Origin of the sequence: Pseudomonas japonica (genome assembly GCF_013522925.1) — a bacterium.
Lineage (GTDB): Bacteria > Pseudomonadota > Gammaproteobacteria > Pseudomonadales > Pseudomonadaceae > Aquipseudomonas > Aquipseudomonas japonica_A.
On record NZ_JAAMQU010000001.1, the window covers coordinates 57,110 to 172,452 of the forward strand.

General features: G+C 62.2%; 102 protein-coding genes, 2 tRNA genes and 1 pseudogene (2 of these 105 running past the window's edge). 42 read left to right on the forward strand and 63 right to left on the reverse strand.

Features of this window, described 5'->3' with window-relative positions:
• A protein-coding gene (gene rnr / locus G7016_RS00265; RefSeq protein ID WP_181110835.1) for a ribonuclease R crosses the window boundary here: on the reverse strand, window positions 1-683 show its 5' portion. The gene continues 1,936 nt to the left of window position 1, outside the view; the window shows 683 of its 2,619 coding nt (coding positions 1-683); its start codon is at window positions 681-683; its stop codon lies off the left edge, out of view.
• 209 nt (window positions 684-892) lie between these two features.
• Between rnr and G7016_RS00270 the strand changes: the two genes are divergently transcribed.
• The 4 genes from G7016_RS00270 (at window position 893) to G7016_RS00285 (ending at window position 3,979) form a co-directional block, all read left to right on the forward strand.
• Window positions 893-979 (forward strand) — tRNA-Leu (locus tag G7016_RS00270).
• Window positions 980-1,161: 182 nt separating this feature from the next.
• Window positions 1,162-1,248, forward strand: a tRNA-Leu gene (locus G7016_RS00275).
• 146 nt (window positions 1,249-1,394) lie between these two features.
• A complete protein-coding gene (locus G7016_RS00280; protein ID WP_181110836.1) occupies window positions 1,395-2,405 on the forward strand; it encodes an iron ABC transporter substrate-binding protein in 1,011 nt (336 codons plus the stop codon).
• The gene (locus G7016_RS00285) at window positions 2,405-3,979 is read left to right on the forward strand and encodes an ABC transporter permease (protein WP_181110837.1); all 1,575 of its coding nucleotides are present in this window, start codon (window positions 2,405-2,407) and stop codon (window positions 3,977-3,979) included. Before G7016_RS00280 ends, G7016_RS00285 begins: the two co-directional genes overlap by 1 nt.
• A gap of 9 nt (window positions 3,980-3,988) precedes the next feature.
• On the opposite strand, the gene G7016_RS25760 is transcribed toward G7016_RS00285, so the two are convergent.
• From G7016_RS25760 to G7016_RS00345, 13 genes and pseudogenes are all read right to left on the reverse strand, one after another.
• A complete protein-coding gene (locus G7016_RS25760) occupies window positions 3,989-4,873 on the reverse strand; it encodes a methyl-accepting chemotaxis protein (RefSeq protein ID WP_445674560.1) in 885 nt (294 codons plus the stop codon).
• Window positions 4,874-4,894: 21 nt separating this feature from the next.
• A pseudogene (locus G7016_RS25765) lies at window positions 4,895-5,587 on the reverse strand (methyl-accepting chemotaxis protein); the annotation flags it as partial.
• A 473-nt stretch (window positions 5,588-6,060) separates the two neighbouring features.
• Entirely contained in the window at window positions 6,061-7,353 is a 1,293-nt protein-coding gene (locus G7016_RS00295) for an adenylosuccinate synthase (protein ID WP_181110839.1), read from the reverse strand.
• Between the two features lie 52 nt (window positions 7,354-7,405).
• The gene (locus G7016_RS00300; RefSeq protein ID WP_181110840.1) at window positions 7,406-8,593 is read right to left on the reverse strand and encodes an ATP phosphoribosyltransferase regulatory subunit; all 1,188 of its coding nucleotides are present in this window, start codon (window positions 8,591-8,593) and stop codon (window positions 7,406-7,408) included.
• A 261-nt stretch (window positions 8,594-8,854) separates the two neighbouring features.
• Complete coding sequence (hflC, locus tag G7016_RS00305; RefSeq protein WP_181110841.1) at window positions 8,855-9,724, reverse strand: protease modulator HflC; 870 nt, start codon at window positions 9,722-9,724, stop codon at window positions 8,855-8,857.
• Complete coding sequence (gene hflK / locus G7016_RS00310; RefSeq protein ID WP_181110842.1) at window positions 9,724-10,884, reverse strand: FtsH protease activity modulator HflK; 1,161 nt, start codon at window positions 10,882-10,884, stop codon at window positions 9,724-9,726. Before hflK ends, hflC begins: the two co-directional genes overlap by 1 nt.
• A 96-nt stretch (window positions 10,885-10,980) precedes the next feature.
• Complete coding sequence (hflX, locus tag G7016_RS00315; protein ID WP_181110843.1) at window positions 10,981-12,282, reverse strand: ribosome rescue GTPase HflX; 1,302 nt, start codon at window positions 12,280-12,282, stop codon at window positions 10,981-10,983.
• A 14-nt stretch (window positions 12,283-12,296) separates the two neighbouring features.
• A complete protein-coding gene (gene hfq / locus G7016_RS00320; RefSeq protein WP_181110844.1) occupies window positions 12,297-12,557 on the reverse strand; it encodes an RNA chaperone Hfq in 261 nt (86 codons plus the stop codon).
• Window positions 12,558-12,644: 87 nt separating this feature from the next.
• The gene (gene miaA / locus G7016_RS00325) at window positions 12,645-13,616 is read right to left on the reverse strand and encodes a tRNA (adenosine(37)-N6)-dimethylallyltransferase MiaA (RefSeq protein WP_181111276.1); all 972 of its coding nucleotides are present in this window, start codon (window positions 13,614-13,616) and stop codon (window positions 12,645-12,647) included.
• Between the two features lies 1 nt (window position 13,617).
• Window positions 13,618-15,540, reverse strand: coding sequence for a DNA mismatch repair endonuclease MutL (mutL, locus tag G7016_RS00330; protein ID WP_181110845.1), 1,923 nt, complete (start codon window positions 15,538-15,540; stop codon window positions 13,618-13,620).
• Window positions 15,537-16,949: an N-acetylmuramoyl-L-alanine amidase gene (locus tag G7016_RS00335; protein ID WP_181110846.1), complete on the reverse strand. Its 1,413-nt coding sequence runs from the start codon at window positions 16,947-16,949 to the stop codon at window positions 15,537-15,539. The genes mutL and G7016_RS00335 overlap by 4 nt, the downstream gene beginning before the upstream one ends.
• Window positions 16,950-16,971: 22 nt before the next feature.
• A complete protein-coding gene (tsaE, locus tag G7016_RS00340) occupies window positions 16,972-17,436 on the reverse strand; it encodes a tRNA (adenosine(37)-N6)-threonylcarbamoyltransferase complex ATPase subunit type 1 TsaE (RefSeq protein WP_181110847.1) in 465 nt (154 codons plus the stop codon).
• Window positions 17,424-18,923 (reverse strand): NAD(P)H-hydrate dehydratase, encoded by a 1,500-nt coding sequence (locus tag G7016_RS00345; protein ID WP_181110848.1) that lies wholly within the window; start codon window positions 18,921-18,923, stop codon window positions 17,424-17,426. The genes tsaE and G7016_RS00345 overlap by 13 nt, the downstream gene beginning before the upstream one ends.
• Window positions 18,924-18,988: 65 nt before the next feature.
• On the opposite strand from G7016_RS00345, the gene queG reads away from it, so the two are divergent.
• On the forward strand, window positions 18,989-20,068 hold the full coding sequence (gene queG / locus G7016_RS00350; protein ID WP_181110849.1) for a tRNA epoxyqueuosine(34) reductase QueG: 1,080 nt from the start codon (window positions 18,989-18,991) through the stop codon (window positions 20,066-20,068).
• On the opposite strand, the gene orn is transcribed toward queG, so the two are convergent.
• Entirely contained in the window at window positions 20,058-20,600 is a 543-nt protein-coding gene (orn, locus tag G7016_RS00355; protein WP_181110850.1) for an oligoribonuclease, read from the reverse strand. The genes queG and orn overlap by 11 nt on opposite strands.
• A 115-nt stretch (window positions 20,601-20,715) precedes the next feature.
• Here orn and rsgA point away from each other — a divergent pair, with 115 nt between their 5' ends.
• Entirely contained in the window at window positions 20,716-21,747 is a 1,032-nt protein-coding gene (gene rsgA, locus G7016_RS00360; RefSeq protein ID WP_181110851.1) for a small ribosomal subunit biogenesis GTPase RsgA, read from the forward strand.
• Between the two features lie 56 nt (window positions 21,748-21,803).
• On the opposite strand, the gene motB is transcribed toward rsgA, so the two are convergent.
• Both motB and motA read right to left on the reverse strand, forming a co-directional pair.
• Window positions 21,804-22,868 (reverse strand): flagellar motor protein MotB, encoded by a 1,065-nt coding sequence (gene motB / locus G7016_RS00365; protein WP_181110852.1) that lies wholly within the window; start codon window positions 22,866-22,868, stop codon window positions 21,804-21,806.
• A 3-nt stretch (window positions 22,869-22,871) separates the two neighbouring features.
• Window positions 22,872-23,723, reverse strand: a complete 852-nt coding sequence (motA, locus tag G7016_RS00370) for a flagellar motor stator protein MotA (protein WP_181110853.1) — start codon at window positions 23,721-23,723, stop codon at window positions 22,872-22,874.
• Between the two features lie 275 nt (window positions 23,724-23,998).
• Between motA and G7016_RS00375 the strand changes: the two genes are divergently transcribed.
• The 14 genes from G7016_RS00375 (at window position 23,999) to G7016_RS00440 (ending at window position 43,124) form a co-directional block, all read left to right on the forward strand.
• A complete protein-coding gene (locus G7016_RS00375) occupies window positions 23,999-25,516 on the forward strand; it encodes an HDOD domain-containing protein (RefSeq protein ID WP_181110854.1) in 1,518 nt (505 codons plus the stop codon).
• Window positions 25,517-25,564: 48 nt separating this feature from the next.
• Window positions 25,565-26,380 carry a rhodanese-like domain-containing protein gene (locus G7016_RS00380; protein WP_181110855.1) on the forward strand — a complete coding sequence of 272 codons (816 nt, stop codon included), beginning with the start codon at window positions 25,565-25,567 and terminating at the stop codon, window positions 26,378-26,380.
• Between the two features lie 9 nt (window positions 26,381-26,389).
• Window positions 26,390-27,256 carry an archaetidylserine decarboxylase gene (gene asd, locus G7016_RS00385; protein ID WP_181110856.1) on the forward strand — a complete coding sequence of 289 codons (867 nt, stop codon included), beginning with the start codon at window positions 26,390-26,392 and terminating at the stop codon, window positions 27,254-27,256.
• Window positions 27,257-27,382: 126 nt separating this feature from the next.
• Entirely contained in the window at window positions 27,383-29,134 is a 1,752-nt protein-coding gene (locus tag G7016_RS00390) for a molecular chaperone (protein ID WP_181110857.1), read from the forward strand.
• A gap of 445 nt (window positions 29,135-29,579) precedes the next feature.
• A complete protein-coding gene (locus G7016_RS00395) occupies window positions 29,580-30,599 on the forward strand; it encodes a hypothetical protein (protein ID WP_181110858.1) in 1,020 nt (339 codons plus the stop codon).
• Between the two features lie 7 nt (window positions 30,600-30,606).
• Window positions 30,607-31,329, forward strand: coding sequence for a hypothetical protein (locus G7016_RS00400; RefSeq protein ID WP_181110859.1), 723 nt, complete (start codon window positions 30,607-30,609; stop codon window positions 31,327-31,329).
• 351 nt (window positions 31,330-31,680) lie between these two features.
• Complete coding sequence (locus G7016_RS00405) at window positions 31,681-32,697, forward strand: hypothetical protein (protein ID WP_181110860.1); 1,017 nt, start codon at window positions 31,681-31,683, stop codon at window positions 32,695-32,697.
• 798 nt (window positions 32,698-33,495) lie between these two features.
• A complete protein-coding gene (locus G7016_RS00410) occupies window positions 33,496-35,331 on the forward strand; it encodes a type VI secretion system Vgr family protein (protein WP_181110861.1) in 1,836 nt (611 codons plus the stop codon).
• 249 nt (window positions 35,332-35,580) lie between these two features.
• Window positions 35,581-36,276, forward strand: a complete 696-nt coding sequence (locus tag G7016_RS00415; RefSeq protein WP_181110862.1) for an RraA family protein — start codon at window positions 35,581-35,583, stop codon at window positions 36,274-36,276.
• Complete coding sequence (locus G7016_RS00420) at window positions 36,273-37,727, forward strand: TldD/PmbA family protein (protein WP_181111277.1); 1,455 nt, start codon at window positions 36,273-36,275, stop codon at window positions 37,725-37,727. The genes G7016_RS00415 and G7016_RS00420 overlap by 4 nt, the downstream gene beginning before the upstream one ends.
• On the forward strand, window positions 37,724-39,049 hold the full coding sequence (locus G7016_RS00425) for a TldD/PmbA family protein (RefSeq protein ID WP_181110863.1): 1,326 nt from the start codon (window positions 37,724-37,726) through the stop codon (window positions 39,047-39,049). The genes G7016_RS00420 and G7016_RS00425 overlap by 4 nt, the downstream gene beginning before the upstream one ends.
• 39 nt (window positions 39,050-39,088) lie before the next feature.
• Window positions 39,089-40,516, forward strand: a complete 1,428-nt coding sequence (mdtD, locus tag G7016_RS00430) for a multidrug transporter subunit MdtD (RefSeq protein ID WP_181110864.1) — start codon at window positions 39,089-39,091, stop codon at window positions 40,514-40,516.
• A 56-nt stretch (window positions 40,517-40,572) separates the two neighbouring features.
• Window positions 40,573-41,952, forward strand: a complete 1,380-nt coding sequence (gene dbpA / locus G7016_RS00435) for an ATP-dependent RNA helicase DbpA (RefSeq protein ID WP_181110865.1) — start codon at window positions 40,573-40,575, stop codon at window positions 41,950-41,952.
• Window positions 41,949-43,124, forward strand: coding sequence for a BaiN/RdsA family NAD(P)/FAD-dependent oxidoreductase (locus tag G7016_RS00440; RefSeq protein ID WP_308812118.1), 1,176 nt, complete (start codon window positions 41,949-41,951; stop codon window positions 43,122-43,124). The genes dbpA and G7016_RS00440 overlap by 4 nt, the downstream gene beginning before the upstream one ends.
• A gap of 58 nt (window positions 43,125-43,182) precedes the next feature.
• On the opposite strand, the gene G7016_RS00445 is transcribed toward G7016_RS00440, so the two are convergent.
• From G7016_RS00445 to G7016_RS00455, 3 genes are all read right to left on the reverse strand, one after another.
• On the reverse strand, window positions 43,183-43,887 hold the full coding sequence (locus tag G7016_RS00445) for an aspartate/glutamate racemase family protein (RefSeq protein WP_181110866.1): 705 nt from the start codon (window positions 43,885-43,887) through the stop codon (window positions 43,183-43,185).
• Between the two features lie 17 nt (window positions 43,888-43,904).
• Window positions 43,905-44,675: a ParA family protein gene (locus tag G7016_RS00450; protein WP_181110867.1), complete on the reverse strand. Its 771-nt coding sequence runs from the start codon at window positions 44,673-44,675 to the stop codon at window positions 43,905-43,907.
• Window positions 44,676-44,762: 87 nt separating this feature from the next.
• Window positions 44,763-45,650, reverse strand: a complete 888-nt coding sequence (locus G7016_RS00455; RefSeq protein WP_181110868.1) for a LysR family transcriptional regulator — start codon at window positions 45,648-45,650, stop codon at window positions 44,763-44,765.
• Between the two features lie 103 nt (window positions 45,651-45,753).
• Between G7016_RS00455 and G7016_RS00460 the strand changes: the two genes are divergently transcribed.
• Window positions 45,754-47,019, forward strand: coding sequence for an MFS transporter (locus G7016_RS00460; protein WP_375139668.1), 1,266 nt, complete (start codon window positions 45,754-45,756; stop codon window positions 47,017-47,019).
• Between the two features lie 26 nt (window positions 47,020-47,045).
• Here G7016_RS00460 and G7016_RS00465 read toward each other — a convergent pair whose 3' ends face one another.
• The 25 genes from G7016_RS00465 to G7016_RS00585 all read right to left on the reverse strand — a co-directional run bounded on the left by G7016_RS00465 (window position 47,046) and on the right by G7016_RS00585 (window position 74,408).
• Window positions 47,046-47,417, reverse strand: a complete 372-nt coding sequence (locus G7016_RS00465; RefSeq protein ID WP_181110870.1) for a NirD/YgiW/YdeI family stress tolerance protein — start codon at window positions 47,415-47,417, stop codon at window positions 47,046-47,048.
• Window positions 47,418-47,477: 60 nt separating this feature from the next.
• Entirely contained in the window at window positions 47,478-47,924 is a 447-nt protein-coding gene (gene gspM, locus G7016_RS00470; protein ID WP_181110871.1) for a type II secretion system protein GspM, read from the reverse strand.
• On the reverse strand, window positions 47,921-48,970 hold the full coding sequence (locus G7016_RS00475) for a hypothetical protein (RefSeq protein ID WP_181110872.1): 1,050 nt from the start codon (window positions 48,968-48,970) through the stop codon (window positions 47,921-47,923). The genes gspM and G7016_RS00475 overlap by 4 nt, the downstream gene beginning before the upstream one ends.
• Window positions 48,967-49,803 (reverse strand): type II secretion system minor pseudopilin, encoded by an 837-nt coding sequence (locus G7016_RS00480; RefSeq protein ID WP_181110873.1) that lies wholly within the window; start codon window positions 49,801-49,803, stop codon window positions 48,967-48,969. The genes G7016_RS00475 and G7016_RS00480 overlap by 4 nt, the downstream gene beginning before the upstream one ends.
• Complete coding sequence (locus G7016_RS00485) at window positions 49,800-50,339, reverse strand: type II secretion system protein GspJ (RefSeq protein ID WP_181110874.1); 540 nt, start codon at window positions 50,337-50,339, stop codon at window positions 49,800-49,802. Before G7016_RS00485 ends, G7016_RS00480 begins: the two co-directional genes overlap by 4 nt.
• Entirely contained in the window at window positions 50,336-50,671 is a 336-nt protein-coding gene (gene gspI / locus G7016_RS00490; RefSeq protein WP_181110875.1) for a type II secretion system minor pseudopilin GspI, read from the reverse strand. The genes G7016_RS00485 and gspI overlap by 4 nt, the downstream gene beginning before the upstream one ends.
• Entirely contained in the window at window positions 50,668-51,141 is a 474-nt protein-coding gene (locus G7016_RS00495; protein WP_181110876.1) for a prepilin-type N-terminal cleavage/methylation domain-containing protein, read from the reverse strand. Before G7016_RS00495 ends, gspI begins: the two co-directional genes overlap by 4 nt.
• Window positions 51,138-51,575: a type II secretion system major pseudopilin GspG gene (gspG, locus tag G7016_RS00500; protein WP_181110877.1), complete on the reverse strand. Its 438-nt coding sequence runs from the start codon at window positions 51,573-51,575 to the stop codon at window positions 51,138-51,140. Before gspG ends, G7016_RS00495 begins: the two co-directional genes overlap by 4 nt.
• Window positions 51,576-52,772, reverse strand: coding sequence for a type II secretion system F family protein (locus G7016_RS00505; RefSeq protein ID WP_181110878.1), 1,197 nt, complete (start codon window positions 52,770-52,772; stop codon window positions 51,576-51,578).
• Entirely contained in the window at window positions 52,769-54,199 is a 1,431-nt protein-coding gene (locus G7016_RS00510; RefSeq protein WP_181110879.1) for a GspE/PulE family protein, read from the reverse strand. Before G7016_RS00510 ends, G7016_RS00505 begins: the two co-directional genes overlap by 4 nt.
• Complete coding sequence (gspD, locus tag G7016_RS00515) at window positions 54,192-56,036, reverse strand: type II secretion system secretin GspD (RefSeq protein WP_181110880.1); 1,845 nt, start codon at window positions 56,034-56,036, stop codon at window positions 54,192-54,194. The genes G7016_RS00510 and gspD overlap by 8 nt, the downstream gene beginning before the upstream one ends.
• Window positions 56,033-56,530 carry a hypothetical protein gene (locus tag G7016_RS00520; protein ID WP_181110881.1) on the reverse strand — a complete coding sequence of 166 codons (498 nt, stop codon included), beginning with the start codon at window positions 56,528-56,530 and terminating at the stop codon, window positions 56,033-56,035. The genes gspD and G7016_RS00520 overlap by 4 nt, the downstream gene beginning before the upstream one ends.
• A gap of 8 nt (window positions 56,531-56,538) precedes the next feature.
• The gene (locus G7016_RS00525) at window positions 56,539-57,048 is read right to left on the reverse strand and encodes a cytochrome b (protein WP_181110882.1); all 510 of its coding nucleotides are present in this window, start codon (window positions 57,046-57,048) and stop codon (window positions 56,539-56,541) included.
• A 57-nt stretch (window positions 57,049-57,105) separates the two neighbouring features.
• Window positions 57,106-58,560: an N-acetylglucosamine-binding protein GbpA gene (gene gbpA / locus G7016_RS00530; RefSeq protein ID WP_258195022.1), complete on the reverse strand. Its 1,455-nt coding sequence runs from the start codon at window positions 58,558-58,560 to the stop codon at window positions 57,106-57,108.
• Window positions 58,561-58,695: 135 nt separating this feature from the next.
• Window positions 58,696-59,760: a uroporphyrinogen decarboxylase gene (gene hemE / locus G7016_RS00535; protein ID WP_181110883.1), complete on the reverse strand. Its 1,065-nt coding sequence runs from the start codon at window positions 59,758-59,760 to the stop codon at window positions 58,696-58,698.
• Between the two features lie 96 nt (window positions 59,761-59,856).
• Complete coding sequence (locus tag G7016_RS00540) at window positions 59,857-61,278, reverse strand: FAD-dependent oxidoreductase (protein ID WP_181110884.1); 1,422 nt, start codon at window positions 61,276-61,278, stop codon at window positions 59,857-59,859.
• 113 nt (window positions 61,279-61,391) lie between these two features.
• Window positions 61,392-65,840, reverse strand: coding sequence for a glutamate synthase large subunit (gene gltB / locus G7016_RS00545; protein WP_181110885.1), 4,449 nt, complete (start codon window positions 65,838-65,840; stop codon window positions 61,392-61,394).
• 361 nt (window positions 65,841-66,201) lie between these two features.
• Complete coding sequence (locus G7016_RS00550; protein WP_181110886.1) at window positions 66,202-67,803, reverse strand: AAA family ATPase; 1,602 nt, start codon at window positions 67,801-67,803, stop codon at window positions 66,202-66,204.
• A gap of 10 nt (window positions 67,804-67,813) precedes the next feature.
• Window positions 67,814-68,917, reverse strand: a complete 1,104-nt coding sequence (gene aroB, locus G7016_RS00555) for a 3-dehydroquinate synthase (RefSeq protein ID WP_181110887.1) — start codon at window positions 68,915-68,917, stop codon at window positions 67,814-67,816.
• A 50-nt stretch (window positions 68,918-68,967) separates the two neighbouring features.
• Window positions 68,968-69,486, reverse strand: a complete 519-nt coding sequence (gene aroK / locus G7016_RS00560) for a shikimate kinase AroK (protein WP_181110888.1) — start codon at window positions 69,484-69,486, stop codon at window positions 68,968-68,970.
• A 4-nt stretch (window positions 69,487-69,490) separates the two neighbouring features.
• Entirely contained in the window at window positions 69,491-71,608 is a 2,118-nt protein-coding gene (locus G7016_RS00565; protein ID WP_181110889.1) for a type IV pilus secretin PilQ, read from the reverse strand.
• A gap of 34 nt (window positions 71,609-71,642) precedes the next feature.
• The gene (locus tag G7016_RS00570; protein ID WP_181110890.1) at window positions 71,643-72,170 is read right to left on the reverse strand and encodes a pilus assembly protein PilP; all 528 of its coding nucleotides are present in this window, start codon (window positions 72,168-72,170) and stop codon (window positions 71,643-71,645) included.
• Window positions 72,167-72,790 carry a type 4a pilus biogenesis protein PilO gene (gene pilO / locus G7016_RS00575; RefSeq protein WP_181110891.1) on the reverse strand — a complete coding sequence of 208 codons (624 nt, stop codon included), beginning with the start codon at window positions 72,788-72,790 and terminating at the stop codon, window positions 72,167-72,169. Before pilO ends, G7016_RS00570 begins: the two co-directional genes overlap by 4 nt.
• Window positions 72,787-73,344, reverse strand: coding sequence for a PilN domain-containing protein (locus G7016_RS00580; RefSeq protein WP_181110892.1), 558 nt, complete (start codon window positions 73,342-73,344; stop codon window positions 72,787-72,789). Before G7016_RS00580 ends, pilO begins: the two co-directional genes overlap by 4 nt.
• Complete coding sequence (locus G7016_RS00585; protein ID WP_181110893.1) at window positions 73,344-74,408, reverse strand: pilus assembly protein PilM; 1,065 nt, start codon at window positions 74,406-74,408, stop codon at window positions 73,344-73,346. The genes G7016_RS00580 and G7016_RS00585 overlap by 1 nt, the downstream gene beginning before the upstream one ends.
• A 182-nt stretch (window positions 74,409-74,590) precedes the next feature.
• On the opposite strand from G7016_RS00585, the gene G7016_RS00590 reads away from it, so the two are divergent.
• Entirely contained in the window at window positions 74,591-77,026 is a 2,436-nt protein-coding gene (locus G7016_RS00590; protein ID WP_375139670.1) for a penicillin-binding protein 1A, read from the forward strand.
• A gap of 131 nt (window positions 77,027-77,157) precedes the next feature.
• Here the strand turns inward: G7016_RS00590 and G7016_RS00595 are convergent, their stop codons facing one another.
• From G7016_RS00595 to rpmE, 3 genes are all read right to left on the reverse strand, one after another.
• Window positions 77,158-78,426: a malic enzyme-like NAD(P)-binding protein gene (locus G7016_RS00595; RefSeq protein ID WP_181110895.1), complete on the reverse strand. Its 1,269-nt coding sequence runs from the start codon at window positions 78,424-78,426 to the stop codon at window positions 77,158-77,160.
• Window positions 78,427-78,514: 88 nt separating this feature from the next.
• Complete coding sequence (locus tag G7016_RS00600) at window positions 78,515-79,309, reverse strand: thermonuclease family protein (RefSeq protein ID WP_308812119.1); 795 nt, start codon at window positions 79,307-79,309, stop codon at window positions 78,515-78,517.
• A gap of 59 nt (window positions 79,310-79,368) precedes the next feature.
• Window positions 79,369-79,590, reverse strand: a complete 222-nt coding sequence (gene rpmE, locus G7016_RS00605; protein ID WP_181110897.1) for a 50S ribosomal protein L31 — start codon at window positions 79,588-79,590, stop codon at window positions 79,369-79,371.
• Window positions 79,591-79,761: 171 nt separating this feature from the next.
• On the opposite strand from rpmE, the gene G7016_RS00610 reads away from it, so the two are divergent.
• From G7016_RS00610 to G7016_RS00655, 10 genes are all read left to right on the forward strand, one after another.
• On the forward strand, window positions 79,762-81,981 hold the full coding sequence (locus tag G7016_RS00610; protein WP_181110898.1) for a primosomal protein N': 2,220 nt from the start codon (window positions 79,762-79,764) through the stop codon (window positions 81,979-81,981).
• A gap of 99 nt (window positions 81,982-82,080) precedes the next feature.
• The gene (gene argS, locus G7016_RS00615; RefSeq protein WP_181110899.1) at window positions 82,081-83,817 is read left to right on the forward strand and encodes an arginine--tRNA ligase; all 1,737 of its coding nucleotides are present in this window, start codon (window positions 82,081-82,083) and stop codon (window positions 83,815-83,817) included.
• 1 nt (window position 83,818) lies between these two features.
• Entirely contained in the window at window positions 83,819-84,496 is a 678-nt protein-coding gene (locus G7016_RS00620; protein WP_181110900.1) for an SPOR domain-containing protein, read from the forward strand.
• A 184-nt stretch (window positions 84,497-84,680) separates the two neighbouring features.
• Entirely contained in the window at window positions 84,681-85,211 is a 531-nt protein-coding gene (gene hslV, locus G7016_RS00625; RefSeq protein WP_181110901.1) for an ATP-dependent protease subunit HslV, read from the forward strand.
• 22 nt (window positions 85,212-85,233) lie between these two features.
• Window positions 85,234-86,571, forward strand: a complete 1,338-nt coding sequence (gene hslU, locus G7016_RS00630) for an ATP-dependent protease ATPase subunit HslU (RefSeq protein ID WP_181111280.1) — start codon at window positions 85,234-85,236, stop codon at window positions 86,569-86,571.
• Between the two features lie 69 nt (window positions 86,572-86,640).
• Window positions 86,641-87,018 carry a gamma-butyrobetaine hydroxylase-like domain-containing protein gene (locus G7016_RS00635; protein WP_181110902.1) on the forward strand — a complete coding sequence of 126 codons (378 nt, stop codon included), beginning with the start codon at window positions 86,641-86,643 and terminating at the stop codon, window positions 87,016-87,018.
• A gap of 200 nt (window positions 87,019-87,218) precedes the next feature.
• Entirely contained in the window at window positions 87,219-88,898 is a 1,680-nt protein-coding gene (gene phaC / locus G7016_RS00640; protein WP_181110903.1) for a class II poly(R)-hydroxyalkanoic acid synthase, read from the forward strand.
• 33 nt (window positions 88,899-88,931) lie between these two features.
• Window positions 88,932-89,795, forward strand: a complete 864-nt coding sequence (gene phaZ, locus G7016_RS00645) for a poly(3-hydroxyalkanoate) depolymerase (RefSeq protein WP_181110904.1) — start codon at window positions 88,932-88,934, stop codon at window positions 89,793-89,795.
• A 12-nt stretch (window positions 89,796-89,807) separates the two neighbouring features.
• Window positions 89,808-91,493 carry a class II poly(R)-hydroxyalkanoic acid synthase gene (gene phaC, locus G7016_RS00650; RefSeq protein ID WP_181110905.1) on the forward strand — a complete coding sequence of 562 codons (1,686 nt, stop codon included), beginning with the start codon at window positions 89,808-89,810 and terminating at the stop codon, window positions 91,491-91,493.
• A 3-nt stretch (window positions 91,494-91,496) separates the two neighbouring features.
• Entirely contained in the window at window positions 91,497-92,126 is a 630-nt protein-coding gene (locus G7016_RS00655) for a TetR/AcrR family transcriptional regulator (protein ID WP_181110906.1), read from the forward strand.
• Between the two features lie 9 nt (window positions 92,127-92,135).
• On the opposite strand, the gene G7016_RS00660 is transcribed toward G7016_RS00655, so the two are convergent.
• From G7016_RS00660 to G7016_RS00670, 3 genes are all read right to left on the reverse strand, one after another.
• Window positions 92,136-92,897, reverse strand: coding sequence for a phasin family protein (locus tag G7016_RS00660; RefSeq protein WP_181110907.1), 762 nt, complete (start codon window positions 92,895-92,897; stop codon window positions 92,136-92,138).
• Between the two features lie 10 nt (window positions 92,898-92,907).
• Complete coding sequence (locus G7016_RS00665) at window positions 92,908-93,342, reverse strand: phasin family protein (RefSeq protein ID WP_181110908.1); 435 nt, start codon at window positions 93,340-93,342, stop codon at window positions 92,908-92,910.
• Window positions 93,343-93,482: 140 nt separating this feature from the next.
• Complete coding sequence (locus G7016_RS00670) at window positions 93,483-93,758, reverse strand: polyhydroxyalkanoic acid system family protein (protein ID WP_181110909.1); 276 nt, start codon at window positions 93,756-93,758, stop codon at window positions 93,483-93,485.
• A gap of 123 nt (window positions 93,759-93,881) precedes the next feature.
• Here G7016_RS00670 and ubiE point away from each other — a divergent pair, with 123 nt between their 5' ends.
• Genes ubiE through G7016_RS00715 form a run of 9 tightly spaced genes read left to right on the forward strand, consistent with a single transcriptional unit; the run spans window position 93,882 to window position 99,894 of the window.
• The gene (ubiE, locus tag G7016_RS00675) at window positions 93,882-94,652 is read left to right on the forward strand and encodes a bifunctional demethylmenaquinone methyltransferase/2-methoxy-6-polyprenyl-1,4-benzoquinol methylase UbiE (protein WP_181110910.1); all 771 of its coding nucleotides are present in this window, start codon (window positions 93,882-93,884) and stop codon (window positions 94,650-94,652) included.
• Window positions 94,652-95,275, forward strand: coding sequence for a ubiquinone biosynthesis accessory factor UbiJ (locus G7016_RS00680; protein WP_181110911.1), 624 nt, complete (start codon window positions 94,652-94,654; stop codon window positions 95,273-95,275). The genes ubiE and G7016_RS00680 overlap by 1 nt, the downstream gene beginning before the upstream one ends.
• Window positions 95,272-96,882: a ubiquinone biosynthesis regulatory protein kinase UbiB gene (ubiB, locus tag G7016_RS00685; RefSeq protein ID WP_181110912.1), complete on the forward strand. Its 1,611-nt coding sequence runs from the start codon at window positions 95,272-95,274 to the stop codon at window positions 96,880-96,882. The genes G7016_RS00680 and ubiB overlap by 4 nt, the downstream gene beginning before the upstream one ends.
• A 51-nt stretch (window positions 96,883-96,933) precedes the next feature.
• A complete protein-coding gene (hisI, locus tag G7016_RS00690) occupies window positions 96,934-97,332 on the forward strand; it encodes a phosphoribosyl-AMP cyclohydrolase (protein WP_181110913.1) in 399 nt (132 codons plus the stop codon).
• Window positions 97,325-97,660, forward strand: a complete 336-nt coding sequence (locus G7016_RS00695; protein ID WP_121782595.1) for a phosphoribosyl-ATP diphosphatase — start codon at window positions 97,325-97,327, stop codon at window positions 97,658-97,660. Before hisI ends, G7016_RS00695 begins: the two co-directional genes overlap by 8 nt.
• 25 nt (window positions 97,661-97,685) lie before the next feature.
• Entirely contained in the window at window positions 97,686-97,955 is a 270-nt protein-coding gene (locus tag G7016_RS00700; protein WP_181110914.1) for a twin-arginine translocase TatA/TatE family subunit, read from the forward strand.
• A gap of 3 nt (window positions 97,956-97,958) precedes the next feature.
• The gene (gene tatB / locus G7016_RS00705) at window positions 97,959-98,405 is read left to right on the forward strand and encodes a Sec-independent protein translocase protein TatB (RefSeq protein WP_181110915.1); all 447 of its coding nucleotides are present in this window, start codon (window positions 97,959-97,961) and stop codon (window positions 98,403-98,405) included.
• Window positions 98,402-99,190 carry a twin-arginine translocase subunit TatC gene (tatC, locus tag G7016_RS00710; protein WP_181110916.1) on the forward strand — a complete coding sequence of 263 codons (789 nt, stop codon included), beginning with the start codon at window positions 98,402-98,404 and terminating at the stop codon, window positions 99,188-99,190. The genes tatB and tatC overlap by 4 nt, the downstream gene beginning before the upstream one ends.
• Window positions 99,187-99,894 carry a 16S rRNA (uracil(1498)-N(3))-methyltransferase gene (locus tag G7016_RS00715; RefSeq protein ID WP_181110917.1) on the forward strand — a complete coding sequence of 236 codons (708 nt, stop codon included), beginning with the start codon at window positions 99,187-99,189 and terminating at the stop codon, window positions 99,892-99,894. The genes tatC and G7016_RS00715 overlap by 4 nt, the downstream gene beginning before the upstream one ends.
• A gap of 166 nt (window positions 99,895-100,060) precedes the next feature.
• Here G7016_RS00715 and mdoH read toward each other — a convergent pair whose 3' ends face one another.
• The 12 genes from mdoH to hutC form a co-directional block, all read right to left on the reverse strand.
• Window positions 100,061-102,628, reverse strand: coding sequence for a glucans biosynthesis glucosyltransferase MdoH (gene mdoH, locus G7016_RS00720; protein ID WP_181110918.1), 2,568 nt, complete (start codon window positions 102,626-102,628; stop codon window positions 100,061-100,063).
• A complete protein-coding gene (locus G7016_RS00725; protein WP_308812121.1) occupies window positions 102,621-104,360 on the reverse strand; it encodes a glucan biosynthesis protein G in 1,740 nt (579 codons plus the stop codon). Before G7016_RS00725 ends, mdoH begins: the two co-directional genes overlap by 8 nt.
• Window positions 104,361-104,635: 275 nt before the next feature.
• Window positions 104,636-105,073, reverse strand: coding sequence for a D-aminoacyl-tRNA deacylase (gene dtd / locus G7016_RS00730; protein WP_181110919.1), 438 nt, complete (start codon window positions 105,071-105,073; stop codon window positions 104,636-104,638).
• On the reverse strand, window positions 105,070-106,041 hold the full coding sequence (gene pip / locus G7016_RS00735; protein ID WP_181110920.1) for a prolyl aminopeptidase: 972 nt from the start codon (window positions 106,039-106,041) through the stop codon (window positions 105,070-105,072). The genes dtd and pip overlap by 4 nt, the downstream gene beginning before the upstream one ends.
• A 119-nt stretch (window positions 106,042-106,160) precedes the next feature.
• Window positions 106,161-106,967: an N-formylglutamate deformylase gene (gene hutG, locus G7016_RS00740; RefSeq protein WP_181110921.1), complete on the reverse strand. Its 807-nt coding sequence runs from the start codon at window positions 106,965-106,967 to the stop codon at window positions 106,161-106,163.
• Window positions 106,964-108,184 carry an imidazolonepropionase gene (gene hutI / locus G7016_RS00745; protein ID WP_181110922.1) on the reverse strand — a complete coding sequence of 407 codons (1,221 nt, stop codon included), beginning with the start codon at window positions 108,182-108,184 and terminating at the stop codon, window positions 106,964-106,966. Before hutI ends, hutG begins: the two co-directional genes overlap by 4 nt.
• Before the next feature lies 1 nt (window position 108,185).
• Entirely contained in the window at window positions 108,186-109,007 is an 822-nt protein-coding gene (locus G7016_RS00750; RefSeq protein ID WP_181110923.1) for a quaternary amine ABC transporter ATP-binding protein, read from the reverse strand.
• Window positions 109,004-109,855 (reverse strand): ABC transporter permease, encoded by an 852-nt coding sequence (locus G7016_RS00755; protein WP_181110924.1) that lies wholly within the window; start codon window positions 109,853-109,855, stop codon window positions 109,004-109,006. The genes G7016_RS00750 and G7016_RS00755 overlap by 4 nt, the downstream gene beginning before the upstream one ends.
• Before the next feature lie 58 nt (window positions 109,856-109,913).
• Window positions 109,914-111,374: a purine-cytosine permease family protein gene (locus G7016_RS00760; RefSeq protein WP_181110925.1), complete on the reverse strand. Its 1,461-nt coding sequence runs from the start codon at window positions 111,372-111,374 to the stop codon at window positions 109,914-109,916.
• A 39-nt stretch (window positions 111,375-111,413) separates the two neighbouring features.
• Window positions 111,414-113,081 (reverse strand): urocanate hydratase, encoded by a 1,668-nt coding sequence (gene hutU / locus G7016_RS00765; RefSeq protein ID WP_181110926.1) that lies wholly within the window; start codon window positions 113,079-113,081, stop codon window positions 111,414-111,416.
• Window positions 113,082-113,281: 200 nt separating this feature from the next.
• Window positions 113,282-113,839, reverse strand: coding sequence for a HutD/Ves family protein (locus G7016_RS00770; protein WP_181110927.1), 558 nt, complete (start codon window positions 113,837-113,839; stop codon window positions 113,282-113,284).
• A complete protein-coding gene (gene hutC, locus G7016_RS00775) occupies window positions 113,836-114,579 on the reverse strand; it encodes a histidine utilization repressor (protein WP_181111282.1) in 744 nt (247 codons plus the stop codon). Before hutC ends, G7016_RS00770 begins: the two co-directional genes overlap by 4 nt.
• 108 nt (window positions 114,580-114,687) lie before the next feature.
• Here hutC and G7016_RS00780 point away from each other — a divergent pair, with 108 nt between their 5' ends.
• Window positions 114,688-115,343: the 5' portion of a formimidoylglutamate deiminase gene (locus tag G7016_RS00780; RefSeq protein ID WP_181110928.1), read on the forward strand. The gene runs 709 nt beyond the window's last position; only the first 656 of its 1,365 coding nucleotides appear in the window; the start codon lies at window positions 114,688-114,690; its stop codon lies beyond the right edge, outside the window.

The following is a 115,343-nucleotide window of genomic DNA, read 5'->3' on the forward strand; positions in this document are numbered from 1 at the left end:
ATTTCCATCCCGGGGGCCATATAGTTGCCCAGTACTTCAACCACGTCGCCCTGCGGCTGGAAGCGAGCCGTTGGCCAGTGGGTGATCTTGATCTCGACGAACTGGCCCACGCGCGCGCCGCCATTGCGGCCGGGGGTTACCAGCACTTCCTGCTGTACCTTGGGGTTATCCGCCTGGACGAAGCCAATGCCACCTTCTTCGAAGTACCGCCCCACGATGGTTTCATGAGCACGGCTCACCACTTCTACCAGCGCGCCTTCACGGCGGCCGCGACGGTCGAGCCCGGAAACCCGCGCCAGGGCTCGGTCGCCATCGAACACAAGGCGCATCTGAGCCGGGCTGAGGAAGAGGTCGTCGCTGCCATCGTCGGGGATCAGGAAGCCGAAACCATCACGGTGGCCACTGACGCGCCCGGCAATCAGGTCGAGTTTGTCGACCGGCGCGTAGGTGCCGCGCCGGGTATAAATAAGCTGAGCATCGCGCTCCATCGCTCGCAGGCGGCGACGCAGGGCTTCGATCTGGTCTTCGGTCCCCAGGCCGAACTCCTCGACCAGCTGCTCGCGGCTCGCTGGAGAACCACGCTCGGCGAGGTGGTGCAGGATCAATTCACGGCTGGGGATAGGATTATCGTATTTTTCCGCTTCACGAGCGGCCTCGGGATCGAGGGACTGCCAATCGGCCATTAGAGAGTGTTCACCTTGTGTGATATGCAAGTTAGTTTGGCATACCCCTGTGGAAACGGGAAATTCCAGCACTTTATAGCGCGCCACAGCCTTTGCGGCGCCCCTTTGAGGCCTCACCGCTTGGGCCCGAATATTTTTGCAGCCAGGGGTTTACACTGCAATACAGCGACCGTATAGTGCGCGCCATCGACGACGCAAGTGGTCGATTTGCCCAGATGGTGAAATTGGTAGACACGCCAGCTTCAGGTGTTGGTGGCCTTACGGCCGTGGAAGTTCGAGTCTTCTTCTGGGCACCATCTTCAAACGCGAGACTACCTCAGTCCATCGCGTTCCAAAAGCCCGCGAAAGCGGGCTTTTGCATTTCAGCTCCCCGCTACGCCCAACCTGATTCCGCAGCCTCATTTTTTTCAAAAAGGGGTTTACAGCCTCAATCGGCAGCCGTATAGTGCGCGCCATCGACGACGCCAGTCTTCGATATGCCCAGGTGGTGAAATTGGTAGACACGCCAGCTTCAGGTGTTGGTGGCTTTACGGCCGTGGAAGTTCGAGTCTTCTCCTGGGCACCAAATTCAAGCGTCAGCGCTTCAAAAAACCCGCTCACAAGCGGGTTTTTTTGTGCCCATCGGAAATGTTTGCCAATCAAATACGCCCGCATTCGAGAAGCGATCTCCTTTATACTTGCGCCCTTTTGTACCCATGGAGATACGCTCGGATGTCAATGCGAATTGCCCTCCTGCGCCTGTGCGCCGTGCCAGCCCTGGCACTGGCCCTGGTCACTGGTGCTGCCCAGGCCGCCGACGCCCCCGCCCTTACGCTTTACAACGGCCAGCACAAGGAATTGGGCGAGGCGATTGCCAAGGCGTTCGAAGCCAGTACCGGCATTCATGTAAACGTGCGAAAGGGCAGCAGCAATCAGCTGGCAAGCCAGATCATGGAAGAAGGCGCCCGCTCCCCCGCCGACGTTATCTACAGCGAGGAATCTCCCCCGCTCAATGCCCTGGGCGAAAAAGGCTTCCTGGCGGTTACCGATAAAGGCACGCTGGACGCATTGCCGCCCGACTATGTCGCGAAGGACGGCACCTGGATCGGTATCACGGCCCGTGTTCGTGTCGTGGCATACAACCCGAGCCTGGTCGCTGAAAAAGACATGCCCGCCTCGGTGATGGATTTTGCCCGCCCGGAGTGGAACGGCAAGATCGGCTTCGTTCCCACCAGCGGAGCGTTCCAGGAGCAGGCCGTGGCTGTGCTTCGGCTCAAGGGTGAAGAGGCTGCCGAAGAATGGCTTACAGGCCTCAAGGCCTACGGCAAGACCTACGCCAACAATATGGTGGCGATCAAGGCAGTCGAGAACGGCGAAATTGCGGCAGTATTGGTGAACAACTACTACTGGTACGCACTCAAGCGCGAAAAGGGCGAGCTCAAGTCGCAGCTGTACTATTTCAAGAACAAGGACCCGGGCGCCCTGGTAAGCATATCCAGCGCGGCCGTGGTGAAGGCCAGCAAGCACCCGAAGGAAGCCCAGCAACTACTGGCATGGATGACCAGCGAGGAAGGCCAGCGGGTCATCACCCGTGCGCAGGCCGAATACCCGCTGCGCAAGGGCATGGTGTCCGATCAAGGGCTCAAGCCTTTCGAGGAACTTGAAGCGCCGGACATCACCCCCGCTGACATCGGCAATGCCGAAGAAGCGCTGGACCTCCAACGTGACGTCGGCTTGAACTGATGACAGCGCAGGCTCAGCTTCCGCCGGCCGCTACGCTGCCCCGGGGGATCAAGGGAAAGCGACCGTCCGCCTGGCTGGTCGCGCCTGTATTGCTGCTCGTTGGGCTGAGCCTCCTGCCGCTGGCCTATGTCACCATACGTACCGCCGAAGCCGGCTGGCACGACATTGCCCGCCTGCTGCTCCGGCCTTATGTCTATAGCCTGCTGGTCAATACCCTTACGTTACTTGCCGGCGTTACCGTGGCGTGCGCGATTGCCGGCACCCTGCTCGCATGGCTGCTGGAACGCACCAACCTGTGGGGGCGGCGTGCGTGGGGCGTGATCCTGTGCCTGCCGTTCGCGGTGCCTTCGTTCGTGTCGAGCTTTACCTGGGTGTCCCTCAGCTCCGGCTTCGAAGGCCTGGGCGGTGCCATCCTCATCATGAGCCTGTCCAAATACCCTCTGGTATTTCTGCCCGTTGCAGCCACGTTGCGCAATCTGGACCATTCGCTGGAAGAGTCCGCCCGGCTGCTGGGGGCGAACCGGAGCAGGCTGTTCTTCAGCATCACCCTGCCGCTGCTCTGGCCTTCCATCCTTGCCGGTAGCCTTCTGATCGCGCTGCACATGCTGGTCGAGTTCGGTGCCCTGTCGATTCTGAACGTTCGCACCTTTACCACCGCGATCTACCAGCAGTTCGAGCTGGAATTCAGCAACGCCAACGCCGCCATGCTTTCCGCCGTACTGCTGGTGCTGTGCCTGGGCTTCCTGTGGCTGGAGTTGAAGGCGCGTGGGCGAGCACGCCATGTACGCACGGGCCAAGGCGTGGCTCGTCACGCGGCACCGGTGCGGCTGCCGGTGTGGGCCGGGCTTTGCGGCCAAGGCTTCTGCGCCGCGCTCGCCATCCTGGGCAGTGGAGTGCCGCTGGTGATGCTGGGCTACTGGCTGGCCCAGGGAAGCTCGGCGGCCTTCCCGGTTGTTGCCATTGGCCAGGCACTATTGTCGTCGCTCGGCCTGTCGCTCGCGGGCGCGGCGGTATCCCTGTTACTGGCGCTGCCGGTGGGCCTGCTGGTGGTGCGGTACCGCGGCAGCCTGGCCATCTGGGCGGAAAGGCTTCCGTACCTGCTGCATGCCTTGCCCGGGCTGGTGATCGCGCTAACGCTGGTGTATTTCTCTCTCCACTATATACCAGCGCTGTACCAGACCACGGCGTTGCTAGTGATTGCCTACGCCCTGCTGTTCCTGCCCTTGGCGCAAGGGCCAGTGCGTACCGCCCTGACGAAGGCCGCTCCGCAGCTTGAAGAGGCGGCGCGTACCTTGGGTGCAGGGGCGTTCAAGGCGTTTTGCAAGGTTACCCTGCCTATCATCTTCCCGGCGCTGGCGGCTGCCTTCGCGCTGGTGTTCCTCGACGCAATGAAAGAGCTCACCGCAACGCTGTTGCTCAGCCCCACGGGCACCACCACCTTGGCTACCGAGGTGTGGGCGCACACGTCGAACATGGAGTTCGCCGCCGCCGCGCCCTTCGCCGCCTTGCTGATTCTCGTGTCCGGGCTACCGGTGTACCTTCTCACCACCCGCATGTACCTTAGCCGCCGCTAGCGGCGTGGATCACGCGCGGAACTGACCAAGGCTTGCCCGCAGCTGGTGGGCAAGGCGGTCGAGCACCTTACTGCTGGCAGTCGTCTGCAACACAACCTGCGCCGATTGTTCGGCCTGGGCGTGAATCACTTCTACCCGGCCCTTTACGGCCTGCGCCCCCTGCGCCTGATGTTGCGCGGCGCGGGTAGCCAGGTCGATGACGGCATGCACTTGCTCCACCGATGCCTGGACGGTTTGCTGCAGCCTCGACGCATCCCGCAGTACGCGCAACCCTTCGCTGGCCTGGCGGCCCGCCTGGCCAATGGCGGTGACCGCTTCGCGCGCACCGGCTTGAAGCGCGCCAATATGCGCCTGGATATCGCCCGTGGAGCTCTGGGTTTTACTCGCCAGCGCCCGAACCTCATCAGCGACCACGGCAAAGCCTCGCCCAGTCTCTCCTGCCCTCGCCGCTTCGATCGCGGCATTGAGTGCAAGCAGGTTGGTCTGCTCGGCAATACCATGGATCACGGTCAGCACCACCTCGATCTGCTGGCTTTGCGTAGCCAGCCGCTCGATCACTTGCGAGCCAGTTTCCACCTGCCCCGCCAGGGCCTCTATCAAGCTTCCGACTTGCGTAGACGCCTTGGTATTGGCATCCGTGGCCTGGCGGATCTCAGCCACCTGTTTCAATGCGGCCTGCATCGCAATACTTTCCGCCTGAGCCTCATCTGCCATCTGAGCCAACGCCTGCAAGCTGGCAGCCACTTCGTCGCGCTGACGTTCGGCGGCGGCATCGGCACCGGCATTGCGTTGCGTCATGGCACCGATTTCCTGGCCAGTGCGTTGCGCCACATCGCCGGCCTCGCGCACGATGGGTTGCAACTTGGCCACGAAACGGTTCACCGCGCCGGCCATGTCTCCTATTTCGTCGTTGCTGTTCAGCGCTACCCGCTTGGTCAGGTCGCCTTCACCGGCAGCCAGGTCATCCAGTGCACTGATCAGCAGGCGCAATTTGTTCACTACTCTGTGCCCAAGCACCACAGCCAGTGCCAGCAACACACCCAGCGCAACCACGGCCAGGCCTGCGCCGATTCTCCAACGGAGCACTTCAGCGGCCTCACTCACAGCGTGATGAGTATTGGCCTGCATTTCCTTGGCGGCGCCTTGGGCGCTTTCAAGACGGTCACGCAACACCCGCGAGCTCTCGGCGGCTGCGCCGGAAACACTATCGGCGACCAGTTGATCACCACTGGCTATAAGATCGTTGAAGCGCTTGTCCAGGGCTGCCAGCTCGGCATCCACCCCAGCCGTGGACACACCCATACGCACCTTGCCGATTTCCGCACCGTTCGGGCTGATGGGTGCCTCAACGTAATAAACCGAAGGGTCGTTACGAGCAGCATCGAGTACCTTTTCCAGCGGCCGCTCACCTTGCCCCTTTTCAATCAGAGCCTGGTTGATGGGGTTGTCCCGGTTCAGGTAACGGGTCAGGTGTTGCCCGGTCGCGTCGTCGTAGATGACGAATAACACGTTGGGATTACGCTGCGCTCGGCGGGCAAATTCTGACAAGGTAGGAATGTCGTTATCCCACATGGCTCGGGGAGCGACAGAGGCAAGCAGCTCGGCCATATCATTGGCCGACTCCTTGATGCTGTGTTCGAGGGTAGCGCGAACCTGCTTCTGCTCATCGGTGAGCCGGCTGGATAGCCCCGCCGCCAAGCGCTGCCGAGTGCTGGCAGAGAGTTTGTCCAGGCTGCTGGTCAGGTCCTGCCCTGCCTGGTTGAGCTCATTCCCAAGCCGCTGGCTATCTGCCCCCAGCCGAACGCCCAGGTCGGTCTCCAGCGCGGCGACTGTGCTCCGAGTAAGTGCTACCGCCACCAGAACCTGCACCAAAAGAGCAATTCCCAGGGCAAGGAACACGGGGCGCAGCAAGCGGCTGCGAAAGAGCGAAAGAATGGCCGACACGGGTAAGTCCTCTGATCCAGTGCCATTAAAACAATGGCGCACACGCTGATGGATCTTCCCAGCAATCCCCGTGCCGAGCAGGCGGCAAAAACGACAAAGGGCCCCATGTGGGACCCTTTGTCTTAAACACCAATGGCTTACGCGAACGGGTGGCGCAGCACGATGGTTTCGTTGCGGTCCGGGCCCGTCGAAATAATGTCGATCGGCGCACCTACCAGCTCTTCCACACGCTTGATGTAAGCACGGGCATTGGCCGGCAATTCTTCCAGGCTTTTCGCGCCCAGCGTGGACTCGCTCCACCCCGGTACGTCTTCGTACACTGGCTGCAGGCCAATGTAGCTGTCTGCATCGGTTGGCGCATCGATGACGGCACCGGCTTCGTTCTTGTAGCCAACGCAGATGCGGATGGTTTCAAGGCCGTCGAGCACGTCCAGCTTGGTCAGGCACAGGCCCGAGATGCTGTTGATTTCGATAGCGCGGCGCAGAATGACAGCGTCGAACCAGCCGCAGCGACGGGCGCGGCCAGTGGTTGCGCCGAATTCGTGCCCACGCTTGGCGAGGAAGGCGCCAACGTCGTCGAACAGTTCAGTGGGGAACGGACCCGAGCCTACACGGGTGGTGTAGGCCTTGGTGATGCCCAGGATGTAATCCAGGTACATCGGGCCGAAGCCGGAACCGGTAGCGATGCCGCCCGCAGTGGTGTTGGAGCTGGTGACGAAGGGGTAGGTGCCGTGGTCGATGTCCAGCAGCGAGCCTTGAGCGCCTTCGAACATGATGTCCTTGTCGGCCTTGCGCAGCGCGTGCAGTTCGGCAGTGACATCCTGCATCATCGGTTGCAGCAGCTCGGCGTAGCCCATGCATTCATCCAGCGTTTGCTGGAAGTCGATTGCAGGCTCTTTGTAGTAATTCACCAGTACGAAGTTGTGGTAGTCCAGCAACTCGCCCAGCTTGGCGGCAAAACGCTCGCGGTGGAACAGGTCGCCCACGCGCAGGCCGCGACGCGCAACCTTGTCTTCGTAAGCAGGGCCGATACCACGGCCAGTGGTACCGATCTTGTGCTCGCCGCGTGCTTTTTCGCGCGCCTGGTCCAGAGCTACGTGGTACGACAGGATCAACGGGCAGGCCGGGCTGATGCGCAGACGCTCACGCACGGGCACGCCCTTCTCTTCCAGCTTGATGATCTCGCGCATCAGCGCATCGGGAGCAACGACCACGCCGTTGCCGATCAGGCACTGCACGCCGTCACGCAGGATGCCGGACGGGATCAGGTGCAGCACGGTCTTCTCACCGTCGATTACCAGCGTATGGCCGGCATTGTGGCCACCCTGGTAACGCACGACCGCGGCAGCATGTTCGGTGAGCAGATCGACGATCTTGCCTTTGCCCTCATCACCCCATTGGGTGCCCAGGACGACGACATTCTTACCCATAACACTTGTCCTCATTGGCGCAAACTTGGTGCCGACCGCGGCCGGCGTGAACTCAGGAAACCAGCGGTGCCACTTCCCAGCAACCGCCCTGCAGAATGAGCTGGCGGTCACAGCCCGCCTCGCGGGCGGCCGCCGTGGCCTGCCCGGGTAATGCCTGTACAACGCGCTCGCCACGCGAGCGCAGGCCACATACGGTTTGCCACAGCGCGGTATCCGGGCTGTCGGGCATCCAGATGCCGCCCTCGGGCAATTCGACCTCTGCGCGCCCCAGCGTAACCAAGGTTTTCAGGTCGGTGGAAAAACCCGTCGCCGGCCGGGCACGGCCGAAGTCGGCTCCGAAGTCGTCATAGCGGCCGCCTTGGGCGATGGACTGGCCTACACCCGGCACGAACGCGGCGAACACAACCCCGGTGTGATAGTGATAGCCGCGCAACTCGCCAAGGTCGAAGTACAGTGGAAGGCCCGGGAAGCGGGCGGCCAGCCGTTCAGCCAACTCCAGCAATTCATCCAGTGCCGCCAGCACCGGCGCCGGAGCGCCGCCGAGAATCTCCCGCGCCTGGCCCAGTACCGAGCGGTCCCCAGAGAGATTGACCAGCGCCCGCAGCATCCGTGCGGGGCCTGCGGCCACACCTTCGGTAAGTTCGAACACTTCATCCGTGGCCTTGCGTTGCAGCGCGTCGAACAGGCGCTGTTCGGTCTCGCCCGAGAGGCCAGCGGCGCGGGCCAGCCCGCGGTAGATACCTACGTGGCCCAGGTCCATGTGCACATCCGGCACCTGCCACAGTTCCAGCATCGCCAGCATCAGGCTGATCACTTCCAGGTCGCTGCCGATACTGGCGTCGCCGTACAGTTCCGCACCGAGCTGGATCGGGCTGCGCGAATTGGAAAGTGCGCGAGGGTTGGCGTGCAGCACGCTACCGGCATAACACAGCCGGCTCGGCCCTTCGCGGCGCAGGGAGTGTGCGTCGATGCGCGCTACCTGAGGGGTGATGTCCGCGCGAAAGCCCATCTGGCGGCCCGACAACGGGTCGACCACCTTGAAGGTGCGCAGGTCCAGGTCCTGGGAAGCGCCAACCAGCAGCGACTCCAGGTATTCGATGTGCGGCGTTACGACGAATTCGTAGCCCCAGCTCTGGAACAGATCCAGTACCTGGCGCCGCGCGACTTCGATACGTGCGGCCTCCGGTGGCAGTACTTCCTCGATACCATCCGGCAAGAGCCAGCGGTCTACCGTTGCCATTACCCCATCCCCTTTGTTCCGGGCGGTGGGCTCATGCTGGCCCACCCTTGAGTGAAGCAGATACTGCCGCGCAGGCGCGAAAACCATAGCGCTTGCCGCGCCACGGGGCAGTGTCCTCGAAAAACCTTGGGGCCCGCACGGCCATCGGACCTTGCAGACGCAAAAAAGCCGGGAATTTCCCGGCTGCCGCATGATACACAGGTTTGGCCGGCGGATCACCCCGCCAGGCAGTCACCTGCCCAGCGGGAACCTGTAAGGCACTTACGGCTTGGCCCGTTCCATGTAGCGGAAAAAATCGCTGCTGGGGTCGAGCACCAGCACATCGCCCTTGGTGGAGAAGCCTTGCCGGTAGGCCTGCAGGCTACGATAGAACCCGTAGAATTCCGGGTCCTGGTTGTACGCCTTGGCATAGATGGAAGCAGCCTGCGCATCGCCGTCACCGCGTACCTCTTCAGACTCACGGTATGCCTCGGCCAGCAGCACGCGCCGCTGACGATCGGCGTCCGCGCGGATACCTTCGGCCAACTCGTTACCCTTGGCGCGGTGCTCCCGGGCTTCGCGCTCGCGCTCGGTGCTCATGCGCTCGAATACGCTGCGGTTCACTTCCTTGGGCAGGTCGATGGACTTGACCCGAACATCGACCACTTCAATACCCAGCTCCTGATCCGCCATGCGGTTCAGCGAAGCGGTGATGTCCGCCATCAGGGCATCGCGCTCACCCGAAACCACTTCATGCAGGGTGCGTTTACCGAACTGGTCACGCAGGCCCGACTCCAGCCGGCGCGCCAGGCGCTCGTCCGCAGTGGCCTTCATACCCGCTGTCGCGGTGTAGAAGCGATCGGCGTCCTTCACCCGCCATTTGGCGTAGGCATCGACCATCACCGCTTTTTTCTCGAGCGTGAGGAAACGCTGGGTAGGTGCATCCAGGGTCATCAGGCGCGCGTCGAAACGGCGCACCTGGTTCATGTAGGGCACCTTCATGTGCAAGCCAGGTTGCACGTCGGCCTCTACCACTCGACCGAAGCGCAGCAGAACTGCCCGCTCGGTTTGCGAAACGATATAGAAGCTGTTCCATAGCACCACCACGGCGACTACACCGACGATAAGCGCGATTACGGATCTATTGCCCATCAGCGGCTCTCCCTGGTACGCAACTCTCGCTGCTGCTGTTGCAGGTCGCCAGCGCTACGCCCCGCGGAATCCGAGGGAGGGTTGACCGCCGGCTGTGCCGGGGCCGGGCTGCGGCCTTTTTCCATCAGTTTGTCCAGCGGCAGGTAGAGCATGTTGTTCTGGCCCTTGCTGGAAACCAGCACCTTGCTGGTATTGCTGTACACATCCTGCATGGTTTCGAGGTACAGGCGCTCGCGGGTTACATCCGGCGCCTTGCGGTACTCGGCCAGCAATTTGCTGAAGCGGTCGGCCTCACCTTTGGCGCGGGAAACCACTTCGTCCCGGTAACCATTGGCATCCTCGATGATGCGCTGCGCCTGGCCGCGTGCCTCGGGCACCACGCCATTGGCATAGGTTTCGGCCTGGTTGCGGGCGCGCTGTTCGTCTTCACGGGCCCGGATCACGTCGTCGAACGCTTCCTGAACTTCCCGCGGTGCGGCAGCGCTCTGTACGTTCACCTGGGTCACGCTGATACCGGTGCGATAGGTATCGAGGAACCGCTGAAGGCGCTCCTTGATTTCGCCGGCCATTTGAACGCGGCCTTCGGTAAGTACCTGGTCCATCGCAGTGGAACCGACTACATGGCGCAATGCACTGTCGGTGGCATGCTGGAGGCTGACTTCCGGCTGGTCCACGTTGAGTACGAAATCGCGCAGGTTCACGATCTTGTACTGAACGGTCAGCGGAACCTCGACGATGTTCTCGTCTTCGGTCAGCATCTGGCCCTGCTTGCTGTAGGCGCGCTCACGCGTGACGTTCTCGAGGAACTTGCGATCGATCGGCGGGAAATAGATGTTCAGGCCTGGCCCTACGGTTTCGTAGTACTTGCCAAACCGGAGAATGACCGCCTGCTCCTGCTCGTCCACCACATAGACGGCACTGTACAGCCAGATGGCTGCCAGAACGGCCAGGCCAATGCCCAGCAGGCCTAACCCGCCCCCCTTCGACCCCGTCGGCTCGCCGCCGCGGCGCTTGCCGCCCCCGAACAGGCCGTTCAGGCTTTCCTGCAGCTTGCGAAAGGCTTCGTCCAGGTCCGGTGGCCCCTTGCGATCACCGCCCTTGCGGCCACCCCATGGGTCCTGGTTATTCGAATTGCCACCACCCGGCTCATTCCAAGCCATAGCGCTCTCCATCAGATAAAGCTAAGACGCACCCGCGGCGCGTCGGCCAATGCTACAGAATGCGAGCCCTCCCGACCAAACCAACGCGGAGAGCTTTTATTGCAAAGTGTGTTCCTGGATGAATTCCAGAGGTTTCAAGCCCTCCCGGCTAACCAGCCGGTTCAACTCTACCCGGGGTAAACGCACATCGAGCAAACTGGCGCCACTCTCGTCATGGGCTTCGCTCTGCACCGCGCCGGACGAGAAGAATTGCGCCCTGAGGCGCCCCAGCTGCTGAGGCAACCGCAGGGTTGCCACGAAAAGGTCCTCACCGAGCAGTTCGGCAATCGCCTTGCCAACGAGCTCCAGGCCCCGGCCATCCCGCGCCGACACCCATACCCGTTGCGGCTTGCCGTCTTCGCCACGCTGGATGTGCGGCTCTACCGCCTCCAGGAGGTCGAGCTTGTTATACACCTCGAGAATCGGCAGCCCTTGCGCGCCGATCTCGGTGAGCACAGCCATTACTTGCTCAACCTGCGCCATTCGCTCGGGTTCATGAGCGTCGATCACATGCAACAGCAGGTCGGAGCTGGCGGATTCTTCGAGCGTGGCCCGGAATGCCTCGACCAGCTTGTGCGGCAGGTGGCGAATGAAGCCTACGGTGTCGGCCAACACGATCGGGCCGATGTCCGCCAACTCCAGCCGCCGCAGCGTAGGGTCAAGCGTTGCGAACAGTTGATCCGCCGCGTAAACGTCGGACTGGGTAATGGCATTGAACAGGGTCGACTTGCCGGCGTTGGTATAGCCCACCAGGGACACTGACGGAATATCCGCGCGCTTGCGGCCTCGGCGGGCCTGTTCGCGCTGGCTGCGGACCTTTTCCAGCCGCGCCTTGATCTGCCGCAGGCGAACCCGTAGCAGGCGACGGTCGGTTTCAAGCTGGGTTTCCCCCGGGCCACGTAGCCCGATCCCGCCTTTCTGCCGCTCAAGGTGCGTCCACCCGCGTACAAGGCGGGTGCTCATGTGCTCCAGCTGGGCCAGTTCGACCTGCAGCTTGCCTTCATGGGTACGGGCGCGCTGAGCGAAGATATCGAGGATAAGCCCGGTGCGGTCGAGTACGCGGCATTCGAAGGCGCGCTCGAGGTTACGCTCCTGGCTGGGCGTGAGGGTGTGATTGAAGATAACGAGATCGACTTCGCCGGCCTTTACCTGCTCGCGCAGCTCGTCGACCTTACCGGTACCGATCAGGTATTTGGCCGTCGGCTGATGACGCGAGACGCTCACGAAAGCGATTGTCTCGGCACCTGCCGAGGCTGCCAACTCCTGAAACTCCTGCGGGTCTTCGCGCGCCTCAGGGTCTTGTCCATCCAGATGAACGAGAATTGCCCGTTCACCACCACCGTGGCGCTCAAAGAACAAAGGAGGCTCCTATATCAGGCGTTTCCGGGTTCGGCGTCGGCTTGTTCGGCGTCACCAGCGCTTGGCAGGCGAATCGGGCGAACGGGAACGACGGTAGAGATTGCGTGCTTGTAGACCATCTGGCTGACAGTGTTCTTCAACAGGATCACGAACTGGTCAAACGATTCGATAGTACCCTGCAGCTTGATGCCGTTTACCAGATAAATCGACACCCCCACTTTTTCTTTACGCAATGTGTTCAAGTAAGGGTCTTGTAGCGAATGCCCTTTTGACATGTGCCGCACTCCTTTAAGGATCAATAAAAAGACTTCAAAAATAATAGCTGACCGGCTTTCCCCCAAGGATAGACGGCAACGCATGACTCAGCTCAATATGGAGATCGAACCAAGGTATTTCAAGGACTGCGTCAGATTGTCGCTAGCAAGGCTGTCGAGCCACTTCAGGTCATCCCAGCCGCGCAACCAGGTGAATTGCCGTTTGGCCAACTGGCGCGTTGCAATAATGCCCCGCTCTTTCATTTCATCGGCAGATAGCCTGCCGTCGAGATGATCCCACACCTGCCGATACCCGACCGCCCTGATGGAAGGCAAGCCTGCGTGCAGGTCTCCTCTGCTACGCAACTGTCTGACCTCACCGATGAAACCCTGTTCAAGCATTTGTTCGAACCGCTGGGCAATGCGCGCATGCAACACCGACCGCTCGGCCGGTGCGATGGCAAGGCTGGCGACAGTATAGGGTAATTGAAGCGTGGCCGACGCGCCTGGCGCGCCATTTTCAGCAATTTGCCGCAGGCGTAGGTCGGTCATGCTTATACCGCCGGCATGGAAGACTTCCAGCGCGCGGATGATCCGCTGCGGATCGTTGGGATGAATCCGGGCAGCCGAGACGGGGTCCACCTTGCTTAATTCGGCATGCAATGCCTGCAACCCTTCGGCCTCAGCCTGAGCCTCCAGCGCCTGGCGGATGGCGGGATCGGCGCTCGGCATGTCGGCGAGTCCGTCCAGCAAGGCCTTGAAATAGAGCATGGTGCCGCCCACCAGCAAGGGAATTCGCCCCCGCGCAGTGATCTCGGCCATGGCCTCCAGCGCATCGCGGCGAAAATCCGCTGCGGAGTAGGCCTGGGCAGGGTCAAGAATATCCACCAGACGGTGTGGGAATTCGGCCAGCTGTTGCTTCGAAGGTTTGGCCGTACCGATATCCATGCTCTTGTAGACGAGGGCCGAATCCACGCTGACCAGGTCGCAGGGCAGTATCCGCGCCAGCTCCATGGCAAGGTCGGTCTTACCGGAAGCCGTAGGCCCCATCAGGAAGATGGCGGGCGGCAATCTGGACATGTCAGCGGCCCCGCAGGAAGAGCTTGTCGAGTTCATCCAGCCCAAGCTGGGTCCAGGTGGGCCTGCCGTGATTGCACTGCCCGCTGCGCTCGGTGGTTTCCATGTCCCGCAGCAGCGCGTTCATTTCGGGAACAGCCAGGCGCCGATTGGCACGTACCGCCCCGTGACAGGCCATGGTGCCCAGCAGTTCGTTGAGGTGGGCCTGGATACGGTCACTGGTCCCGTATTCCATCAGGTCCGCCAGCACGTCGGCCACCAGCCGGTTCGCTTCCGCCTGCTTGAGCAGGGCCGGGATCTGCCGAATGGCGAGAGTTTCGGGGCCCAGGCGCTGCAATTCGAAGCCCAGGCGGGAGAACCAACCGGTGTGTTCTTCAGCGCAATCCGCCTCGCGCTGGCTCACCGCAAGGGACTCGGGCACGAGCAAGGGCTGGCCGCTCAGCCCTTCGCTGGCCATAGCCACCTTGAGCCGCTCGTACATGATGCGCTCGTGCGCGGCGTGCATGTCCACCAGCACCAGGCCGTGGGCGTTTTCCGCCAGGATGTAGATACCCTTGAGTTGCGCCAGCGCGAACCCCAATGGAGGCACTTCCCCGTGTTGCTCGGGCAGCCCAGGGCTGGATGGCTCGCCTTCGGCCAGGGGCGCGAAGAACGCCCGGTACACGCCACCGGCCTCGGCCAGGGGTACAGCGGGGCGCCGTTCCGCCCCTCCACTGTAGTTGGCGTAGCCACCACCGCTCCCCTGGCCATAAGCAATCTGAGGCTGGGACTGGAACTGTTGCTGCTGGGACTGCAAAGGCCGCGCGGCGAGCGCTATCTCCTCCTGGGGGCCGAATTCGCCGACACCCAGGCCTGTGGGCCGCGCCACACCCAGTGCCGCCGTTGGCGCGGGCGCTGCCGCCAGTTGATCCTCGGGGCGAACTTCAGCGAGGGCACGGTGCAAGGTGCCGTACAGGAAGTCGTGCACCATGCGCCCGTCACGGAAGCGCACTTCGTGCTTGGTGGGGTGGACATTCACATCGACCACGGCGGGGTCTACTTCCAGGAACAGCACAAAGGTCGGGTGGCGGCCGTTGAACAGCACGTCTCGGTAAGCCTGGCGTACAGCGTGGGCGACCAGTTTGTCCCGCACCGCGCGACCGTTGACGAAGAAATACTGCATGTCTGCCTGGCTGCGGGAGAACGTAGGCAAGCCTACCCAACCCCACAAACGCAAGCCGCTACGCTCTACCTCGATCGGCATGGCCTGCTCAAGGAAGCCTGGCCCGCAAATGGCACCTACGCGGCGCGCGCGCATTGCCTCGTCATGGGCCTCATGCAGGCTGAGCACGCTTTTGCCGTTGTGGCGCAGGTGGAAGGCAACGTCGAAACGCGCCAGGGCCAGGCGCCGGATCACTTCCTGCAAATGATCGAATTCGGTCTTCTCGCTTTTGAGAAACTTGCGCCGCGCCGGGGTATTGAAGAACAGGTCGCGCACTTCCACCGAGGTACCAACCGGGTGCGCCGCTGGCTGCACCCGCGGCGCCATGTCACGGCCTTCGGTTTCCACCTGCCAGGCCTGGTCGGCATCGACCGTGCGCGATGTGAGCACCAGCCGCGCTACCGAGCTGATGGACGCCAGGGCCTCGCCACGAAAGCCCAGGCTCATTACCCGCTCGAGGTCTTCAAGGTCGCGGATCTTGCTGGTGGCATGCCGGGCCAGCGCCAGCGGGAGGTCATCGCAAGCAATACCGGAGCCGTCGTCGCGAACCTTGAGCAGCTTCACGCCGCCCTGCTCCACTTCCACGTCGATGCGACGCGCACCGGAATCCAGGCTGTTTTCCAACAACTCCTTGATGACCGAAGCCGGCCGCTCGACAACCTCGCCCGCGGCGATCTGGTTCGCCAGCCGAGGGCTCAGCAATTCGATACGCGCAGCGCCATTCATGGTTGAGCCGCCACAGCGGTGGAAGGAATGGTCAACAACTGGCCGATTTTCAGCTCATCGCTTTTCAAGTCGTTGGCACTGCGCAGCGCACTGACCGACACCTGATAGCGGGTCGCGATCATGGGCAAGGTCTCGCCGCTGCGCACGGTGTGCTCGCTTTCGCTGCGAGCCAGCTTGCCGGAATCCCGCAGCCAGGCGATGTAGGTGCCAGGTGGCGGATTTTGCTCGAAGAACTGCTTCACCCCGGCACGGATAGAGCGTGCCAGCGCCTGCTGGTGAGCGGCGGACCGCAGCTTGCTGGATTCGCCGGAATTGGAAATGAAGCCCGTTTCTACCAGAATCGACGGGATGTCCGGGGATTTCAGCACCATGAACGCGGCCTGTTCTACCCGGCTCTTGTGCAAGGTCGTGACCCGGCCGATGTTGCTCAGAACCTTCTGCCCAACGTTCAGGCTGGAGCTGAGGGACGCCGTCATGGACAGGTCCAGCAGCACGCCAGCCAGCATGCGGTCCTTGTCGTCCAGGCTCACGTTGCCCGCCCCGCCGATCAAGTCGGAGCGGTTTTCGCTGTCAGCCAGCCAGCGGGCCGTTTCCGAAGTGGCCCCGCGCTCGGACAACGCGAACACCGAAGCCCCATAGGCCGCCGAAGACGGCGCGGCGTCGGCGTGAATCGAAACGAACAGGTCGGCGCCCTTCTTGCGGGCGATTTCGGTACGGCCGCGTAGCGGAATGAAGTAGTCGCCGGTACGGGTGAGTTCGGCCCGGAAGCCTTTCTCCTGGTTGATCTGCCGTTGCAGCTCTTTGGCGATCGCCAGCACCACGTCTTTCTCGTGCTCGCCGCGCGAACCGGAGGCGCCCGGGTCTTCGCCGCCGTGCCCGGCGTCGATGGCGATGATGATGTCACGCTTTCCGTTGGGCACAGGGGCCAGCTTTATTTCCGGCTTGGCCGGCGTCACCGGCACCGCTGGCGTGGTGGCGATGGTCGGCGGCGGCGCGGCAGGCTCGGCATCCGAAGGCTGGTCGTACAGGTCCACTACCAACCGATTGCCATACTGCTGGTTCGGCGCCAAGGTGAAGCTTTTGGGCGTGAGGGGCTTTTTGAGGTCTACCACCACGCGCAGGTCGGTCGGTGTGCGCTGAGCGGAGCGCACACTGCCAATAGGGGTGTTGGCCGTGGAGACGTTCAATGTCCCGGCCAGGGTCGCGCCATTGATGTCGATCACCAGGCGGTCCGGTGCCGTCAGGGTGAACACACTGTGTTCCACCGGGCCGGACAGATCGAACACCAGACGGGTGTTATCGGGAGCTCGCCACAACCGCATGCTCTTGACTTGCGTGACGGCCATAGCGTCGACCGCGAATGCCGTAAGCCAAAGTCCCACGACTGCGATCAGCGCGCGAATGCGCATATGTTCCCCACCCCTTCATTGATCAACCAGGCGCCAGCGCGCCCAACCACGTTTCACCGACCGAGCTCTCGGCGCGCAGTTCAAGACGGCGCCCGGGCTCATGGGCGCTTATGGTAATGGTCAGGTCGGGCTTTGGCAAAACGCCCTCACCTTTTGCCGGCCATTCAACCAGGCACAGTGCGTTGCCCTCGAAGTAGTCGCGAATCCCCATGAATTCAAGCTCTTCGGGATCTGCAAGGCGGTAGAGATCAAAGTGATAAAGCGCCACATCGCCCAGTTCGTAAGGCTCCACCAACGTGAAGGTTGGGCTTTTGACCGCGCCAGTGTGCCCGAAACCGCGGACGATGCCTCGCGACAGGGTTGTTTTGCCAGCCCCCAGGTCGCCCTCGAGGAACACGGTACCGCGCCCCTGTGTGACGTGAGCGAGGCGAGCGCCCAATGCGGTCATCGCGGCCTCATCAGGCACGAATAGTGTCAGGCTTTGCATGGCGCAACCTCTTCCAGTAACTGACGGATGGCGGGAATCAGATCGACGGCAGCCAGGCCTCGCCCCTTCGCGCCCTGCTGCTCGCCGGCGGTGGCATGCAACCACACGCCCAGGCACGCCGCATCGAAGGCAGACATATGCTGGGCCAGCAACGCGCCGATCACACCTGACAGCACATCGCCCAAACCGGCGGTGGCCATCCCAGGGTGCCCGCGATCACACAGGGCGAGCCGGCCATCGGGGGCGGCAATCAGGCTGCCGGCGCCCTTGAGCACGCAAACATTGCCGTATTTACGGGCCAACGCCAGCGCCGCCGAAGGGCGATCGGCTTGCACATCGGCCGTGCTCATTCCCAGCAGGCGTGCAGCCTCGCCAGGGTGCGGGGTGATCACCGAGCCCGAGGGCAGCGCCATCACGCCTTCACTGAGCAGGTTGAGCGCATCGGCATCCCATAGCTGCGCCGTTTGGCTGGAGGCTGCAACCGACAGCAGGCTTCGTCCCCAGGCACCTGTACCCATCCCCGGCCCGACCACCAGCACAGAGGCGGCCTTGATCAGGGCTGGCAACTGGTTGGCCGAATCGACCGCTGCGGTCATCACTTCAGGCAAGCGGGTCAATGCAGGCGCCAGGTGCACATCACGAGTGGCGAGCGAAACCATGCCAGCACCGGTGCGCAAGGCTGACTCGGCCGCCATGATCGCGGCGCCGCCCGTTCCTCGTTCGCCGCCTATTACCAGCACCCGGCCGAACTGCCCCTTATGCGCGGTTGCCACCCGCGGGGCCGGCAATGGCAGGCCTCCGGGCTTGAGCAACGTGGCCTGCGGCTTCACTTGGGCGAGTATCGAAGCATCGGCGTTCAGGTCATCGAATACCAACGAACCCACAAGCGTTGGCGCCTCGCCGGTAAATAGCCCGAGCTTGAGGGCAATGAAGGTCACCGTAAGGTCAGCGCGCACCGCAGTGCCCATTACATGGCCGGTATCGGCGTTCAGGCCGGACGGTATATCCACGGCCAGTACGCCCAGGCCGCTGGTATTGACCGCCTCGATGGCCTGGGCATACACGCCTTGCACTTCCCGGCCCAGCCCGGTGCCCAGCAGCGCATCGACCAGTACGCCTCTTAAAGCGGCGCCGGTGCTCCATGGCTGACATTGCACACCAGCAGCTTGAGCTTCGGCGAATGCCGCAGCGGCATCACCGGTGAGTTTGTCAGCGGGCGCCAGAGCAAGAACAGTGGCGTGCCAACCGGCTCGCCGGGCCAAGGCCGCTATCAGGTAGCCATCTGCCCCGTTGTTGCCCGCCCCCGCCAGCACGGTAACTTCCGCGGCGTGGGGCCAGCGCAGGCGTAGCGCGCGCCAGCAGGCGTTGGCGGCGCGCTGCATCAGCTCAAAGCCTAGGGTGCCGGCGGCGATAAGCCGTGCGTCGAGGTCTCGCACCTGGGCGCCGGTGTACAGTACGTCGGGTAAAGGGTTATCAGCCTGTGCCATCGTTCAACCATGAGCGTGGATGTCTGGCAGAATTATACCCACCCCAGCCCTGGTTTCCCCTTTTCATGTCCGCCGCCGTTCTCGACCTTACTGAACTTGCCTCGTCCATCAAGGACTGGGGCCGTGAGCTGGGCTTTCAGCAGGTGGGCATCAGCGGCCTTTCCCTGGGCGAACACGAGCAGCACCTGCAGCGCTGGCTGGACGCAGGGCACCACGGCGAAATGGACTATATGGCCGCCCACGGCAGCAAGCGCTGGCGGCCCGAGGAGTTGGTGCCTGGCACGCTGCGGGTTATTTCGGTGCGGATGGATTACCTGCCCGGCGACACCCGCATGGCCGAGCGCCTGGCACAGCCCGAGAAGGCTTACATTTCCCGCTACGCCCTTGGCCGCGATTACCACAAGGTTGTGCGCAAACGCCTGCAGCAACTGGCCGAACGTATCAGCGCGGTAATCGGGCCGTTCGGTTATCGGGCGTTCGTGGACAGCGCGCCAGTGCTAGAGAAAGCGATCGCCGAGCAAGCGGGCCTTGGCTGGATCGGCAAGAACACCCTTGTGCTGAACCGCAAGGCCGGCAGCTATTTCTTCTTAGGTGAGTTGTTTGTGGATTTGCCGCTGCCCACCGACCCACCTCAGGCCAGCGAGCATTGCGGCAAATGCCATGCATGCCTGGACATCTGCCCGACCAACGCTTTCATCGGCCCGTATCAGCTGGATGCGCGGCGGTGCATTTCCTATCTCACCATCGAGTACAAGGGGTCGATTCCAGAGGACTTGCGGCCGCTGATCGGGAACCGGGTATTCGGCTGCGACGATTGCCAATTGGTGTGCCCCTGGAACCGCTTCGCCCGCCCCACTACCGAGGGGGATTTCACTCCGCGCCACGGGCTGGATAACGCAGAGCTCGCGGCGCTGTTTCGTTGGGACGAGCAAACGTTTCTATCCCATACCGAAGGCTCGCCCCTGCGCCGCGCAGGCTACGAGCGCTGGCTGCGTAACCTGGCGGTAGGCCTGGGTAACGCTCCCACTACCATCGCGGTCGTCGAAGCGTTGCGCGCCCGGCTGGGCCACCCCTCGGCACTGGTGCGCGAGCATGTGGAATGGGCGCTCGGCCGCCACGGCGAGGCGGTTGCGGTTACGCCTTGATGAAGTGCTGGCGGTAGTGCTGCAGCTCGGCAATGGATTCGCGAATGTCGTCCAATGCCAGGTGGCTGCCGCCTTTCTTCAAGCTGCCGAGTACGTCAGGTGCCCAGAGCCCAGCCAGGATCTTGAGCGTGGACACGTCCAGGTTGCGGTAGTGGAAGTAACCCTCCAGCGCCGGCATGTGCCGGTAGAGGAAGCGTCGGTCCTGGCAGATGCTGTTGCCACAGATCGGGGATTTGCCCTTGGGCACCCATTGCTCAAGGAACGCGAGGGTCTGGGCCTCGGCTTCGGCCATCGATACCTTGCTGTCACGTACGCGCTGGGTCAGCCCCGAGCCGCCATGTTGCCGAGTGTTCCACTCGTCCATGCGCGCCAACACTTCATCGCTGTGGTGAATGGCGATCACGGGGCCTTCAGCCAAGGTGTTGAGCTGGCTGTCGGTCACAATGGTGGCCATTTCGATGATGACGTCGTTGTCCGGATCCAGCCCGGTCATTTCCAGATCGATCCAGATCAGGTTGGTGGGGTTAAGCATTGCAATCTCCTCGACAAGACTGCGAAGTGTAGCTTACCGGCGCATGCTAGACTCCTGCGCCTGACCTATCCCCCGCTGTTTCGCGCCTGCCTACGGCGCTTTTTTCAGGAATCCCATGGCCAAACGCCAACTGAACCGTCGCCAGGCCTGGCGCATCGATAAAATCCAGAACGAACGCGCCGACAGGGCTGCCAAGCGGGAATCGCAGGCGGCAGAAGTGCTTGAGGGTGGCGATCTGGGGCCCGAAGAAACCGGCCTGATCATTGCGCACTACGGCGTGCAGGTAGAAGTGGAAGCGCAACAGGGCGAGCACATCGGCGAAGTATTCCGCTGCCACCTGCGTGCCAACCTGCCAGCACTGGTGACCGGTGACCGCGTGGTGTGGCGCGCCGGCAATCAAGGGATCGGCGTGATCGTGGCGCAATTGCCGCGCAGCACCGAGCTATGCCGCCCCGACCACCGCGGTCAGCTCAAGCCCGTGGCCGCCAACGTCGACCTGATCGTGATCGTGTTCGCACCGGCGCCCGAACCTCAGGCAAACCTGATCGACCGTTATCTGGTAGCGGCCGAACACGCGGGCATTCATCCGTTGTTGCTGTTGAACAAGGCTGACCTGATCAACGCCGACAACGAAGGCAAGCTCAACGACCTGCTCGAGGCCTACCGGCAGCTGGGCTATCCGTTGCTGGAAGTGTCTGCCCATGAAGGCGATGGCATGCAGCAGCTCAAGGAGCGGCTCAAGGGGCACACCAGTGTGTTCGTGGGGCAATCCGGCGTGGGCAAGTCTTCGCTGGTGAACACGCTGCTGCCTGACGCTCAGGCACGGGTAGGTGCGCTGTCGGACTGGTCCGGGCAAGGCACCCACACCACCACCACGGCCAAACTGTTTCATTTCCCGTTGGGGGGCGACCTGATCGACTCGCCGGGCATCCGGGAGTTTGGCCTGGTGCATGTGAGCCGGGACGACGTGGAAGCGGGCTTTATCGAGTTCGCCGGCCTGCTCGGCCGCTGCCGCTTCCGCGACTGCAAGCACGACCGGGAGCCCGGCTGCGCCCTGTTGCTCGCGTTGGAAGATGGGCGCATCCACCCACAGCGGATGCACAGCTACCGGGCCATTATCGCCAGCTTGCCTGAAGAACGGTATTGAGCGACCCCCTCCCATCGTTGTGACGCTGTTTCGCGGGCTACGCTCGCGAAACAGACCTACAGTTGCTTGCCCGTCGGTGCTTCCATCTTCAGCGCGCCGCTGTCGAAGATGTTGAGCTTCTCTCGCAATTCGCGGGGCTGAACCGTAGGGTTCTGCCCAGCTACTGCGGCTGCCGCTGGCGGAGCGACGGGTGCCGCTGCCCCAGGTGTACCTGGTGCTGCTGCCGGCGCGCTCGGTGCGGCCGGCGGAGTCGCCTGGTCACCTTCTGGCTGTTCGCCTTCGATGTCCCGCTGTGCCTTTTTGTTAAGCACAATGATGTCGATACGACGGTTTACCGGGTTCAGTGGATCCTTGCGATCAAACAGCGCAGATGACCCATACCCCACCACCCGTGCAATCTGCGGCTCCGGGTAGCCACCGGTTACCAAGGCGCGGCGTGCGGCGTTGGCGCGGTTGGCCGACAGCTCCCAGTTGCCGAAGTCCGCGCTGGCCGCGTAGGGCTTGGCATCGGTATGGCCACTGATACTGACCTTGTTCGGCACTTCCTTGATGGTGTCTGCCATCGCCAGCAGGATATCTTCGAAGTAGGGCTTGAGCCGCGCACTGCCGAGGTCGAACATCGGTCGGTTGTCCGCGTCCATGATCTGGATGCGCAGGCCGTCCTGAGTGATCTCGAACAGGATCTGATCCTTGAATTTCTTCAGCTGCGGGTTTTCGTCCACCTTGTTCTGCAGCTCCTGCAACAGCAGCTCGAGGCGGTCTTTCTCGATCTTCTCGGCGATGTTCTCCGCCTGCTCCGGGTTCACGTCAGTCTGCGCCTCGGGCCGTGGCGGCGTGTCCTTGGTTTCCGGGTTGAGCGTGTGGTCCGGCGCCAGTTGTGGCGACCCGCCAAGGTCGATCACATAAGGCGAGCCGCTTTCGGTAAAGCCGATCGGGTCCTTGAAGTAACCAGCGATAGCGAGCTTCTGCTCGGGCGTGGCTTCGGACAACAGCCACAGCACCAGAAAGAAGGCCATCATCGCGGTTGCGAAGTCGGCGAAGGCAATTTTCCAGGCACCCCCGTGGTGCCCGCCGCCAAAGCGTTTTACCCGCTTGACGATGATCGGCTGATTATTTTCCATGGCTTAGCGACCGCGTACTGCTTGTTCCAGCTCTGCGAAGCTCGGACGATGTGCCGGGTAAAGCACTTTGCGCCCGAATTCCACCGCCAGGGTGGGCGGCATGCCGGAAGCCGAAGCCACCAGCGAAGCCTTGATGGCCTCGAACACGTTCATCTCTTCCTTGGCATCGTGAGCCAAGGTGGAGGACAACGGGCCGAAGAAGCCATACGCCGCGAGAATACCCAGGAAGGTACCGACCAGCGCCGCGCCCACGTGGCCACCGATGGCGGCCTTGTCACCGTCGCCGAGCGAGGCCATGGTCACCACGATCCCCAATACCGCTGCCACGATACCGAAGCCTGGCAAACCGTCGGCGATACCTTGCACCGCATGGGACGGATGCTCGAGCTCTTCTTTCATGCTCAGCAGTTCCATGTCGAACAAGCCTTCGAGCTCATGGGGAGCCATGTTGCCCGAGGACATGATGCGCAGGTAATCGCAGATGAACGCGGTCATGCGGGCATCGTTGAGTACCGCCGGGTACTTGGCGAAGATAGGGCTGGCCGCGGCATCTTCGATGTCGCTTTCAATCGCCATCATGCCTTCACGGCGGCTTTTGTTGAGGATCTCGTAGACCAGGCCCAGCACCTCAAGGTAGAAGGCGTGGGTGAACCGAGACTTGAACATCTTCAAGGATTTCTTGAGGACGTGCATGGTCATCGAGCCGGGGTTGGCCTGCAAGAAAGCGCCAAGGCAGGCACCGCCGATGATCATCACCTCGAAAGGCTGGATCAGGGCCGCGATTTGCCCGTGGGAAAGGACGTATCCGCCGAGTACGCTCGCGAACACGACGATCATGCCGATAATTTTAGCCATAGGTCAGGAACACTTCGAAACGTGGAAAACTTGGCGCGGGGCCGTCTCAATCTCTGCTTCTACCTATCGGCAGAACTGCGCCAGACTATAGTGACGATTCGTAAGGTTTGTACGAAAAGTCATCAAGCGAAGGGCAGGCGCGGAAAAAATGATGCGGCCCGCCCGGCTCGGGAATTGTGAATCATCGTTGTCGAGGCAGTATTGACGCAGCATGGCCGAATGCAGGCACTTTGCGTATAAATCTCAAAAACCAGATCGAGCGAGCAGTGCCTTCTATGTCAGCAGTCCGGCAGCAGAACATCGACGCATGGGTGAAATCGCTCGGCAACGTCCGCATTCCAGTACCCCGGGACAGCCACCAGCGGGTGTGTGCCGTGCTCGGCGATAGCCGCAGCTCGCTGCGCGATATTGCTGAATGCATGCAGAACAGCCCGGCGCTCGCCTTGAACGTGATCCGCGAGGCCAACCTGCAGGCCAGCGGCAGCCTGGTGGAGCCTGCGGAAAGCCTCGAAATCGCGCTTAACCGCCTCGGCCTTAAACGCACTGAAGAACTGCTCACTCGCGTGCCCGCGCTGGATCCCGCGGATATTCCATTGCCGCTTCGCCAGTTACAGCTGGTGAGCCAGCACGCCACCCAGCAAGCCAGCGGCTTCTTTGCCGCTCGGCTGGCCCGGCTGTGGCAGGAAATCCATTGGGGCAGCCTGCTGTTTCTTGCACCGCTGTGGCCCTTGGCAATGACCGAGCCAAAGCTGTTCGAAGAATGGGACCTGCGTGTGCTGCACAAAGGCGAAGATGCCGCCCGGGTAGAGCACGAGCTGTTCGGTGTGCGGGTGCTCGACCTGTGCAAGGCCCTTGCCGACTATTGGGGCCTGCCTGCCTGGGTACGCCAGGGTTATCGCACCCTTACCCAGGAACGCCGCTCATTGGCCAAGGCCATGCTGATCGCGCGCGAAGAGGACCCGCTGCGCCAGCAACATCAGCTGGACGCAAACCCCGAGTTGTACCGCTGGCTGAACCAACCTGCCAATACGGTGCTGCTGGCCAACGGCCTGGCCCTGGCGTGCGAACAGGGGTGGGGCACCCCGCATGTGGCGCGCTGGCAACAGCTGCTTGCGCTGTACACCCAGGCCCCGCTGGAGCAGACCCAACAGCAGTCCCATCTGCTCGCCGTACAAAGCGCCCGTACCCATGCAGCCGAGGGCGTGTGGCACCCTGCGGTCACCCTGGTATGGCCACCCGACGAACGCCGTGTGCACGCGGGCCTGCTGCCGGTCCCCGGCCCATCCCAGGAAGCGCTGGCACTCTGGCGGCAGCATTGCCAGACCCTGCTTGAGGAACCAAGCCCCTTCAACAACGCCATGCACCTGACCGGCGTTGCCATGCAGGCGCTGGAAGCCTGTGGCATGCGCCGTATTGCCCTGCTGATGGTGGACAAGGCACAAGCCAACCTGCGGGTTCATCAGGTGTTCGGCCTGCCCAAGGCGGCAGCCGACCTGAGCATGGTGCTTGCCCATGCGCCGCTGTTGCAGCGATTGGTGGAGCGGCCCGGGCAGCTACGCCTCACGCCCGAGAACAATGCCTCACTTTCCAGGCTCATCCCGGCCAGCCTGCGCGTGATGTTCCGTGGCGAGCACTTGCTGCTGCGTTCCATCAGCAGCCACGACCGCGTGCTGATGCTGGTGCTTGCCGACCAAGGCGGCTTGCCCATGGCCGACACCAGTGTGCAAGCCTTTACCAAGACGGCCCAATGCATCGAGCGGGCGCTGACCGTGTTCAGTAACCGCAGCCGCTGAGGGTTGCGCTACAATCGTGGCCTTCTGTCAATTCTTGGGGACGCTTGCATGGCTGACTTCTCTGGCCTGGGGCTGGTGATCGAACCCGCCGACCTGGCGTCGCGGCTGAATGTGCCCGGGCTGGTGGTGGTCGATCTCACCAGCGCCGAACGCTATGCGGCCGGGCATATTCCTGGTGCACGGTTCGTGGCACCGGCGCGCACTCAATTGGGCAAGCCGCCCGCACCGGGCCTGTTGCCCTCCCTCGACAGCCTCAACGCACTGTTCGCCGAGCTGGGCCACGGCCCCGACGTCACCTACGTGGTGTACGACGACGAAGGCGGTGGCTGGGCCGGCCGGTTCATCTGGCTGCTGGACGTGATCGGCCACAGCCGTTATCACTACCTCGATGGTGGCCTGCTCGCGTGGCAGGCCGAGGGCCGCGAGCTGAGCACCGACGTACCCTTGCCCGCCCAAGGGCAGGTCAGCCTTACCCTCGACGAGGGGCCGACCGCAACGCTCGACTACCTGCGCAGCCGCCTGGGCGCGGCGGATCTCGCCATCTGGGACGCCCGCGGGCCGTTGGAGTATTCAGGGCAGAAAGTGGTTGCCGCGCGCGGAGGGCACATCCCCGGCGCGGTAAACTTCGAGTGGACCGCCGGCATGGACGCAACACGCGCCTTGCGTATGCGTCAGGACCTTGCGCAGGTTCTTGAACGCCTCGGCATCACACCGGACAAGGAAATCATCACGCACTGCCAGACCCACCATCGGTCCGGCTTCACCTATCTGGCCGCCAAGGCACTCGGTTATCCCCGGGTGAAAGCCTATGCCGGTTCCTGGGGCGAATGGGGCAACCACCCCGACACCCCTGTAGACGTTTAAGGGTTATCCATGAAAGATCGGTTGTTCATCCTTTCCCAATACCTGCTGCCCCACCACCTGCTGTCCAGGTTGGCCGGCTGCGTGGCGGAATGCCGGGCGCGCTGGCTCAAGAACGCCTTCACCGGCTGGTTCGTCCGCCGCTTCAACGTGGACATGAGCGAAGCGCAGGTTGAAGACATTACCGCCTACGAGCACTTCAACGCCTTCTTCACCCGGGCCCTGAAGCCTGGCGCTCGCCCGCTGGACCCTACCCCCGGCGCCATCCTGTCCCCGGCCGACGGCGCCATCAGCCAGATGGGCCCCATCGAACATGGCCGGGTGTTCCAGGCCAAGGGGCACAGCTACAGCGTGCTCGAGCTGCTGGGCGGCGACCCCGCCCATGCGGCGCAATTCATGGGGGGCAGCTTCGCCACGGTCTACCTGTCGCCACGTGACTACCATCGGGTGCACATGCCCTTGGCCGGCACCCTGCGCGAAATGATCTACGTGCCGGGCCGGATCTTTTCGGTGAACCAGACCACCGCCGAAAACGTGCCCGAGCTGTTCGCCCGTAATGAACGCGTGGTGTGCCTGTTCGATACCGAGCGTGGGCCGATGGCGATGGTGCTGGTGGGCGCAATGATCGTGGCCTCCATCGAGACGGTGTGGGCAGGCCTGGTAACGCCGCCCAAGCGCGCACTCAAAAGCTGGCGTTACGACGAAGCGGCGCGTGGCCCCATTCATCTGGAAAAGGGTGAGGAAATGGGGCGCTTCAAGTTGGGTTCCACCGTGATCATGCTGTTCGGCCCGGATCAGGTCACCTGGGGCCACCACCTGGCAGCCGTGTCCCCTGTACGCATGGGCCAGGTATTGGGTATGCCGACAGTGGCCCAATGATGTATTTTGCGGCGGGTGTGACGTAATCAGGATGCTGTTAGAGTCCGATAAACGACGGCCTGCCAACGGCCATGCGTTCCCGAGCCGAAGCCGCACACGCTTCGCACGATGATCAGGAATCACTGGATGCTTCGCCCCAGCCCCCATCTTTCGCTACGCGCGCCTACGCCCTCGCAGAACACGTTGACGTTCTGCGAGGCGAACCCGCGCGACCTCAAGCGATGGATATCCGAGCTCCCCAAGGCGAACATCGGCGAAACGGCGCGGCTGCTGTACCAGGGCCTCGCCGAGCTCAACCAGCTGGTGACACCCAGCGAAAACCGTTTGCAGCTGCTGGAACTGCTGCGGCCCGAAGTGTATTACGTGTGCAAGCAGCTGGAGCGGCACTTCCTCAATCAGGCCATCGTGCTGGACGAGCGCGCCCGCAAGGTCGCGAACCTCTGCCAGGCACTGCAGAACCACCTCGCGGCCGGCTACAAGATCATTGTGGTACGCGTGGCCTCGGCCGGCCGTGAGCACTCTACGGCCCTGGCCATTTCCGTGCAGCGGGCGCTTCATTGCCTCTATGGCCCTCTGGTGCGTGCCGCGCTGCTGTATTGCCCGGTACCGGAGCGGCTTTGGCACGAGCTGCATCATCTCTACCTGGTAGCGTGCGAGCACAAGGTTCAGCACACATCGGTAGCCGACGGCCTGGCCCATAACGTCAAGGCGCTCACGCCGGAGCAAACCTACGTCGCCGCCCTGCTGCTGGGCAGCTCACGCTGCAATCAGATGCGCCAGACCGCAATCATGCGCCTGGCCGAGATGCTCGAGAGCTGGAGCCAGTACGCGCGGGTGCAGCCGGCCCTCGCTGCCAGCAGCCTGTTTGCCGTGGCACCCGCCACCGATGGCCCGCCACGCTACAAGGCACTGTTCGAAGAGGCGGAGTTGAGCCAGTTGCTCGGGCTCGATACCGCGCTGCTTGCTCATCACATCAAGGAATACCTGGCACTGCCGATCGAACAGCGCCCCCAGGCGCGCTTCGCGGTGCCACCCGGTTTCAGCACTGATGTGCTGCAACACGTGGCGGCTGCCTGGGGGAACGTGGCCGAGCGCACGTTCCAGCGTACGCCCGGAGACGGAAACCTTACGGTGTGCATCGGCATGAGCGCCATGCACTATTACCTGGGCGGCGAGCGAACGTTCGGCGAGCAGCTCGGGTTGCCCGGTAGCACCACCTCGGCGCAATTCAATGCCTTGGGGAAGCAAGGCGTGTGGGGCCCGGTAATGGAGGTTCCGGCGGTAGAGGAAATCGAATACGAACCCGAGCGCGTCGGGAATCAAGGGCTAGCGCCTGAATTTCCCACCTACAGTTTGCAGATCGTGAACCACAGCCCTGGTGGTTACTGCCTGGCGTGGCGCAAGGAAGTACCCTCCCAGCTGCAGGCAGGCGAATTGGTGGGCATCCAGGATGCGCCCGCGCAAGGCTGGAGCGTGGCCGTGGTGCGGTGGATTCGCCAGGTGCGCGACGGTGGTACACAAATGGGTATCGAGCTCATCGCCCCGCACGCCCAGCCCTGTGGCCTGCAACTGGTACGCGGCGACGACCCTCACAGTGAGTACTTGCGTGGCTTGGTACTGCCGGAGATCCGCGCCATCGACATACCCGCCACCCTGCTGGCGCCGCGCCTGCCCTTCCAGGAAGGCCACAAGATCGTGCTTAACACCAACGGCGACGAAAACCGCGCCAGCCTGCTCAAGCGGCTTGCAAGTACCGGCAGCTTCAACCAGTTCGAGTACCGCTTCGCCGAACAGGTAGCCCAGCCCGCGGCCCGCCCGGCCAGCCCGGATGGCGCAGGGCGCGATGATGAATTCGATTCGCTCTGGCGCGACCTGTAGCTCCGCTAATGCGTGGCTCAACACGTTATCGCTCCTCGCCCGGGAAAGTCGAAGAACTTGAACGGGCGGCAGGCTAAAAGTTTCCAGGCTTTTCCGAACGCCCCTATCGCAGTGCACAGCCTCACGGCCGAGCCTTAATTCGGCCCTACTAAAGTGTTTCTAACTTTTACGTTTAGCGTAGGCACACTCTCCGTACAACCAGTATTTTCGGCGCTCGCACCGGCATGCTGTAGGAAAGTGGGAAATATCAGTGAATGATTCTATATAACCTCGAACATTTCATTGGTTGACGTTGCCCGCTCGGCGCGTATCTTCTTGCGCACCTACCTCCGTGGCCCGCCAGTGTATGTGCCACTAAGGCACTTAATCAGTTGGCGCGAAGGCGTTGGTATCTTGAAAATATTCAGTTGCATTTTTACCAAGCGGAGAAGGAGCGGACTACAGAATGGATAACTATCCCCGTTGTACAGTCGCCAATCCCCGTGGCGGTCTCCGACAGCATGGAATGCTGGGTACGGGCGAACCCTTATGGCCGGCGAATATCGCTAACCGACTAATGGCGAACGCCCCCAATATGGGTGAGCTCTACGCAACCAGCGACTACAACGCAACCGTTTTCATTATTCATCAGCTGAAATCCGACGAGCCCATGTCAGCGAGGGAGGTGGAAGAATCAGTGAGCCTACTGCAACGGCTGCTCAGGCAGATGTCAGCCGCAGCCGATATAAACCTGGAGAAACTCCAACAGGTTCAGCAGATGGCCGAGGGCATTAAGGGAATTGGCCCACTTCTATTTTCACCAGCAAACATTGCAGGAACGGTAGTAAACCTCTCCAACATGTCGCTCGCTTTGGCACAAAACAAAAGCGTGTCCGATTTGCTTGACTTGCCGCCCGACCAGAAGGCTCGGCTCAAGAACTGGGTAGATATGCGAGGCAAGGCAGGCGCAAGGTCCGCAAAGAAGATCAGCAAGGGGAAGATAAAACTGGTGTGGCTACGAGGCGTACTGCATTTTCAAATCCCTGCAACGGCGGAATCGGTGTACTACACCCAACGACATCGAATGCCCGGTGTCGTCAACGTTCCGGTGTACGGAGCCAAGCGGGGCTTGAGCAGGAAGGCCTGGCTGGCTGCAGATGGAGCAAGAGGCCTCCTGAAGTATTCCTCGAGTGGCACCGCGGGGGTTGTGTTGGCAGTCGGGCCGCAGGCGTATCTGGATTATAGAAGCTCGGCAACACTGGATGAGTTTTATAGAAAGTCGGCTTACAGCCAACCTGCCAATATTGCTGCCGTAGCGGGAGGGATAGCGGCAGGCAAAATTATTATAAAATCGGCCAAAATTGTAAGGTTCGGACCCGCTTTTGTAATTCTGCTAGCTGTAGGCTGGGCAGTAAGCGTAGGTACGCTTTTCTTGGCAGGAGAATTGAAGCTAGATAAAAAACTTGGCGACTTACTGACGGAATAAACAGCTCATGCCAGACGTGCTTATCCCAGAAGAAATTCGCATAAAATCGTTTTTAAGCGCTCCACTGATATTACTGATAGCGCCGTGGGGAAATGCGTTATATTGGGGCTTATGGATCATTATTGCCGGATTTAACGCCGCTTGGATTCTAAACCTTATTTATCGAAACGAAAGCTATACCGCGTATATATCTACATTTTTAGGATATTTAGTATTAATTCCTACTCATCTATCTATAGCCATGTTTTATATCTGGCTCGATCAGGATCCATCGCTTCGCGCAAATACCAGCTACCTACTCATACTAGTACCACCCATTATCGTATTCGGGTTTATGGGATGGACGTTGACAAGACCCACAACCTCATCTCCATTTTACTGTAAAGATGGAAAAGCTCATATTTTCGATTACGCGGAGCCGCCAAGCACCAGGAACCAAATCCTTTCAGTTTTGGCTTTCATTGCAGGCGCAACGGTCATTGAGAATATCGGGGGCGCCACCGCCTGGCTATTAATGTCTGGGGTGATGTTGGCGTGTGCGCTTTACATTATTTACCAAGGCCGCCATTTCATCGCAGGCCTTCGCGACCTGATAAAAGAAGAACGAAGCGCCTCAATGCGATATACGTTCCTGCAAATAGAAGAAATACGGGAAGCACGAAGCCGCTGGTGGATAAGCCGGTTCGCTCGCTGGGTTAAAAATCTCTTCAGTTCACGACCATCACCTTGAATCGAGTGCTCGCTGCTCCAGTCACGAGCTTTCGCTTTTGGATACCACTCTACTAAAGTGTTTCGAACTTTTACCTTTAGCGTGGCGCACACTCTCCGCAAAAACCAGTATTTTCGGCGCTCGCACCGGCATGCTGTAGGAAAGTGAGAAATATCACTGAATGATTCTATATAACCTCGAACATTTCATTGGTTGACGTTGCCCGCTCGGCGCGTATCTTCTTGCGCACCTACCTGCGTGGCCCGCCAGTGTATGTGCCACTAAGGCACTTAATCAGTTGGCGCGAAGGCGTTGGTATCTTGAAAATATTCAGTTGCATTTTTACCAAGCGGAGAAGGAGCGGACTACAGAATGGATAACTATCCCCGTTGTACAGTCGCCAATCCCCGTGGCGGTCTCCGACAGCATGGAATGCTGGGTACGGGCGAACCCTTATGGCCGGCGAATATCGCTAACCGACTAATGGCGAACGCCCCCAATATGGGTGAGCTCTACGCAACCAGCGACTACAACGCAACCGTTTTCATTATTCATCAGCTGAAATCCGACGAGCCCATGTCAGCGAGGGAGGTGGAAGAATCAGTGAGCCTACTGCAACGGCTGCTCAGGCAGATGTCAGCCGCAGCCGATATAAACCTGGAGAAACTCCAACAGGTTCAGCAGATGGCCGAGGGCATTAAGGGAATTGGCCCACTTCTATTTTCACCAGCAAACATTGCAGGAACGGTAGTAAACCTCTCCAACATGTCGCTCGCTTTGGCACAAAACAAAAGCGTGTCCGATTTGCTTGACTTGCCGCCCGACCAGAAGGCTCGGCTCAAGAACTGGGTAGATATGCGAGGCAAGGCAGGCGCAAGGTCCGCAAAGAAGATCAGCAAGGGGAAGATAAAACTGGTGTGGCTACGAGGCGTACTGCATTTTCAAATCCCTGCAACGGCGGAATCGGTGTACTACACCCAACGACATCGAATGCCCGGTGTCGTCAACGTTCCGGTGTACGGAGCCAAGCGGGGCTTGAGCAGGAAGGCCTGGCTGGCTGCAGATGGAGCAAGAGGCCTCCTGAAGTATTCCCCGAGTGGCACCGCGGGGGTTGTGTTGGCAGTCGGGCCGCAGGCGTATCTGGATTATAGAAGCTCGGCAACACTCGATGAGTTCTATAGAAAATCGGCTTACAGCCAACCGGCCAATATTGCTGCCGTAGCCGCCAGCATAATTGTAGGCGGATGGGCCGCAACACTGGTAATCGGAACGGGACCAGTAGCACTTTTGATCGTAATTGGTGCAAGTTGGGCAGCAAGCTTAGGCTCACTCTACGGCATAGGGGAACTGGGGCTCGACAAGAAGCTTGGTGACTTACTGACGGATTAAGCCATGCCGAACCCATTTAGCTTAAAACAAACCTGCACCCGATCTTTTTTTGGCGCTCCAGTGCTCTTATTGATAGCCCCATGGGGAAATTTTTACTACTGGTGCTTATGGATTGTAATTTTCGCACTCAATTCCGCCTGGAACTTATTTCTTGCTTATCGAAACGAGAGCTATACAGCATACATACTCACAACTTTAGGCTATTTGATTTTCATCCCTACCCACCTATCTATGCTCATGCTCTATATCTGGCACAAGGAAAGCCCTGCCCCGCCCGAACACTATAAATATTTAATACTGTCGTCCCCATACATAATCTCTGCGGCCTTAGTAGCATGGTTTGCAATAAAACGCACAACCTCATCTCCATTTTACTGTAAAGATGGAAAAGCTCATATTTTCGATTACGCGGACCCGCCAAGCACCAGGAACCAAATCCTTTCAGTTTTGGCTTTCATTGCAGGCGCAACGGTCATTGAGAATATCGGGGGCGCCACCGCCTGGCTACTAATGTCTGGAGTCATGTTAGCGTGCGCGCTCTGCATTATTTACCAAGGCCGCCACTTCATCGCAGGCCTACGCGACTTGATAAAAGAAGAGCGAAGCGCCTCGATGCGATTTACGTTCTTTCAAATAGAAGAAATACGAGAAGCACGACGCCGCTGGTGGATAAGCCGGTTCGCTCGCTGGCTTGAAAACCTCCTCAAGTCTCGGCCATCGTCATAAATCAGTTAACCATTGGCCCAACCATCAGGCACTCCATTTCATAATCTGCCTTCAGAAAAACCAGGGGTATAAATGCCAAATTCTCTCCTACCACTCTTCACATCTCAAGAAAACAGGCTGCTCAAGCTAAAGACTGGGCTAAAGTTACACGCCGAGTTGATGATCGCCTCATTCAGCGGCGGAGAGGGGTTATCGGAAGACTTTGGGTTCAAGCTTGACTTGATATCTCCCAACCGAAACATAAAATTGAAGTCGGTACTGGGGCAATCCGTAACAGTTGAGATTGCGCTTAATCGAAACAGAACCCGGTATATAAACGGCATCATTACCGGCTTTGGCAAGCGCAGCACCGACGACAACACATGCCATTACACGGCACTAATGGGTTCCTGGCTAAGCCTGCTGGAGCAGCGCCATAACTCCCGCATCTTCCAGGACAAAACAGTCGTCGATGTTATCACCGAGATCTTCCAGGAATACCAAGGGCTGGCCAATTATAGATTCAGGATCACTGCCCCGCTTAAGCCGCGCAGCTATATCACTCAATACAGGGAAAGTGACTACCACTTCGTGTTACGCCTGCTTGAATCCGAGGGGCTCTTATTCTACTTCGAGCATGATCCCGATAGCCATACTTTGGTTATCCTGGACGACTCCAGCAGGCTTACAGCCTTGCCGGAACAGCCTGTAATTCCTTTTGACATGGACTCCAGAACTTCCCGGCTGGACTCCATCATCGAATGGAACGCTGCGCGCGCACTGCACTCAGGATCGATGACCACCCAGACGTTTGACTACCGGCAGCCGAGAAATCGCCTTCCTGTCTATATGAAAACGGTCACCGAGCAAGGCGAAGCGCCGACCTTTGAATTGTATGATTATATGGGCCATTACACTCATAAAGACTATAACGAGGGGGAAGCATTGGTCCGTAGAAGGATCGAATTGCTGGAGCTTGGCGGCAAAGCGTTCGAAGGAAAAGGCGACTGCCGCGCATTGCGACCCGGCTACACGTTCGAACTAAGCGGCCACTACGAGCACGACCAAGGTTCCCCGGAAGATCGCAATTTTTTGCCCATGAGCATCAAGCATACCGGAGTAAACAACTACCTCGACGAGGTAGAGGCGCAGTATTTCAACACGTTCGAATGCGTACGATCAAAAATACCTTTTCGTCCCGCGCTGAACACATTACGGCCGACAATCAACGGACCTCAGACGGCGATAATTGTCGGCCCTAAAGGCGAGGAGATCTATACCGATGAGCTCGGCAGGGTAAAGATCCAGTTCCACTGGGACAGATACGGCCGTAATGATGACATGAGCTCATGTTGGGTGCGTGTAGCTCAGCCAGCAGCCAGTGGCGGCTTTGGCCATATAAGTGTCCCCCGCGTAGGTGATGAAGTGGTGGTCGAGTTTCTGGATGGAGATCCGGATCGCCCGCTGATAACTGGTAGTTTGTACAACAGCGTGAATCTCCCACCTTGGCAGCTCCCTGCCAACAAGGCCAGGAGCGGGTTCATGACCCGATCGCTCAAGGGCAACGGTTCGAATGCCAGTTTTCTCAGTTTTGATGATCGTGATGGGGCTGAGCGAATCTGCCTTCATGCCGAGCGCGATCTGCTTACCGAAGTAGAGGCAGACGAGCATCATCGGGTCGCTGGGAACCGCCGTATCGAGGTGGACGGCAGTCATTCCGAGACGGTGAAACGGGATATCAGCGTTTCCGCGCACGAAGGGACGTATAGCGTAACGGCTGAGAACGGAGCGGTTACGATTTCAGCAGCTACATCCATTACTTTGGAGGTAGGCAGTAGCAGGCTCAGGATGCATGAGAACGGCATGATCGACCTCTCCGGCATCCTCGTTTACATAAACGGCTCCACTGCCGTGCATCTCAACAAATAAGCCGGCACCGGGCGCGTTACATCTCAAGAATCGCGGGGCGTGGGGATTATCGCCCCATTCGAAGGGCAGATAGGGGTTGACGCTCAGCCGCGCAATCAAACACCTAATCGATTCAGCCATCGTTAAGCCAGCATTCCCGCGCCGCTTGCGGTACAGCCAAGGCGGGGCCTAAGCTTGTTCACCCAAGAGAAGAGTTCCCCGTCACGCTGGCATCGGCCAGCGCCGTGGTTTCGCCGAGGTTTCATACCCATGTTTGATGTCGTATCTTCGAGCAAATGGCCAGCCGGCTACATGATCAACCCCAACGTCGAGCCCCTTGATCCCAAGTGGCTGACCGAATTCAGCAAGATCCCCGCTGCCGCCGTCAGTGACTGCCTTGGCCGTAACGTAGGGGGCCTGGGCCTCAAGGCGTTCCACGGCAACAAGCCCATGCTGGGCAGCGCGCTGACCGTGCGGGTACGCCCCGGCGATAACCTGATGATCCTCAAGGCCATGCAGATGGCCCGCCCCGGCGACGTACTGGTGATCGACGGCAGCGCCGACCTCACCCGCGCGGTATTCGGCGGCATCATGCGCGCCATGGCACTGAAAGCCGGCATCGCTGGTGTAGTCATCAACGGCGCACTGCGTGACGTGGATGAGTGGCAGACCGGCGAGCTGCCGGTGTATGCGATCGGTGCCGTGCACCGTGGCCCGAGCACAGACGGCGGCGGCGAAATCAACGTGCCGATTTCCTGCGCAGGCATGCTGGTAATGCCGGGCGACCTGATGATCGGTGACGGTGACGGCGTAGTAGCCGCGGCGCGCGCCGAGTTGCCCGAGCTGGTACAGCGCTGCAACGACTTGCTGGCCCGTGAGCGCGCCACCCTCGAAGGCATTGCCAACGGCACGCTCGATCCCAAGCGGTTCGATGCCATCCTGCGAGCCAAGGGTTGCCCCATCTGAGCGGCCCGGCCTTCGCCCTCACCGCAACGCTGCGCGAGCGCTTCAAGGCGCTGCGCACGTCGGCACAGGCGTATTCGTTGCGGCATGTGCGGCAGGCGGATCATTACCTTTGTGTGAGGCGCGGCGTGGCCGAGCCACCCCGGCTCACGCTCGATGAAGGCGCCATGCTGATCGCCCGCGTGGGTGGCAGCGAAGCCTATGCGGCCACCAGTGATCTCTCCCAAGCTGGCCTGCAGTCCGCGCTGGAGCGTGCCGAAGCCCTTGCCCGCCAGCTCGCGGGGCTGGGCCTCGTTGACCTGGCGCCGCTGAGTATGGCTGATGGCCAACACGATTACCTCGCGCCCGGTGTAGAGCGGCCATTTGCTTCCATCAAAGACTGCCTGGCGCTACTCCAGGCCGAGGCCAGTCAGGTGCCGAACGATCCCCGCTTCGCCAACTGGGAAACCAGCCTGGCTGTGAGCGAGGTCGAGCAGCTGTATTTCAACAGCGCCGGCGCCGAGCTGCGCCAGGCGTTTCGCTTTGTGTATCCGGGTGTGAGCGTTACGGCGGCAAACGAGCACGACAGCCAGACCCGTACCCTCGGCCGGGAGAACTTCGGCCAGCAAGGCGGGCTGGACGTACTGCAGCGCCTGGGCCTGGGCGGCAGTGCTGCCCGCGTGGCCGATGAAGCCCTCCAATTGCTGCTAGCGCCCAATACGCCTGAAGGGCCGCGCGACCTGCTGTTGATGCCGGACCAGATGGCACTTCAGATTCACGAATCGATCGGCCATCCATTGGAACTGGACCGCATTCTTGGCGATGAGCGTAACTATGCCGGCACCAGTTTCGTAAAGCAGGAAGACTTCGGCAGCCTGCGTTATGGCTCGCCCCTGCTCAACGTTACTTTCGATCCCGAGCGTCCCGAGCAATTGGCCAGCTACGCCTTCGACGATGACGGTACGCGCGCGTCCAAGGTGTGGCTGATCCGGGGCGGGATCCTGTTGCGCCCACTGGGCAGCCCACTGTCTTCAATACGCAGCGGCCTGGCCGGGCTGGCCAACAGCAGGGCTTCAAGCTGGAACCGCGCGCCGATCGACCGCATGGCCAACATCAATATCGAACCGGGCGAGCAATCGCTCGAGGCACTGATCGGTTCGGTCGAGCATGGCATTCTGATGCGCACCAACCGGTCGTGGTCCATCGATGACGCTCGCAACAAGTTTCAGTTTGGCTGCCAATGGGGCCAGCTGATCGAAAATGGACGTTTGGGCGCGGTAGTGAAAAACCCCAATTACCGCGGCATTTCGTCCAGTTTCTGGAGAAGCCTCAAAGGCGTGGGCGACCTGGGCACGCTGGAAGTGTTGGGCACACCCAACTGCGGCAAGGGCGAGCCTAATCAGGTAGTGCGCGTGGGCCATGCTTCGCCCGCTTGCCTGTTCTCCGATATCGACGTATTTGGTGGGCGGGAATGATTGCAGTCGAGCGTTTCGAGCAACTGGCACAGGCCGCTCTCGGCGGCCTGCGCGATGGCGAGAACCTCAGCCTTTCGCTGGAGGCGGAGGCTTCGCAATTCGTTCGCTTCAACCAGGCACGCGTTCGCCAGGCCGGGCAGGTACGGCAGGCCAGGCTCAACCTGGTACTGGACGACGGCACTCGCCAGGCGAGCGTTCAGCTGACATTGGCGGGCACCGCGCACGACACCGGCAACGTATTGGGCGCTATCGAACAGCTCCGTCAATTGCTGCCACTGTTGCCCGCCGATCCATGGCTGGCGCGCAACACAGCCGTATGGAAGGTGCGCAGGGTGCCTGAAAGCGCTGCCGAAGTGGATACCGCCCAGGTAGTCGAGCATATCTGCACCGAAGCCGCGGGCCTGGACCTGGTTGGCATTCTTGCCAGCGGCCCGATCTATCGAGGCTTTGCCAACAGTGCTGGTGCCTTTGGCTGGCACCAGGCCCACAACCTGCATGTGGACTGGAGCCTGTTCCACCGTAACGGCCAGGCAGTAAAGGCCGGCCTTGCCGCGCCGGGTTGGCACCCGGGCGCTTTCGATCAACAGTTGGCCATTGCACGCGAACAGCTGGGCTATCTGGGCTTGCCGCCAGTGAGCGTGAAGCCCGGCGACTATCGCGCGTATCTGGCGCCCGCCGCCCTGGATGAATTGCTCGGCATGCTGGCCTGGGGTGGCTTTTCCGCCCAGGCGCTGGAAAGCCAGGCCAGCCCGTTGCAAAAGCTGTACAGCGGCCAGGCTGCGCTGAGCGCTGCTATAAACCTGAACGAGCGGATAACCGGTTCGCTCAGCCCTGCGTTCAGCTCTGAAGGCCGCCCTCGGCATGACCTTTCGCTGATTACCAACGGTGTGGCGGGCGAGCGGCTTGTCAGCAGCCGCAGCGCCATCGAATACGGCATGCCGTGTAACGGCGCGGACCCAGGTGAAGGCCCGGTCGCCCTCGACCTCGCACCCGGTGAGTTGCCTTTGAACGAGGTGCCACAGGCATTGGACCGGGGGCTATACGTTAATAACTTGTGGTACCTGAATTACTCGGACATGCCCGCGGCGCGGCTTACCGGCCTTACCCGCTTTGCGACTTTCTGGGTCGAGAACGGTCAGATCGTAGGCCCCGTAGACACCATGCGCTTCGATGACAGCGTCTACGATCTTCTGGGCAGCCAGCTTCTGGCCCTTACCCGGGAGCGCGAGCTGATCGTTTCGACCAACACCTATGAACAACGCCACACCGCCTCGAGCCGCTTGCCCGGCGCACTGGTCAACCGGCTTCGGTTGACGCTCTGAAGGCCTGCGAGCGAGGCGGCCTGTTACTGAAGAGGTGATATGCCTACCCACGCCACGCTCGACCCCGCCACCGCCCGCTGGATCCCTTGGGTGGTGGCCATCGCCTTCTTCATGCAATCGCTCGACGGCACCATTCTCAACACCGCCCTCCCCGCCATGGCGCGCGACCTGGCTGAAGACCCGCTGCGCATGCAGTCGGTGGTCATCGCCTACATGCTTACAGTTGCGCTGCTGATACCCGCTTCGGGCTGGGTGGCTGACCGCTTCGGCATCAAGCGCGTGTTCATGAGCGCCATCGCCCTGTTCACCTTCGGTTCGCTGCTGTGCGCGGTGTCTGCCACGCTACCGATGCTCGTCGGCGCCCGTATCCTGCAAGGCCTGGGCGGTGCGCTGCTACTCCCGGTAGGCCGGCTGGTGGTACTGCGGGCCTATCCGCGCTCGGAGCTGGTGCGCATTCTGAGCTTCATCACCGTGCCCGGGCTGCTGGGCCCGCTGATCGGCCCCACCATGGGCGGCTGGATGGTGGAGTACCTCACCTGGCACTGGATCTTCCTCATCAACCTGCCTGTGGGCATTCTCGGCTGCGTTGCGGTACGGAAGTTGCTGCCAGAGCTTCCCGGCGGCGAGCGAACCCGGTTCGACGGGTTGGGCTTCGCGCTATTCGGCGCCGCCATGGTGCTGATCACCATTGCCATGGAGGGCCTGGGCGAACTCCACCTGCCCCACCTTCGCGTGGTGCTGCTGCTGTTCGCCGGCATGGCGTGCCTGGCCGCTTACTGGCTGCGCGCCGTTCACACCGAAGCGCCCTTGTTCGCCGCCAGCCTGTTCCGTACGCGCAGCTTCGCGGTGGGCATCCTGGGCAACCTCTTCGCGCGGCTGGGCTCCGGGGCGCTGCCGTTCCTGGTGCCGCTGCTGCTGCAAGTGGGCATGGGTTACTCACCCTCGCTGGCGGGCATGAGCATGATCCCCCTCGCAGCCGCCGCCATGGTGGCCAAGTCGCTGGCGCGGCCATTGATCGAGCGGTTTGGCTACCGCACGTTGCTCACCGCCAACACCGTTGCCCTCGGGATCTTGCTGGCAAGCCTTGGGCTGGTCACGGCCGATACGCCTTATCCCCTGTTGCTGGCGCTTCTGGGCGTACTGGGCGCGATCAACTCCATGCAGTTCACCGCCATGAACACGGTGACGCTCATCGACCTTGGCGATCAGGAAGCCAGCAGCGGCAACAGCCTGTTGTCGGTAGTGGCGCAGCTTTCCATGAGCCTTGGCGTGGCGTGTGCCGGCGCCCTGCTGGGCGGGTTCGAATCAGCGATCGGCAAGGACGGTGTAGAGGATGTGCTGAGTGCCTTCCATCTGACCTTCTTCACCATTGGCTTGATGGCGATGTTTGCGGCCACCATCTTCGTTCAGCTGTCACCAGAGGTCGGCCGCCGCGCTGTTCGTCCGCCGCCCGGCCCAGACGCATAGGGAGATCGGCCGCGGGCTGCTAAACTGCGCCACATTTTTTTTGCAGGACCGCTTCCGTGACCGCAACCGCCTTCGAAACCCTGCCGCTGTCGCCAGCGATGCTCGCCAACCTTGCATCGCTGGGCTACACGCAGATGACACCGATCCAGGCGCAAAGCCTGCCGGCCATCCTCGAGGGCGCCGACCTGATTGCCCAGGCCAGCACCGGCAGCGGCAAGACCGCGGCGTTCGGCATCGGCCTGCTCAACCCGATCAACCCTCGGTACTTCGGCTGCCAGGCGCTGGTGCTCTGCCCTACCCGGGAACTGGCCGATCAGGTGGCCAAGGAAATCCGTCGGCTGGCGCGCTCCGAAGACAACATCAAGGTGCTCACCCTGTGCGGCGGAGTGCCGTTCGGCCCGCAGGTAGGCTCGCTGGAACACGGCGCGCACATCATCGTCGGTACCCCCGGCCGCGTGCAGCAGCACCTGGACAAGGGCACCCTGGTGCTCAGCGGGCTGAACACCCTGGTGCTCGACGAAGCGGACCGCATGCTGGACATGGGCTTTGTGGACGCCATCGCCGCGATCATCGAGCAAACCCCGAGCCGCCGCCAGACGCTGCTGTTCTCGGCCACCTACCCCAAGGGCATCGAGGCGCTGGCCGCACGATTCATGCGCAACCCGCGCACGGTCAAGGTGGCGGCATTGCACGACGACCGCAAGATCGAACAACGCTTTTACGAAGTTGACGCCGAACAGCGCCTCAATGCCGTACTCAAGGTGCTGGGGCATTTCCGGCCGCAGTCCTGCGTGGCGTTCTGCTTCACCCGCCAGCAATGCCAGGAAGTGACCGACCTGTTGACCAGCAAGGGCATCAGCGCTAGCGCCTTGCACGGCGACATGGAGCAGCGCGATCGCGATCAGGTGCTGGCCTTGTTCGCCAACCGTTCCACTAGCGTGATGGTTGCCACTGACGTTGCCGCCCGCGGGATCGACATCGAGGGGCTGGACCTGGTGATCAACGTTGAGCTGGCACGGGACCCGGAAATTCACATCCACCGCATCGGCCGCACCGGGCGCGCCGGAGAGAGCGGTGTGGCGGTAAGCCTGGTTGCCCCGGCCGAAGCCCACCGCGCGCAAGCCATCGAAGCGTTGCAAAAGGCCCAGGTGAACTGGCGCCCATTGGAAGAACTGCAAAACCGCGGCGACGGCCCCCTGGTGCCGCCGATGGCAACCTTGTGCATCGCCGGTGGGCGCAAGGACAAGGTGCGCCCTGGCGATATCCTGGGCGCGCTCACGGGCGACGCGGGTATCCCCGGTACCCAGGTGGGCAAGATCGCCATCTTCGATTACCAGGCCTTCGTTGCCGTTGAGCGTGGGGTCGCCAAGCAGGCACTGGATCGCCTCAACAAAGGCAAGATCAAAGGCCGTTCGCTGCGGGTGCGCCTGTTGTGAAGTTGGATGTCGTCGTTATCGGGGCTGGCGCCGCCGGCCTGATGTGTGCCGCCACCGCCGCGGAACGCGGGCGCAAGGTGCTGGTAATCGACCATGCGAACAAGGCGGGCAAGAAGATTCTCATGTCTGGCGGTGGGCGCTGCAACTTCACCAACATGTACACGGAGCCTGCCAACTTCCTTTCGCAGAACCCGCACTTCTGCAAATCCGCACTGGCGCGGTATACCCAGTGGGACTTCATTGGCCTGGTGGCCGGCTACGGCGTGCCCTACCACGAAAAGAAACTCGGGCAGCTGTTCTGTGACAACAAGGCCAGCGACATCCTGAGCCTGTTGCTGGCTGAATGCGAACGTACCGGCGCCGAGGTTCGGCTCGATACCAGCGTGCAAGAGGTGGCGGCGGTCGAGGGCGGGTATCGCTTGCTGACCAGCGGCGGGCCGCTTACCTGCGCCTCCCTGGTGATTGCCACCGGTGGCCTGTCTATTCCCACCCTGGGTGCGACAGGCTTCGGCTACCAGCTGGCGCGCCAGTTCGGCCACCAGGTGTTGCCAACCCGCGCCGGGCTGGTGCCCTTCACCATTACCGACCAGCTCAAAGCCCTGTGCACCGAGCTGTCGGGCACATCGGTGGACTGCATCGCCAGCTGCAACGGCCAGAGCTTTCGGGAGAACCTGCTGTTCACGCACCGAGGCCTCAGTGGCCCGGCGATCCTGCAGGTGTCATCGTTCTGGGCCCCGGGTGATGTGGTGGCGATCAACCTGCTGCCAGATCACGACGCCGTGGCGTGGCTGGATTCGGCCCAGGCCGAGCGGCCGAATGCCGAGCTTCGCACCGTGCTTGGCGACCTGTTCACCCGCAAGATGGCCCAATTGCTGTGCGAGCAGTGGTTCGAATCCCGCCCGATGAAACAGTACACACCGGCGCAATTGCAAGTGATTGCCAGCCAGCTGGGCGATTGGCAACTGGTGCCGGCGGGTACCGAAGGCTACCGCACCGCCGAAGTCACCCTCGGCGGCGTGGACACCCGCGAAGTGTCCTCCAAAACCATGGAATCCCTGAAAAGCCCGGGGCTGTATTTCATTGGTGAAGTACTGGATGTGACCGGGCACCTCGGTGGGTTCAACTTCCAATGGGCCTGGGCGTCGGGGCATGCGGCTGGGGAAGTGTGCTAAGGCGCTGTGGAGATGGCCATTCGCGCGCTTCGCCGGGGGGCCGATGTAGGGGCCGGGGCTACCCGGCGAACCGGCCCACCATCCACTCCAACCCCATCCCCACGTGGGCCTCGGTGCTGTCTACCAATGTGAGCACCGTATCGTCCGGGCCGATCAGCAGGCCGATTTCGGTACATCCCAGTATTGCGGCCTGCGCTCCGATGGCTTCCAGGCGTTCAAGGCAGGCGAGGTAGAACGCTTTCGCCTCGGGTTTGATAGCCCCTACGCACAGCTCGCTGAAGATAACCCGGTCGATTTCTTCCATTTCGGCCTGTGTAGGCAACAGCACGTGTTGGCCGAAGCGTTCGTTCAAGCGATCGCGGTAGAAGGGTTCGCGCATGGTGAAGCGGGTGCCCAGCAAGGCCACCCTTTCAATGCCTTGGGCCTGTAATTGCTGGCCCACCGCGTCGCCGATGTGCAGCAGTGGAATGTCCACCGAAGCCTCGATTGCCCCGGCGACCTTGTGCATGGTGTTGGTGGCCAGCAACAACGCCGTTGCGCCTGCCCGCTCCAGCCCTTGTGCCGCACGCCCCAGCAGTGCCCCCGCAGCTTCCCATTCGCCGGCCTTTTGCATGGCCGCCACCTGAGCGAAATCCACAGAGTGCAACAGCAGAGGCGCCGAATGCAGGCCACCGAGCCGGTCGCGCACGCCTTCGTTGAGAAGCCGGTAGTAGGTAGCGGTGGATTCCCAGCTCATGCCGCCGATGACGCCAAGGGTTCTCATGCCGTGCTCCATTGGGTTCAGTGCTCTTCGAGTAGATCATGAAGATCTACGAACTGCCGGGTCAGTTTATGGCGAGGGTCGAAGTGGATCAGCGGCTTGTTCGCTTCATGCGACTCGCGCATCCGCACTGAGCTATTCAGGTATACAGGCAATACCGGCAACCCTTCGGCAACCAGGCCATCCAGCATCTTCTGCGGTAAGGCCGCTCGGGGCTGGAATTGGTTGACCACAATGCCCTCGATCACAAGGTCTTCGTTGTGCTCATCGCGCAACTCGCCGATTTCCTTTATCAGCCCATACAAGGCCTGGCGCGAGAAGCTGTCGCAATCGAAGGGGATCAGTACCCGGTCGGCGGCGATCATGGCCGACACCGCATAAAAATTCAGTGCGGGAGGCGTGTCTACGTAGATACGCTCGTAGTCCTCCTCGAGCGTGTCCAACAGCTTGCGCAGCTTGTTGATCTTGAATTTGGCTTCCAGCTTGGGCTGAAGGTCCGCCAGTTCCGCCGTGGCAGTGATGAGGTGAAGGTTGTCGAACGCCGTTTCGTACACGTCTACGGCGTTCTTCTTGCCGAATTGCCCAGAGGCCAAGGTATTGCGAAAGAACGCGGCAATGCCAGGGGGCACATCGTCACCGGCCAGGCCGGTAAGGTACTGCGTGGCGTTGGCCTGGGCGTCCAGGTCGATCAAGAGCGTCCGATAACCGGCGCTGGCGCTGACCGCCGCCAGGTTGCAGGCAATACTAGACTTGCCCACCCCGCCCTTTTGGTTGAACACCACACGTCGCATTGCATCCTCCTTTTTGCGTTCCAATCCGGTGCGACCGCTCGCACCCCACGATATGTACAGGGTCTGCGTGGCAAAGGCTACCTTGGCTCAATGATGGCCAAGCAACAAACGGGTAAACGCTTCGCCCATGGCAGATCCCGGCCCGGTGCGCCGCACCAGCCATACCGCCGACTCCGCAGCCGTATCGAGCAAGGGCCTGTACACCACACCATCGATACGTATGGAGCGGAACGAGGCCGGCAGGACCGACACGCCAAGGCCCGCCGACACCAGCCCGATGATGGTCATGGTTTCTGTAGCCTCCTGTGCGAAGTGGGGGCTGAACCCTGCGGCCTGGGCCAGGCTCAGCAGCTGAGCGTACAGGCCGCTACCGTAGCTGCGCGGGAAGAACACAAACGGCTGCTCGGCGAGCGCAGCCATGGGCAGCCCGTCTCCGGGCATTGTCGCCAAGGGATGGCTGGCGTTGACTACCGCTACCAGGGGTTCTCGGAACAGCTCAACGGCATGCAATGTGTCGGCAAGAGGTAGCGGCCGCATGATGCCCACTTCCACACGCTTCTCGAGCAAGGCATCGGCGACCTCCTGGCTGCTCATCTCGCGCAGGTGCAAGTGCACGGCGGGGAATGCCTGGCGGAACGCACGAATGGCCGCTGGAATACTGGAATTGAACGGCGCGGACGACGTAAAGCCGATCTTCAGTTCACCGAGTTCCCCTAACTGGGCCCGACGTGCCACATCCGCTGCCTTGTCGACCTGCGCCAGCACATGCCTGGCTTCTTCAAGAAACAAGCGCCCGGCTTCGCTCAAGGCTACCCGTCGGTTGGTGCGATCGAACAAGCGCGCGCCCAGCTCCTGTTCCAGTGCCTGGATCTGCTGGCTCAATGGCGGCTGGCTGATACCCAGCGCTTCGGCAGCACGCCCGAAGTGCAAACACTCTGCTACCGCAATGAAATAACGAAGGTGACGAAGCTCCATAACCATATCCAGAACATATCAAACAGGTCGAACAATATATTGGAAGTCATGTTCGCCCAGTTATATGCTTTTTTAATCCCGCACTGTCCTGATGAGGCCTCTCTTGAAAACCGCTGTGGCCGAACCAGTTCGCTCTGTTGCCGCTTCACCCGCCCCTGGCGCGGAACGCTGGATCGAAAAAGGCACGCCGCTATTCATGCGCACGGTGCTGGCGTTGTTTTGTGGCGGCTTCGCTACCTTTGTATTGCTGTATTGCGTGCAGCCGATGATGCCCCTGCTTTCCCATGAGTTCTCCATCAATGCCGCGCAGAGCAGCCTGGTGCTTTCCGTTTCCACGGCCATGCTCGCGGTCGGGTTGCTGATTACAGGGCCAATTTCGGACAGGATCGGCCGCAAGCCGGTGATGGTGACGGCCCTGTTCAGCGCGGCCCTGTGCACTATGGCCAGCGCGCTGATGCCGAGCTGGCCGGCAATTCTGCTGATGCGCGCGCTGCTGGGGCTTTCGCTCAGCGGTGTGGCCGCTGTGGCGATGACCTACCTGAGTGAGGAGATCCATCCAGAGCACATCGGCCTGGCGATGGGCTTGTACATCGGCGGCAACGCCATCGGCGGGATGTCGGGGCGGCTTATTCTGGGGGTATTGATCGACTACGTGAGCTGGCACACAGCAACCCTCGTGGTCGGTGGCCTGGCCTTCGCAGCTGCGGTGGTATTCGTGAAGGTGCTGCCGCCTTCGCGAAACTTCACCAGCCGCGCGCTCAACCCTCGTAGCCTCCTGGACGGTTTTGTCATTCATTTCCGTGACGCTGGCCTGCCGTGGCTGTTCCTCGAAGCCTTCCTGCTGATGGGGGGCTTTGTCACGTTGTTCAACTATATTGGGTACCGTTTGCTGGCCGACCCCTACGATCTCAGCCAGGCAGTGGTGGGGCTGCTTTCGATCGTGTATCTCGCGGGCATCTACAGCTCGGCGCAAACCGGCGCGCTGGCGGACAAGTTCGGGCGGCGCCAGGTGTTCTGGGTGGCCATCGCGGTGATGCTGTTCGGGCTGGTGCTTACCATGCTCCCGTCGCTGGCCGCGATCCTTCCCGGCATGCTGATATTCACCTTCGGCTTTTTCGGCGCGCATTCGGTGGCCAGCAGCTGGATCGGCCGCCGCGCCACCCATGCCAAGGGCCAGGCGTCTTCCCTTTACCTGTTCAGTTATTACCTGGGCTCGAGCCTGGCTGGCACCCTGGGGGGCGTGGCCTGGCATTACGGGGGCTGGAACGGGATTGGCACGTTCATTGGTGCCCTGCTGGTACTGGCACTGGCGGTAGCGGTGAAGCTGGCGCGCCTGCCAGTACTCCCGGGCAACAAAAAACCGGCCTAGGCCGGTTTTTTTGTCGAACGCCCCAGTTACTGGACGATTTCCACTCGGTGAACGTCGACCTCGCGGCCGTCGCTGTCCACATCGACTTCGCCGACGAGCCGTACCTTTTGCTTGTCATCGACCGATGCATTCGTGGGCCATTGATCGTCGTCGATCTCTACCTTGATGGTGCCGCTTGCATCGCGGAACTCGTAGTTGTCGCCCTTCAGGCGGTGCGTGATGGTGCCTTCGAGCACTACCCGGGCATCATCAGCGGCCTGGTTCGCCGCCTGCGCGGTATCGATCACGCCAGCGGCAGTACCTGTAGCGCCGCCATTAGGGCCGGTGTAGCCGCCAGCGTGGCTGAAGGCGCTAGCGGCCAACAAAGGCAGGCAGATCGAAAGATAACGCAGCTTCATGGTTGAACCCTCATCGCTGTATGGATGAACACAGCGTAGTGAACCCAGATGAAGCCAAGCTTAATCCGGCGGGGCCAGGCCAGAGACGGCCATGATCAGCCGTAGCCGGTCGCCTTCCCGGGCGAGCTTGATCGTGTCGAGCTTCAGGTCAGCGCTGTCGAGGCGCTGGAGCCACGGCCACAACGCAGCTGCGGCGCCTTCCAGGGAGAGTTGCGCGCGGCCCGTGGAAATATCAATGCGTTTCACGTCTAGCTGGGCCTCGATCAAGGATGCATGAAGCTGCTCCGGGGTGAACGCCTGCCTGGATGTTGATTGGGCCGGCGCGTTCGCCAACTGCCTGGCCAGTGCCACGTGCTCGGTTTGAGCCGCCCTGGCCGCTTCGCTGCGCCACTGCAATGGTAGCCACGCGAAGCGCCACAGCACCGTGGAGGTCAGCAAAGCGGCCGCAAGCAATAACGTCAGCCGCTCGCGCTTTGAAAGCCGCTGCCAGCGCATCCAGGCACTCATGTTCCGATCTCCTCCAGGCTACCGCGCCAGCGCCCTTCTTCGGCAGTCATCTTGAGCATTCGCCACTGCTTGCGGTCAAGGTGAATGTCCTCCAGCCGTTGCGCGCTCACACTCAGGCGCCAGCGCTTGTCGGCGCCCCGTTCGATCGTGAGCACCTGTACCCCTGGGGTTGCGTCCAGCTGCTGCAGCAACGCTACAAGCGCGGGTAGTGCGCCGCTACGTGCGTTCCCGCTGGCGCCAGAAAGCCGGGCCAGCAGCGCGGGCCCTGGCGGTTGACCCGGGTACAGCTGCGCCATGCGCTGTTCGTTACTGTGCGCCAAGGCCAGGTTGCCGGCGATCAACGTGGAACCCACTCGGTACTCGGCGGCGCATACCAGGCCAAACGCGCAGGCGGCTATTGCGAGGGTGGCCACCCATGGCCAATGTGCCCGCGTGTTTCGGCTTTCAAGGAGGTCCAGGCCCATGGAGCCCTGCAGTGCTGCCCAAAGGTTGTCGGGCGCTTCCAGCCGAGCGATGGGCTGATCGCTGTCACGTTCAAGAGCGCCCAGCCAGGCTTCGCTGGCCGCCAACCTGGGCAACCCCTTGCCGCCGACCAGCCAGCGCCCTGCGATCCACACAGCGCCAGGCTGAGACGCAGCGCAGCAGTCGGCATCAATGCACAAGCCGACCATTGTGGGGAGTGCTCTGCGTAAATAGTCCACCAGCGCGTGATGAGCTTGCCCGTCGGTTATCCACAGCTCATGACGGTTATCCGCATGCCGTTGACCACGCCAGGCGCACAGGCTCTCGGCGGGTTGGAGCAATTGCTCCTCGAGCTCGAACAGCATCGCCTCGGTGGTGGGTTTGCCGCGGTGCCGCCAAGGGGCACAAAGGTGCCAGCCAAACCGCTCCATCGGCAGCAAGACCTTCACCGGTTTGCCCTCAAGCATACGGGCGCAGTCACCCAGGGTGGTTTCAGTCACGCCCTGGGCGTGTTGCATCAGCCAACACGGCTGCGCATCAAGGGTCTCGGTGGCCTGGGGTAGTATGTACAGCCATGTTGTCATGGTGATGGCGCCTCTTCCTCAATTGCGCGTAGCCAACGGCGTAGCACCCGCGGGTGCCCGTCGGCAGCAGCCAGTTCCACATCGGCAAGCAAACGCAGGCGGCGTCGATCGGCCTGGGCTGCCAGCTCAAGGCGGAACCAGCGACTGCCGACAGCCAGATCACCGGCCTGCACGCTCAGGCCTTGCAAGGCAGGTTGGTTGCGCCAGGCCTGCACCGTCGAAAACCCCGCTGAAGGCCGCTCGCGTTCCAGGCGCCGCGCAACGTCCATCGGTATGCCCAGGCTAGCCAACACAGGCGCTTGCACGGTATTGACGTTGATCCGCGCAGCCTCGGGCATCCATGCGGCATAAGGCGCAAGCCGCGCCAGCCACGGACGGTCGACGCCAGTTAGCAGGCGCGCCTGGCTGAGCTCGCGCCATGCAGGCAGGGGCCCTTCAGGCCAGGAAACAGCCTTGAGCTCAAGCACCTGCAGCAGCCGCTTGAACTGCTCAAGCCCGCTTGGCCGCGCAAGCCATTGAAGGTTGAAGCGCCCCGCCAGGTCGGTTACCGCGCCCTGTAGATAGATGCCGTCCTTCAAGGTCCAGGCCTGCGGTTGGGCCCAAGGCTGGCCAACGTGCACGGGTTCAGGCCGCGAGCCTTCCCACCTTGGCAACTGGGCCAGCAGCCGCGCTTCCCCTTCGAGGAGCGCCTGGCGCAGGCGTATAGTCTCAAGCTGCATGGTTGTCGCGGCGACCATTACCCGTTGTTGCCGCACAACCCCTTCCACCAGCAGCAACGCCAATGTGAGCACCAACAACACGCTGAGCAGCGCCATACCCCGTTGCTGTCTCATCGGCCGCGCCCCGGCCAGCGAAGCAGGCGGGTAACGGTTCCGAACAACGGGTGTTCGATGGTCAAGCGTAACGCGGCAGGGCGACAGCGCACCTCGCAGCCATCCAGCCACAGATTGTCCTTGCCCAGCACCTGCCAACGGGCAGCCTTGATCCCACTCAGCAACCGCCGTTGCGTAACCGCGCCGTTATCGCCCCGTGCATGCCGCCAGAGTTCGCCGTCACTGAACTGATAGCTCACCTGCTGCAACTCGCTGCGCGGAAGATCCAATGGGTTGCGCCAGCCCGCGCTGCCGAAGGTCAGCTGGCGCCTGTCCAGGTACAGTGGGCGGTACCAGGTGACGGCGTGCAGCGCATCGTGGTCCAGGGCGGTAAACGTACGCTGCAGTTCACGCAGCGACTGACTGCGAGTGGTTAATCCCAGTTCCGCTCGCCATGCCAGGTCGAACAGCTTTGAACAGGCGATACCGAGCAAGGCGAACAATGCGAGGGCAATCAGCAGTTCCACCAGCGTAAAGCCGCCCTGGTTATTGCTCACGGATGCGACCCCGACCAGGTAGCCAAGGCTTCGCCACCTGGCGTTTCCTGCAGCACTATGGACAGGCCACTGGCGCCCTCGGGCCGTTGCTGCAACCACCACGTGTTCCCGGCAAACGTGAGCGCCAGGCCCTCGGTGCGGGACGATACCAGCCCCAGGGTCAAGGCCTGAAGGTGATTATCCAAGGCAATACTGGCGAACCAGCGCGCCTCCAGGCGTTGCTGATTCAGGGTGCTCCATTGCGCAGCGGACACCACCGCCGCCGCCAGGGTTGCAAATACCGCCAGGGCTACCAGCAGCTCCATCAGGGTAAAGCCCCGCTGCCGCTTCATGGTTGCAACTCCGGGTCACCGGCGCCATCGGTGCGCAGCACCCCGACGCTTTGCCCCTGCCACCGCAGGTGTAACTCAAAACTGCTCAGTTCATCGCTGGCCAGCGCGAGCAGCTGTGGCTTGGCAGGGCCGCTTGCAGGCAGCAGCACCGCCTGCCCCTCTACCGTGAGCTGCCAGGCCATACCCGTGCCCAACGTGCCAGTGGAAGGCAACGCCGTCCAGGCACCCTCGCGCAGCGCCATCGCTTGCCAGCCAGCCTCGTTCAAGGCAATGCCGTACTGGCGGTCCAGCAACACCGCCTGCTCGCGCAACGCACTCAGTTGTGCGCCCAATTCAGCCAGGGCCTGGCGGCCTTGGCGGTGAGGATCGGGGCCCATGGCAAGGCTTGCCGTGGCAAGCACCGCTCCGATCACCGCCATCACAATCAGCAGTTCAAGCAGCGTGAAGCCGCGTTGCGCCAACGGTTTCAAGGCGCCCAGGCCTCAAGGTCGGCAGCGCCTTCGGTGCCGCCGGGTTGCCTGTCCGCGCCGAGGGAGCTCAACTCGAACCCGGTGTCCGTCACGGCGTAGCGGTACTGGCTGCCCCATGGGTCTACCGGCAGCTGACGCAAATAGCCTCGCGGGCTCCAGTTCGGCGCAGGCGGGTCGCCTTGCGGGCGGGTGACCAGCGCCTCCAGCCCTTGTTCGGTACTGGGGTAGTGGCCGTTATCCAGGCGATACATTTCGATGGCGGTGGCAATGGCTTTCAGATCGCTGCGTGCGGCGGTGACCTTGGCCTGCTCGGGACGGTCCATGAATTGAGGCACGATCAGCGCGCCGAGCACGCCGATGATGACAACGACGATCATGATTTCAATGAGGGTAAAGCCACGCTGAGCCGCCCGCGGCAATTGCAATGTACGCATTCAGGTTACCAATTGGTTGAGGCTGAGGATGGGGAGCAACACGCCCATCACGATGAACATGACCACGAGCCCCATCCCGACCAGCATCAAAGGCTCGAACAGGCTAAGCATCATGGCAATACGGTTGGCGAGGAGTTTTTCCTGCTGGTCAGCGGCACGGTGCATCATCCCGGCCAGGTTGCCGGACTGCTCCCCACTGGCAATCAACTGCAGCATGAGCGGGCTGATGGTTTTTGTACCTGCCAGCGCCTGGGCGAGCGCACCGCCTTCAGCCACTCGATCCACTACACCCACGAGGCGATCTCGAAGCGCCAGGTTTCCCAATACTGCGTTGGCAATTCTCAGCGCTGGCAGCAAAGGCACGCCACTGCCCAACATGATTGCCAGGGTGCTGATATAGCGGGCGCTTTCAGCGTTCCCCAGGGTGGGGCCGAGTACCGGAACACGCAGGAACAGGCTGTCCAGCCGCCGCCGGGGAGCGGGCTTGCGCAGCAGTATCGGGCCCGCCGTTGCCAGCAGTGCCATGAACGCGGCGAGCCAAGGCCAGGCGATCCCGAGGAACCCCGTAAAGCCCATCAGCCACCGTGTGGGCCATGGCAATGCCTGGCCGCTCCCGGTAAACAGGGCGAGAATATCCGGCACCACGTAGCCCAGCAAAAACGCCACTATTACCGAGCTCACCAGCAGCAATAACGCGGGGTACACCAGGGCAGTGCGGATGCGCTGACGAGCGAGCTGCCGCGCTTCAAGGTGGTCTGCCAACTGCTCCAGCACTTGTCCCAAATGCCCCGATTGCTCACCGGCTTCCACGGTGGCGCGATACAGGTTGGAAAATACCCGGGGCTGGCTGGCCATGGCTGCGGCCAGGCTACGGCCTTCTACCACGCCGCCCAGCACCTCCTTCAATACCTTGGCCGTGGGGCTGTCGTGCATTTGGCGGGTCACGGCCTCAAGGGCGCTCGCCAACGGCACCGTAGCTTGCAGCAAGGTCGCGAGCTGGCGTGTGGCAAGGGCAAGCTCGGCGCTGCCTACCCGTACCTTTTGCACGTGTGGGCCGCCACGGGCCACGCTTATATGGCGCGGTACCCAGCCGCGTGATCGCAGCTGTTGCCGGAGCGCGGCAGAACTGGCAGCGCTTTCCAGCCCCCTATGAATACGGCCCTGTGCATCTTCGGCGCGGTAGCGGTAACGGTTCATGGCCCTATTTCCACCACGCGGCGCACCTCAGTCAGGCTGGTGAGCCCGTCGGCTACTGCCTGCAAGCCCGCTGCGGCAAGGCCTGGCGCCTGCTGTCGGGCCAGCGATTCGAGTTGTTGCTCACTCGCGCCATCATGAATGGCCAGCATGAGCGATGAATCCATTTCCACCAGCTCATGAAGGGCCATCCGCCCCCGATAACCATGGCGGCAGTGCTCGCAACCTACCGGCTCGAACCCACCGCTGGCGTGCGGCTGCTTGCAATGGACACACAACAGCCGCACCAGCCGCTGGGACTGCACCGCAGTGAGGCTGGAGGCCAGCAGATAGGCATCTACCCCCATATCGAGCAAGCGGGTTACCGCCCCTACGGCACTGTTGGTATGCAGGGTCGACAGCACAAGGTGGCCGGTAAGAGAAGCCTGAATGGCCACCTCGGCCGTTTCCCGATCCCGGATTTCGCCCACCATCACCACGTCCGGGTCTTGCCGCAGAATGGCCCGCAACCCGCGCGCGAAGGTCATGCCCGCCGCCGCATTCACGGGCGACTGGCCTATTCCAGGGAGGTGGTATTCCACCGGGTCTTCTACGGTGAGGATGTTGCGTGCCTGTTCCCGCAAACTGGCCAGGGCCGCATAAAGGCTGGTGGTTTTTCCTGAACCTGTGGGGCCGGTAACGAGGAAGATGCCATGAGGCCGCGCCAGCACCCCTCGCAGGCGTTCAAGCCCGGGCCCCGGAGGCATGATGTGTTCCAGGCTGACCGGCACGGCGTTCCTGTCGAGCAACCGCAACACCACCCGCTCGCCTTGCACGCACGGCAGCGTGGATAGGCGTATGTCGATATCGTGCCCGGCCAGGCGCAGCGCGATCCGGCCATCCTGGGGCACGCGCTTTTCAGCGATATCCAGCCCCGCCATCACCTTGAGCCGGGACACCAGCGAAGAGGAAGCTTCACGGCGCGCCCGCAACACTTCTCGAAGGTGCCCATCCACGCGCAGGCGCACCACCACTGCGTTTTCTTCGGTGTCCAGGTGAACATCCGAGGCACGTTCCCGTACCGCCTGCGCCAGCAGCGCGTTGATGAGGCGAATGACCGGCGCTTCGGCCTCATCCTCCAGCAGGTCCAGGTTATGCGGCAGCTCTACCGCCAACTGGTTGAGGTCCTGATCGTCATTCAGGCGCTCGGCAACATGCCGCGCGTCGTGTTCATCGCCCTGGTAATGGCGGGCCAGGCGCTGCGCGAACGCGGTGTCGTCAAGCAGTTGCAGACAAGGCTCGTGACCGAGCCAGCGGCGTACCTCGGCACATACTTCCCAACCGGGCTGGCCGCGGCACACCAACACAGGCGCGGCAGCGGTCCCTTCGAGCAGAACGCCAGCGCGCGAGGCGTAGCGGAACGGCATGGGCGGTAACGACGGTTCAGTCATGTGAACCCGGCGCCCCCTCGAACAAGCCCTGCGCTTCAGGGGGCACGCGCCGGCCACGAGGGTCGTCGATCACCTCGGTTTCGGTTTGCCTCGCCCTTTGCAGTTGCCGCTCGGCCAAGGCCGATTGCGCTACGGCCTCGCGCATCACCGTCGGGCGCAGGAACACCATCAGGTTGGTCTTCACCTGAGTATCACGCCGCCAAGTGAACAAACGGCCTACCCAAGGCAATCGCTTGAGCCCGGGCACGCCACTTTCGGTCTGGCGTACGCTGTCCTTGATCAAGCCACCCAATACGATGATCTGGCCATCCCGCGCCAGGATGGTGCTCTTTACACTGCGCTTGTTGGTGATCAGGTCCTTGACGGCGGGGTCTGTGGTGGGCGCGACCTCCGAGTTCTCTTGTTCGATCTCCAGCCGCATGGCATCGCCGTCGTTGATATGAGGGCGGATCTTGAGCTTGATGCCTACGTCCCGGCGCTCTACCGTGGTGAAGGGGTTGTCCGAGCCACTGTTGCCAGTGGTGTAACTGCCCGTGAGGAAGGGGACGTTCTGGCCCACCAGAATCTCCGCCTCCTGGTTATCCAGGGTCATCAGGCTAGGGGTGGACAGCAGGTTGCTGTTCACGTTGCTGGCCAACGCCGACACCAGCAACCGAAAACGATCGTTGCCTAGCCGCAGCAGGCCACCGTCAGGTAGATCCAGCTCTTCGGCAAGCGTACCGATCGGGCTGATCCCTGCCCCAGGGAAGCTGCTGGAGCCCCCAAGGTCACCGCCCTGCAGCCCCCATTGCACGCCTAGTGCCTGGCTGGTGTCGCCACTGATCTCGACGATAGCGGCCTCGATCATTACTTGCGCACGGGGCTGATCAAGTTGGCTGACCAGTGCCTGCATCGTCCGAATAGCCTTGGAAGGCCCTATCATCACCAAGGCGTTCTGGCTTTCGTCGGCCCGTACGGTCGCTGATTGGCCTGCGCCGGCGCGGTCCCGTGGCAAGCCCTCGAGCGGTTCCCCTGCCTGCTGGCTGAGCGGATCGAGTACTTCGGCCAGCTGTCGCGCGTCGCCATGCCGCAGGTGGATCACGGCCGCATTGCTGTCACTGCTTCGGGGAACGTCGAGGCTGAGGGCCAAGCCTTTGAGCCGCTCGCGTAACGCGGGCGGGCCCAGCAGCACCAGCGCGTGGCCAGCGGGATCGGCAATTATCCGGGGGGTTTCATCACCTTTGCGAGCGGTGGCTCGCTCCAGCAGCGTCGCGAGCTCACCGGCGTCCGCGTGCTTGAGCGGTAACACGTCATGCCCGGCCTGCTCACCGTTGTCCAATTCCTGAGCCAGGCGCGACAGGCGCCTGGCATTAGCCGCGGTATCGGTAATGACCAGCGCATTGGCCGAAGCCGACGGCCCCACGTAGCCGTGCGCAGAGGCCAGCGGTTTGAGCAACGCCGCCAGGTCGGCTGCTTGTGCGCTATGCAGGGCCAATACCTGCGTGACTACGCCCATGTCGGTGCGGCTGGCGGCACGCGCCTTCGCGTCGGCAGCCGGAACCACCAACAAACGGCCGTCTTCTTCCACGGCGGCCAGTCCCCGGCTTTCGAGCACGGTATAAAACAGCTCGCGCACCTGGTTGCGGTCCAGGGCCTGATCCGAATGCACCGTAAGGCGGGCCTTGGCCCTTGGGTCCACGATCGCGGTCAATCCCAGGATGTCGGCAACTTCGGTAGCTACATCCACGACGTCGGCGTCTTCCATGGACAGCATCCAGGTATCGGCCCGTAAGGGTGCGGCAGTGCATACCAACAACGTTGCGAGCGCGAGAGATAACAACTGTGGGGCATGTTTCATGAGTGTGGGCCTGCAGAGAGAGCGGAACGCAGGTAGCGCCTTGTGCCAGTGGCCGGTGGCCCATCAACCGCTTCGAAGGAAGGGCGGTTTGCAGTCGCCTGTCGTAAAGCCAGCACCACTTCCTCGCCACGCTGCCAGAGCACAGCATGGCCGGCGTTAACCCGGCGAACCTGGCTTCCATCCGGGAGCCTGTCGCCTATGCGGTACGCCTGCACCAGCCCGGCGTGCTCCACGAGGATTCGGGAATGCTCCCCTGCTACAACGCAAGCCTTGAGCTTGAGCGCCGTGCGTGCCTGTGCGAGCGGCGCACCTGAAGGCAGGCCAAACAGCCTCGCGATCACCTGAGGCGAGAGTGTCGCGGGCGCGGAAATGGGCTTGGCGGCCACCGAGGGTAACGGTGGGGTAGCCGGTAACGGCGCTTGCCAAACACGATAGACAAGCCAGCCCGCGCCCGCCGCCATCACCACCGGCAATGCCCACCACTTGTAGCGCATGACCGTGCTCACAGCATCCGGCCCAGTACTGACTTGCCTTTCACGGAATGTTTTACCACCGCCGCGATGTGCAGCCCCACCAAGGTCGCCAACACTGCGCAGCTCGCAATGTGGAGGATGTGGAAAAACCTGGTAAGTGCCGGATCCTTGATTGGCTGCGGCAAGATGAACCAGTCGAACACGACGATGGAGCGTTCCATCATGAGCACGCCGGTAAGCAGCACCACACTGATCGTCAAATAGAGAATTACATGCACCCAGCCCGCCAGACGTGTCATCAACGGCTTTGGCTGCACGCTTGGCGCAATGCGATGACGCCACGCCAGGACGCAGCGCCAGGCGAATACAGGGATAAGCAAGGTGGTCAGGGAGACGTTGATCCATCCGGCCAAGCCTTTCATTTCCGAGCTGACCGGAGCCAGCGCGACATAAAAACCGGTGAACAGTGCCCACAGAATCACTACGGCCGAAAGCCAATGCAGCAGCTTCTGCGAACGGGAATAGGTTTTGATCGTCACGGATGTGTCCTCGACCACCCCGGCAGCGCGCCGGGGTGGTATTGCCAGGGGTCGCTGTCAGCGAGCGATCCAGGCGTCTTCCCAATGGCTGCCGGTGCCCGGCTCATACTGGGTAGCGTTCGGGTTAAAGATGTTGCACCACCCTTCTGCAGGGAATGGCTTGCACTCGTACACGCGCTCGTCGCTGGGCTGAAGTACACGGGTACCGGCCTTGTAGGTGCCAAGCCCGCTCGGGAACACCTGGTCGTAATCCGCAGCACCGTCGCCGGTAAGCTCCACAGGCTCGCTCACTTGCAGGTTGGCGCGGCCATCTTCGGTGCTACCGATCACATTCAGGGTGTAAGCCCCTGGCATGCCACGCACATCCAGGCTGATCACACTGTCGCCGGGTTCAACCGCTTGGCGAATGGTGCCGGCTGCCTTGTGATTGGCGTCATACAGGCCGGCCTCGATGTTCAGGCGGCGGTTGGTGCTTACCGTAAGGCCCAACTCAGCCTGGCCTTTGACCAGCTCGTAGTTCGGCTGCAGGTTTTGCAACGAGAGCCGCGCTTCGGTATCTGGCTTGAGGTCGAATGCCATCTGGTAATTGGTTACGCCGGACTCTGCCTTGGCGTAGATGCTGTTGGCACCTCGAACGGGCTCGATGTCACCGTCACCATTGCGAGCGCCAGCGCGGATCAGCGCCTGGGTTGCATTGATTTTCGTGGCGAGGTCGAATGCCCAGTTGGCCGGCTGGCCCTGCTCGGCCGATTCGATGTCCAGCGTTACGCTGTGTTCAGCGCTTTCAGTGCCGCTGCGAAAAGCCCGAGCGGTAACCTTGTCGCCTGGCAACAGCACCTGGACGGCAGGAATGTTGGCAACGCCTTGCCAGCCGTCGACGGGGGCCGGTCCGGCTTCGGCGGTAATGTCCACATCGGCTACGTTATAGAACGAATTGTCGGTGTTACCGACGGTCCAGATCCCATAGATGACGTGGTAGCCGGAGCGGTCTGCAGGCAGAACGCAGGGGTGCTTCTTCAAAAGCGGGCCGCCGCTGCCAGCAGGGCCGTCGATAGGAACTTCGTTGCCTGTGTCAAAGCTGCAGAACGGTTCCGCATCGAGCGCTGCGCGAGTCAATGGCTCGTTCGGGTTCCAGCCTTGGCGGGTAATGTAGTACTCGAACTTTGTAGCCGGGTGTGCGGCCAGAAACTGCCAGTCAAATGTGATATCGCGCTTGGCAAGCTCGGTCTTGCTCCAACGGCCTGCGGATTGAACGTCCAGCGCGGCGCCCAGCGACTTGCCACCACTGGCAAGCTGGCCATCGGCAGGCCCGACGGCCGGGAAACCTTTGTCCGTTTCGCCGACACTCTGCGGTTCGTATCGGGCCGGCCCGCAGTCGGCGTTGATACCCTGCTGGCACAGCGCAGCGCGAGAGGGTGGATAAGACAAGTAGCCGTGCGCCATTGCTTGCCCAGCCACCAGGCCGGTACATACGGCCATGGCCAGGTGAGTAGGCCTGAAAAATCCTTTCATGGAAAAAGTCCTCGGAAGTCACGTTGCTCCAAGCGGACGGTTCCGCCAGAGGACGCGCAATCTAAGCCTTGGCGCGCCGGACTTCTCTAGGACTTTTTCTGAAATACAGGGCTTGCGGCCAAAACCGCCAGCCGCTTAGCCGTGATAGGCCGCCGACAGTTCGTGCACCGCTTCGATGAATGCACCGGCGTGGGCAGGATCGACTTCCGGGGTGATGCCATGCCCCAGGTTGAACACGTGCCCGCTGCCATGGCCATAGCTGGCCAGGATGCGCGCAACCTCTGCACGGATCGCCGCAGGCTTGGCGTAGAGCACGCTGGGGTCCATGTTCCCCTGAAGCGCTACCTTGTTGCCTACCCGCTGGCGGGCCTCGCCGATGTCGCACGTCCAGTCCAGCCCCAGCGCATCGGCGCCGGCGTCCGCAATGGATTCAAGCCACAGGCCACCGTTTTTGGTGAACAGGATGACCGGCACCTTGCGGCCCTCGTGTTCACGAATCAGCCCGCTGACGATCTGCTTCATGTAGGCCAGCGAGAAGGTCTGGTACGCCGCGGACGACAGGTTGCCGCCCCAGGTATCGAAGATTTGCACGGCCTGCGCGCCGGCGAGAATCTGGCCATTCAGGTAGGCGGTAACCGACTGCGCCAGCTTGCCCAGCAGGGCGTGCATGGCTTCTGGCTGGTCGTACAGCATGGCCTTGGTTTTACGGAAGTCCTTGGAAGAGCCGCCTTCGACCATGTAGGTCGCAAGGGTCCAGGGGCTTCCCGAGAAGCCAATGAGCGGCACCCGGCCGTTGAGTTCACGACGGATCGTGCTCACCGCGTCCATCACATAACCCAGGTCTTTTTGCGGATCGGGAATTGGCAGGGCTTCGATATCGGCGACCGTATCGATCACCTTGCGAAAACGCGGCCCTTCGCCCGTTTCGAAATACAGCCCCTGCCCCATGGCATCCGGAATGGTAAGGATGTCCGAGAACAGAATGGCCGCGTCCAGCGGGTAACGTTCCAGCGGCTGAAGGGTGACTTCGCAGGCGAACGCAGGGTTCATGCACAGGCTCATGAAGTCGCCGGCCTTGGCGCGGCTGGCACGGTATTCCGGCAGGTAGCGGCCAGCCTGGCGCATCATCCACACCGGGGTAACGTCTACCGGTTGCTTGAGCAGGGCGCGCAGGAATCGGTCGTTCTTCAAGGCAGTCATGAGGGCATCCGCAAAAAAAGTGCGGGCATTTTCTCAGACACCACGGCAAAAGGCACGGCGTTGCACCGTGCCTTTTATCAATCGCCTCGATAGCGCTTACAGCTGAAGGTAATCCATGATGCCTTCGGCGGCGGTGCGACCCTCGTAAATGGCGGTTACCACCAGGTCCGAGCCCCGCACCATGTCACCGCCAGCGAAGATCTTCGGGTTGCTGGTCTGGTGCCGGAACTGACCGCCGGTAGCTGGCGCGATGACCCGGCCCTGGCTGTCGAGCTGGATTTCGTGCTGGTCGAACCACGACGCAGGGCTGGGCCGGAACCCGAACGCGATCACCACGGCATCGGCCGGCAGTACTTCCTCGGAGCCTGGAATCGGCTCCGGGCTGCGCCGGCCACGTGCGTCAGGCTCACCCAGACGGGTTTCCACAACTTTCACGCCTTCAACCCGATCCTCACCCACAATAGCGATAGGCTGGCGGTTGTAGAGGAACTTCACACCCTCTTCCTTGGCGTTCTTCACTTCGCGGCGCGAGCCTGGCATGTTCGCTTCATCACGGCGATAAGCGCAGGTCACGGTCTTCGCGCCTTGGCGGATCGAGGTGCGGTTGCAGTCCATGGCGGTGTCGCCCCCGCCCAGTACCACTACCCGCTTGCCCTTCATGTCGATGAAGTCTTCCGGGGTTTTCTCGAAGCCCAGGTTGCGGTTCACGTTGGCGATCAGGAAGTCCAGCGCGTCGTGCACGCCGGGCAGGTCTTCACCAGGGAAGCCGCCCTTCATGTAGGTGTAGGTGCCCATGCCCATGAATACAGCATCGTACTCGGCGAGCAACTGCTCCATGGTGATGTCCTTGCCCACTTCCGTGTTCAGACGGAACTCGATCCCCATGCCGGTGAAAATTTCACGCCGATTGCTCAGCACGGTTTTTTCCAGCTTGAACTCAGGGATGCCGAAGGTCAGCAGGCCACCGATTTCAGGGTTGCGGTCAAACACCACCGGCGTTACGCCACCACGCACCAGCACGTCGGCACAGCCCAGCCCGGCAGGGCCGGCGCCGATGATGGCCACGCGCTTGCCGGTTGGCTTCACCTTGGACATATCCGGGCGCCAGCCCATGGCGAAGGCAGTGTCGGCGATGTACTTTTCTACCGAGCCGATGGTGACGGCGCCGAAGCCATCGTTCAGGGTGCAGGCACCTTCGCAAAGGCGATCCTGTGGGCACACACGTCCACACACTTCAGGCAGGGTGTTGGTTTGATGTGCCAGTTCGGCAGCGGCGAGGATATTTCCTTCCGACACCAGTTTCAGCCAGTTGGGAATGAAGTTGTGCACAGGGCACTTCCATTCACAGTACGGGTTGCCACACCCCAGGCAGCGGTGGGACTGCTCGCCAGCCTGCTGCGGCTTGAGGGGTTCGTAGATTTCCACGAATTCCTTCTTGCGCTGGCGCAACAGCACCTTTTTCGGGTCTTTGCGGCCGACATCGATGAACTGGAAGTCGTTACTCAAGCGTTCTGACATAAGCGCCTCTCGGCGCAGCTCTAAGCTATAAGCTCCAAGCTGCAAGCAAAATTCGGTGTTCCGCCTTGGCGCGCCCCAAGCTTGCGGCTTGATGCTTGGGGCTTGCCGCTGCGTTATTGGGGGTTGGCAATGGTGCTGGACAACAGCGACTTGAGGCTGGCGGCCTTGGGCTTGACCAGCCAGAAGCGGCGCAGGTAGTCGTCCAGGTTTTCCCAGAGGTTACGGCCCCATTCACTGTCGGTTTCAGCCACGTATTCGGCCAGCACCCCTTCCAGATGGCTGCGATAGGCTTCCATCGCTTCACCGCTGATGCGCTGGATTTCCACCAGTTCATGGTTCACCCGGTCGACGAAGGTGTTGTCCTGGTCGAGCACATAAGCGAAGCCACCGGTCATGCCGGAACCGAAGTTGTAGCCGGTTCGGCCCAGTACGCACACGAAACCACCGGTCATGTATTCGCAGCAATGGTCGCCGGTACCCTCCACCACCGTGTAGGCGCCGGAGTTACGAACTGCAAAACGCTCACCTGCGGTGCCGGTGGCAAACAGCTTGCCGCCAGTGGCGCCGTACAGGCAGGTATTGCCGATGATGGCGCTGTCCTGGGTTTTGAACGGGCTGCCTTTCGGCGGCACGATCACCAGCTTGCCGCCGGTCATGCCCTTGCCCACGTAGTCGTTGGCGTCGCCTTCGAGGTACATGTTCAGGCCACCAGCGTTCCATACACCGAAGCTTTGCCCCGCCGTGCCCTTGAAGCGGAAGGTCACCGGTGCGTCTGCCATGCCCTGGTTGCCATAACGCTTGGCGATCTCGCCAGAGACGCGGGCACCGATGGAGCGGTCGCAGTTGCACAGGTCCATGGCGTACTCGCCACCGGTACGGGCTTCGATCCCGGCCAGCGACAGCTCGACCATTTTCTCGGCAACCAGGCCCTTGTCGAACGGTGGGTTGCGCTCAGCCTCGCAGAACTGAGGTTTATCCGCGGGGATATGATCGCTGCCCAACAGCGGGGTGAGGTCCAGGTTCGCCTGTTTTGCGGTTTCACCCGTCAGCATTTCAAGCAGGTCGGTACGCCCGATCAGCTCACCCAGGCTGCGAACGCCCAGGCGGGCCAGCCACTCGCGGGTTTCTTCGGCCACGAAGGTGAAGAAGTTGATCACCATGTCCACGGTGCCGATGTAGTGGTCCTTGCGCAGCTTTTCGTTCTGCGTGGCTACACCGGTGGCGCAGTTGTTCAGGTGGCAGATGCGCAGATACTTGCAGCCCAGCGCGATCATCGGCGCGGTGCCGAAGCCGAAGCTCTCGGCGCCGAGAATGGCTGCCTTGATCACATCCAGGCCGGTTTTCAGCCCGCCGTCGGTCTGTACCCGTACCTTGCCGCGCAGGTCGTTCCCGCGCAGGGTCTGGTGGGTTTCCGCCAGGCCAAGCTCCCACGGGCTGCCCGCGTACTTGATGGAGGTGAGCGGCGATGCACCCGTGCCACCGTCGTAGCCGGAGATCGTGATCAGGTCCGCGTAGGCCTTGGCTACACCCGCGGCGATGGTGCCCACGCCCGCTTCCGATACCAGCTTGACCGACACCAGCGCGGCAGGGTTCACCTGCTTGAGGTCGAAGATGAGCTGCGACAGGTCTTCGATCGAATAAATGTCGTGGTGCGGCGGCGGCGAAATCAGGGTCACGCCAGGTACGGCATAGCGCAGCTTGGCGATCAGGCCGTTGACCTTGCCACCCGGCAACTGACCGCCCTCGCCTGGCTTGGCGCCTTGGGCAACCTTGATCTGCAGCACTTCGGCGTTTACCAGGTATTCCGGCGTAACACCGAAGCGGCCAGTGGCCACTTGCTTGATCTTGGAGCTGCGAACAGTCCCGTAGCGGGACGGGTCTTCGCCGCCTTCGCCAGAGTTGGAGCGGGCGCCCAGGCGGTTCATGGCCTCAGCCAGAGCTTCGTGGGCTTCCGGCGACAGCGCGCCGAGGGAAATGCCTGCCGAGTCGAACCGCTTGAGGATCGCTTCCAGCGGCTCGATGTCAGTCAGTGCCAAAGGCTGCTCGGCCTCGCGAACCTTGAGCAGGTCGCGCAGCATCGACACCGGGCGCTGGTCGACAAGCGCGGTGTATTCCTTGAATTTCGCGTAGTCGCCCTGTTGCACGGCAGCTTGCAGCGAGTTCACCACGTCCGGGTTGTAGGCGTGGTATTCACCGCCGTACACGAACTTCAACAGGCCACCTTGCTGGATTGGCTTGCGCGGGCTCCAGGCTTCGCCGGCCAGCGCTTTCTGCTCGGCTTCCAGGTCGCTGAAGCGCGCACCCTTGATGCGGCTGGCCACACCACGGAAGCACAGGCCGGTGACCTCATCGGCCAGGCCGATGGCTTCGAACAACTGCGCACCGCGGTAGGAAGCAATGGTGGAAATACCCATCTTGGACAGGATTTTCAGCAGGCCCTTGGTAATGCCTTTGCGGTAGTTCTTGAAGACTTCGTACAGGTCGCCCAGCACCTCACCGGTGCGGATCAGGTCGCCCAGCACTTCGTAGGCCAGGAACGGGTACACGGCGGAAGCGCCAAAGCCGATCAGCACGGCGAAGTGGTGCGGGTCACGCGCGGTAGCCGTTTCCACCAGGATGTTGCTGTCGCACCGCAGGCCCTTTTCGACCAGGCGGTGATGCACGGCGCCCACGGCCATTGCCGCATGAGCAGGCAGCTTGCCTTGGGCGATGGCGCGGTCGCTGAGCACGATCTGGGTTTTGCCCGCGCGTACGGCTTCCTCAGCCTGATCGGCGATGTTGCAGATTGCCGCTTCCAGGCCAAGGCTTTCGTCGTAGTTGAGGTCGATCAACTGGCGCCCGAAGCCATCTCGCTCCAGGTTCATCAGCGCGCGCCACTTGGCGGGCGAAATGACCGGCGAGCTCAGAATGACCCGCGAAGCATGCTCCGGGGACTCCTGGAAGATATTGCGCTCGGCACCGAGGCAGATTTCCAGCGACATCACGATCGCTTCACGCAATGGGTCGATCGGCGGGTTGGTGACCTGCGCGAACTGCTGGCGGAAGTAGTCGTAAGGCGTGCGCACACGCTGGGACAGCACCGCCATCGGGGTATCGTCGCCCATCGAACCTACGGCTTCGTAGCCTTGCTCACCCAGCGGGCGCAGCACCTGATCACGCTCTTCGAAGGTGACCTGGTACATCTTCATGTACTGCTTGAGGCGATCCGCGTCGTAGAAGTCCGAGCCATGGTCGTGGTCGTCCATCTTCGCCTGGATACGCAGCGCATGCCGGCGCAGCCACTGTTTATAAGGGTGGCGCGACTTGAGGCGGTCGTCGATGGCGTTGGTGTCCAGGATCTGGCCGGTCTCGGTGTCCACGGCGAAGATCTGGCCAGGGCCAACGCGGCCTTTGGCGATCACGTCCTCAGGCTTGTAGTTCCACACGCCGATCTCGGAAGCCAGCGTGATGTAGCCATTGCGCGTGGTCACCCAGCGCGCCGGGCGCAGGCCGTTACGGTCCAGCAGGCACACCGCGTGGCGACCTTCGGTCATCACCACGCCAGCCGGGCCGTCCCATGGCTCCATGTGCATGGAGTTGTATTCATAGAACGCCCGCAGGTCGGGGTCCATGGTTTCGACGTTCTGCCAGGCTGGCGGAATCAGCATCCGCACGCCACGGAACAGGTCGATGCCGCCGGTGACCATCAACTCAAGCATGTTGTCCATGCTGGAGGAGTCCGAACCAACGCGGTTTACCAGCGGGCCGAGCTCTTCGAGGTCAGGGATCAGTTCGTTGGCGAACTTGGTGCGCCGTGCGAGTGCCCAGTTGCGGTTACCAGTGATGGTATTGATTTCACCGTTATGGGCCAGGAACCGGAACGGCTGCGCCAGAGGCCATTTGGGCAAGGTGTTGGTGGAGAAGCGCTGGTGGAACACGCAGATTGCGGTTTGCAGGCGCTCATCGCTAAGGTCCGGGAAAAACGCCGCCAGGTCGGCGGGCATCATCAGGCCTTTATAAATGATGGTCTTCTGCGAAAAGCTGCAGATGTAGTGATCAGTGTCTTCAGCATTAGCGACGGACGAGCGGCGCCGGGCACTGAACAGCTTGATCGCGAACTCCTGATCGGTGAAGCCCTCACCGCCCACGAACACCTGTTCGATCTTGGGCAGGCGCTCCAGGGCAAGGCGCCCTAGTACGCTGGTATTGATGGGCACCTGACGCCAGCCGATCAGTTGCAGGCCAGCCGCGAGGATCTCGCGGTTCATGTTTTCACGCGCGGCTTCGGCACGGGCGTCGTCCTGGTTCAGGAAGACCATGCCCACTGCGTACTGGCGTGGCAATTCGGCGCCAAAATGCTCCTTGGCGATGGCTCGCAGGAACAGGTCTGGCTTCTGCATCAGCAGGCCGCAACCGTCACCCGTCTTGCCGTCGGCGTTGATACCGCCGCGGTGGGTCATGCAGGTCAAGGCCTCGATGGCCGTCTGCAACAGGTTGTGGCTAGGCTCGCCCGTCATATGGGCAATGAGGCCGAAGCCACAGTTGTCCTTGAATTCCTCGGGATGGTACAGACCTGTTTTCATAGACACTTTCTCACCAGGCTTGCCTCTCTTGGAAGCAAATGCTCTTTAATTCAACCACTTACCATCCACGCCGAACGAACGCCAGCTTTGCGGGGGCAAAAGGGCAGTCATTGTACACAGCAGGGCCGTGTGCCACAAATTTGATGTCGAACCAATGTATTTACATGTCGCAAAAGCGAACGAATTTGGCTGCCTTTATGATGTAGCGAGGCTGCCTGAGTCAATGAATTATTGGCGCGCGGTGGGGGCTTGTGGCCTGCGGGCACTTTGGGAGGGCACAAAAGCCCGCGGCGTGATACGCAGCGGGCTATGCGGTGACTCGGGGGACGTCAGGCGGTGGCGAGGATACGCCACCGGGCCATCAGTGGGCTGAGGCGAGCTCTTGTTGGACGCTTGCGACAGTTCTAGGCCATGGTTTACCAGCCTGGACCTTCGCTGGCAAGTTCTTGATGGCGGCAACCGCTGCGGCACGGTTTGCAAAGCTACCGTAAGTGACTACGTATAGAGGTTTGCCCTGCAGCGTTTTCTTGAAGTAGCGGTACTCGCCGCCCTGCTCGCGCACATAGGACTGCGCCGCGCTCTCCGAGCTGGTGCCGAAGATTTGCACCACATAGCTGCCCGGGGATTGAGCGGTATACCAGCTGGAGCCCGACGCCTTGGCGGTAGGTTTGTCCGCTGGTTTTTCAACGGGCTTGACCGGCGCGGGTTTGGCCATGGCCAATTGCTGCGCAGGCGCAGGCGCTGGCTTGGTCGCGGGGGCCGGCTTGCTGGTGGCGATCGGCTCAACCGGCTGCGGCGCCGGAGTGGAAGGCACCGGAACTGGCGTAGTCGCAGGGCCGGCCGGTACACCCACAGGTGGTGCGCTGGTGGTGACCATCGGCGGTTGGCTGCTTGCGCTACCGTCGACGGTAGGCGCGCCGTCGTCATCCTCGGCGCCCGCAGCGGAAGCCAGGGGTTCACGCATGACAGGCTGGCCGTTGAGGGGCAACGGCTTGGAATTACCGGCGAACTCGATGGCGGGATTACCGTCCTGGTTCGGTTGGGCGCCCCCAGGCTGCCCCTCGCCCAAGGGGAGTTGCGCTTGCTCGCCCGCCGGAGCTGGCGCCTTGTTGTGGCCCGACAGCAGGCCAGCGGCAGCGACAATGATCACTACCACGGCAGAGAGGGCCAACAGGTATTTCTTAGGCATTTTAAGTCCTATGGATGGTCGCTTACCCGCGGAGCGACTGGCGATCATTGCCTCGATCATCGAGTCCCGCGCAACCTGGTTGATAGGCCCAGGCCAGCCGCCGGATGACTCGTGGATGTCCGCGATCTGCTCGTTGCTGAACAATGCGATACCTTTGCCGGCGCCTTCCAGGCGCTGCGCCAGATATTCGCGTGTTTCTTCAAGTGTGTAGGGCTGCAGCTCGATGATGTGATAGCGCTCGGGCCCGCTTTCCTGTTGTTCCAGCAGCGATACCAGTGAAGGCTCACCGAAGAGGAACACATGCGGCCGCCCTTCGGGCACGCCGCCTGCCAGTTCCAGCAGGGCTTCGAGCCCCGATTCGTCAAGTTGTTCCGCATCGTCCACCAGCAGGTACACTTCCTGCCCGGTGAGCCCGAGCTGAACCACCCGGTGCAGAAGGGCATCGATACCAGCCTCGGCGCAGCCCACGCCTTGGGCAATCTGGCCCAGCACGCCGGCCGCATCGCCGGCGCCCCGTGCGGACACCACCACGCTTACCACCGATTGCTTGTTGGTGCTGGCTACCAGGGCCTGGCGCAGCAAGGTCTTGCCACTGCCATGGGGCCCCGTAACCACGAGCATCAATTGGCTGTAACGCGCAAGGTGATGCAGTTGGCCCAGTACCGGCTTGCGCTGGGCAGGGAAGAACTTGAATCCCGGCACCCGAGCAGCGAAGGGATCGTGTTCCAGTTGATAGTGGCCGAGGAAGGCCTCATCGGCATGCAAACTTGTCATCGAACTCTCGTTAACCTCGAAGCTGATCCACGATAGCGCGGTAATCCGCTGTCAGCGTGGCCTGTAGTATCTCGGGTGCGTAGTCGTCGGTAACCACCGCTTCGCCCAGCTGGCGCAATAGCACCAGGCGCATGCGACCATCGACCACTTTCTTGTCCACGGCCATGTGCCGAAGAAAATCGTCCGCGCTCATTTCGGCCGGCGGCACTACCGGTAACCCGGCACGAAGCAACAGACGGATACCGCGGTCACGCGCGGCCTGATCGATCCAGCCCAGGCGCATGGACATTTCCAGCGCCATGGCGGTACCTGCCGCCACCGCCTCGCCGTGCAGCCACACACCATACCCCATCTGGGTCTCGATGGCGTGGCCGAAGGTATGGCCCAGGTTCAACGTGGCGCGTACGCCGGCTTCTCGCTCATCCGCATTCACTACCAGCGCCTTGGCCGCGCAAGAGCGGCTGATCGCCTCTGTCAGCGCAACCTGATCGACCGCCACCAAGGCGCTCATGTGCTCCTCGAGCCAACTGAGGAACGGCTCATCGTGGATCAGCCCATACTTGATCACCTCCGCAAGCCCCGCGGAAAGCTCGCGAGCGGGCAGCGAGCGCAGGGTGGCGGTGTCGATCAGCACAGCCTTGGGCTGATAGAACGCCCCGATCATGTTCTTGCCCAGCGGGTGGTTGATCCCGGTCTTGCCACCCACGGAGGAATCGACCTGGGACAGCAGCGTGGTCGGCACCTGGATGAAGTCCACACCCCGCTGATAGCAGGCGGCGGCAAAGCCGGCCATGTCCCCTACCACGCCGCCGCCCAGGGCAATCACCGTGGTACGTCGATCATGGCGGCCCCCCAGCAGCGCATCGAAGATGGTCTGCAGGGTTTCCCAGTTTTTATAGGCTTCGCCATCCGGCAGCACCACCGGGAGCACGGAGCGCCCCTCCAGAGCCTTGCTCAGCTGCTCCAGGTACAGCGGCCCCACGGTTTCGTTGGTGACCACGGCTACCTGACGGCCTGCCAGGTACGGCTGCAACAGCTCGGGATTGCCAAGCAGGTTCTCACCGATGTGAATCGGGTAGGTACGTTCGGCCAATTCGACCTTGAGTGTGTGCATAGTCAAGCGGATCCGGGCCCCAAGGGCCGTTGGTCAGGTTTGCCGCCGCGTCACCGTGGAGCGAGGTGCCGCAGGCGTTCGAGGATATCGAGCACTACCATCCGTGGAGGGCGCTCATCCGTTTCCACAACCAGGTCGGCGATTTCCCGGTACAACGGATCGCGCAGCGCCAGCAGGGCGCGCAGGGTAGCCTCGGGGTTGGCGGTGCGTAGCAACGGCCGGTTGCGGTCCCGCGCGGTGCGCCCAACCTGCTGTTCCACCGACGCATGAAGATACACCACCCGGCCTCCGGCCCGCAGGATTTCGCGATTGGCATCGCGCATCACTGCACCGCCTCCGGTGGCCAGCACCACGCCGTCGTAGGCGCAAAGCTCGGCCAGCATGGCATGCTCGCGTTCACGAAAGCCCGCTTCGCCTTCCTGATCGAAGATCCAGGGAATGTTCGCGCCACAGCGTGTTTCGATTTCCTTGTCCGAATCCCGGAAGGGAAGACGCAACTCTTTGGCAAGCAAGCGGCCGATGGTGCTTTTGCCCGCGCCCATCGGCCCAACGAGTATCAGATTTCGCACAGAATCAATGACTCACAGCAATCGCCTGATTGTTCATGATACGGGGAGTCAGGAACACCAGCAGTTCGGATTTGGATTCCGAGACCACGTCCCGGCGGAATAGGCGCCCAACATACGGCACATCGCCGAGAAATGGCACCTTGTCCGTCGTTTTGGTCTGGTTGTTGGAGAACACACCACCGATAACAATGGTTTCCCCGTCATTGACCAGTACCTTGGCGTTCACCTCGTTCTTGTCGATCGGCGGCACCCCCAGTACCTCGTTGAGGTAGTCGGGGGCATCCTTGGTCACCTTCACTTCCATGATGATGCGGTTGTCTGGCGTGATCTGCGGCGTGACCTCGAGGGACAGCGATGCCTCCTTGAAGGATACCGTGGTGGCACCGCTGGAGCTGGATTCCTGATACGGAATCTCCTGGCCCTTGAGGATCTTGGCGGTTTCTTTATCGGACGTTACCACCTTGGGCTGGGAGACCACCTCGCCATTGCCTGTGCTTTCCATGGCGCTGAGTTCCAGGTCGATCAAGGTGTTATTGGTCACAAAGCCCAGGCCAATACCGGAGGTTGCATCGGCGACACCCATGTCCACGAAGGGTACGTTGGTGCCCACGTCACTGCCGGTATTGCCGGCTTCGTCGCCATTGTCGTCCAGGCCGTACACCGTCGTGTTGCCATGGCCCGTGGAGGTACCACCCCAGCGCACGCCCAGGGCCTTGTCGTAACCCACGTTGGCTTCAACGATACGCGCCTCGATCATCACCTGGCGCACCGGGATGTCCAGCTGGGCCACGATGCGCCGCAGCTCGTCCAGGCTGTCCTGGGTCTGATAGGCGATGATGCTGTTGGTGCGGTCATCCACGGTAATGGAGCCACGGGCATCGGCGTTATCTTTCGAGCCGGTAACGGACTGGAACAGCTTGGCGATGTCCGCGGCCTTGGCGTAGTTCACCTGGATCAGGTCGCGACGCAGTGGCGCCAGCTCCTGAAGCTGTTTCTGGGACTCGAGCTCTTGCCGTTCGCGCGCGGCGATCTCATCAGCAGGTGCCACGAGCAATACGTTGCCAACCTTGCGCTTGTCCAGGCCTTTGGTCTTGAGCACCAGATCCAGCGCCTGATCCCACGGTACATTCTGCAGGCGCAGGGTAATCCCACCCTGCACGGTGTCGCTGGCAACCAGGTTGAGGTTGGTGAAGTCGGCGATCAACTGCAGCACCGACCGTACATCGATGTCCTGGAAATTCAGCGACAGCTTCTCACCGGTGTACACGTTGCGGTCGGCGTTGCGGCGCTGCAGGTCTTCGTTGGTAAGCGGGCGCACGCTCAGGGTGAGCTTGTTCTCGGTCTGGTAGGCGGAGTAGTCGAAGGCGCCCGAGGGTTCGATGGTCACCGTGGCGTTGTCACCGGCAACGGTCGAGCTCACGAACTGCACCGGCGTGGCGAAGTCTTTCACATCCAGCCGCAAGCGCAGCGGATCGGGAAGCGCAGTTCTGGCGAAGCTGACGATGATCTGGCCGCCCTGCTCCTTTACGTCGGGGCTGATGGTCGGGTCGCTCAGGTCGATAACCACATTGCCTTCACCCAGCGGGCCCCGCTGGAAGTCCACGCTACGGATGGCCCTGCCCGCAGGGGCAGATACGGCCGGCCTGGGCGTGGCAACGGCCGGCGCGGCCCGATTGGCCGGAGCGGCGGGAGCCGAAGCCACGGCGCCTCCTGCGGCGGGCGCGGAAGACTGAACCGCATTGGCGCCCTGGCCGATCAGCACGAATACATTGTTGCCTTCTACCCGGGTGCTGTAGGGCACGAGGGTAGCGAGGTTGACGATCAGCCGCGTACGGTCCTTCGCCTCGATCAGGGCCAGGGTGCGCGCATTCCCCACACCCAGGTCACGGCTTCGCGTGGCGACGGCGGTAACCACCCCCGGGAAATCCAGTGCGATGCGGGCCGGATCTTCGGTTGTATAGCCGCGCGGCGCGGTAACCGGGCTGTCGAACGACAGCTTCAGTTCGATACGGTCGCCGGGCAACGCAGCCACGTCGAGGGTCTTGAGGGTGGCCGCCAGCAGGGCTGGTGACGCCAGCAACGCGACCAGCGCGACGCCAAGGGCGGAGAAAATCCTGTTCATTGTATGGTTCCACTGAGCATGCTTGACCAACCCGTCAGGACGGTTCCTTGAGCAGAATGGCGCGTGGCCGTTCGAGCCACCCGCCTTCGCCGTCCGGAACGAGTTCCACGACATCGACTTCTGTGTCGCTGATGGCAACGATCTTTCCGTCGTTCTCGCCAATGTAGTCGCCTACCTTCACCCGATGCACCCCGCCACCGCCTTTCATAAGGGCAAATTTCCCCGAGCCGTTGGCGAGGGTGCCGACCATTTCGAAGTCTTCGATATTGAAGCCTTCGAGGAACTGCTTAACCCGGTTCGGATCCGGGTGTATGTCTCGCGACCCTTTTTGCCGGTTCGCCTGCTCCACCCGAATGGGCGGCTGGAACGGGCTGCGCATGTCGGACGCCTGGTACGTGAACGCCTGATACGCCTGAAAACGGGGAATCGGTTCGATTGTTCCCTTGGGCTTTTCGTTGACCTCCTTGAGAAAGGCGTCGATATCGGAAAAATCGTCCGAACCGCCGCACCCGGAGAGCGCCAGTACTACAAAAAGCATCCCTGCATTGACCCACGCCCTCATTGCGTCAGCCCCTTGTCGTTATACCGGTAGGTCTTGGCGAGGATCTGCATCCGCAGCTGGGACGCGTTGTCTTCGCTGGCCGGCTTTACGTCGAAATCGTGCAGGGTAACGATCCGTGGCAGGCTGGCCACGCCGCTGACGAAAGTGGCAAGGTCATGGTAGTTGCCCGTCACGGTGATCTGGATAGGCAGCTCGATATAGAACTGCTGGGCCGTTTCAGGCAAGAGCTTGATTTCCTCGAACTCGAGCCCGGCACCCAAACCAGCGCGGGTTATGTCCTCAAGCAGGCCGGGCACTTCGGTATCACTGGGCAGCTGGCGGAGCATCGCGCCGAAGGAGGTTTCCATTTCCTTCATCTGGGCGGTGTAGGCTTCCAGGTTCGCCGCCTGGAAGGCCTTGGCCGTGTACTGATCCCTCAGGGCCTGTTCCTGCACCACCTGGGTGTCGAGGTCTGCTTCCAGGTCCTGGATATGAAAGTAATAGCCCAGCCCCAGCAAAAGCAGCCCGAGCAACACGGCGGCAATGCCTTTCACCGGCGCTGGCCACGAGCCAACGTTGTTGATATCGAGCTCGCTCAGCTCGACCTTGCGCAGGCTTTCAAGCCACCCTGCCATGTTCATTTGTCATCCTCCTCCACCGTAGGCGCGGTTTGCCGTACGGACAGCTGGAACAGGTTGGTCTCGGCATCGGTCTTGGCCTTTACTTCGGTCAAGGTGGGTGCTTCAAGCCAGGGCGAGGCGTCCAGGTTGCGCATCAGGTCCGATACCCGATTGTTGGATTCAGCCGCGCCAGCGATGTCGATCTGCTTGCCGGTCATCTTCACGTCAGAGAAATACACACCATCGGGAAGAGTACGTACCAGTTGATCGAAAATCCGCCCGATGATCGGTCGGTTGCCTTGCAGGTCCTGGATGATGCGCATCCGGGCAAGCAATTGCTTGCGCCGGGCTTTCAAGTCGCTGATGGCCTTGATCCGCTGGTCGAGATTGGCATTCTGGGTTTGCAGGTAAGTATTGCGGGCTGTCTGGCGCTCGATCTGGCCCTTGATGAACTGGTCTGCCAGAAAGATCACCCCACCGCAGAACACTACCACCGCCGCCAGCAGGATCAGGAAATGCTTCTTGCGCTCCTCGCGCTGCTGGTCGCGCCAGGGCAACAGGTTGATGCGTGCCATCAGTCGAAGCTCCTGAGCGCCAGCCCGCAAGCGATCATCAGCGCGGGGGCATCGCTGGCCAGCGCGCCGGCATTCACCTTGCTGTTGAGCGCCATGTCTGCGAAGGGGTTGGCGACCAGCGTAGGCGTGCCGATCCGTTGCTGGATCAGTTGATCCAGGCCTGCCAGGGAGGCCGTGCCGCCGGCAAGCACGATATAGTCAACCTGATTGAACTGCCCCGCTGCAAAAAAGAACTGTAACGAGCGCGATACCTGCTGAACCACCGCCTCGCGAAACGGCTGCAGCACTTCGGCGACGTAGTCGTCCGGCAAGCCGCCCTGCTTCTTGGCAAGGCCCGCTTCCTCGACGCTCAACCCGTAACGACGCTGAATTTCCTCGGTGAGCTGGCGGCCACCGAACAACTGCTCACGGGTGTAGATGATCCGCCCATTGTGGATAACGCTCAGGGTGGTCATGGTAGCGCCTACGTCCACCACCGCCACGGTTAATGGCTGGTCGCCATTGCGCAGCTGCGGGGCCAGCAGCCCGAACGCGCGCTCCAGGGCATAGGCTTCGACGTCCACCACACGGGCATTCAGGCCTGCCACCGCAAGCGCGGCCTCACGTACCTCGACGTTTTCCTTGCGGCACGCGGCGAGGAGCACTTCTACGCGCTCGGGGTTGCGCGCCGAGGGGCCCTGCACTTCGAAGTCGATAGCGACTTCTTCCAGCGGATAAGGGATGTATTGGTCGGCTTCGAGCTTGAGCTGGTTTTCCATCTCGTCGTCGGTCATACCCGCGTCCATCTCGATGGACTTGGTGATGACCGCGGAACCGGAAACGGCCAGGGCGACGCCACGGGTAGCGGTACGCGCCTTGGTCACCACGCGAAGCAAAGCGTTGCCGACGCCTTCGAGCTCGGCGATGTTCTTCTCGACCACGGCGTTGGCAGGCAATGGCTCGACAGCATACGACTCTACCTTGAAGCGGTCGCCGACGCGGCTAAGCTCCAGCAGCTTGACCGAGGTAGAGCTGATGTCGATCCCCAGAAGCGAGTTCGCTTTCTTGCTGAAGAGTCCTAGCACTACTGATTCCCTAGCACTATCCGAGACTTACGGACCGTTTATGGTAAACGGCATTTAATAGCAGTCTTGACAGAAGCGCAAATGACGCTCCACAACAAAATGCTTATAATGCCGAGCGCTTTTTCTGCCTTGGCCCGCCCTACGGCCAAGCCCTTATTCTTACTGGAAATCCGAAAGCCTTGATCCGCCTGCTCAAGTTTTTCTGCTGGTCCATCCTCGCTGTGGTCTGCGGGCTTCTGCTCGGGCTGAGCGGCGCCTACCTGTATCTTAGCCCCGGCCTGCCCTCTGTGGAGGCTCTCAAAAGCGTTCAGTTGCAAATTCCCTTACGGGTATACAGCAGCGACGGCAAATTGATAGCAGAATTCGGCGAAATGCGCCGCTCGCCGATCCGGTTTTCTGACATCCCGCCTCACTTCATCCAGGCGCTGCTTTCGGCCGAAGATGACAACTTCGAGAACCACTATGGGGTAGACCCTTCCAGCCTGGTGCGCGCCGCCAGCCAGCTGCTACGTAGCGGGCACATCCAGACCGGCGGCAGTACGATCACCATGCAGGTGGCCAAGAACTACTTCCTGAGCAGCGAGCGCAGTTTCTCGCGCAAGACGAACGAGATCCTTCTGGCGTTGCAGATCGAGCGTCAGCTGACCAAGGACGAGATCCTCGAACTCTATGTAAACAAGATTTACCTGGGCAACCGCGCGTACGGCATCGAAGCGGCGGCGCAGGTGTACTACGGCAAGTCCATCCGGGACTGCAGCCTGGCGCAGATGGCGATGATCGCCGGCCTGCCCAAGGCCCCGTCGCGCTTCAATCCGCTGGCTAACGCCGCGCGGGCGAAGGAGCGGCGTGACTGGATCCTCGGGCGGATGTACAAGCTGGGCAAGATCGACGAAGCCAGCTACCAGGCAGCACTGGCTGAACCGATCAACGCCAGTTATCACGTGCCCACGCCGGAAGTGAACGCCCCCTATATCGCCGAGATGGCACGGGCCGAAATGGTCGGCCGCTATGGCAGCGACGCCTATACCGAAGGCTTCCGTGTAACCACGACGGTGCCAAGCACCCTTCAGGAAATTGCCAACAAGGCCGTGCTGGACGGGCTGGCTACCTATGACCAGCGGCATGGTTACCGTGGGCCTGAATCGCGGCTTCCAGGCAAGACCCGCGAAGCCTGGCTGGCAGAGCTGGCGCGCCAGCGCACGCTCAATACGCTGGAGCCTGTGATCGTTACCCACGTGGACAAGGCCGGCCTTACCGTACTGAACCGGGACGACAAGGAAGAGCATGTCGCCTGGGAAACCATGAAATGGGCGCGGCCGTTCATCAACACCAACAGCCAGGGCCGCGCGCCCAGCCAGCCGGCGGACGTGGCGCAGATCGGTGACCTGATCCGCGTACAGCGCCTGCCGGATGGCAGCCTGAAATTCAGCCAGGTACCCACGGCACAGAGCGCACTGGTCTCTCTCGACCCGCACGACGGCGCAATCAAGGCCCTGGTGGGGGGCTTTGCCTTCGAGCAAAGCAACTATAACCGCGCCATGCAGGCCAAGCGGCAACCGGGTTCGAGCTTCAAGCCATTCATCTATAGCGCAGCGCTGGACAACGGCTACACCCCAGCCAGCCTGGTGAACGACGCGCCGATCGTGTTCGTGGACGAGGCGGTGGACAAGGTATGGCGGCCAAAGAACGACACCAACACCTTCCTCGGGCCGATTCGCCTGCGCGAAGCGCTGTACAAGTCGCGCAACCTGGTGTCTATCCGCGTGCTGCAAAGCCTGGGCGTGGACCACACCATCGACTACATCACCCGCTTCGGCTTCAACCGCCAGGACCTGCCTCGCAACCTGTCGCTGGCCTTGGGTACCGCCACGCTCACGCCGATGGAAATCGCCACAGGCTGGAGCGCCTTTGCCAATGGTGGCTTCAAGGTAACGCCGTACCTGATCCAGAAGATCGAAAGCCGTAACGGCGACGTGCTGTTCACTGCTGCTCCGCCTGTAGTGCCTACCGACGAGCAGGAGGCCAGCGCGCCACCCGCCGAACCGATGACCACGGCGACCGGCAACGATGTACAAGGCGCAACCACGCCTCCCGCGGCCGCTGCACCGGCATTCGCCCCAAGGATCATCGACGGGCGCACGACCTATATCCTGACCAGCATGCTGCAGGATGTGATCAAGAAAGGCACCGGCCGACGGGCCCTGGCGTTGAACCGCCCGGACATCGCTGGCAAGACCGGTACCACCAACGATTCCAAGGACGCCTGGTTCTCGGGGTACAACGCCGACTACATGACCACCGTATGGACGGGCTTCGACCAACCCGAAACGCTGGGCCACAAGGAATTCGGCGGTACTGTTTCGCTGCCGATCTGGATGCAATACATGGGCGCGGCCCTCAAGGACAAGCCTCCACACACCCAGCCGGAGCCTGAAGGGATCGTAAGCCTGAGGGTAGACCCCGTCAGCGGCCGCGCGGCAACGCCTTCCACGCCGAACGCGTACTTCGAGCTGTTCAAGAGCGAAGACACGCCGCCGTCGGTCAATGAAATCGGCAACGGCACAGCCCCAGGCAGCCCGCTGCCAGCGGACGAAGCAGCGCCGATGGACCTGTTCTGACGCTTGGGCGGGCGCGTAGCTTTATCAGGCTGAATTCGGGGGCTTGCGCCCCCCTCCTACAAGGCGTCATCAGTGGATTCGTGACCATAAAAAAACCGGCCATCAAGGCCGGTTTTTTGTTACCGCAGGGCTCAGCCCTTGAACACGTCGTCCACGCTCTTGAGCGGGTAGTTCGAGGGGTACGGCAGGGTAGCCACGCCGCTTTCGATGGCGGCCTTGGCCACGGCATCGGACACCACGTCGATCAAGCGTACGTCCAGAGGCTTGGGAATGATGTACTCACGGCCGAAGCTCAGGCTTGGGACGTTATAGGCATCGCACACGTCCTGAGGCACCGGCAGCTTGGCCAGGTCGCGCAGGGCGTAGGCAGCGGCGATCTTCATTTCCTCGTTGATGCGCTTGGCGCGGACGTCCAGTGCACCACGGAAGATGAACGGGAAGCCCAGCACATTGTTGACCTGGTTCGGGTAGTCCGAACGACCAGTGGCCATGATCACGTCGTCGCGGGTAGCGTGGGCCAGTTCCGGAGAAATCTCCGGGTCCGGGTTGGAGCACGCGAACACGATCGGGTTTGGCGCCATGCTCTTCAGGCCCTCAGGGCTGAGCAGGTTCGGGCCGGACAACCCGACGAACACGTCGGCACCGTCCAGGGCATCGGCCAGGGTGCGCTTGTCGGTTTCGTGGGCGAACACAGCCTTGTACTGGTTCAGGTCATCACGGCCAGCATGGATCACACCCACGCGGTCGATCATGAAGATGTTCTCTACCTTGGCGCCCATGCTCACCAGCAGCTTCATGCAGGAGATAGCGGCGGCGCCAGCGCCCAGGCACACGATTTTCGCGGCCTCGAGCTGCTTGCCGGCGATTTCCAGCGCGTTCAGCATGCCAGCGGCGGTCACGATCGCGGTGCCGTGCTGGTCATCATGGAATACCGGAATGTCGCACTGTTCAATCAGTGCACGCTCGATCTCGAAGCACTCGGGCGCCTTGATGTCTTCAAGGTTGATGCCGCCGAAGGTGATGGAGATACGCTTGACGGTGTCGATGAAGGCTTGCGGGCTTTCAGCGTCCACTTCGATGTCGAACACGTCCACGCCAGCGAAGCGCTTGAACAGAACGCCCTTGCCTTCCATTACCGGCTTGGAGGCCAGAGGCCCCAGGTTACCCAGGCCGAGAATGGCGGTACCGTCAGAGATCACTGCTACCAGGTTGCCCTTGCCGGTGTACTTGTAGGCGAGCTCCGGGTCGCGGGCGATTTCACGTACAGGCTCAGCGACGCCTGGGCTGTAGGCCAGCGACAGGTCGCGCGCGGTGGCGGTCGCCTTGGTGAGTTCGACGCTCAGTTTCCCGGGGCGGGGGTGGGCATGGTATTCGAGAGCGGCAGTTTTCAGGTCTGACATGTTGGCGTTCCGCTTGACTGTTGAACTTTTCGGATCGCCGAGGATACGCACAAAGGAAAGTCGCGACAAGACTACCCAGTCACCCCTGTCAAGGGTTCGCGCCTACGACTTTCGGTGCAGAAGACAGTGCTTGAAGCATCGCCGGAGCCGTCAACCGCAATACCCAGCGAGCGCGGTTAGCCGCTTCGCCCGACCGGCGGCCTCGATCGGTAACCCAGCCTCGCGCCTCCACAGGTTGGCCGCGCATTGCCTGTAGCGCACCTAGGTCGAACGACTCCTCATTGGCCTTTGCGACATGCAAGACCAACCCGCCATCGAGGTTCATCCACACGCCGCCCCGGTTGCGCTGGACAGACAGCACTCTGCCAGCGACTACAGCGAACCCACCGCGGTCGACAGACGCCGCCGGGCGCGGCGAGAAGGCCCGCCATACGCCGATCCCCGCCTCACGCGCGCGCTGCTCGGCACGTGCATGGCACTCGCTCAAGGCGTCATTGGGCAATACCACCACCTGATAGCCCAGGCCCTCTTCAAGCAGGCGGGCTTCCAGGTTGCGCCCGTCAGGGGTGTATACATTCGCCAGCGTGCGCCCGTAGTGATCGCGCGGCTGACGGCCGGGCACCACGGCGACCGCCCCACCTGCCTGTTCCACCAGCGCTTGCAGCCGCCGGCGAGCCGCAACCGCACCGGGCTCGTCGGTGCGTCCCTTGCCCGCGAGCTCGGGCGTATTGAGGCCGATGAGGCGAACGCTTCGGCCATCCGCGAGCCGCAGGGTGTCTCCATCCACGACGTTCACCACCTTCGCCAAGAGCGTGGCGGGTGGCGCCGGGCAATCGGCCCATGCGGGCAGAGGCAAAAACGCAGGCAATAAAAAGGCGCCCACGAGGGACGCCTTTCTGATCAGCCTGGACAAGCCGAAACGGCTTTCCAACGCGAAGAACCTTAGTTGGTTTTCGCGGCGCCGAACACGCCGAAGCGCTGCTTGAAGCGATCGACACGGCCGCCGGTATCCAGCATTTTCTGCTTGCCGGTGTAGAACGGGTGGCACTCGTTGCACACGTCCAGGCTCAGCGGCTTGGCCAAGGTGGAACGGGTGTGGATGACGTTACCGCAGCTGCAGGTAGCTTCGATAGCTTCGTATTTCGGATGGATTTCAGGCTTCATGGGTAATTCCTCTGTTGTCGCGCCGCCACCCGGCACCATTGCCGGATACCGCACGTACTGGGGGCGGCATATTAACAGAGCCGCGCGGTGACGCAAGCGCAGCGGATACCGATGGTCACTTCGAGGTGGTAGGCTTGCGCGCTTGCTTCGCTATTCGCCGTGGAAACCTCCGTGCCCGACGTCATCCTGCGCCTTGCCCTGCCCTCGCCGCTGCGCCGCCTGTTCGATTATCGGGCGCCGGCGAACCTGCGCGTGGCCGCCTTGCAGCCAGGCATGCGCCTGCGCGTGCCCTTTGGCCGGCGCGAAATGATCGGCGTTCTGGTGGAAGTAAGCGACCGCACCGATGTACCCCGGGACAAGCTCAAGGCCGCCATCGCACTGCTGGACGAAACCACCCCTATACCGCCCGGGATGTTCAACCTGTGCCTGTGGACCGCTCAGTATTACCAGCACAGCCTGGGGGACACCCTGGCCTGGGCCTTGCCGAGCCTGCTGCGCCAGGGCGAGGCTGCTGAGGCCCGGCAGGAGCGTTTCTGGAGCGTAACCCCCGCAGCCCGCAGCGATGACCCCCGAATGGGCCGGGCACCTCGGCAGCGCGACGCGTTCACCGTGCTGGCGCAACATCCCCACGGTGTCGCTCACTCCCTGCTGCCCCGCCTGGGGCTGGCCAAGGATGCGCTGGACGCATTGCTGGCCAAGGGGCTGGCTCAGGTGGAAGTACGCAGCCACGCGCCTGCCCGGCGCCAGGCGCACTGGCTGGCCCAGCCGGAGCTACCGCTGAACCCCGAACAACGCAGCGCCTTCGAAGCGGTGAAAGCGGGGTTCGGGCATTTCCATGCTTTCTTGCTCGCTGGTGTAACCGGCAGCGGCAAAACCGAGGTTTACCTGCAGCTGATTCATGAAACGCTGCGGGCCGGCAAGCAGGCGCTGGTGTTGATCCCTGAAATCAACCTGGGGCCGCAAACGCTGCAGCGCTTCGAACAACGTTTCAATGCCCGGATCGCACTGGTGCATTCGGCGGTCAACGATCGTGAGCGGCTGGACGCCTGGCTCGCCGCCAGGGATGGCGATGCCGATATCATCATCGGCACCCGTTCGGCCCTGTTCACGCCCATGCTCAACCCCGGCATCATCATCGTCGACGAGGAGCACGACAGCTCTTATAAACAGCAGGAAGGCCTGCGCTATCACGCACGCGACCTGGCCGTGGTCCGCGCCCGCCAAGACAACATCCCGGTATTGCTGGGCTCGGCCACCCCTTCACTGGAAAGCCTGCACAATGCACACAGCGGCCGCTACGGCCTGCTGCGCATGGAGCAACGTGCTGGCGGCGCGTTGCCACCGCGGTATCTGCGCCTGGACGTGAAAAGCCGTCCGCTGGACAGCGGCATGAGCCCTCCGCTGCAACAGGCCATCGGGCAGACGCTAGCGCAGGGCCAGCAAGTACTGGTGTTCCTGAACCGCCGCGGCTTCGCCCCTACCTTGTTGTGCCACGACTGTGGCTGGCTCTCCGAATGCCCATTGTGCGACGCGCGCATGACCGTCCACCTGCGTTCCGGCGAACTACGTTGCCATCACTGTGGGCATGCCGCGCCGCGCCCGCGCCAGTGCCCGGCATGCCAGTCGGTAGACCTGCGCCCCGTAGGGGCCGGCACCGAGCGCGCCGAGGACCGCCTCAACACGCTGTTCCCCAACGTGCCAGTGCTGCGTGTAGACCGCGACAGCACCTCGCGCAAGGAGGCAATGGCGCAGCTGTACAGCAAGGTTCAAAGCGGCGAGCCGTGCATCCTCGTAGGCACCCAGATGCTCGCCAAGGGGCACCACTTTCCGCGCGTCACACTGGTGGCCATTCTGGATGCCGACGGCGGCCTGTTTTCCGCGGATTTCCGCGCCGCCGAACGCATGGCTCAGCTGATCGTACAAGTCGCGGGCCGCGCGGGCCGCGCGGAGCAACCGGGGCGCACCATCATCCAGAGCCACATGGCCGATCATCCGCTGCTGGTACAGCTTACCGAGGAGGGCTACGCCGCCTTTGCCACCCAGGCCCTGAGCGAGCGCCGCGCCGCCGGGCTTCCGCCCTTTTGCCACCTGGCCCTGCTGCGCGCCGAAGCGCACAAACCCGGGCAGGCTGAGGCCTTCCTTGAGCAGGCGTGCGTAGAGGCCGAGCGCTTGCGCGACACCTTGAACGTGCCCGGCGTAGAGCTGCTGGGCCCGGTACCGGCCCCCATGGAGCGGCGCGCCGGGCGTTATCGCTCGCAGTTGTTGCTGCAAGCCAGCGCTCGGGCACCGCTGCATCGCTTGCTCAGCCTTTGGGTGTTGCAGTTGGAGCAGCTTCCGGGCGGCCGGCAAGTGCGCTGGGCGCTTGATATAGACCCTATCGACCTTTATTGAATGGCCACGAAGGTTGGCAAGCCCGGCCCATGAACGGATAATGCTCCGTTTTTCCACCCGCGCATCCTGCGCCGCCGCCTCGCGGCACACGAGACGATCATGAAAGACACTATTCGCCTGCTGATCCAACACGCCCTCACCCGCCTCGTCGAGGACGGTGTGCTGCCCGCCGGGCTGTCGCCCGCGATCCAGGTCGAAAACACCCGGGACAAGACCCACGGGGACTTCGCCAGCAATATCGCGATGATGCTGGCCAAGCCTGCCGGCATGAAGCCACGGGACCTGGCAGAGAAGGTCATCGCTGCCCTGCCTGCCGACCCTCAGCTGAGCAAGGCTGAAATCGCCGGCCCCGGTTTCATCAACTTCTTCCAGAACACCGAAGCACTGGCCGCTCGGCTCGACAGTGCCCTGGCCGATCGTCGCCTGGGCATCCGCAAGGCCAGCGCCAACCAGCGCGTAGTGGTGGACCTTTCGGCGCCCAACCTGGCCAAGGAAATGCACGTTGGCCACCTGCGCTCGACCATCATCGGCGACGCGGTGGCCAATGTGCTGGAGTTCCTCGGCGACACGGTGATCCGGCAGAACCATGTGGGCGACTGGGGCACCCAGTTCGGCATGCTGCTGGCCTACCTCGAGGAGAACCCGGCGGACAGCGACCAGTTGTCCGATCTGGAGAATTTCTACCGCGCGGCGAAGAAGCGCTTCGACGAATCCGAAGCCTTTGCCGAACGTGCGCGCAGCCTGGTGGTAAAGCTGCAAGCCGGCGACCCCGATTGCCTGAAGCTGTGGAAGCGTTTCAACACGATCTCGCTGTCCCATTGCCAGAAAACCTACGAGCGCCTGAACGTTCACCTCACCCCCAATGACGTGATGGGTGAAAGCGCCTACAACGATGACCTTCCGAGCGTGGTTGCAGACCTTCGCGCCAAGGGCCTGCTGGTAGAAAGCGAGGGCGCCCAGTGCGTGTTCCTCGACGAGTTCAAGAACGCCGAAGGCAACCCGCTGCCGGTGATCGTGCAAAAGGCCGGCGGCGGCTATCTCTATGCCACCACCGACCTGGCGGCCGTTCGCTATCGCAGCAACGTGCTCAAGGCAGACCGCGCCCTCTATTTCGTGGACCAGCGTCAGGCACTGCACTTCCAGCAAGTGTTCGAGGTAGCCCGGCGCGCAGGTTTCATCACCAGTGGCATGGTGCCCGAGCACATGGGCTTCGGCACCATGAACGGCGCTGACGGCCGCCCGTTCAAAACCCGCGACGGCGGCACCGTCAAGCTGATCGACCTGCTCGACGAGGCCGAACAGCGCGCCTACGCCCTGGTGAAGGAAAAGAACCCGGAGCTGGAAGAAAGCCGCCTGCGTGACATCGCCCGGGTGGTAGGCATTGGCGCGGTGAAATACGCCGACCTCTCCAAGCACCGCACCAGCGACTACAGCTTCAACTTCGAGCTGATGCTCAACTTCGAAGGCAACACCGCGCCTTACCTGCTGTACGCCTACACCCGCGTTGCCGGTGTGTTCCGCAAGCTGGGCAAGGGGTACAACGAAGCGCAAGGCCGAATTGTGCTGCAGGCCCCGCACGAGCAGGACCTTGCCGCCAAGTTGGCGCAATTCGGCGAAGTGTTGAACAACGTGGCGGAAAAAGGCACGCCTCACGTGCTGTGCAGCTACCTCTACGATGTAGCGGGCCTGTTCTCCAGCTTTTACGAAAACTGCCCGATCCTGGCGGCCGAAACGCCGGAACAGCAGCAAAGCCGGCTGCGCCTGGCGGCGCTCACTGGCCTGACCCTCAAGCAGGGCCTGGAACTGCTGGGCCTGGAAACTCTGGAGCGTATGTAAGTTGGCGGCGAAAAAACCTGCACCCAAGCGTGGCGCCAGCCGCAACCAGGCCCCTGCGAAAAAACCCGTACCGGGCTGGCTGTGGCTGGCCATCGGGCTGTCCGTGGGCGCCTTCATTGTGTTCCTGATGAAGCTCGAACCGGGGCGTAGCGACGTCAAACGGGTCAAGCCCGAGGAGCAAAAGGCAGCGGCAAAGGCCGAGATGGAAAAAACCCCGCCCAGCCCGGAGAAGATCAAACCCAAGTATGACTTCTACACACTGCTGCCCGAATCCGAGGTGATCGTGCCACCGGAAGCGGTGCCGGAGAAAACCCCGCCGGTGCCCGCCCAGCCTGTAACCCCGGCCGAAGCGGCGAAGATAGATACCGCGAGGGCCCAGGCTGCGCTCTCGGGGCAGGTACCGCCGCCCCCACCGCCGGTCATCAAGCCAGCGGCGACGACCCAGTACTACCTACAGGCGGGCTCGTTCCGCAAGCAAACGGATGCCGACAAGGTTCGCGCCCAGATCATTCTGCTGGGCCAGGCTGTGCAGGTGGAATCGGGTACGGTGAAGGAGGAAACCTGGTACCGGGTGCTGGTGGGCCCGTTCAGCAACCGCGAGCAGCTCACCGCGGCGCAGAAGATGCTCGCCGGCAGCGGCTTCAACAACCTGCTGCTGCAACAGCGGCAAAACCGGTAACAGGCGCGTTTGCCGCGAAAGGGCGCATATCGATGTCTGCCCTGTCGCGGCCAAGGCTGGCTGCTACAGAGGTACGGGAGGGCCCCATTCAGGGATTGGGGCTTGCACCGGTTGAAATCCTTCCCAGGCATCCCCACATCTGTCTGCATTGGGCATTTTCGCCCCGCAGCGTGAGGACGTTCCCTTGACCACCATCGTTTCAGTCCGCCGCCATGGCAAAGTCGTCATGGGCGGGGATGGCCAGGTTTCCCTCGGCAATACCGTGATGAAAGGCAACGCCAAGAAGGTCCGCCGCCTGTACCACGGTCAGGTCATCGCGGGTTTCGCCGGGGCCACCGCCGACGCATTCACCCTCTTCGAACGCTTTGAAGCACAGCTGGAAAAACACCAGGGCCATCTGGTGCGCGCCGCTGTGGAACTGGCGAAGGACTGGCGTACCGACCGCTCCCTCAGCCGCCTGGAAGCCATGCTGGCCGTAGCCAACAAGGACGCATCCTTGATCATCACCGGCAACGGCGACGTGGTGGAACCCGAGGACGGCCTGATCGCCATGGGCTCCGGTGGCGCCTTCGCTCAGGCAGCCGCCCGCGCGCTGCTGAACAAGACCGATCTGTCGGCCCGGGAAATCGCCGAATCCGCGCTTAACATCGCCGCGGACATCTGCGTTTTCACCAACCATCACCTGACCATCGAGGAGCAGGACCTCGCGCAGTGACATGCCCGAGGCCATCAACGCCATGTCCATGACCCCCCGCGAAATCGTCCACGAACTCAACCGCCATATCATCGGCCAGGACGATGCCAAGCGCGCCGTCGCTATCGCCCTGCGCAACCGCTGGCGGCGCATGCAGCTTCCTGCCGAGCTGCGCGCTGAAGTCACCCCCAAGAACATCCTGATGATCGGCCCTACCGGTGTAGGTAAAACCGAGATCGCCCGGCGCCTGGCCAAGCTCGCCAACGCCCCGTTCATCAAGGTCGAGGCCACCAAGTTCACCGAAGTGGGCTATGTGGGCCGCGATGTAGAGTCGATCATTCGTGACCTTGCCGACGCCGCCATGAAGCTGCTGCGCGAGCAGGAAATGATCAAGGTGCAGCACCGCGCCGAAGACGCCGCCGAAGATCGCATCCTTGACGCCCTGTTGCCGCCAGCGCGGGTGGGTTTCAACGAAGATCCGGCCCCGAGCAGCGATTCGAACACCCGCCAGCTGTTCCGCAAGCGCTTGCGTGAAGGCCAGCTGGACGACAAGGAAATCGAGATCGAAGTCGCCGAAAGCGTTGGCGTGGACATCTCGGCGCCACCTGGCATGGAAGAAATGACCAGCCAGTTGCAGAACCTCTTCGCCAACATGGGCAAGGGCCGCCGCAAGGCGCGCAAGCTCAAGGTGAAAGAGGCGCTGAAGCTGGTACGCGACGAAGAAGCCGGGCGCCTGGTGAACGAAGAAGAGCTCAAGGCCCAGGCCCTGGAGGCGGTCGAGCAGAACGGTATCGTGTTCATCGACGAGATCGACAAGGTTGCCAAGCGCGGCAATGTCGGCGGCGCTGACGTGTCCCGTGAAGGCGTACAGCGCGACCTGCTGCCGCTGATCGAAGGCTGCACGGTGAACACCAAGCTGGGCATGGTAAAAACCGACCACATCCTGTTCATTGCCTCGGGTGCGTTCCACCTGAGCAAGCCCAGCGACCTGGTGCCCGAGTTGCAAGGCCGCCTGCCGATCCGCGTGGAGCTCAAAGCCCTCACGCCTGGTGATTTCGAGCGCATTCTCAGCGAGCCGCATGCCTCCCTGACCGAGCAGTACCGCGAACTGCTCAAGACCGAAGGCCTTGGCGTGGAATTCCAGGCAGACGGCATCAAGCGCCTGGCTGAAATTGCCTGGCAGGTGAACGAAAAAACCGAAAACATCGGTGCTCGCCGCCTCCACACACTGCTCGAGCGGCTGCTGGAAGAGGTTTCCTTCAGCGCGGGCGACTTGGCGGGCGCACAGAACGGCGAGCCTATCCGGATCGACGCCGAGTACGTGAACAGCCACCTTGGCGAGCTGGCGGAAAACGAAGACCTGTCGCGCTATATTTTGTAACGCGACCGGTCGCCGGTTCTCCTCATGGGGCCCTTCGGGGCCCTTTTCGTTACTCTGGAAGCGCGCACCATGACCCGACGCCCCACCGCCATCAAGCTGCACAAGGCTTCGAAAATTCTTAGCCTCACGTACGGCCCTGATGAATCCTATGACCTGCCGGCGGAATTCCTGCGCGTGCACTCTCCATCGGCCGAAGTACAAGGCCACGGCAAGCCGATCCTTCAATATGGCAAGCTCGCGGTTGCGCTGACCGGCGTGGAGCCTGCCGGCCAGTACGCGCTCAAGCTGATCTTCGATGACGGGCATGACAGCGGCTTGTATACCTGGGATTACCTCTATGAGCTGGCTACCCGCCGCGACAGCCTCTGGGAGGAGTACCTGGCCGCGCTGCACTCGGCCGGCAGGTCCCGTGATCCGGTCGAATCCGTGGTGAAATTCGTTCCTTGAGCGAATCCACCTTGCGCTAGTGCCCATCATGGGCTTGCTTGTGCTGTATGCCCAACTAAGGTAACCACTGTTTGCAGGCGCGAAAGTGTGTGCGCGCCCTGTGGACAGGGCCGCGTGCATCGCGCCTACCGGATGCTCTGATTGCTGTGGGCTACTTTCGACGGTTGCATTGGCAACAGCGCAAACACGGAGCCTCGGGCATGGGCGACAGAAACCCCGAAGACATTACGGCCCAGGCCAACGACACCGGCATGGGCCTTAACCCCATACTCGGGCTGCGCCGCAAGGACCTCTTCTCCTCGGCACGCATGGTGCTGCGCCAAGTGGCTCGCCAGCCCTTGCACAGCCTTACCCACACCCTGAAATTCGGCGCAGAGCTGCGGGACGTGATGCTGGGCAAATCCCGCCTCGCGCCGGAACCCGGTGACCGGCGCTTCGTTGATCCGGCCTGGAACGAGAACTTCCTGTACCGACGCTACCTGCAGGGGTACCTGGCTTGGCGCAAGGAGCTGCATGCCTGGATCGACACCAGCAACCTTGAGCCCAAAGACGTCAATCGCGCACATTTTGTGCTTAACCTGATGACCGAGGCGATGGCGCCCAGTAACACGTTGGCCAACCCCGCAGCCATCAAGCGCCTGTTCGAAACCGGTGGTAAAAGCTTGCTCGACGGGGCTGGGCACCTGGCCAAGGACCTGGTGAAGAACGGCGGCATGCCGAGCCAGGTCGACATGGGGGCGTTCGAAGTAGGGCGCAACCTGGGCACCAGCGAAGGCTCGGTGGTGTTCAGCAACGATGTGCTCGAGCTTATCCACTACAAGCCGGCCAGCGGTGAGGTCTATCAGCGGCCTCTGCTCATCGTGCCGCCACAGATCAACAAGTTCTACGTGTTCGACCTCAGCCCTGAAAAAAGTCTGGTGCGCTTTGTGGTCCGCAGCCAGGTGCCAGCGTTCATCATCAGCTGGCGCAACCCCACCAAGGCGCAGCGCGAATGGGGGCTGTCTACCTACATCGAGGCACTGAAGGAAGCCATCGACGCCGTGTGCGACATAACCGCGAGCCAAGATGTGAACCTGCTGGGCGCCTGCTCGGGTGGCATCACCTGCGCCGCGCTACTGGGCCATTACGCCGCGCTTGGCCAGAGCAAGGTCCACAGCCTTACGCTGGTAGTGAGCGTGCTGGATACCAACCTGGACACGGACGTGGCGCTGTTTGTGGATGACCAGACGCTGGAAGCCGCCAAGCGACATTCCTACCAGAGTGGCGTGCTGGAAGGGCGGGACCTTTCGCGGGTATTTGCCTGGATGCGCCCCAACGACCTGATCTGGAATTACTGGGTGAACAACTACCTGCTGGGCAATGAGCCGCCGGTATTCGACATCCTGTTCTGGAACAACGATACCACCCGCCTGCCGGCCGCCTTTCATGCCGACCTGATCGAGCTCTTTCGCAATAACCCGCTTATTCATCCAGGCGCATTGGAGGTGTGCGGTACCGCCATCGACCTCAAGCAGGTCACCAGCGACCTCTTCTGCGTAGCGGGCAGCAATGACCACATCACCCCGTGGACCAGCTGCTACAAGTCGGCGCAGTTGTTTGGTGGAAACGTGGAATTCGTGCTCTCCAGCAGCGGGCATATCCAGAGCATCCTCAACCCGCCGGGCAACCCCAAGGCACGCTTCATGACCAACCCGGACATGCCCATCGCGCCCAAGGCATGGCAGAACGACGCCACCAAGCACCTGGACTCGTGGTGGCTGCACTGGGGCCTGTGGCTGGTGAATCGCTCGGGCGACATGCGCGAGGCGCCCGCTCAGCTCGGCAACAAGCGGTACCCACCCGCGCACCCCTCGCCCGGCACGTACGTGCACGAGCGCTAAGGCCGACACCCGCCCGCCACACAGGATGCGCGCATGCCGCTTTCTTATGTATTTCGCACCATCGACATCAATGGCCAGGCGATCCGCACGGCCGTGCGACCGGGCAAACCGCACCTTACTCCGTTGCTGATCTTCAACGGTATCGGCGCCAACCTGGAGTTGGTATTTCCCTTCGTGGCCGCGCTGGACCCCGACCTGGAGGTGATCGCCTTCGACGTGCCGGGCGTGGGTGGCTCCTCGACCCCTAACCTGCCCTATCGCTTTCCCGGCCTGGCGAAGCTTGCCGTGCGGATGCTCGATTACCTCGATTACGGGCAAGTGAATGCGATCGGCGTTTCCTGGGGTGGCGCGCTAGCGCAGCAGTTCGCCCATGACTTTCCCGAACGCTGCAAAAAGCTGGTATTGGCGGCAACATCGGCGGGAGCGTTCATGGTGCCAGGCAAGCCGCGGGTGCTGTGGTTGATGGCAAGCCCCCGGCGCTACATCCAGCCCTCGCACGGCGTGCGGATTGCCCCGGAAATCTACGGCGGCAGCTTCCGCCGGGAGCCGGACCTGGCCATGGCCCATGCGCGCAAGGTGCGCTCGTCCGGCAAGCTGGGCTACTACTGGCAACTGTTCGCCGGGCTGGGCTGGACCAGCATCCACTGGCTACATCGCATTCACCAGCCAACCCTGGTACTGGCCGGGGACGACGACCCGCTGATCCCCCTGATCAACATGCGCCTGCTGGCCTGGCGGATTCCCAATGCACAGCTACACATTATCGATGACGGGCATTTGTTCCTGGTAACCCGGGCTGGTGCTGTGGCCCCGATCATCATGAAGTTTCTCGAAGAGGAACGGCAGCGGGCGGTGGTACATCCACGGCCGGCGCCGACCGCGAGCAGCGATCACTAATCGGAGCGCCTCATGAAAACCAAGGTCGCCAAAAGCAGCCCGGCCACGTCTGCCGACTACATCAACGCGCAGAGTGTGATCACCGGCCTGCAGCGAAAGGACCTGATCGACACCGTGCGCAGCGTGGCCACCCACGGGCTGCGACACCCACTTCATGCCAGCCGCCACGCCCTGGCGCTCGGGGGCCGGCTGGGCCGCGTGATGCTAGGCGACACGCTGTTCGCGCCGGACCCTTCCGACACCCGCTTCAACGACCCTACCTGGGCACTGAACCCTTTGTACAAGCGGGGGCTGCAGGCGTACCTCAGTTGCCAGCAAGGGCTGCAGGAATGGCTGCAGGACAGCCAGCTCGATGAGCAATCCAGAATCCGCGCAGGCTTTCTCTTCGCACTGCTCGATGACGCGATCGCGCCCAGCAACACCCTGCTCAACCCCCAGGCGATCAAGGAGGTGTTCAACTCCGGTGGCCTGAGCCTGCTGCGGGGCGCCCGGCACCTGTTGGCAGACCTGAGGCACCACCAGGGCCTGCCTCGGCAAGTGCCTCCGCAGGCGTTCGAGGTGGGCAAGCAAGTGGCAACCACACCCGGCGCGGTGGTGTTGCGCAACGAGGTGCTCGAACTCATCCAGTACGGCGCGCTCAGCGAGAAGCAGCACAAGCGCCCGCTGCTGGTGGTGCCCTCCCCGATCAACCGTTTTTATATCTTTGACCTGTCGCCCGCCAACAGCTTTGTGCAATACGCGCTCAAGCATAACCTGCAGGTGTTCATGGTGAGCTGGCGCAACCCTACCCCGCGCCACCGCGAGTGGGGCCTGTCACGCTACGTACAGGCACTGGAGGAAGCACTGGATGCCTGCCGGGCAATAAGCGCCAGCCGCGAAGTGAACCTGGTAGGCGGATGCACCGGGGGCCTTATCAATGCCGCGCTGCAAAGTGTGCTGCAGCGCAAGCGGCAATTGGGGCGAGTACAGAGCGCCAGCTACTTCGTGAGCCTGCTGGACGCGCACCTGGAAGGCCCGGCCAGCTTGTTCCTTGGGGAAGAGGCCCTGGAATCGGCGAAGCGCCGTTCCTATCAGCTGGGCGTGCTGGATGGCCGCGAGCTGGCCAGATGGGCTGCCCTGGCGCGCCCCAACGAGTTGATCTGGCGATACTGGGTGAACAACTACCTGCTGGGGCGGGAGCCGGAGGCCAGCGACGTGTTGTACTGGGCCAACGACACCACTCGCCTGCCCGCCGCGCTGCATGGGGACCTCCTCGACCTGTTCAAACACAACCCGCTGCCGCGCCCCGGCGCACTCGAGGTGTGTGGCACACCTGTGGACCTGTCCCTGGTAGGCGTGGACACGTTCACGGTTGCCGCATTGAACGACCAGATCACCCCTTGGGATTCGATCTATCGCTCCAGCCAGCTGCTGGGCGGAACGCACCGGCTGGTACTTTCCAGCGGCGGGCACGTACGGGGCATGCTGGCGCCTCCGGGGCGAGCCAGCGAAGCCTGGTATCTGGAAAACCCCAAGCTCAGCGGAGACCCGCGCGCCTGGTATTACGACGCCACGCGCCACGAAGGCAGCTGGTGGGCACCCTGGCTGGCCTGGGTACAAGAGCGCAGCGGCCCGCTACGCGCGCCGATCACCCAAGTGGGCAGCGAGAAATTTCCGGCACTGGGCGCGGCGCCTGGAACCTACGTATTGGGTGAGTAAGGCATGCCGCCATCGGCTGGAGCGAAAACCCGCGAGCGTATCCTCGAGTGCGCGCTTGGGCTGTTCAACGAGCACGGCGAACCGAACGTGACGCCCGTGGAAGTCGCCAGCCAGCTGGGCATCAGCCCTGGCAACCTGTACTACCACTATCACGGCAAGGAGCCGTTGATCCTGGGCTTGTTCGAAGTGTTCCAGCAGGAGTTGCGGCCATTATTGCGCCCACCCGCGGCGGCGCAGCTGGGGGCTGAAGATTATTGGCTGTTTCTGCACCTGGTGGCCGAGCGCATGGCGCGGTACCGCTTCCTGTTCATGGACTTGTCCAACATGGCCCGCCGCATGCCGCGCCTGGGCCGTGGCATGCGCGAGATCATCCAGGCATTGCGCCGAACGCTTGTGGCGCTGCTGGCCAGCCTCGAAGAGAACCCTCGCCTGGCGGGAGGCAATGGCACGCTCACTGCCCTGAGCGACCAAACGGCGATGACGCTGGTATGCAGCCTGGACTACCAGCGCATCCTGGGCCAGGAGCCCGAAGTAGGCGTGATGGTGTATCAGGCGATGATGATCATTGCCCCACACCTGCACTCCGACGCCCGTGAGGACGTCGAAGCGTTGGCCAGGCGCTACCTGCCTTGACCGAAGCGCTCAGGCAGGCGTTGCGGGTTCGGCCGCCGGAGCAGTAGCGGGCGACGAAGCCGGGGTTGCCGAGTTGGCGGTGCTGGCCGCGCTCGCCTTGGCTGCGGGCTTGCGGGTACGGGGCTTTTTCTCTGCCGTAGTCGCTGCCTTGGCCGTGGATGCCGCTTCGCCCACTGCCTTGGCGCCCGCCTTGCTCGCCTTGTTCAGCGTGGTTTTGGCTGCGGCGTTGGTAGAGGTAGCCGAGCCGGCAGGCTTGCTCGCCTTCGCCGTCGATGGCTTGCTGGCGTTGGCCCGGCGTGTGGCGCTGGCCAATGGCTTGGTGGCAAGGTCATCCGGCGCCTGAAGCGCCGCCTGGGCCTGCGGTACCGTGGCGCCGGTCAAACGCTCCAGCTCACGCATCAACAGGTCAACTTTCTCGTTGAGCGCGGCCACCTCGTTCCGGCTGGGCACGCCAAGGCGGGAAATCGCGCTGTTCAGCCGCTTGTCGAACGCCTCTTCGAGTTCGCCCCATTTACCCAGGGCCTTGTCTTTGACCCCGCCCACCTTCGAGCGAGTGGTGGCCTTGACCGTGTCCACCTGCTTGTCCATTTCGCCACGTGCCTGCTTCTCGGCGCTTTCGCCTTCCTTCACCAGGCTGTCGAACAGCTTGTTGCCGTCCGTGCTGATCTTGGCGTATGCCCCCAGCCCCGCCAGCCAGATTTGCCGGGAGTATTTCTCGATGCCGCCAACCCACGAAGCGGCTTCCTTCTCTACTTTCTTCTTGCTAGCCATGAGGCGCTCCTTATTGCTTGCGGGCGGCGTATTCCACCAGCACCTGCAATTGGTCGAGTTTGGCGGACAATCGTTCCACGTCCTGACGCGAAGGAATGCCGATGCGGTGAAGCGCACCGGCCACCCGTGCGTCGAAGGCCCGTTCCAGACGGCTTGCCTGATGCTCCAGCCGATTGCCGGCGTCGAACAATTCATCAGTCACTTCGTCGATCTGGGTATTGGCGGCGCGCAACTTGCGGTCGAACAGCTGCTTGCCTTCGGCTTCAACGTCCTCGCCGGCACGGATCAGCTCGCGCAGATAATCCAGGCCCTCACGGCCGAGGCGGCTATAAGCGCCCAGGCCTGCCAACCACACCTTGCGCATGTAGGACCGTGCCTCTTTGCCGGCATGCTCGACGGGCTCGGTGGGAATGTGCACTTTCTTTCTCAGCGTCAGGGTAGCCATTAGTTGCCCTCGTTTTCCGAAGATGGAGAAACGCGCACCGCACAGCCGCGCGACACACGCCGCCGGAAGGCGGCATGTCACGTCCGAGGGTAGAAGCAAAAATTAGAAAGGTCTTCCTAGAAGCGAAACGGGAGGGGGGCTCAGGCGAGGGCTTTGTCCAGTGCCCGGTCGATCTCGGATTCGATCATCCCGCTCATCATCGACAACATCATGCCCAGCTTCAGGTCCACCACCACGTTATCGTCCCCTACCGCTACCTGCCCCGTGATGCCACTGCGCTTGAGCTCCACCACGTCGCCGTTCCACTCGGCGCTCATGTCGTATTTGGAAACCAGCTTTTCCACAAGGCGCTCGGCTTTTTCCTTCGCGACTTCCTTGCCCAGCTGATGCTTGCGTTCTACCCGGATATGGCTCATGAAAGACCTCGATCGCAGAAAAATGGCCGATATATTAACGCGGTTGTCGACATGTTCCATACGCCAAGACAAATGCAGCCCCGGCCTATTAGAATGGCCGGTAATTTTTCCGGTGACAGCGATATGAACGATCAGCGCAAAGGCAGCGATGCCGAACCCACCACTCACTTCGGCTATCAGAACGTTCCCGAAAGCCAGAAGGCGAAAAAGGTCGCGGAAGTGTTCCACTCGGTGGCGGCCAAATACGATGTGATGAACGACCTGCTTTCCGGTGGCATGCACCGCCTGTGGAAGCGCTTTACCATCGAGTTGTCCGGCGTGCGCATGGGCAACCGGGTGCTGGACATCGCCGGCGGCACGGGCGACCTCACTCGCAAGTTCTCCCAGCTGGTTGGCCCTACCGGCGAAGTGGTATTGGCCGACATCAACGCCTCGATGCTCAAGGTAGGGCGGGACCGCCTGCTGGACCTGGGCGTGGCGGGCAATGTGCAGTTCGTGCAGGCCGACGCTGAAAAGCTGCCCTTCCCCGACAATCACTTCGATTGCGTGACCATCGCCTTCGGCCTGCGCAACGTGACCCACAAGGAAGACGCCCTGCGTTCGATGCTGCGCGTGCTCAAGCCGGGTGGGCGGCTGTTGGTGCTGGAGTTCTCCAAGCCCACCAGCAAGGTCATGTCCAAGGCCTACGACGCCTATTCGTTCGCCTTCATGCCGCTGATGGGCAAGCTGATCGCCAATGATGCCGAGAGCTATCGCTATCTGGCAGAGTCGATCCGCATGCACCCCGACCAGGAAACCCTCAAGGCCATGATGGTGGATGCCGGCTTCGACCGCGTGACCTATCACAACATGACCTCGGGTATCGTTGCCCTGCACCGGGGCATCAAACCCTGATGTTGACCGATGGCCTGCTGGCTGCGATCGAGGCCGGGCTCAATGCCACCTTGCGGCTGGACAGCACTGCACTGCCACGGCTTGGGCGCCTGCAGGGCCAGGTTATCCTGGTGGACTGCGCGCAGCCGCGGCAGCGCCTCTATCTGATACCTGGCCCCGCAGGCCTCACCCTCGCCCGCCATTGGGAGGCGCCACCTGACTGCACGCTTCAGGCCCCGCTGGGCACGCTGATACAGCTGGCCCTGCGCAAGGACAAAACCCGCGTACTGCATGCACCCGAGGTTTCGCTCAGCGGCGACAGCGCCGCGCTGACCGAGCTGGCGGCCATACTGCAAGGCCTGGAGCTGGACTGGGAATACGAAATTTCCCGCTGGCTGGGCCCGGTACCGGCAGCCTTGCTGGGCGGGCATGTGCGTTTGCGCGCTCAATGGGCGCAACGGGGCAGCGCCCGGATGTTGGCCACGCTTTCCGATTACTTGAACGAAGAAACCCGAACCCTGGTCGGAAAGCGAGAAGCCGAGGCGCGCCTGCGCGAGCTCGACCAGCTCAAGCTCGACACCGACCGCCTGCAAGCGCGTTTCGACCGCCTGCTCCGAACCCTTGAAGCCAGCGATAACGCATGAAGCTGCTCGCCGCCGTACTTCGTTTGTTCCGCATCCTGCGCGTTGCCATCCGTTTCCGCCTCGATGACCTTCTGCTCGCACTGCCGTTGCCCTGGTGGCTGCGCATCCTGCGCTTCGGCATGCCGTGGCGCTGGTTCCCGCGCAGCAACCGCCAGCTCAGCCGGGGTGCCTGCCTGCGCCTGGCGCTCCAGGACCTGGGCCCGATCTTCATCAAGTTCGGGCAAATCCTTTCCACTCGCCGTGACCTGCTGCCCGAAGACATCGCCGACGAGCTGATGCTGCTCCAGGACCGGGTGCCGCCATTCGATCCGCAGCAGTCGATGCAATTGATCGAAGCCCAGTTGGGCATGAAGATTACCAGCGTGTTCAGCCGCTTCGACGTCGAACCCATGGCCTCGGCCTCTGTGGCGCAGGTTCACGCCGCGCGGCTGAAAACCGGTGAAGAGGTAGTGGTCAAGGTGGTGCGGCCAGGCCTGCGCCCGATCATCAGCCAGGACATCGCCTGGCTGTTCATTCTGGCGCGCCTGGCCGAGCGCGTGTCCGCCGATGCCCGCCTGCTGCACCCGATCGACGTGGTGGCTGACTACGAGAAAACCATCTACGACGAACTGGACCTGCTGCGCGAGGCCGCCAATGCCAGCCAGCTGCGGCGCAACTTCGAAGACTCCGACCTGTTGTACGTGCCCCAGATCTACTGGGACTGGTGCCGGCCGAAAGTGTTGGTGATGGAGCGCATCTACGGCATTCAGGTCAACGACCTGGCGACCTTGGCCGACCAGCGCACGGACATGAAGCTGCTGGCGGAACGGGGCGTGGAGATTTTCTTCACCCAGGTGTTCCGGGACAGCTTTTTCCATGCAGACATGCACCCGGGCAACATTTTCGTCAGCACGGTGGCACCGTGGGACCCGCGCTACATCGCTATCGACTGTGGCATCGTCGGCAGCCTCACACCGGAGGACCAGGACTACCTGGCCCGCAACCTGTTTGCCTTCTTCAAGCGTGATTATCGCCGTGTAGCCCAGCTGCACATCGATTCGGGCTGGGTGCCCGCCGAAACCAAGCTCAACGAGTTCGAAGCCGCGATCCGTACCGTCTGTGAGCCTATCTTCGAAAAGCCGCTCAAAGACATTTCCTTCGGTCAGGTCTTGATGCGGCTGTTCCAGACCGCGCGCCGCTTCAACATGGAAGTGCAGCCGCAGCTGGTGCTGCTGCAGAAAACCCTTTTGAACATCGAAGGCCTGGGCCGCCAGCTGTATCCGGACCTTGACCTGTGGGCGACCGCGCAGCCGTTCCTGGAGCGCTGGATGCGTGAGCGGATGAGCCCGCGCACGGTGCTCGGCAACGTGCAGGCCCAGATCGAGCAACTCCCGCACCTGGCCAACATGACCCGCGACCTGCTGGAGCGCATGTCCCAGCCGCACCGCAAGGACGCTCCCCCGCCCTGGCGGCGCCGCCGCGAGGAAATGGCGCTGCGGGTAATGGGTGGTGTTCTGGTAGCGGCTGGTGCGGTAATGGCGTCCACCGCTGGCACCTTGAACAGCCTCGAAGGCTGGCCGGCGTGGGTAATGCTGGCCTGTGGGGTGTATCTGATAGCGCGTGGATAGCCAGTGGCAGGCTAGGCTGGCACACTAGCGAAACACGTGGTGGAGCAAACGATGAAAGACTGGCTGGACGAGATCAACTGGAACAGCGACGGCCTGGTACCGGCCATCGCCCAGGATCACCGAACCGGGCGCGTGTTGATGATGGCCTGGATGAACCGCGAGGCCCTGGCCCTTACCGCGCAGGAAAACCGCGCCATCTACTGGTCGCGCTCGCGCAACCGGCTGTGGCGCAAGGGTGAGGAATCCGGCCACGTGCAAAAGGTGCATGAGCTTCGCCTGGACTGCGACGCCGACGTAATCGTCATGGCGGTCGAACAGCTTGGCGGTATCGCCTGCCACACAGGCCGCGAAAGCTGCTTTTACCGGGTGTTCGAGAACGGCGCGTGGAATACCGTCGAACCTGTTCTCAAAGACCCCGCCGCTATCTATCAAGGGCACAACCATGAATGACACCCTCGCTCGCGTGGCCGAGGTGCTGGAGTCCCGCAAGGGCGCTTCGGCAGACAGCTCCTACGTTGCCAGCCTCTACCACAAGGGTTTGAACAAGATTCTGGAGAAGGTGGGCGAAGAGTCCGTGGAAACGATCCTCGCGGCCAAGGACGCCGAGCGCAGCGGCGACTGCAGCGATGTCATCTACGAGACCGCAGATCTATGGTTCCATAGCTTGGTAATGCTCGCGGCGCTGGGCCAGCACCCCCAAGCCGTGCTGGATGAACTCGAACGCCGCTTCGGCCTCTCTGGCCACGCGGAAAAAGCAGCCCGCACGCCGTCGGCCTGAACCTCATTCTTTTACGGAGTTGCCCATGGGTATCTTTGACTGGAAACACTGGATCGTCATTCTGATCGTGGTTGTACTGGTATTTGGCACCAAAAAGCTGAAAAACCTGGGCACCGATGTGGGCGAGTCCATCAAAGGCTTCCGCAAGGCCATGAACGATGAAGAAAAGCCCAGCGAGCCGCAGCAACCCGTTCACCCGCAGGCCACTTCCCCGATCACGCCGCCGCCAACCACGCTCGATGGCCAGCACACGCGTGTGGACGAACCCGTGCGGAAAGACGCAACCAGGGACTGAGCCATGTTCGGGATCAGTTTCAGCGAGCTGTTGCTGGTAGGGCTTGTAGCCCTGCTGGTGCTTGGGCCAGAGCGCCTGCCCGGCGCCGCGCGTACGGCGGGGCTGTGGATTGGCCGGCTCAAGCGCAGCTTCAATTCCATCAAGACCGAGATCGAGCGGGAATTGGGCGCGGATGAAATTCGCCGCCAGTTGCACAACGAGCACATCCTCTCGCTGGAGCAGGAAGCCCGCAAACTGATCGACCCGCAGGGGGCCAATCAGGCCTCGCCTTCGATCCACCCGCCCGCGCAAGCCGAACCTCCGGCGGCGGCGGCCTCGGCCAGCGTAGAGCGCACCGGGATCAGTAGCGGGCCCGCTACCAGCGAAGTTGCTACCACGCCCGCCGAGCCGCTGAAAACCGAGCCACAGCCGGCTCCGCGCCCGCCACAGGATTCAACCCCAGCACCATGAGCGAAATACCCGAAGACGACCAGCCCATGCCGCTGGTGTCCCACCTGACCGAATTGCGCAGCCGCCTGCTTCGTTGCGTTGCCGTTGTGTTCGTGGTGTTTGCCGGGCTGTTTTCGTTTGCCCAGCAGATCTACACCCTGGTATCGGCGCCACTGCGGGCCTACCTCCCACCGGGGGCGACCATGATCGCCACGGATGTGGCCTCGCCGTTCCTCACGCCGTTCAAGCTCACCATGACGGTGTCCCTGTTCCTGGCGATACCGTTGATTCTCCATCAGGTATGGGGATTCGTAGCGCCGGGGCTTTACCGCCACGAGAAACGCATCGCCATCCCGCTGTTGGTCTCCAGCATTCTGCTGTTCTATGCGGGCATGGCATTCGCGTACTTCGTGGTGTTCCCGCTGATGTTCAAATTCTTCGCCGCGGCCACGCCAGACGGTGTTGCCATGATGACGGACATCACCAGCTACCTCGACTTCGTGATGACCCTGTTCTTTGCGTTCGGGGTAGCCTTCGAAATTCCCGTCGCGGTGATACTGCTGGTGTGGATCGGTGTAGTGGACGTGAAAGCGCTGAAAAAGGCGCGCCCCTACGTGATCATCGCCTGCTTCGTGGTGGGCATGGTGCTTACACCGCCTGATATCTTCTCCCAGACGTTGCTGGCAGTACCGATGTGGCTGCTATTTGAAGTGGGCGTACTGTTTGGCGCCTTGATCCGCAAACGTAGCGAAGAGGCCGCCGAGGCCCAGGATCGCAACGATCAGCCACCCGCTACCCGCTCATGAACCTGTTGCTTCTGGAGCCGTCGGACTTTATCGACGAAGGCCGCGTACGGCTGACCGGCCGCCGTCTTACGCACATGCGTGAAGTGCATCGGGCCGAGGTAGGCGACACGTTGAGAGTCGGTTGCCTGGATGGCCTCATGGGCGAGGGGCATATCGATGTGCTGGACACGAACTGCGCCGAACTTCGCGTAGCGTTCGACCATCCGCCGCCCGCCAAGCTGCCCCTTACACTGGTATTGGCGCTGCCACGGCCCAAGATGCTGCGCCGTGTATTCCAGACGGTTGCTACGCTGGGCGTGCCTCGGGTGATCCTGGTGAACAGTTACCGGGTAGAGAAAAGCTTCTGGCAAACGCCCTTCCTGCAACCTGAAGCCATTCGCGAGCAATTGCTACTCGGCCTGGAGCAAGGCCGGGATACGGTGCTGCCGGAAGTGATCATCGAGAAGCGCTTCAAACCCTTCGTGGAGGACCGGCTTGGCGCAATCGCAAGCGGCACCCAAGGGTTGATCGCCCACCCCGGAGAATTTCCACCCTGCCCGCGCGCGGTCGAAGGCCCTGTCACCCTGGCCATTGGCCCGGAAGGCGGCTGGATTCCCTATGAAGTGGAGTTGCTCAAGCTGGCCGGGCTGAAGCCCGTGCAGATGGGCGAGCGCATACTGCGGGTGGAAACGGCGGTAACGGCGCTGCTGGCCAGGTTGTTCTAGGCGCGCATCCTTGTTCGCGAGCTACGCCCGCTTCCTACAGGCCAACTGCGCGGGTGTAGGAGATGGGCGGAGCCGAAGGCGTAGCTCGCGAATAAGGCATAAGAAACCGCTCAAGACAGTTCCCCCCAGGCCTCACAGCGTGCTGTGAGACCTGCCTTTCGTGGGATCAGGCGTTGGCCAGCGTACCGTTCAATACCGGCTGAAGCGGTAGCGCGGGTGCGTGGGGGTCTGCCGCGACGGAAGCGCGCCAGGTGGCCAGCCACGCTTCGTTACGGGTTTCCCATACCTGCTGGTGCAGCCGGCTCAATGCAACCGGATCGCTCAGCAAGTACAACCGGGCATTGCCATCCAACGAATCGGGGCCGCCCTGAAGCGCCTTGCCGACCATGGTTTCACGCATGGCCTCAACCGGCCTGGCATGCCCATGGCGCGCCGTGGCCAGGGCGCAAGCGAGCGCGTTCTGACGCGGATCGACCACTGCCCGCACAAAGCCCTGGTGCAGCGCATGCCAGCGGTTTTCATGGGTATAGGCGTCGGTGGACACGAGCTCCTGCGGCGGGTTGTATTCCTCCGGTATCAGGAACATCTTCTCGTCCTTGGCCCGCAAGCCGAGGTTGGTGCGGCTGGAAATCACCGACACCGGAATCGACAGCATCAGCGACACCACGATCGGCGCCAGCCACCACAGGAAGCTCGGGTTCAGCGCCGCGACCAGCAACGCCCACACCAGGCCCAGCAAGGTTTGCGGGCCATGACGGCGGACCGCCTCGCCCCATGGAGTGGAGTCGTCATCGCGCTGCGGCGAGTTCCAGGTTGCCGCCCAGCCAAGGAACGCGGCCAGTACGAAACGGGTGTGGAAGATCATCCGCACCGGCGCCAGCAGCATGGAAAACAGCATTTCCAGCAGCATGGACAAGGTGACCTTGATTCGCCCGCCGTACTCTTTCGCACCCTTGGCCCAGATCAGGATGATGCTGAGCAGCTTGGGCAGGAACAACAGCACGATAGTGGTCGAGAACAGGGCAATTGCCTTGTCCGGGTGCCACTGCGGCCATAGCGGGTACAGCTGTCGAGGCTCCAGGAAGTACGTCGGCTCCATCAGGGTGTTCACCGCCAGCAACGCTGTGGATAGCACCAGGAAGAAGAACCACAGCGGCGCAGACAGGTACGACATGACCCCGGTGAGGAATACCGCCCGGTGTACCGGGTGCATGCCCTTGACCAGGAACAGCCGGAAATTCATCAGGTTGCCGTGGCACCAGCGTCGGTCCCGCTTGAGCTCGTCGAGCAGGTTGGGCGGCAGTTCCTCATAGCTGCCTGGAAGGTCGTATGCGATCCATACGCCCCAGCCAGCGCGACGCATCAACGCGGCTTCCACAAAGTCGTGAGACAGGATGGAGCCCGAGAACGCCCCCTTGCCGGGCAGTGGCGCCAGCGCGCAGTGCTCGATGAAGGGCTTCATCCGGATGATCGCGTTGTGGCCCCAATAGTGGGACTCACCCAGCTGCCAGAAGTGAAGGCCGGCGGTGAACAATGGGCCATACACGCGGGTAGCGAACTGCTGCAGGCGTGCATAGAGAGTATCCATGCCCGATGCCTTGGGCGCGGTCTGGATGATACCGGCGTCCGGTGTAGCTTCCATCAGCCGTACCAGAGACGTGAGGCATTCGCCGCTCATCACGCTGTCGGCGTCCAGGACCACCATATAGCGGTAGTCGCTGCCCCACCGGCGGCAGAAGTCGTCCAGGTTCCCGCTTTTGCGTTTGACGCGGCGGCGACGGCGGCGATAGAAGATCTTGCCGAAGCCCTTGGTTTCGCGGCACACGTCCAGCCAGGCTTGCTGCTCAGCCACCGCGATATCACCGCTGTAGGTGTCGCTGAGGATGAAGAAGTCGAAGCGGTCCAGGTCGCCGGTCGCGGCCACGGATTCGAAGGTAGCGCGCAGGCCGGCGAACACCCGGGGCACGTCTTCGTTGCAGATCGGCATCACCAGCGCGGTGCGCGCGCCCGGCTCGATGGGTTCGTTACCCGCACTGGCACCGGAGATGCGGTACTTGTCCCGACCGGTCAGCAGCTCAAGGAAGCCCATGAGCGCGGTCCAGAACCCGGCCGACACCCAGCAGAACAGGATGCCGAACAGGATCAGGATGGTCGTTTGCAGTACATACGGCAGTACCTGCTGCGCGGTTTGCAGCAAGGGCTGATGGGCCACTTCGTCGAGATCGACCAAGGCCCAGCCCTGATACGGCAGGATGCCCTTCATGTAATAGCCGGCGACAAGGGTTTGCCCCAGCATCAACACCAGCAGAATGTAGCGGCGGATCGAACCCACCATGCGCCAACGCGCCTTGGGCAATTCGCGGCGGTCATCGGTGGGCTGGGGCGGGGTGCCCTTGCCCAGCAGCCGACGCCAGCCACGGGCCACGATGTTGGTTTTCCAGGGCTCGGGCACCATGCGAGTGCGATGGATCGGCGGAGTAGCCTTGAGCCGAACCCGGCCGGCGGCATCCACGTCCAGCATCTCATGCTGTTCAAGTTCAGCAGCAGAGCCGATCGTGAGGCGAGGCCCCACGGAGGCATGCGCGCCCGTCTCGGCCCCATCGGGCCGGGAAAGACGCTGGTGCAGTTCGGCAAAGGAGCCGCTCTGCGCCAGTTCACTGCGCTGCTCCTCGCTCAATGGCAGGTGCGCCAGGTACTCGGGGAGCGTTTCGGGTCGTTCTGTTGGCTTACTCATCGGCAGGCAACTGGTAGCTCCAGGTTTCAGTCAACACTTCTTCAGTCTTGACCGGTTCAGCAGGTTGCGGCGCGGGCTCCGCTGCGGCCGTGGTCTCGGCAGGCGCGGCAGCCTTGTCGTGCTTGCCACCCTTCTTGTGCCCATGGGAAGGCTCTTCGGCCTTGACCTCGGCAACCGGCTTGGGCGGATCGACCGGCACGATGTCCTGCACCAGTGCCGCGCGCATTTCCACCGGCTTGCTGCCGTCTTTCACCTTGATCCGCAAGGTCAGGCGCCAGCCCTGGGTTTCCGGGTTGTAGCGCACGCTGTTTTCCACGAGGTCGGCGTTGTCGCTTACGCTGACCTGGCTGCGCACGCCAGCGTCGTCCAGCAACGATTTGAGCTTCGGCCCTTCGAAATCGATCAGGAAGGCCAGGCTGCCGTCGGGTTGGCGAACCAGGTTGGACTGCTTCACGTCACCGGTGGAGCGCAGGGTCTGCTTGACCCAGGCGATATCGTTGGAATGCAGCTCGGACTCGTCGGTGGTCCAGTGGATGCGGTAGTTATGCTCGAGCGGCTGACCTGGCTCTGGCATCTTTTCCGGGCTCCAGAACGCAACGATGTTGTCGTTGGTTTCGTCGGCGGTAGGGATTTCTACCAGTTCCACGGTGCCCTTGCCCCAATCGCCACGGGGTTCGATCCATGCGCTTGGGCGACGGTCATAGCGGTCGTCCAGATCTTCGTAGCGGCTGAATTCACGCCCGCGCTGCAGCAAACCGAAACCTTGCGGGTTTTCCACGGTGAAGCTGCTGATTCCCAGATGTTTGGGGTTGTTCAGCGGGCGCCAGATCCACTCGCCGTTACCGGCATGGATCGACAGGCCATTGGAGTCGTGAAGCTCGCGACGATAGTTGAGCACGCGGGAGGGCTGGTTGGAGCCGAACAGGTACATGCTGGTCAGCGGAGCCACACCCAGGCGGCTTACATGGTCACGCAGGTACACGCGCGATTGCACGTCTACCACGCTGTCGGTACCCGGGCGCAGCACCAGGCGATAGGCGCCGGTGGAGCGCGGCGAGTCGAGCAGCGCATAAATGATCAGCTGCTTGTCTTCGGGGTTTGGCTTCTCGACCCAGAACTCGGTGAAGCGCGGGAATTCCTCACCCGACGGCAAGGCGGTGTCGATCGCCAGGCCACGGGCGGAGAGGCCGTAATTCTGGCCTTTGCCGATCACCCGGAAGTAGCTGGCACCCAGCAGGGTCATTACCTCGTCCTGCTTGTCCGACTTGTTCAGCGGGTACAGCACCCGGAAGCCGGCCCAGCCCAGGTTTTCGGTGCTTTTGGGGTCGAACTGAAGGTCGCCGAAGTCGAACCGCTGCGGGTCGTACTTGATTTCATCGACGGTGGTGGCGGTCACTTCGTTGATTTTCACCGGCGTGTCGAAATGCATGCCCTGGTGATAGAACGACAGCTTGAACGGCGACTTCTCGTCAGCCCATTCCACCTTGTCGGTGCGGAACTGGATTTTCTGGTAGTCCGCGAACTTCATGTCGCGGAACAGCGGAGGCAGGTTGCTTTTGGGGGCTTCGTATTTCTGTCCGGCAAGGTCCTTCGCCCTGGCGGCAACGTCGTCGAGGCTGAACGCCCACAGCTGCCCAGCGCCAAACAGGCAGAACAGCGCGGAGCCTGCCATGAAGGCGTGGCGCAAGCGTTTGCCGGTTGTTCTTGGTTTGTTACACGGACTTGCAATCACGAGCTACCCTCGCCGAAAAACAGATATTGAACCAACGACCAGCTGCGGTTGCCGGGTTGGCGAGCATTGTTCCGACTCCAAAAGGGCTTAATGATTCCCTAAACGGCGGCGGCCCAGCACTCAACTTAGAACAAAACCGGGGATGCAACCTCTGCCCCCCCGGCGCGCGATTATCTAGCACGCCGCGTAACAACGCATCAGGGGCAGGGAAGAAATTCTGCTACAAAATTGGATTTTTCACGCCCCGGCGGGGAATTTCATACGGCAGAGATGTTTCAGGCCTGCAGCAGGAAGGTTACCGGGCCGTCATTTACCAGATGAACCTGCATATCGGCGCCAAAACGGCCGCTTTGCGTTTCCGGATGAGCGTGCCGAGCCTGCTCCAACAGGTAGTCGAACAGTTCCCGTGCAAGCGCTGGCGGAGCCGCGGTGGAAAAGCTCGGGCGCAGGCCGCTGCGGGTGTCCGCTGCGAGGGTAAATTGCGAAACCAGCAGCAGGCCGCCGCTTACGTCAGCGAGCGAGCGGTTCATGCGGCCTTCTGCGTCACAGAACACTCGGTAGTTGAGTAGCCGATGCAGCAGTTTTTCCGCATTCGCCGTGGTATCGCCCGGCTCCACGGCGACCAGCACCAGCAGCCCCTGCTCGATTGCACCGACAACTTCGCCCGCCACCTCGACCCGCGCGCTGGCCACGCGCTGAAGCAGCCCCTTCATGCTTCTTCGAGGGGCAGGTCCAGCAGGCGCCGGGCCATCTGGTCGGCCGCGCGCACGAGGGCATCGATGATGCCGGGCTCGGAGCCCGCATGGCCTGCGTCCCGAATGACCTTCAGCTCACTGTTGGGCCAGGCCTGATGCAGCTCCCAGGCATTATCCAAGGGGCAGATCACGTCATAGCGACCGTGAATGATCACAGCCGGAAGGTGAGCGATCTTGTGCACGTCACGGATGAGTTGGTCCGGCTCCAGGAAGGCGTTGTTGATGAAATAGTGGGTTTCGATACGGGCGATCGACAGCGCGCGCTGCGGCTCGGAAAAGCGGTCGACCACCAGCGGATTGGGCCGCAGGGTAGCCGTGCGCCCTTCCCAGATGGACCAAGCCTTGGCGGCATGCATCTGGGCGATCTGGTCGCTGCCGGTGAGGCGCTTGTGGAAGGCCTTGAGCAAGTCGCCGCGCTCTTCGTGCGGGATAGGCGCAAGGTAATCCTGCCAGTAATCCGGGAACATGCGGTTGGCGCCGTTCTGGTAGAACCACTGGAACTCCTGAGGGCGGCACAGGAAAATGCCGCGCAGGATCAGCCCGTGCACACGCTCCGGATGGGCTTGAGCGTAGGCCAGCGCGAGGGTAGACCCCCAGGAACCACCGAACAGCACCCACTTGTCGATGCCCAGGTGCTCACGAATGCGCTCGATGTCACGCACCAGGTCCCAGGTTGTGTTGTTTTCGAGGCTGGCGTGCGGCGTGGAGCGGCCACACCCACGCTGGTCGAAGGTGACGATACGGTACAGGTTGGGATCGAAATAGCAGCGGCTTGCCGCATCGCAGCCGGCGCCCGGGCCACCATGGATGAACAGTACCGGCAGACCCTCAGGGGAACCGCTCTCGTCGACGTACAGCACATGCGGTTCATCCACGGCGAGATCGTGCCGTGCATAGGGTTTGATCTGCGGATACAGGGTCAGCATCTGGCGCTCCGTAAGGGTTTGATCAGCCGTGGGCCATCATAAACCTGAAACGGCTGTATGTGCTCGTCTAAACGCTTCGGCGGTTGTTCTGCCCCTTGGTTCGCCGGCAGTGCCGGCTCCTACGTGCGCGGGTAGGTTTCCCGCCCCCAGGCCAGCGCGGTTTCCAGCAGCCGGCGCAGCACAGCGCGGGTGGGCTCGGCCAGGTCAGGGCGATAATCGAATGGCGGCTGCTCATTCATATAGGTCGCCTGGCCCAGTTCCAGCTGAACAGCATGGATGTCGTTTGCCGGCGCACCGTAGTGGCGGGTGATGTGCCCTCCCTTGAAACGGCCATTGAGCACATGTGTATAGCCCGCCGCTTGAGCACATGCCTGCTCAAGCCGCGAGGCCAGCTCCGGGGCGCAGCTGGCGTTGTTGAAAGTGCCAAGGTTGAAGTCCGGCAGCTTGCCGTCGAACAACCGGGGCACATGGGAGCAGATGGAATGCGCATCCCACAACAACGCATAGCCATGAACCTCCCGCAAGCGGGCCAGCTCCTGGGCGATCCGCTGGTGGTAAGGGCGCCACACCTCCTCCAGATAACGTGCGCGTTCTTCGGCAGAGGGCGCCCGGCCCGGCTGGAACAACGGTGTGCCATCGAACAAGGTGTCGGGGTAAAGCCCAGTAGTAGCACCGGCATAGAGCGGCTTGTCGTCGTCCGGGCGGTTCAGGTCGATCACGAACCTGGAGTATTCGGCTACCAGCACGCTTGCCCCTAGCTCACCGGCAAAATCGTACAGCCGCGGAATATGCCAGTCGGTATCCGGCAAGCTGCGCGCGGGCTCTGCCAGGCCCTGGTCCACCGCCGGCGCAAGGCGTAGGCCGGCATGGGGCACGCTGATCAGCAGCGGCACGCTGCCCTGTGTGAAGGTGTAGGTGTCGTTCATCTGCGTTCCTGCGTGAAGGTGAGTTCCGCGCCATGGCGGATGATGCGTTTATCCAGGTCCCCGCCCAGCCAATAGGCCAGGTCCGCCGGGCGCTCGATGTCCCAGGCCACGAAGTCGGCGACCTTGCCCGGTTCCAGAGAGCCGTGGCTACCACCCAGGCCCAGCGCCCGCGCGGCGTGCAGGGTTACGCCGGCCAGCGCCTGTTCGGGTGTGAGGCGGAACAACGTGCAGGCCATGTTCATCATCAGCCGCAACGAAAGCGTGGGCGATGTGCCGGGGTTGCTGTCGGTGGAAATGGCGATCGCCACTCCGTGATCGTGCAATGCCTGCATCGGTGGCAATTGAGTTTCCCGAAGGAAGTAGAAAGCGCCGGGCAACAATACGGCCACTGTGCCTGCCGCAGCCATGGCCGCGGCATCCGCTTCGGTCATGAACTCCAGGTGGTCCGCCGACAGGGCCTGGTACCGCGCCGCCAGGCTCGAGCCTCCCAGCGAGGACAGTTGTTCGGCATGCAGTTTCACCGGCAAGCCCAGCCGCGCGGCCGTCTGGAACACCTGCTCGACCTGCGCTGGGGAAAACGCCAGGTACTCGCAGAACGCATCCACGGCGTCCACCAGGCCCTCGCTCGCCAGCGCAGGCAGCAACTCATTACACACGTAGCCGATGTAGCCTTCGGCGTTGCCTTTGTACTCCTCCGGCACCGAATGGGCGGCAAGGCAAGTGGCGCGTGTGGTGACGGGCAACTCAGCGCCCAGGCGTCGAATCACACGCAGCATCTTGCGCTCGCTGGCCAGGTCCAGGCCGTAGCCAGACTTGATCTCCACCGTGGTCACGCCTTCCCGTTGAAGGCAGGCCAGACGGCGGCGGGCGCTGTCGAACAACGCTTCTTCGCTGGCCGCCCTGGTAGCCCGCACGGTGTTGGCGATCCCGCCACCGCTGGCGGCAATCTCGGCGTAGCTCACGCCCTGCAAGCGCTGCTCGAACTCACCGCTGCGATTGCCGCCGTATACCAGGTGGGTATGGCAATCCACAAAGCCCGGCGTTACCCAGCGCCCTTGCAGGTCGACCAGTTCGGCGGCAGCCTCACGCGGCGCATTGGTGTGGGGCCCGATCCACTGGATCAACCCGCCGTCGGTGAGGATGGCGGCATCTTCGATAATCGAATAGCGGCCCTCGGCAAGGGTCGCTGCATGGCAGTTGTGCCAAAGGGTTGGCATATCAATCTCCAATCTCGCGCACACGGCGCTGAACAAATCGGCTGACGTACTCGTCGGCGGGGTGCTGCAGAATGTGTTGTGGCGCGCCGACCTGAACCAACCGGCCATCGCGCAGGATGGCAATCCGGTCGCCCAGGCGCAGCGCTTCGTCCAGGTCATGGGTGATGAACACGATGGTTTTGCGCAGGCGCGCCTGCAGGTCCCGCAGTTGCTCCTGCAGGTCGCTGCGAATCAGCGGGTCCAGGGCGCTGAAGGCCTCGTCCAGCAGCAGGATGGGCGTATCGGTGGCCAGCGCCCTGGCCAGGCCCACGCGCTGGCGCATGCCGCCAGACAGCTGTTCGGGCCAGTGGTCGGCGTAACCGTCCAGCCCAACCTGGCCGATCCAGTGCCGCGCACGTTCACGGCTTTCACCTGGCGAATCGCCCCGTAAACGAAGCCCGTAGGCCACGTTGTCCAGCACGTTCTTGTGGGGGAACAGGCCGAAGCTCTGGAACACCATACTGATGTCGCGCCGGCGGAACTCACGCAGGCGGCCGGGCCCGTAGCCCAGCACGTTTTCCCCCTTGACGATCACTTCCCCGCGGGACGGATCGATCAATCGGTTCAGGTGCCGCACCAGCGTGGACTTGCCCGAGCCGGACAGGCCCATGATCACGAACACTTCGCCGGCCTCGATGCTCAGAGAGACATCCGCCACGCCTACCACGCAGCCGGTTTCGCTGAGAATTCGGCTTTTTTCCGCGCCTTGATCCAGCAATGTGAGGGCGCGCTCGGGATGTCGCCCGAACACCTTGGTCACGTGACGCAGCTCGATCGCGCTCATTTGCCAGCCCTCCGCCGAGGCTGCCCATACGCCTGGGTGATGCGGTCGATCACGATCGCCAGCGCGACGATGGCAAGGCCGGCTTCCAGGCCCTTGCCTACGTTCAGCGTCTGGATGCCTGCCAGCACATCTTCGCCCAGCCCGCGTGCGCCAATCATGGAAGCGATCACCACCATCGACAGCGCCATCATGGTGGTCTGGTTGATACCCGCCATGATGCTGGGCAACGCCAGCGGCAACTGCACCCCGATCAACTGCTGCCAAGGGCTGGCACCGAAGGCGTTGGCCGCTTCCATGATTTCCCGATCCACCTGCCGTATACCCAGGTCGGTAAGGCGAATCACCGGCGCAATGGCGTACACCACCGTGGCGAAGATTGCCGGCACCTTGCCCAGGCCGAACAGCATCAGCACGGGGATCAGGTACACAAAGCTCGGCAGCGTTTGCATCACGTCGAGCAAGGGCAGCAATACCGCGCGCAAACGGCGTGAACGGGCGGCAAACATCCCTAGCGGAACCCCGGCGAGAACAGCCAGAACGGTGGCGACCAGCACCAGGGCAAGGGTTTGCAGCAGTTTGTCCCACAGCCCCACCGCACCCACCAGAAACAGCAGCCCCACCATGAGACCAGCCACGTACCAGCGGCGGCTCGCATGCCAGGCCAACGCACCTACGATGATCAGCAACAACCACCAGGGTGTGGCACGCAGCAGGCTTTCGAGCCCTACCAACACGGCCAGCAAGGAATCGGATACCTGCCGAAGGGTGTCGCCATAACGGCCGACCAATTGGTCGACCCAGGCATTCACCCCATCGGCGATGGAAAACGTAAGGCTGTCGGGGAACATAGGCAGTGCTCATCTTGGTGTTATCACCAGCCTAGGACACCCAACGTAGCGCAGCGGCTCAAACCGCACGTGCCTGGCTGAAACCTTGACCCGTGCCGGGTTCGCTATCAGCCGGCAGCACCAGTTGCGCCGGCACTGGCCGAGGCCAGCGACGGGCCGCCCAGTAGTACACCACCGCCGGCAGCACCAGGCCGATGATCCAGGAAATATCGGTGTCTCCCAACGGCTCAACCAAAGGCCCGGTATAGAAGTGTGTGGAAATGAAAGGCATCTGGACCGCCACGCCAAGTACGTACACGGCGATGCCCACAATGTTCCACGCGCCATAACGCCCAGCCGGATCGTTCAGCGCGGGCAGGTCATAGCGCTCTTTGCTGATGCAGTAGTAGTCCACAAGGTTGATGGCGCTCCAGGGGGTAAAGAACGCCAGCAGGAAGAGAATGAAGGCCGAGAAGTCCTTGAGGAAGGAATCCTTGCCCAGCAGCGCCAGGCTGGTAGAGATCACCACCATCGCCACGATGCACAGGAGGCGGGTGGTTGCGCCGATGCGCCGCTGGCCGGACACGCCGGTGAAAATGGTCGCCATCGACATGAAGCTGCCGTAGGCATTGAGGATGGTGATGGTGAGCTTGCCGAACGCGATGCTGAAGTACAGCGCCGCGGCCACCGCGCCGGTGCCGCCCAGGCCCACGATGAAGGCAACCTCATGATGCGCGAAACCCTTGCCCGCCAACGCGGCGGCGAACACCCCGAACACCATGGCGGCTTGAGCGCCGATTACCGAACCCAGGCCCACGGCCCAGAATGTTCCGCTCATGGAAGTAGACCGCGGCAAGTAGCGTGAATAGTCCGCTACATAGGGGCCGAACGCGATCTGCCAAGAGGCCGACAACGACACCGCCAACAAGAAGCTGCTCAGGGAAAAATGCTTGTTGGCCAGCAGCGCCGAAATGTCGTTGCCTGCCAGCAAGGCGTAGAACAGGTAAGCGAACGCCAGCACACCCAACACACTGGCCACTCGGCCCACCAGGTGAATCACCCGGTAGCCGAATACCGTGAACAGCACGATGATCACCGCGAACACACAGATGCCTTGCCAGTCTGCCAGGCCCGCCAGTTGCGCCACGGCCTGCCCGGCCAGCACCGAACCGCTGGCCGAGAAGCCGATGTACATCAGGCACACCAGCACCAACGGGATTACCGCCCCGTATACCCCGAACTGTACGCGGCTGGAGATCATCTGCGGCAACCCGAGGCGCGGGCCTTGGGCGGCGTGCAACGCCATTACCGCGCCGCCGAGCAATTGCCCCAGCAGCAGGCCCACCAGCGACCAGAACACATCACCCCCCAACACCACTGCCAGCGCGCCGGTCACGATCGCGGTGATCTGCAGGTTGGCGCTCAGCCACAGGCTGAACTGGCTACCCAGCCGGCCATGGCGCTCGGCGTCTGGTATGTAGTCGATGGAGCGCCGTTCGATCAACGGGGTGTTTGCAAGGTCTCGCGTATCTACCGGCATACCAGATCTCCAAGCGTTGGGGGATGTTCCAGAGGGTGGTCAGTTGTGGTCGATCATCGGCAGGTTCAGGCCCTGTTCACGGGCGCACTCGATGGCAATCGGGTAACCGGCGTCGGCATGGCGCATTACCCCGGTGGCCGGGTCGTTATGCAGCACGCGGGCGATGCGCTCGGCGGCTTCGTCGGTGCCGTCGCACACGATCACCATCCCCGAATGCTGCGAGAAGCCCATGCCTACGCCGCCGCCGTGGTGCAGCGATACCCAGGTGGCGCCGCTCGCGGTATTCAACAGGGCGTTGAGCAATGGCCAGTCGGAAACGGCATCGGAGCCATCGCGCATGGCCTCGGTTTCCCGGTTGGGGCTGGCCACGGAGCCGGAGTCCAGGTGATCGCGGCCAATCACGACAGGCGCGGACAGCTCACCGCTGCGCACCATTTCGTTGAAGGCCAGGCCCAGCTTCGCTCGCTGCCCCAGGCCTACCCAGCAAATGCGTGCCGGCAAGCCCTGGAAGCTGATGCGTTCGCGGGCCATGTCCAGCCAGTTGTGCAGGTGGGCATCGTCCGGGATGAGTTCCTTGACCTTGGCGTCCGTCTTGTAGATGTCCTGCGGGTCGCCCGAGAGTGCAACCCAGCGGAAAGGGCCTACGCCGCGGCAGAACAGCGGGCGGATATACGCCGGCACGAAGCCCGGGAAGTCGAAGGCATTTTCCACGCCCTCTTCCTTGGCCATCTGGCGGATGTTGTTGCCATAGTCGAACGTGGGAACGCCCATCTGCTGGAACGCCAGCATGGCGCGTACGTGGTCGGCCATGGACTGGCGCGCGGCTTTCACCACCACGGCAGGCTCTTGCAGGGCGCGGCTGCGGTAGGTTTCCCAGGTCCAGCCTTTAGGCAGGTAGCCGTTGAGCGGGTCGTGAGCGCTGGTCTGGTCGGTGACCATGTCGGGGCGCACACCGCGACGTACCAGCTCTGGCAGGATGTCCGCGGCATTACCGCACAGCGCGATGGACACGGCACGGCCTTCACCGGTGTAACGCTGGATGCGGGCCAGCGCGTCGTCCAGGTCATCGGCCTGCTCGTCCACATAGCGGGTTTTGAGGCGGAAGTCGATCCGGCTCTGCTGGCACTCGATGTTCAGCGAGCAGGCGCCGGCCAGGGTAGCCGCCAGTGGCTGCGCGCCACCCATGCCGCCAAGGCCTGCGGTAAGCACCCATTTGCCAGTGAGGTTGCCGCCATAGTGCTGGCGCCCAGCTTCCACGAAGGTTTCGTAGGTGCCCTGCACGATGCCTTGGCTACCGATGTAGATCCAGCTGCCTGCGGTCATCTGGCCATACATGGCCAGGCCCTTTGCATCCAGTTCGTTGAAGTGCTCCCAATTCGCCCAATGCGGCACCAGGTTGGAGTTCGCAATCAGCACGCGCGGGGCGTTGGCGTGGGTCTTGAACACCCCTACCGGCTTGCCCGATTGCACCAGCAGCGTTTCGTCGGCTTCGAGGTTGGTCAGGCTTTCCACGATGCGGTCGTAGCACTCCCAGTTACGCGCGGCACGGCCAATGCCGCCGTACACCACCAGTTCCTTGGGGTTCTCGGCCACTTCGGGGTCGAGGTTGTTCATCAGCATGCGCAGCGGGGCTTCGGTCAGCCAGCTCTTGGCGGTGAGTTGGGTGCCACGGGGCGCGCGGATGTTTACGTCACGGAAGGTGGTCATCGGGTGGTCCTCTGAATGGGAACGGTTGTTTCGTCCGCACACATATTTACTTGTATGTACAAGCATATGCAATCAGGAGGCCAAAGTTATTCAACGCCCGTTAGTAAAGGGTTTGATAATTTTCAGCAGATGGAAGACGCGCCGAAAGGGCGCAGCGCCAACGCGACGCGCACCTCGAGCGAACATAAACGCAGCGGTAATCAGCGAGCCGAGAGGGCGATAACGCAGCAGTGGCCGGTTACTTGGGCAGTAGGGGAAGGAGGCAGCACGAGCGTGTCGTGGCGCTGGAGCACAGCGGTGTTACCCCCCACCTCAACCTGGGCCCGTGACCCGGCGGCGAAAACGATAAGGGTCTTGCCCGGTTCATTCAGCTGCAACGGTGCGTTGCTATTGAGCCATTGCAATCGGGCAGTAAAACGCACGGGCGAATAGATCAAGTTGAAATCCCGGATAGGCCCGTTGATGAGCTCGCAGCTCACCCCGCTGTCACCGGAAAACGCGAACGGCTCAAACGCCCGCAGCACACCCGAGCTGGCGCCGTCCACTTGCAGCCGCATACCTTCGCCTTCCAGCACCGTGATGATCCGTTCGTAGCCGGCGAAGGTCGAGAACGGGCCGCCCTGCTCGATATCAGCGATGGACAGGCGCCAGCCGAAGCCGTCCAGGCCCTCGCCATGATCGCGGCAGATTTCCCGCGTGCTGCCGCCGCCGTTCTTCCACGGCGTTCGAACGTAGTCAGCGGCGCGCAGCAGCCTCATTTGGTGAAGCGCCCTTCAAGGCGATGGCGGGAGCCGGGATGGATCAAACGGGCCGCCGTCACAGCCTCGCGGCCTGACCAGGTGCGGCGGCGGATCAACAGGCAGGGCTCGCTCGGGTCAATCTGCAACAGTTGGCAGGATTGCTCGTCGGCAAGGATCGCCTCCACCACGTGCTCGCCTTCAGTCAGCGGGGCAACGCGGTTAAGGTAGGCGTAGGGGGTTTCGCGGGTGAAGTCTTGCTCAAGATAGTCCGGCGCCACCTGGGCATTCACGTAGCGGTCTTCGATCTGCACCGGTACGTCGTTCTCGTAATGCACGATGATGGAATGAAATACCCGCTGCCCTTCTCGTACATCCAGTGCCACGGCCCGGGTGGCACCTGCAATTTCCTCGACCAGTTTTACTACCAGGCAGCGGTGACGATGCCCGCGGGCGGCGATTTCATCGGCAATGTTATGTACTTCGAACAGTGCCGACTGGGTCTTGGGCTCTGCCACAAAGGTACCCACGCCCTGCATACGCACCAGCAAGCCTTCGGCGGTGAGTTCACGCAGGGCACGGTTGATGGTCATGCGGCTGAAGCCGAGCTGGCTCACCAGTTCGCTTTCGGAAGGCACACGGTAATGGGGCGGCCAGGTGCCGTTCTGGATCTGCTGGGTGATCATCTGCTTGACCCGCGCGTAAAGGGGCGCGGGGCTTTCGCCCAGCTGGTCAGCCAAGGAAGAAACAACGGGCGGCATGGGCACGAGGGGCACCTGTAAAGGGTAAACGGGCATAGCTTGCCGGAGTTTACCCGGCACGCAAACAGCTGTATATGTATATACAACCAAAGCCCGGAGAGATTCCCAATGCCTGCCTATTTCGCCGACCGCGCCCTGCTCCCCGACGGTTGGGCACAGGCGGTACGCCTGGAGGTGAACGCCCTGGGCACAATCACGGCAGTGCAAGCCAACGCCTCGGCCGAGGGCGCCGAACGCCTTGCGGGTGCCTTGCTGCCGGGCATGCCGAACCTCCATTCCCATGCGTTCCAGCGGGCGATGGCTGGGCTGGCCGAGGTGGCCGGCAACCCGAACGACAGCTTCTGGACGTGGCGGGAATTGATGTACCGGCTGGTGGGAAAAATCAGCCCGGACGACCTGGAAACCATCGCTACGCAGCTGTACATCGAAATGCTCAAGGCCGGCTACACCTCGGTGGCCGAGTTCCACTACCTGCACCATAACCCTGATGGCACGGCTTATAGCGACCCTGCGGAAATGGCCCTGCGCATCAGCCGTGCCGCTGCCACTGCGGGTATCGGCCTTACCCTGCTGCCGGTGCTGTACAGCCATAGTGGGTTTGGTGGCCAGGCACCCAACGCAGGGCAGCGCCGTTTTATCCACAGCACCGACGCCTACCTCGCCTTGCAGCAGCGGCTTGCCGCCGCATTGGCAGAGCAGCCCGAGCAGCAGTTGGGCATCTGTTTCCATTCGTTGAGAGCCGTTACGCCCGGGCAGATCGAGCA

Coding starts and splice junctions, on each gene's coding strand:
- G7016_RS00280 (WP_181110836.1), top strand. CDS start 1,395: ATGTCAATGCGAATTGCCCTCCTGCGCCTGTGCGCCGTGCCAGCCCTG.
- G7016_RS00285 (WP_181110837.1), top strand. CDS start 2,405: ATGACAGCGCAGGCTCAGCTTCCGCCGGCCGCTACGCTGCCCCGGGGG.
- G7016_RS25760 (WP_445674560.1), bottom strand. CDS start 4,873: ATGGCCGGCGCGGTGAACCGTTTCGTGGCCAAGTTGCAACCCATCGTG.
- G7016_RS00295 (WP_181110839.1), bottom strand. CDS start 7,353: ATGGGTAAGAATGTCGTCGTCCTGGGCACCCAATGGGGTGATGAGGGC.
- G7016_RS00300 (WP_181110840.1), bottom strand. CDS start 8,593: ATGGCAACGGTAGACCGCTGGCTCTTGCCGGATGGTATCGAGGAAGTA.
- hflC (WP_181110841.1), bottom strand. CDS start 9,724: ATGGGCAATAGATCCGTAATCGCGCTTATCGTCGGTGTAGTCGCCGTG.
- hflK (WP_181110842.1), bottom strand. CDS start 10,884: ATGGCTTGGAATGAGCCGGGTGGTGGCAATTCGAATAACCAGGACCCA.
- hfq (WP_181110844.1), bottom strand. CDS start 12,557: ATGTCAAAAGGGCATTCGCTACAAGACCCTTACTTGAACACATTGCGT.
- miaA (WP_181111276.1), bottom strand. CDS start 13,616: ATGTCCAGATTGCCGCCCGCCATCTTCCTGATGGGGCCTACGGCTTCC.
- mutL (WP_181110845.1), bottom strand. CDS start 15,540: ATGAATGGCGCTGCGCGTATCGAATTGCTGAGCCCTCGGCTGGCGAAC.
- G7016_RS00335 (WP_181110846.1), bottom strand. CDS start 16,949: ATGCGCATTCGCGCGCTGATCGCAGTCGTGGGACTTTGGCTTACGGCA.
- tsaE (WP_181110847.1), bottom strand. CDS start 17,436: ATGCAAAGCCTGACACTATTCGTGCCTGATGAGGCCGCGATGACCGCA.
- G7016_RS00345 (WP_181110848.1), bottom strand. CDS start 18,923: ATGGCACAGGCTGATAACCCTTTACCCGACGTACTGTACACCGGCGCC.
- queG (WP_181110849.1), top strand. CDS start 18,989: ATGTCCGCCGCCGTTCTCGACCTTACTGAACTTGCCTCGTCCATCAAG.
- orn (WP_181110850.1), bottom strand. CDS start 20,600: ATGCTTAACCCCACCAACCTGATCTGGATCGATCTGGAAATGACCGGG.
- rsgA (WP_181110851.1), top strand. CDS start 20,716: ATGGCCAAACGCCAACTGAACCGTCGCCAGGCCTGGCGCATCGATAAA.
- motB (WP_181110852.1), bottom strand. CDS start 22,868: ATGGAAAATAATCAGCCGATCATCGTCAAGCGGGTAAAACGCTTTGGC.
- motA (WP_181110853.1), bottom strand. CDS start 23,723: ATGGCTAAAATTATCGGCATGATCGTCGTGTTCGCGAGCGTACTCGGC.
- G7016_RS00375 (WP_181110854.1), top strand. CDS start 23,999: ATGTCAGCAGTCCGGCAGCAGAACATCGACGCATGGGTGAAATCGCTC.
- G7016_RS00380 (WP_181110855.1), top strand. CDS start 25,565: ATGGCTGACTTCTCTGGCCTGGGGCTGGTGATCGAACCCGCCGACCTG.
- asd (WP_181110856.1), top strand. CDS start 26,390: ATGAAAGATCGGTTGTTCATCCTTTCCCAATACCTGCTGCCCCACCAC.
- G7016_RS00390 (WP_181110857.1), top strand. CDS start 27,383: ATGCTTCGCCCCAGCCCCCATCTTTCGCTACGCGCGCCTACGCCCTCG.
- G7016_RS00395 (WP_181110858.1), top strand. CDS start 29,580: ATGGATAACTATCCCCGTTGTACAGTCGCCAATCCCCGTGGCGGTCTC.
- G7016_RS00400 (WP_181110859.1), top strand. CDS start 30,607: ATGCCAGACGTGCTTATCCCAGAAGAAATTCGCATAAAATCGTTTTTA.
- G7016_RS00405 (WP_181110860.1), top strand. CDS start 31,681: ATGGATAACTATCCCCGTTGTACAGTCGCCAATCCCCGTGGCGGTCTC.
- G7016_RS00410 (WP_181110861.1), top strand. CDS start 33,496: ATGCCAAATTCTCTCCTACCACTCTTCACATCTCAAGAAAACAGGCTG.
- G7016_RS00415 (WP_181110862.1), top strand. CDS start 35,581: ATGTTTGATGTCGTATCTTCGAGCAAATGGCCAGCCGGCTACATGATC.
- G7016_RS00425 (WP_181110863.1), top strand. CDS start 37,724: ATGATTGCAGTCGAGCGTTTCGAGCAACTGGCACAGGCCGCTCTCGGC.
- mdtD (WP_181110864.1), top strand. CDS start 39,089: ATGCCTACCCACGCCACGCTCGACCCCGCCACCGCCCGCTGGATCCCT.
- G7016_RS00445 (WP_181110866.1), bottom strand. CDS start 43,887: ATGAGAACCCTTGGCGTCATCGGCGGCATGAGCTGGGAATCCACCGCT.
- G7016_RS00450 (WP_181110867.1), bottom strand. CDS start 44,675: ATGCGACGTGTGGTGTTCAACCAAAAGGGCGGGGTGGGCAAGTCTAGT.
- G7016_RS00455 (WP_181110868.1), bottom strand. CDS start 45,650: ATGGAGCTTCGTCACCTTCGTTATTTCATTGCGGTAGCAGAGTGTTTG.
- G7016_RS00465 (WP_181110870.1), bottom strand. CDS start 47,417: ATGAAGCTGCGTTATCTTTCGATCTGCCTGCCTTTGTTGGCCGCTAGC.
- gspM (WP_181110871.1), bottom strand. CDS start 47,924: ATGAGTGCCTGGATGCGCTGGCAGCGGCTTTCAAAGCGCGAGCGGCTG.
- G7016_RS00475 (WP_181110872.1), bottom strand. CDS start 48,970: ATGACAACATGGCTGTACATACTACCCCAGGCCACCGAGACCCTTGAT.
- G7016_RS00480 (WP_181110873.1), bottom strand. CDS start 49,803: ATGAGACAGCAACGGGGTATGGCGCTGCTCAGCGTGTTGTTGGTGCTC.
- gspI (WP_181110875.1), bottom strand. CDS start 50,671: ATGAAGCGGCAGCGGGGCTTTACCCTGATGGAGCTGCTGGTAGCCCTG.
- gspG (WP_181110877.1), bottom strand. CDS start 51,575: ATGCGTACATTGCAATTGCCGCGGGCGGCTCAGCGTGGCTTTACCCTC.
- G7016_RS00505 (WP_181110878.1), bottom strand. CDS start 52,772: ATGAACCGTTACCGCTACCGCGCCGAAGATGCACAGGGCCGTATTCAT.
- G7016_RS00510 (WP_181110879.1), bottom strand. CDS start 54,199: ATGACTGAACCGTCGTTACCGCCCATGCCGTTCCGCTACGCCTCGCGC.
- gspD (WP_181110880.1), bottom strand. CDS start 56,036: ATGAAACATGCCCCACAGTTGTTATCTCTCGCGCTCGCAACGTTGTTG.
- G7016_RS00520 (WP_181110881.1), bottom strand. CDS start 56,530: ATGCGCTACAAGTGGTGGGCATTGCCGGTGGTGATGGCGGCGGGCGCG.
- gbpA (WP_258195022.1), bottom strand. CDS start 58,560: ATGAAAGGATTTTTCAGGCCTACTCACCTGGCCATGGCCGTATGTACC.
- hemE (WP_181110883.1), bottom strand. CDS start 59,760: ATGACTGCCTTGAAGAACGACCGATTCCTGCGCGCCCTGCTCAAGCAA.
- G7016_RS00540 (WP_181110884.1), bottom strand. CDS start 61,278: ATGTCAGAACGCTTGAGTAACGACTTCCAGTTCATCGATGTCGGCCGC.
- gltB (WP_181110885.1), bottom strand. CDS start 65,840: ATGAAAACAGGTCTGTACCATCCCGAGGAATTCAAGGACAACTGTGGC.
- G7016_RS00550 (WP_181110886.1), bottom strand. CDS start 67,803: ATGACAAGTTTGCATGCCGATGAGGCCTTCCTCGGCCACTATCAACTG.
- aroB (WP_181110887.1), bottom strand. CDS start 68,917: ATGCACACACTCAAGGTCGAATTGGCCGAACGTACCTACCCGATTCAC.
- G7016_RS00565 (WP_181110889.1), bottom strand. CDS start 71,608: ATGAACAGGATTTTCTCCGCCCTTGGCGTCGCGCTGGTCGCGTTGCTG.
- G7016_RS00570 (WP_181110890.1), bottom strand. CDS start 72,170: ATGAGGGCGTGGGTCAATGCAGGGATGCTTTTTGTAGTACTGGCGCTC.
- pilO (WP_181110891.1), bottom strand. CDS start 72,790: ATGAACATGGCAGGGTGGCTTGAAAGCCTGCGCAAGGTCGAGCTGAGC.
- G7016_RS00580 (WP_181110892.1), bottom strand. CDS start 73,344: ATGGCACGCATCAACCTGTTGCCCTGGCGCGACCAGCAGCGCGAGGAG.
- G7016_RS00595 (WP_181110895.1), bottom strand. CDS start 78,426: ATGTCAGACCTGAAAACTGCCGCTCTCGAATACCATGCCCACCCCCGC.
- rpmE (WP_181110897.1), bottom strand. CDS start 79,590: ATGAAGCCTGAAATCCATCCGAAATACGAAGCTATCGAAGCTACCTGC.
- argS (WP_181110899.1), top strand. CDS start 82,081: ATGAAAGACACTATTCGCCTGCTGATCCAACACGCCCTCACCCGCCTC.
- hslU (WP_181111280.1), top strand. CDS start 85,234: ATGTCCATGACCCCCCGCGAAATCGTCCACGAACTCAACCGCCATATC.
- G7016_RS00635 (WP_181110902.1), top strand. CDS start 86,641: ATGACCCGACGCCCCACCGCCATCAAGCTGCACAAGGCTTCGAAAATT.
- phaC (WP_181110903.1), top strand. CDS start 87,219: ATGGGCGACAGAAACCCCGAAGACATTACGGCCCAGGCCAACGACACC.
- phaZ (WP_181110904.1), top strand. CDS start 88,932: ATGCCGCTTTCTTATGTATTTCGCACCATCGACATCAATGGCCAGGCG.
- phaC (WP_181110905.1), top strand. CDS start 89,808: ATGAAAACCAAGGTCGCCAAAAGCAGCCCGGCCACGTCTGCCGACTAC.
- G7016_RS00655 (WP_181110906.1), top strand. CDS start 91,497: ATGCCGCCATCGGCTGGAGCGAAAACCCGCGAGCGTATCCTCGAGTGC.
- G7016_RS00660 (WP_181110907.1), bottom strand. CDS start 92,897: ATGGCTAGCAAGAAGAAAGTAGAGAAGGAAGCCGCTTCGTGGGTTGGC.
- G7016_RS00665 (WP_181110908.1), bottom strand. CDS start 93,342: ATGGCTACCCTGACGCTGAGAAAGAAAGTGCACATTCCCACCGAGCCC.
- G7016_RS00670 (WP_181110909.1), bottom strand. CDS start 93,758: ATGAGCCATATCCGGGTAGAACGCAAGCATCAGCTGGGCAAGGAAGTC.
- ubiE (WP_181110910.1), top strand. CDS start 93,882: ATGAACGATCAGCGCAAAGGCAGCGATGCCGAACCCACCACTCACTTC.
- G7016_RS00680 (WP_181110911.1), top strand. CDS start 94,652: ATGTTGACCGATGGCCTGCTGGCTGCGATCGAGGCCGGGCTCAATGCC.
- ubiB (WP_181110912.1), top strand. CDS start 95,272: ATGAAGCTGCTCGCCGCCGTACTTCGTTTGTTCCGCATCCTGCGCGTT.
- hisI (WP_181110913.1), top strand. CDS start 96,934: ATGAAAGACTGGCTGGACGAGATCAACTGGAACAGCGACGGCCTGGTA.
- G7016_RS00695 (WP_121782595.1), top strand. CDS start 97,325: ATGAATGACACCCTCGCTCGCGTGGCCGAGGTGCTGGAGTCCCGCAAG.
- G7016_RS00700 (WP_181110914.1), top strand. CDS start 97,686: ATGGGTATCTTTGACTGGAAACACTGGATCGTCATTCTGATCGTGGTT.
- tatB (WP_181110915.1), top strand. CDS start 97,959: ATGTTCGGGATCAGTTTCAGCGAGCTGTTGCTGGTAGGGCTTGTAGCC.
- tatC (WP_181110916.1), top strand. CDS start 98,402: ATGAGCGAAATACCCGAAGACGACCAGCCCATGCCGCTGGTGTCCCAC.
- G7016_RS00715 (WP_181110917.1), top strand. CDS start 99,187: ATGAACCTGTTGCTTCTGGAGCCGTCGGACTTTATCGACGAAGGCCGC.
- mdoH (WP_181110918.1), bottom strand. CDS start 102,628: ATGAGTAAGCCAACAGAACGACCCGAAACGCTCCCCGAGTACCTGGCG.
- dtd (WP_181110919.1), bottom strand. CDS start 105,073: ATGAAGGGGCTGCTTCAGCGCGTGGCCAGCGCGCGGGTCGAGGTGGCG.
- pip (WP_181110920.1), bottom strand. CDS start 106,041: ATGCTGACCCTGTATCCGCAGATCAAACCCTATGCACGGCACGATCTC.
- hutG (WP_181110921.1), bottom strand. CDS start 106,967: ATGAACGACACCTACACCTTCACACAGGGCAGCGTGCCGCTGCTGATC.
- hutI (WP_181110922.1), bottom strand. CDS start 108,184: ATGCCAACCCTTTGGCACAACTGCCATGCAGCGACCCTTGCCGAGGGC.
- G7016_RS00750 (WP_181110923.1), bottom strand. CDS start 109,007: ATGAGCGCGATCGAGCTGCGTCACGTGACCAAGGTGTTCGGGCGACAT.
- G7016_RS00755 (WP_181110924.1), bottom strand. CDS start 109,855: ATGTTCCCCGACAGCCTTACGTTTTCCATCGCCGATGGGGTGAATGCC.
- G7016_RS00760 (WP_181110925.1), bottom strand. CDS start 111,374: ATGCCGGTAGATACGCGAGACCTTGCAAACACCCCGTTGATCGAACGG.
- hutU (WP_181110926.1), bottom strand. CDS start 113,081: ATGACCACCTTCCGTGACGTAAACATCCGCGCGCCCCGTGGCACCCAA.
- G7016_RS00770 (WP_181110927.1), bottom strand. CDS start 113,839: ATGAGGCTGCTGCGCGCCGCTGACTACGTTCGAACGCCGTGGAAGAAC.
- hutC (WP_181111282.1), bottom strand. CDS start 114,579: ATGCCGCCCGTTGTTTCTTCCTTGGCTGACCAGCTGGGCGAAAGCCCC.